Genomic DNA, 115,343 nt, shown 5'->3' on the forward strand with positions numbered 1-115,343 from the left:
ATGACCTTTCCATCTTTTTGCGATTTCCAAAACAATTTCAGGATTATCTTTCACAATATCATTTAGATTGTTAGCCACACTTCGACGAACATATTCTGATGGATCATTTTTTAGATTTTCTAAAATCGGAAGAATAGAAGTCGGATCTTTTTTTAAGAAAGGAATCGCCATTGCCCATGGTAATCTCGGTCTTGAACCTTCGCTTGCTAAACGGCGTACGTGATGATTTTCGTGCAAAGACCATTTTATCATTTCCTCGATCATTTTTTCTTTATACTTTAAAATGAAAGGACGAACCGCAAATTCACAGCTTATAAATTGTGTTATAGAAACAAAGGCTTTCGCTGAAGTTTCAAAATCTTCTAAGCCATAAATTTCGATATAATCGGCAAAGAAAATGAAAGCCAGATTGCTATCTGCAAAATTGTTTTTTCTAAGATTTTCAATGATTTTATCGATTAAAGCTGTGGCCTCAGAAAAGTTTTGTGGCATAAACTGATGAAAAACAACCGTCGTGTGTTTCATACGTTCTTTCCATTCTTTTTGAGCAAAATCACCTTCGTAAATCGTTTCGATGAATTTTTGTTTGTTGAATGAAGGATGCACTTCGGCGACAGCCTGACCAAATTTTTCGTAAAAAGAAACCGAGTAAATATCTTTAATTAATCCCATAAATTTTGCTTGATTGAACTTCAAAGATATCTAATGTTTTAATTTTTTTAACCATTAAGGGATTAAGTTTATTAAGATTTTTAAATGTAAGTTGTTTACTTAATTAGGGAATTAAGAGATAAGTTTTACTAAGAATAAAAAGCTTAATTTTCTTAACTTCTTAATGGTTAAAAAAGAAAAGTTTAATGTTTTAAATAACTTTTCGCAGAAAGGAAACTTTTAAATCGATAAAATATGTCCTAATTTAGCATATTATTAAAAACAGAAAAATGATAAGCGAAGCCCAATTTCAAGCAGAATTACAACTTTTAATAAGCAATGCCATTAGAGAAGATGTTGGCCCTGGCGATTACAGTTCGCTTGCCTGCATTCCTGATACGGCACACGGTCAGGCAAAATTATTGGTGAAAGACCAAGGAATAATTGCCGGCGTTGAGCTTGCTAAAATGATATTTGAACATGTAGATCCAAAACTAAAAGTGAAAACTTTTATCGAAGATGGAACGCACGTAGAATATGGTGAAATTGTTTTTGAAGTTTCGGGAAGTTCGCAATCTATTTTGAAAGCTGAAAGAGTGGTTTTGAATACCATGCAGAGAATGTCTGCTATTGCTACAAAAACAAGCCATTTGATGCAACTTTTAGAAGGTACAAATGCTAAAATTTTAGATACACGTAAAACTACTCCAAATTTCAGAGTGGCAGAAAAATGGGCTGTAAAAATTGGAGGAGGAGAAAATCATCGTTATGCTTTGTACGACATGATTATGTTGAAAGACAATCATATTGATTTTGCTGGAGGTATTACGCGTGCGATTTCTAAAACTAAGGAATATTTAAAAGAAAATAATCTTGATCTTAAAATTATCGTTGAAGCCCGCAGTTTGGACGAAATCAGAGAGATTTTACAAAGCGATGGCGTTCATAGGATTTTAATTGATAATTTTAATTACGAAGACACCAAAACAGCTGTTGCGTTAATTGGTACAAAATGTCAAACCGAATCATCTGGAAATATCAACGAAAAAACAATCCGAGAATATGCTTTGTGTGGCGTAAACTATATTTCGTCTGGCGCTCTGACTCATTCTGTTTATAATATGGATTTGAGTTTGAAAGCTTTTTAATGAGGTATGAATTTTGAATTATAAGTTATGAATTAAATTGAACTTAAGTATGGTTTAATCTAAAAGCATAACTCTAAAATCTAAAATCAAAAAATATGTCGAAAGAGATAGAAGCTCGGATTGAAAAATTGCCCGTTGTGCGCTCTTTAGCCCGACTTTTAAAGAAAGTAAAACTTCCTTGGTTGGAAGGTTTTTCGCTGTATGATTTACTTGAAATGTATACTTTAGGAATTCTTGAAGGTGCTTTTTCGTATCATGCGAGTGCAGTTTCTTTTAGTTTTTTTATGGCATTGTTTCCTTTTGCTCTTTTTATCTTAAACTTAATTCCGTTTATTCCGATAGACAATTTTCAAGACGATTTTTTACTATTTGTACAGCAAAGCGTTCCGCCAAATACGTATGATGCCATTAGTAAAATTATCAGCGATATTTTAAATAATAGTCACTCGGGTTTATTATCTTCTGGATTTTTGCTTTCTATTTTTTTAATGGCAAATGGAATTAACGGAATCTTGAGTGGTTTCGAATCCTCTAAACACGTATTTGATAAACGCGGATTTTTCAGCCAATATCTTGTTGCGCTTGCTATTTCTCTAGTAATGACTGTTATTTTGTTTGTTACGGTGGCGACAATTGTAGTTTTTGAGGTTTTTATTCAAAAAACAATTATTCAGGATGTGCTGAGTGATCGAATTCCGCTGATCATTTTGGGTCGATATTTGTTTGTTATTTTAATGATTTTGATAACATCTTCAATATTATTGCGTTATGGTACAAAACAGTATAATAAAGTGCCTTTTATAAGCATTGGTTCTGTTTTTACAACGATCTTAATTGTTATATCTTCGTTCTTTTTTGGGATTTGGGTTATAAAATTTTCAAAATATAACGAACTTTATGGTTCGATTGGGACATTATTAATTCTAATGTTTTATATTTGGATAAACTGTATGATTCTGCTTTTAGGGTTCGAATTGAACGCTTCTATCAGAAAATTAAAACAAAAAAAAGAAAAATAATATGAAAAATTTGATGCTAACTATCGGAGTGTTCTTCTTTGCCTTAACCATGCAAAGCCAAAGTGTAATTGGAAAATGGAAAACAATTGACGATGCAACAGGTGAAGCAAAATCAATCGTTGAGATCTACGAGAAATCAGGAAAAGTTTACGGCAAGGTGGTGGATATTCTTCGTGACAGTCATAAAAAAGACGTTTGTGCAAAATGTGACGGAGCTGAAAAAAACAAACCAATTTTAGGAATGGTTATTATAAATGGACTTAAAAAAGACGGTTCTGAATATAATGGAGGAACAATTTTAGATCCTACAAGCGGTAAAAAATACAAATGTTACATCACTTTAGAGTCTGCTGATAAATTAAAACTTCGCGGTTATGTTGGAGTTTCCATAATGGGAAGAACACAATATTGGACGAGAGTAAAAAACTAATTAAAACCTAATGCGAAAATTAGCTTCGATAATTTTATTCTTAGTTATAGTTTCAAACAGCTTTGGACAATCTAAGAATTCGCCATTACAAATAAGTCATCTTACGGGTGACTTTTATGTTTATAAGACTTTTAATGATTACAAGGGTGTAAAGATTTCTGCCAATGCCATGTATGTAGTTACAGATAAAGGTGCCGTACTGTTTGATGCTCCGTGGGATAAAACGCAGTTTCAACCTTTATTGGATAGCATTAAGAAAAAGCACAATAAAAATGTTGTAATGGTTTTTGCAACGCATTCGCACGATGATCGCGCTGGCGGATTGGATTTTTATAGAAAAAAAGGAATTAAAACTTATTCGGGTAAATTAACAGACGAAATTCTTAAAAATAAGAAAGAGCCAAGAGCTGAGTTTGTAATTCCTAATGATACAGTTTTTACGGTTGGACAATATAAATTTGAGATGTATTATCCTGGTAAAGGCCATGCGCCAGATAATATTGTGGCTTGGTTCGGAAAAGAGAAAATTCTTTATGGCGGATGTTTTATAAAAAGTGCAGAAGCTAAAGATTTGGGTTATTTAGGTGACGCTGATGTTAAAGAATGGGGAAAATCTATTGAAAAAATCCAGTCGAAATTTAAAAATCCGAAATATGTAATTCCGGGACATGATGGCGGAACTACCAACAAGTCGATAAGCCAAACATTGAGGCTGGTTCAGGATTATCTCAGTAAAATACAAAAAGAAAAATAGCTTATTTTTGCGTATATTTGGAACAATATAAAGAGAGATAAAATGACTGTAACGGATAAACATATACTTGAATCGTATTCAAATTTGTTTGAAGGGCTTAGTTTTTCGAATAAAATTGAACTTATAGAACGACTTACAAAATCAATAAAAAGTAATAAAGGCAAAGAGAACAATTTTTATAAATCTTTTGGTGCATTTGCTTCAGAAAAAAATGCTGAAGATATTGTGTCTGAAATTAAAGCGAACAGAAGTTTTAAAGATAAGGAGATTGATTTTTAATGGCATATTTATTAGATACTAGTACGTGTGTTTTCTTTCTTAGAGGAAAACTTAATCTTGATAAAAAAATTCAAGAAGTTGGATTAGAGAATTGCTATATTTCTGAAATTACCGTTGCTGAACTTCGTTTTGGTGCTGAAAATAGTGCAGATCCAATAAAGTCTAATAAAGCTGTTGATGCTTTTTTGAAAGGATTAGCAGTAATTCCAATTTTTGGATCTATAAAAAGGTACGCGATAGAGAAGGTTAGGCTTAGAAAAATTGGTAAGCCAATGAATGATGAATTTGATCTTTTGATTGGTGTAACAGCGATCGAAAATCAATTGATTTTAGTTACTGATAATACTAAAGATTTTAAGCTTTTAAATGGAATTCAAATGGAGAATTGGTTTGAAAGAAATTAAAAACTAAAGAAAAACGCTGTTCACATTTATCCTTCACCTCTCTTATAATTTCCTCCATGCATTTCATCGAAGTCATTTTACCGCTTTCTCTAGCGAAGACATTTACATACCGAGTTTCTGAGGCTGAATTTCATTTCATTAAAAAAGGGATGCGCGTTGCTGTGCCCTTTGGTAAAAGTAAAATTTATACAGGCCTTGTTTTGGATGTTCATGAAAATGCTCCAACTTTATATGAAGCCAAAGAAATTCATCAGATTTTAGATGAACAGCCAATTGCGACCGAAATCCAGATTCAACACTGGCTTTGGATAGCCAGTTATTATATGTGCGGTATTGGAGATGTTTATCGAGGCGCATTTCCAAGTGGATTGTTGTTGGAAAGCGAAACCATTATTTCGCATAAACCTGATGTTGTCGTAAATGACAGCGAACTTTCTGATGATGAATTTCTAATTTTTGAAGCCTTGCATCATCAGAGTTCTTTAAAGGTTCAGGAAATTGCTTCCATTTTAAATAGAAAAAATATACTTCCGATTCTGCAAAAGCTGATTGCGAAGGACATCATTTTTTTGGATGAAGAAATAAAGGAAACGTACAAGCCAAAACTGGTTCGATATGTAAAATTGCATTCCAAATACGAATCGGATAGTGGTTTGGAAGAATTACTGACGGTATTGAAAAATGCTACTAAACAAAAAGAAATTGTTTTGTCTTATTTTCAAATCAGTGCCACAGAAAAAAAGCCAATTACGGTAAAGAAACTTATAGAAGTTTCCAATGCAGGATCGGCAGCGGTAAAATCTTTAATAGAAAAAGAAATATTTGAGGAGTATTATCTGCAGCACGATCGTGTTACTTTTAATGGCGAAAAATCAGAAAAAGAACTTCAGTTAAGTGAAGCGCAACACAATGCTTTTTCTGCAATTAAAAATAGCTTTTTAGAAAAAGAAGTCTGTCTTCTTCACGGTGTAACTTCGAGTGGAAAAACAGAAATCTATATTAAACTGATTGAGGAATATCTAGAGACTGGAAAACAGGTTTTATATTTGCTTCCCGAGATTGCACTTACCACCCAATTGGTTTCGAGACTGCGTCTTCATTTTGGCGATAAAGTCGCTGTTTTTCATTCCAAATATAGCAATAACGAAAGAGTTGAGGTTTGGAGGCAAACTCTCGAAAATTCGCCAAAAGCGCAAATTGTAATAGGAGCGAGATCGGCTTTGTTCTTGCCTTTTAATGATCTCGGATTATTGATTGTTGACGAAGAACACGAACAGACTTTTAAACAGGCTGATCCAGCACCTAGATACCATGCAAGAGACGCGGCAATTGTTTTGGCTAATTTTCATAAAGCTAAAGTGTTGTTGGGTTCGGCAACTCCAAGTATTGAAACTTATTTTAATACCCAAAATGATAAATACGGACTGGTCACGCTTACAGAACGCTATAAAAATGTCCGTTTGCCTGAAGTGATTTTGGTTGATATAAAAGACAAGCATTTCAGAAAAAGAATGACAGGACATTTTAGCGATCTTTTAATTGAAGAAATTGCAGAATCGCTGTTGTTGGGTGAGCAGGTTATTTTGTTTCAAAACAGAAGAGGATATTCGCCTGTAATTGAATGTATGACTTGTGGGCATGTTCCGCATTGTCAGCAGTGCGATGTGAGTTTAACTTATCACAAACATAAAAATCAGCTTAGATGCCATTATTGCGGGTATTCGATTGCGAAACCTACCAATTGCCATAACTGTTCTAGTATTGATTTAACGACCAAAGGATTTGGAACCGAGCAGATAGAGCAGGAGTTGTCAATACTTTTTCCGAAAGCAAAAACGGCTAGAATGGATCAGGATACTACCCGCGGAAAATTTGGTTTTGAAAAGATAATTGATACGTTTAAGAATCGTGAAATAGATATTCTGGTTGGTACACAAATGCTGGCCAAAGGGCTTGATTTTGACAATGTTGGTCTAGTCGGAATTATGAATGCTGATAATATGCTTCATCATCCAGATTTTAGAGCCTTTGAACGCAGTTTTCAAATGATGACGCAAGTTGCGGGAAGGGCTGGAAGATCAGAAAAACAGGGGAAAGTGGTTATTCAGACTTATAATCCAAATCATAATACTATTCAGCAGGTTACAGACCATAATTATATAGGTATGTATAAAGAACAGTTGTATGACAGGCAGATTTATAGATATCCGCCTTATTTCAGGATTATAAAACTTACGCTAAAGCACAAAGATTTTGATAAATTGAAAGAAGGAGCTATGTGGCTGTATCAGGTTTTGAGCCAAAATTTAGGAATGCCAGTTTTGGGTCCTGAAGAGCCCGCTATAAGCAGAATACGAAATGAATACATCAGAACGATTTTGATTAAGATTCCGCACAATCTTCATTTGGGCAATACAAAAAAAACTATTCAGAAAATGCTGAATAGTTTTGAAGCTGTGGCTCAATACAGAGCTATAAAAGTTGTAATTAATGTAGATTTTTATTAAAAACAGCAAATTAAGAAGAAGTAGAAAGTGCTTTTACAAGATCTTCTTTTTTGTTGCGGCTTAAAGGTATTTTGGTGATCCCGATTTCAGCAAATTTGCTGTTAAAGCGCTCAACCTTATCTATATTAATAATGTATGATTTATGAACGCGGATAAATTTGTCTTTCGATAAATCATTTTCAAAAGATTTCATTGTAGAAAGAACCAGATTGCTGTCGTCTTCTGTAACTACTCTAACGTAATCTCCAAAAGCTTCAATCCATTTTATTTTTGAAGTGAAGATTTTAAGTTTTTTTAGATTACTTTTGATGAATATATGTTCGCCTTCTTCTTCTTTGATATCTTTTTTTAGCAAATGCATGTCGATTGCCCTTTTTACAGAAGCATTAAAACGGTCAACTGCAATTGGTTTTTGAAGATAGTCGGTAGCGTCGTAGTCGAAAGCTTTTAAAGCATATTCGGCTTTAGAGGTGATAAATATAATTTGTGGTTTTGATTTTAATCCGTCCAGAAAATCAAAGCCATTAATAACAGGCATTTCTATATCAAGAAATATTAAGTCAATATTATTTAATGAGATACAACTTTTTGCTTCAATAGCATTAGAAAAATCCCCTATTAAATGCAAGCCTGGGTGATTATTTACCAATTTGGCAATAATTGTCCTTTGTATAGAACTATCATCTACAACAACACAGTTTAGTTTCATAACATTTAAATTTAGAATAAATTCAGGATAGCAGTAGTAAATGTATTATTTTTTTGCAAAAAAAACTAAGGTTGGGGTATATTTTTTTGTATTATGACGAATAAAAGGAAAAAAATGTTGTGGATGTAAATTAAATGCTTACTTTTGCACCCAATTTTAACAAATAAAATTTATTATTTATGAATCATTATGAAACTGTTTTCATTTTAAATCCCGTTTTATCTGAGGTTCAGGTGAAGGAAACAGTAACGAAATTTGAAGAATTTCTTACTAGTAGAGGAGCTGAAATGGTATCGAAAGAGGATTGGGGTCTTAAAAAAATGGCTTACGAAATCCAAAACAAAAAAAGTGGTTTTTACCATTTATTCGAATTCAAAGTAGCTGGAGAAGTTCTTGTAGCTTTTGAAACTGAATTCAGACGTGACGAAAGAGTTATGCGTTTCTTAACTGTAAGTTTAGACAAACATGCTATTTCATGGGCGGAAAGAAGAAGAGCTAAATTAAAATCTACTAAAGCGTAATTATTATGTCTACAATCGAGCAATCTGCAAAAGGAAAAAAAGACGGAGATATCAGATATTTAACGCCTTTAAACATTGAAACTAACAAAACTAAAAAGTATTGCCGTTTCAAAAAATCAGGAATCAAATACATCGATTATAAAGATGCTGATTTCTTATTGAAATTCGTTAACGAGCAAGGAAAAATTCTTCCTCGTCGTTTAACTGGAACTTCATTAAAATACCAAAGAAAAGTTTCTGTAGCTGTAAAAAGAGCTCGTCACTTAGCTTTAATGCCATACGTGGCCGATTTATTAAAATAGTATATTAAAAAAATAGTTGTTGGTTTCCGGTTAAATGGAACCTAACTTCTGAAATATAAAGGACAACAACATGGAAATTATTTTAAAACAAGACGTACAGAACTTAGGATTTAAAGATGATGTAGTATCTGTAAAACCTGGTTACGGTCGTAACTTTTTAATTCCTCAAGGTTTTGCTACTTTAGCAACTCCTTCTGCTAAAAAAGTTTTAGCTGAAAACCTAAAACAAAGAGCACACAAAGAAGCTAAAGTTGTTGCTGATGCTAAAGCATTAGCTGAAACTTTAAAAGCTCTTGAAATTAAACTTACTGCAAAAGCTGGTGGAGAGAAACTTTTTGGTTCTATCACTAACATCGATATCGCTGAAGCTTTAGAGAAATCTGGTAATGCTATCGATAGAAAATTCATCACTAGCGGTGTTGTAAAACGTACTGGTAAATACAATGCTACAATTCGTTTACACAGAGATGTAATCGTTGACTTGCCATACGAAATTGTTGCTGAAAAGTAATAGTTTTAAAAACGATATAAAAATCCCGATGCAAATCGGGATTTTTTTTTATAATGAAAATAATTAGTCTTTGGGTTAAAGCGTATGGCTTATAACTTAAAGCGTAAAGCATAAAAAAGATGAAATACGCAAGATTAACAAAAGAACAGTTTGACGAATTACATGCAGAATTTGCAAGTTTTTTGGCTACACAAGCAATAGATAGAAAAGAGTGGGAAGAACTAAAGGTTAATAAACCGGAAGTTGCAGAACAGGAATTGGATGTTTTTTCAGATTTAATTTGGGAAGGCGTATTAACTAGAGCAGAGTATCTGGAGCATTTTTCTAAAAATCATATATTTTTATTTCATTGTTTTGATACTTACATTCAGTCGATTGTTTTAAAATCGTTTTCTCCAGAAGTTGATTTTTTGACCAAAGATGGACTTCAGTGGCTTAGTGATAATATGTTCACAGAAAATATTGAAATGAAAGTAGGGAAGAAAGTATTTACTGATGAGCGAAATTCTTCAATTTTTGAATTGATTAAACAGGGCGCTTTTTTAAGTGATGGACAATTATTTAGTCAAATTAATCAAATTTTAGAATCTTAGAATAAAATTATAATGTTTTAATGAAAGCGGGCAATTAGTTAAATAATTGCCCGCTTTTTTTGTTTTTAACTTTTGTTTAATCTTTATTGAAATTTTGACCACGTATTTCTACTTGTTTTTTAAAAATTCGCCAAACTTTTAAGATTTTAAATTTTATAGGAGAAAAATAAGTGCTTTTGGTCTATATTACGGATAATTTTGCAGACTATTTTATTTTAAATGTAAGATTATACTTTATTTCAATCGATTTAACATATTTTGTTTAATATTTTGTTTAATTTAAAATTAGCAAGATAATTATGTTAAAAGTACCGTTTTTTCTGATGTTTTAGTGTACTGTTAATTTGCTAAATGAAGTTTTAAGAATAAATTATAAGAATTTTAGGCTTGTTTTATGTTTTTGTATTTCTTAATTTTAGATAACAAAAGTTAAACAAAGTTTTTCTTTTGGTTTTCAAAAACATATTGGTTAAGAAATATTCGCCATGTTGTTAAGATTGAAAATTGAAAAATTATACAATAACTTAATAAGTCTGCGTATGGAATTGACAATTACTTTCTTTATCAAAATTACTTTAATTGTACATTTTATTTTAGCTCTATTTTTTAACCTATTAGACTTCTTTTATCTGAACGATAATTTTAATCGTTTTAAGATATCTAATTTTATTTCAAAAGGTCCGCATTTTAGTTTGCTGTCTTATAGTTACCCCATTTGGCGAGTCGATTATAAGGAGCAATAATTTTATGAATATAAATAGATTCAGAATCAGCCTTATCAGCATGATTATTTTAGGAAGACTAATCAACTTTCTTTAAAAAATGAATCAACCTATATAAAAAGAATCCCCAGTTCTACTTTCAACTAAAAATTTTCATTTATGAAAATTAGACCTGCAGCAAATCACTCCTCTAGGAAAACTGATCACAATCGTTTTTCCTCAAAAAAAGCGGAACTCATTTTATCTCTAGGAGATAAGATTTGTTCTCCGGTATGTTTCGGTATACCGAATTCAACATAATTTTTTTAAGAAAACAGAGTTTGCCAGCTTATTTATAAGTTGCTAGCTTATGTTTTAACTGTTTGATTTTTAATTGATTGTTTAATTGCGTAGGTGCTTGCACTTACTGCGAGAGGTGTTTTATTGTCCATTTTCTAATCTTCCAAATTATGAAAAAAAAATTTACTTTTTGTAATCTCAACCCTCAATTGAGATTATTAGGACTTTTAACTTTATTCCTGATATGCACTAATGCATTCTCTCAAACTATTTGTAGACCTGTGTCTCAGACAAATAGTACGGGAGGAGGGCTTGTGTGTTTAGGAGTAGGTGTTACTAGTCCTGCCAATGCTTACGATAGTGCTGGCTTATCCACTTATGCAACCTTGACAAATGGTATTGCAATTGCTGGATGTTTTGCAGAAGAAACAATGACTTTAAATCAAACGGCTCGAGCCGGTGACCAAGTTGCAATATACTTTGGTACGGGCAACGGTTTACTTGATTTAACGTTATTGTCAAATGCTACGGTTCAAGCTAAAAATTCTGGGGTCAATGTAGGTTCCAGCGTGGCTTTAAACAATCCGCTTTTGAATTTAAATTTGTTAAGCGGTAATACTGTAGCTGTTGCAAAATTTCCTATTACGGGTGATACCAACCAAATTCAAATTCAGGTTGGTGGTGGTCTGCTAAGTCTTTTGGCGACAGTTAGAATTTATGACATTAGGCTTGAGTTTGCTCAACCAACGGTATCTGGCGGTTTATCTCAAACAGTTTGTGCTGGAGTTCCAACAACTCTTACAGCAACACCAGCTGCAGGGACTTCGCTTGCGTGGTATAGTTCTGAATTTTCTACCACAGCTTTGGCGACAGGAAATACGTATACAACTCCTGCCTTAACAGCAAATACAACCTATTATATAGGAATAACTAGAGCAGCAGGGTGCGAAGGAAATGTTCGTGTGCCTGTTGTTTTAAATGTTTCAAACCCTGTTGCACCTGCTTATAGTAATGTAGGGACTGTAGTTTGTTCTACTGGGCCAACGCAACAGACTACATTATCTTTAGTAAATCCTGTTCCTGGGACAACATATACTTGGTATAATGGCGCTAATACTGCGGTAGCAACAGGAACTTCCTACTCTCCGACAGTAGCTTTAGGAACAACTCCTTTTTCTGTAGAGGCTTCTATCGGAAGCTGTATTAGTCCTACTAGAGCTCAAATTAATGTTGTTTCTACAGCAGTTCCTGCTAATCCGACAGTTCTTACTCAAAGTGTAACAATTCAATCGGGTCAGAATGCAACTTTAAATGCGACTTCTGAAGCTGGCACACAATTAAACTGGTTCGAAGTTGCGACTGGCGGAACGGCCGTTGCAACAAATACGCCAACTTTTACTACACCAATATTAACAGCTACGAAAACCTATTACGTTGAAGCACAAAGTGCAAACGGAAATTGTGTTAGTGCAGCAAGAGTGCCTGTTACGGTAACGGTTCAGCCAGCAGCTTTAGGCGGTTGTCTGGAAGCTAGCAGTCAGGTGACTACTCAAGTTGGTATTTGTTTGCTGTGTAGTGTTACAAATCCAAACAATTCTGTAGATGGTAATCCTGCTACAGCAGCAAGACTTACTACTCCTGTTAATGTATTAGGTTCGGTACAACAAACTTTGCAATTTACTAATCCAGGAAAAGCTGGAGATATTGTTGAGGTTGATTTAGAATTGCCAGGAGGTTTGGCAGATGTACAATTATTAAGCGTAGTTAGTTTAGCTACCTATAATGGTACAACTTATAATAATGATAGAGTTGCGATTAATAATCCTCTTATAACTTTACAGTTATTAAGCGGAACTAGATATAGAGCAACTGTTACAGCTGTAGCGAATTTTGACCGTGTTGAAGTTCGTTTAGGCGGTGTGGCAGGTCTTTTAACTAATTTAGATATTTATCAGGCAACTTATAGATATAAAATTCCAGATATTTCAGGGAATACAACTATTTGCAGCGGGGCAACAACAACATTAACTGCTGCTCTTGCTGTGGGTGAAACAATTAATTGGTATAGTGCTGCTACAGGCGGTTCACCTTTAGCATCTACAGCTGCATTTACAACACCAGCTTTAACTGCACCAACTACTTATTATATAGAGGTGACGAGAAATGGATGTGTAAACAGTGTGCGATATCCGGTTGATATTTTAATTGATAACCCTGTTTTACCAACTATTACAGCAGTTCCTACCAATATTTGTAGCGGACAGTCAACAACCTTAACAGTTGACGCTCCAGTTGCTGGTACTGATTATAATTGGTATGATGCGGCTACAGGAGGAAATTTAGTATTTACAGGTAATTCTTTCACAACTCCTACATTAACTGTTAATACAAGTTATTTTGTAGAATCAGCTATAGGAAGCTGTGTAACGCCGACACGTCAAGCAGTAAATCTGATTGTAAATCCGATACCAGCTACTCCGACATTTACATCCTCTAATGTAATTATTCAGTCTGGTCAAAATGCTACTTTAACGGTTGCAAATCCAGTTGCTGGTGTACGATACAATTGGTATAGTGCTGCCACAGCAGGTACGCTTTTAGCAACGAATGTTACCTCATACACAACTCCAATATTATCAAGCAATCAAACTTATTATGTAGAAGCTTCTAATATAGGTACTGATTGCGCTAATACCACAAGAGGAGCGGTTTCGGTTACTGTAATAGCTAGTGCAAGTACATGTTTACAGGCTAATTCTCAGATACCATCGAATGATGGTGTGTTATGTATTTTATGTGCACCTATAAATCCAAATGGCGCTGTTGATGGAGATATTACTACTTTCTCTCAACTTAGTGTACCAGTTGGTGTGGGAGCTTATCTACAGCAACAACTGGTTTTTGCAAATCCAGGTTTGGCAGGAGATATCATCGATGTTGATTTAGAAGTTCCAGGAGGGCTTTTAGATCTAGGCGCATTATCTAATGTTACTCTTGCAACTTATAATGGAGCGACTTATAATAATGACAGAACAGCAATAAATGGTGGTTTGTTGAATATTCAGTTATTATCTGGAAATAAATTTAAAGCTAGTTTTACTGCGACAGCAGCGTTTGATCGTATAGAAGTACGATTAGGAGGCGTTGCTACTTTATTGAGCAATTTATATATTTATCAGGCAGCTTATAGATATCCAAATGCTACAATTACTGGAGCTGCAGCACCAATCTGTGCAGGGCAAACAGCAACTTTGTCAGCTTCTTCAACTGGAGGAGAAACTTTTGCATGGTACGATTCTCCAACTGGGGGAGCCATTGCTAGTGTAGCTCCTACAGCTGCTTTAACAGCTACTACTACGTATTATTTAGAAGCAACTCGTGCAGGCTGTATAAACAGTTTACGTCAGGCAGTGACAGTAAATGTTTTACCAATTCCAACTGCTGGAGACATTGCAATTACAAGCCCAGTAGAAGCTACTTGTGCGGGAACCGCTGTTTTAACTCCATCTTCTGCTATAGCGGGTATAACATTTAAATATTATGAAAATCCAAATAGAACAGGAGAAATTGTCGATGGAAGTGTAATTGGTGGCGTAACATTTGCAAAAGATGCTAATGGCGTACTTACTATTTCAGGCTTAACTACTGGAACTTATAATTATTATATATCTGCTTTGAATGGAGGTACTTGTGAAAATGTAGCCGGAGATTTAAAACAAGTAACGGTTAATTTTCCTTCAGTTACACCTTTAACAGTTATCACAACTCCATTACAAGCATGTGGAAGCGCTAATTTAATTAATGCAATCACTAATTTTGATTCATCAGGAGATACTACTTACACTTTTTATAATCCGTCAAATGCTGTAATTACAGCAGATGAGGCGGCTAATATTACGGTTAGTGGCGTTTATTCTATAGAAGCACAAAGTACAACAAGTACATGTCCTTCTGCAAGGGAGTCTGTAACGGTATCGATTAATGCATTGCCAACTTTAGATGTTATTAATCCACAGGAATCTGTAAATGTTGGAAGTAATGTTGTATTAGATGCTACTTCTACAGGAACTGTGACATGGTTTAATTCTCAAGGTGTTGCAATTGCAGGACCTCCATTTACGACTGGTCCCTTGAATATTCCAGGAGTTTATACTTATACAGCAGTTGCAACTATTGGAACTTGTACTACTACAGCAACTAAGATCATCAACGTGATAGATCTTACAAGCTGTCAAAATTTAACAGAAAGAGTTTATGCAACAGCTCAAACGGAAGGTTCTATAATTACTGGAGGTGTTTCAGACGACGCAAATGCAGTTGATGGAAATCCTCAGACATTCTCAACAATTAACACAGGTATCGGACTTTTAGGTGTTGGTACAACATGGCAGAATTTAACTTGGCCTACTGTTATCGCTAAAGGTACTCCAGTAACCGTTAAATTAGGTTCTGAGTATAGTTTATTGGCTGTTGGTCAGAATTTATCAGTAATTGGAACAAGAAATGGGGCTCTTATTGGATCACCACAGCCTGTGTCTGGTTCATTATTGAACTTAATTTCAGGTGATAACTCTTATGAGTTTACTTTTGTTCCTTCAGATGCTTCTGGACCACAAGATTATGATGGTATTCGCGTTGTATCTTCTTCATTGGCAAGTGTAGGACAAAATGTAAAAGTATTTGATGCTCATTATAATCAAGCAGTTACAACAGTAACTTGTACGCCAGGAGATATTCAGGATATTTTTTATGGTGCAACAGATTTAGGCTTGCCAATTGGTGCAGTAACTGCAGCTGTAGGGGTAAGTGATGCTTGGAATGTTGCTGATAATGATGTGACTACTTTTGCAACGATGTATAGCGGAGTAAGTGCTTTAGCATCTGCAGATTTAACAGTGCAATTTAAAACACCTTCTGTTCTTAGTGATACATTAAGAATCGTAGTTTCTAAACCAGCGACTCTTTTAACAGTTAATCTACTTACAGGATTTTCAGTTCAGCGTTATTTAGGAAATGTGGCAGTTGGTGCTCCTATTGAAAATACAAGCCAATTGTTAAGTATAAAATTATTGCCAGGAAATTCTTTGGCAATGGTATTGGTATCTTCTCCAACAGAAATTTACGATAGAGTTAGAATTCGTTTAGGAGGTGTTGTTGGAGTATTAGATTTCTTAAGAGTTCATACGGTAGAAAGAACGGCTAATACAACAGTAATTGGAGCTGATCCTCAGAACAAAATTACGGTCTGTCCGGGTACCGATATTACACTCCAAATTCCTGAGATCGCTTGTTCAACTTATATTTGGTACGATGCGGAAACAGGAGGAAATGCAGTTGCAACTGGACCTACTTTTACCGTGCCAGACAACTTAGCAGCAGGTATTTACAAATATTATGTACAGCCAGTACGTTATGGCTGCCAAAATTATGCAAGAGGAGAAGTTACTGTCGAAGTACGAGCTTCTGCTCCAGTAAATGCTTTAGCAGATATTACTTTAAACGGAGGAACTGCAACTTCAGTTTGTTCAGCTTCTGGATCTGTAACTTTAGCAACAGGTTTAACTGGAACACCAGTTTTAACAAATCCTGTTTATCATTGGTATAGTTTTGATGGAACAACAGCTCAGTTAATTCCAAGCGAAACAACAAGTCAATTAATAGTAAACGGATTAGCTCCGGGAACTTATACATATTTTGTTGGAGTGAGTTCAGATGAGCTTTGTGAAACTGCAGCAGCAGACAGAAAGCAAATCACATTCACGATTTTACCTCCTTCAGCAGTAAACGATATTTTAGTAGATGATGTTACGGTTTGCGATGGTGTACCAGCATCATTAACTCCAACTGCGCCAACATTAACAACTCCAGTATTTACTTGGTATTTAGATGCTAATAAAACACAGCCAATTACAAACGGAGCTGTAATAGCAGGAGTTACTTATGCAATTGATGCAACTGGTATTTTAACCGCTACAGGTTTAACAAAAGCCGTAAGTCCGATAACGTATTATGTTGCTGTTTCAAGCACTAATACTTGCGAAAATTTAGCAGGAACATTACAAGATGCAGTAATTATTGTTAGCGATCCAAATACGCCAACTACCACAGATACGACTCAAGATTTCTGTTTATCTGCTGCACCAACAGTTGCTAACATTCAAGTAAACGAAAGCAATGTAGTTTGGTATGATGCTCCTACAGGAGGAAATATAATTGCTTCAACGACGCCATTGGCTAACGGAATTTACTATGGATCTGCAACCGATGAAGTTACTAGCTGCGGAAGCTCAATAAGATTGGCGGTTACAGTAACAGTAAACGATCCAGGAACTCCAACATTAGTAACAGCAGGAACACAAAACTTCTGTTTGGAAGATGCTCCTACATTAGCTAGCATTCAGACTACTCCAGCAGCTAATATTGTTTGGTATACGGCTTCAACAGGCGGAACATTGATTCCATCAACAACAGCATTATCAACTGGACAATACTTTGCAGCGATTTCAGATCCGACTACAGGCTGCGAAAGCGCAACAAGACTGCCAGTAGATGTAATTGTAAATGATCCAATTACACCAACTACTACAGATACGACTCAGGATTTCTGTTTATCTGTTGCGCCTACAGTTGCTAATATTCAAGTAAATGAAAGCAATGTCGTTTGGTACGATGCGGCAACAGGAGGAAATGCATTTGCTTCAACTGAACCATTAGTAAGCAGAATTTACTATGGAGCAGCCACAGATGCCGTTAATGGTTGTGAAAGTTCGGTAAGATTGGAAGTTACAGTAAATGTAAACGATCCAGGAACACCAACTTTAATAACAGCAGGCACACAGAATTTCTGTCAAGATGATCTTCCTACATTCGCTAGCATTCAGACTACTCCAGCAGTTAATATTGTATGGTATACGGCTGCAACAGGAGGAACAGTGATTCCATCAACAACAGCTTTAACATCAGGCCAATATTTTGCAGCGATCTCAGATCCGGTAACAGGCTGTGAAAGTGCTACAAGACTGCCAGTTGATGTAATTGTAAGTGATCCGGGAACTCCAACTTTAGTTACAGCAGGAACACAAAACTTCTGTACCGTTAATGCACCAACATTTGCAAGCATTCAGACAAATGAAGCAAACATTGTATGGTATACAGCTTTAACAGGAGGAACAGCAATTCCATCTGCTACAGCACTTACAACAGGACAATATTTTGCAGCAATTTCAGATCCGACGACAGGATGTGAAAGCAATACAAGATTAACAGTTGATGTTATTGTAAGTGATCCAGGAACTCCAACATTAGTGACGGCAGGAACGCAAAACTTCTGTTTGGAAGATGCGCCAACATTTGCAAGCATTCAAACAAATGAAGCAAACATTGTTTGGTATACAGCTTTAACAGGCGGAACAGCAATTCCATCTACTACAGCACTTACTACAGGCCAATATTTTGCGGCAATTTCAGATACAGCTACTGGATGTGAAAGCGCTACAAGATTAACAGTTGATGTAATTGTAAATGATCCGGGAACACCAACTTTAGTAACAGCAGGAACACAAAACTTCTGTACGGTTAATGCTCCGACATTTGCAAGCATTCAGACAAATGAACCAAATATTATCTGGTATACAGCTTTAACTGGCGGAACAGTGATTCCATCAACAACAGCTTTAACATCAGGCCAATATTTTGCAGCGATCTCAGATCCGGTAACAGGCTGTGAAAGTGCTACAAGACTGCCAGTCGATGTGATTGTAAATGATCCAGGAACACCAACTTTAGTAACAGCGGGGACACAAAACTTCTGTACAGTTAATGCGCCTACATTTGCAAGTGTTCAGTTTAATGAAACTAATATTGTTTGGTACACAGCTTTAACAGGCGGAACTGCAATTCCATCTACTACAGCTTTAACTAGCGGTACATATTATGCAGCTATCAGTGATCCAGCAACTGGATGTGAAAGCGCAAATAGAGCAGAGGTAGTAATAAGCGTAACAGATCCTGCGACGCCAACAACAACTGCTGCAACACAGACTTTCTGTTCAGGAACAAATCCAACAGTTGCTAATATTCAAGTGAATGAAAGTAACGTGGTTTGGTACACAACTCAAACAGCAGGAACCGTGTTAGCTTCGACAGCTGCTTTAACAACGACAACTTATTATGGAGCGATCAAAGATCCAGCAACGGGTTGTGAAAGCAGTGTAAGATTACAAGTTGCGGTTACAGTAGGAAATACAATTAACCCAACTACTAATAATGCAACTCAAAGTTTCTGCTCTGCAAACGCACCAACATTTGCTAACATTCAAGTAAATGAAGGAAACGTAACCTGGTATACTGGTGCTACAGGCGGTACAGCAATTGCATCAACAACAGCATTAACTTCTGGAGTATATTTCGGAAATATAATTGATGCTGCAACAGGCTGTGAAAGTTCAACTCGTTTGCAAGTAACAGTTACAGTAGTAGACCCAGCTGCGACACCAACTACAAATAATGCAACTCAGAATTTCTGTACCTTAAATTCACCAACAGTTGCTAATATTCAAGTAAACGAAGCAAATGTGGTTTGGTACACTACAGCTACAGGAGGAACAGCTCTAGCTTCAACAACAGCTCTTACAACAGGCACTTATTATGGTGCAGTTTCTAGTGCAGTTGGATGTGAGAATCCAGTGAGATTGGCTGTAGTTGTAAATGTAAATTCGCCAAGTGTTATTACAACGACAAGAACTAACCAGACATTCTGTTTATCAGCTTTGCCAACATTGGCCAGCATTTTGGTAAACGAAGCAAATGTAGTTTGGTATGCGTCTGCAACTGGCGGAACACCATTGGCAAATAATACTCCGCTTACTGCAACTACTTATTATGCTGCTGCTTTAGCAAATACTACAAATGGATGTGATAACGGACCGAGATTAGGAATTACAATTTCATTCGAAAATGATGCTGCAGTTCAATTAGCAACTACAGATGATACTCCTTGTGTATTCAAGGGTGTAACCTATTCAATTGCAAATGGTAAATCTAATTATGTTTGGACAATCAGCGGAGGAACAATTGTTTCTGGTGGAGGAACAAGCGACGGTTCTGTAACCGTTTCTTGGTCAGACATTGGTCCAGGAACAGTAACTGTAGCTTATGTTAATAATTGTGACGAAAGAACAATTAAAACTCTAAATGTTACAGTAGCAAGCTGTTCAGATTTAACGATCACTCATGACGTTGATAATCCAACTCCGAATTTTGGAGATCAGGTAACATTTACCATTACAGTAAACAATGTTGGTGAAGGAGATTTCATAAACACTATTGTCAGCGAATTGCTTCCTAGCGGTTTACAGTACGTAAGTTCTTCTGCAAATTCAGGAACATACGATCCAGCAACACAGCTTTGGACAATACCATCACTTCCTGCAGGTCAGAGTGTAGTATTAACAATTGTTGCAGAGGTGTTATCGGGTGGTACTTATACAAGCGTCGCAACTGTTGAAACTTCAACTCCTTTAGATGTTGATGCATCAAACAATTCAGCTTCAGTAACATTAGAACCAATTTGTCTAACAGTTTACAATGAGTTTACTCCAAACAATGACGGTAAAAATGATTTGTTTAGAATTGACTGTATTGAGTCTTATCCAAACAATGAACTGAAAGTGTTTAACAGATATGGAGCATTAGTATATAGTAAAGCAAACTATGAAAATGATTGGAACGGTACTGCAAATGTATCCGGAGTTGTTAATAGAGGAGATATGCTGCCAACAGGTACTTATTTTTATGTGATAACCATTGGAGATGGAACGGTTAAAAAAGGCTGGTTGTCTATTATGAGATAATCCACTTCTATTAATCTAATTAATTAAACTAAATAAGTATCGTTATGAAACTATATATAAAATCATTAGAAACGTATTTCATTCTAATATGTTCTTTTATTACGGTTTGTGCTTCGGCACAACAAGATCCGGGATATACGCAGTATATGTATAACACTATGGCGGTAAATCCAGCGTATGCTGGATCTACCGGAACCATAGAGGCAGCACTTTTATATCGTTCTCAATGGGTAGGAATGCCTGGCGCACCAGAAACACAATCTTTCTCTGTTCATTCTCCTCTTCGAAATGAGACATTAGGAATAGGGTTAAGTGTTGTAAACGATAAAATTGGACCTTCCAACGAACTGTATCTTGATGGAAACTTCTCTTATTCAGTGCCTCTTGGCTATGAAAAAAGACTGGCATTTGGTATAAAAGCCGGTACGAGAATGTTAAACATCGATTGGTCTAAAGGAAGATATTATGATGATGACGATGTTTTGTTAAACCAAAACATTAATAATCAGATGAAACTAGCAGTAGGAGCAGGAATTTACTACTATACAGAAAAATGGTATGTAGGGCTTTCAGTTCCGAGTTTTATTCAGAATGATTACTATGATGACGTTCAAGAATCTATTGATTATGATCGTATGCATTACTACTTAATGGGAGGTTATGTTTTTGATTTGAATCCAAATTTGAAATTTAAACCAGCATTTTTAGTAAAAGCAGTAAGCGGAGCACCAATTACGGCAGACATATCGGCAAATTTCATGATTCAGGAAAAGTTTGTTATAGGGGGAGCCTACCGAACAGATGATTCGGTAAGTATATTGGCAGGTTTTCAAATATCGCCAAGTTTCTATCTTGGATACGCTTTTGATTACACTGTAAGCCAATTGAACAAATACAACGATGGTACTCACGAATTCATCTTGCGTTATCAATTTGTGAAAAACCAAAGTAAAATTAAGTCTCCTCGATTCTTCTAAAAATAAAACTTATGAGAAAACTATATATCCTATGTTTAATTTTGAGCGTTACGTTTAGTTTCGCTCAAAAAACAAATTTAAAGAAAGCCGATGCTTTGTTTCGAAACTTTTCTTATTTGGATGCTTCCAAAGCTTACGAAGAAATTTTGCAAAACATAAAAGATCCATCGGCACAGACTTTGAAGAACGCGGCAGATTCCTACTATTTCATTTCCGATTCGCGAAATGCACTTAAGTGGTACAGAAAACTGTATGAAGTACAAGGAAACAATCTGACTGATATTTACTATTTGCGTTACATCCAATCTATGAAAGCAGTTATGGATTATGATGAAGCAGATAAAATCACAAAAGAATATCTAGATAAAAAAGGAGATAAAGCAGAGATTAACCGATACGTTGCCCAGAAAAAATATATGGATAGCGTTGCCAAGGCAAAACCGCTTTACACCATTAAAAATCTTGATATTAACACTAGTAAATCAGATTTTGGGGCTACATTTTTTAAAGACAATGTAGTATTTACTTCAGCTCGTGACACCACAAAGTTCAGCGAAAAACTGTATACTTGGAACAATCAGCCTTTTCTTAATCTGTATATTGCAGAAAGAAATCCGGCAGACGGCAGTTTGTTTAACGAAACTGTTTTCCTTCCAAATGTAATGACGAAGTATCATGAAGCAACAGCAAGTTTTGACAATCAGGGAAAAACAATTTATTATTCAACCAATATTGTCAAGAAAAATAAATTGGTTATTGATGAAGAAAGAGTCAATAACTTTCAGATTGTCAAAGGATCTATCGTCAACAATAAATTAGAAAATCCGCAGAAAGTATTTTTTGACAGCGACGATTACTCTGTTGGACATCCATCATTAAGTGAAGACGGACAACTGCTTTTCTTTGCGTCAGATATGCCGGGAGGTTATGGAGAAACAGATTTATACATGGTAAAAATTGCTGCAGATGGCACTATGAGTTCGCCTCAAAATTTAGGCCCAAACATTAATACTATTGGTAATGAAGTATTTCCATTTTTCCAAAACGGAGTTTTATACTTCTCTTCTGATGGACATTACGGCTGGGGAGATTTAGACGTGTACGAAAGTAAGTTTTTGGCAAATGGAAGCTTTTCAACGCCAAAAAATCTTGGAGCACCAGTCAACAGCAACAAAGACGATTTTTCTTTTATAATTGACAGAACAGATGCATACGGTTATTTTTCTTCGAATAGAGCAGGAGGAAAAGGAGACGATGATATTTATTCTTTTGTAAAAGGAAAACCAGTGTGTAACCAAAGTATTTCGGGAATGGCTTTTGATCGAAAAACAAAAAAGCCACTGACAGATGTTACCATAATGGCGTATAACTCTTTTAGTGAAGTTCTGGGCGAAACCAAAACCAACTATGAAGGAAAATATGCTATTGAAGTTCCTTGTAACAAAGTGGTTAAAATGATTGCCGCAAAACCAAATTACAGCAGTGATGATAAAACAGTTGAAACAACTGGCCAAAACGGTGGCGAAATTACAGATGTAAACTTTGAATTGAGCAATTACGATGACTTGGTAGTTAAAAAACAAGGAGTAGAAAAAGTCGATGTAAACCCGATTTATTTCGACTATGATAAATATGATATTACGCCAAAAGCAATTGAAGAGTTGTCTAAAGTGGTTTTCATTATGCAGAAATTTCCAAACATCAGAATCAAAATTGAATCTCACACCGATTCTCGCGGAAAAGATGCTTACAACCTAAAACTTTCAGATAATAGAGCAAAATCTACACGAGATTATATCCTTTCGCAAGGCATAGATGCTTCTAGAATTGAAAGCGCTATTGGTTACGGAGAAAGCCGACTAATTAACAAATGTAAAAATGGCGTAAAATGTTCTGAAGAAGAGCATTTGCTAAATAGACGTTCTGACTTCATCATTATTCAAAAATAGTTTTATATTTGCATTGTAATTAGTTGATTATCAGTGTAAAATATAAAACGTCAAAACCATTTGGAAGTTGGTTTTTTTTAATTCTTTTTTAAGAATAATGGACAAGGAGAAAATCAGACTGCATGAATTTGCAGTCTGATTTTTGATTTTCTAAAACTTTTATTTTTTCTCCATTTGAACAAAAATAAATTCTAATTTTGATATTCAGTTTTTCATTATTATAATCTGCAATATTTTACTATTTATGAGCATTCAAGAGACCATTCAAGCATTACGAAATGAACTTAATCAGCACAACTATAATTATTATGTGTTAGACAATGCCACAATTTCAGATTATGATTTTGATATTAAGCTCAAAGAACTTCAGGATTTAGAAAATAAGCATCCCGAATTTTTTGATGAGAACTCGCCAACTCAACGAGTAGGAGGGGCTGTTACTAAAAATTTCAAAACAATTGCACACCAGTACAGAATGTATTCTTTGGATAATTCTTATTCGAAAGAAGACCTTTTAGATTGGGAAAACCGTATTCAGCGAGTTTTAGGAAACGTTGACTTGCAATATACTTGCGAATTAAAATATGACGGAGCTTCAATAAGCATTACTTACGAAAACGGAAAAATAGCTCAAGCCTTAACACGTGGAGATGGTTTTCAAGGAGATGAGGTAACAAACAACATTAAAACCATAAAGTCAGTTCCGCTGCATTTAAAAGGAAATTACCCTGATAAATTTGATATTCGTGGAGAAATTATTCTTCCGTATGCCGGTTTTGAAAAAATGAATCAAGAATTGATCGAAATTGGAGAAACTCCCTATTCAAATCCAAGAAATACAGCATCGGGAAGTTTAAAATTGCAAGACAGTGCTGAGGTTGCCAAACGTCCGCTAGAGTGTCTGCTTTATTTTGTTACAGGAAATAATCTGCCTTTCAAAACCCAATTTGAAGGTTTAGAAATGGCTAGAAGCTGGGGATTTAAAGTGCCTAAAGAAGCAAAATTGGCCAATAGCATGCAAGAAGTTTTTGACTTTATTGATTATTGGGATGTGCACCGTCATAATTTGCCTTACGAAACCGATGGTGTTGTAGTCAAAGTAAACAGCATTCAGCATCAAGAAGAATTGGGGTATACAGCAAAATCGCCTCGTTGGGCAATGGCGTACAAATTTAAAGCCGAACAAGTCTCAACCAAATTAAAATCAATTTCATATCAAGTAGGCAGAACCGGAGCGATAACTCCAGTTGCTAATCTTGAACCTGTTCAGCTTGCAGGAACTATTGTAAAAAGAGCTTCGCTTCATAACGCCGACCAGATTGAAAAATTAGATATTAGAATAAATGACACTGTTTTTGTAGAAAAAGGAGGAGAAATTATCCCGAAAATCATTGCGGTAGATTTAGAAAAACGCCCAGAAAATTCAGAAAAAACACATTATATTGCGTATTGCCCAGAATGCCACACCGAATTGGTGCGAAATGTGGGAGAAGCCAATCATTACTGTCCTAATTTTTACGGATGCCCTCCGCAGATTATTGGAAGAGTGCAGCATTTTATTTCAAGAAAAGCAATGGACATTGAAGGACTTGGCGGAGAAACGGTTGCTTTATTGTTCAAAAATGATTTGGTCCATAATTACGCCGATTTGTACGAACTGAAGGTAGAAGATATTCTGCATTTAGAAAGAATGGCACAAAAATCGGCTGAAAATCTGGTGAATGGAGTACAGAAATCAAAAGAAATTCCGTTCGAAAGTGTATTATTTGCGCTTGGAATTCGATTTGTAGGAGAAACAGTGGCTAAAAAACTAGCCAAACATTATAAAAATATCGATGCTTTAAGCCAAGCTTCATTAATGGATTTGGTTCTGGTTGATGAAATTGGAGAAAGAATCGCCAAAAGTGTTATCGAATTCTTCGAAAATGAAGAAAATAGAAAAATTATTGAACGTTTAAAAAGTTATGGAATTCAATTTGAAATTGAAGAAAAAATAAACCCAAATGCTACTGATAAATTTGCTGGAAAAACTTTTGTGGTTTCTGGCGTTTTTAGTCAATTTTCTAGAGACGAACTAAAGAAAGCCATTGAAGATAACGGAGGAAAAGTAGGAAGCTCAATTTCTGCAAAAACAGATTTTGTAGTAGCGGGAGATAATATGGGACCGGCCAAACTGGAAAAAGCAACAAAGCTGAATATTACCATATTATCGGAAGATGATTTTATAAACAAATTGAATGAAGCCTAATAAACCATCATTAATTTTGTTTTTTCTAGCCTTGCTCTGTACAATCATTTTTGATTGGACAGAACAAGAGTTTTTTGCGACGTATGCAAAAGCCATTGTTCTTCCTGCGATTTTTATTTATTATTTAATCAGCAGTGAGTTAAAAATTGGAAAAACAGAAGGTTTTATTTTCTTTTTCTGTTTTGTTGGACAAGTTTATGATCTGATGGATGTGGAAAGTTCCGAAATAGGAGGAGTATTTAGTTTTTTGATCGTATATACTCTTATCGTTACCATATTTATTCGGGAACACGAAAGGATAAAACTAACCAGACGCGACATTCTGCCTATTTCTATTGTAGTGGTATTTATAGTCTATTTGTTGATCTCTGTTTTGAGTCTTCAGCTAGACAGCATGAGGAAGTTTATTCTCGTTTACACCGTGTACGGAATCGTGCTGAGCTTATTGAGTTATTTCTGTTTTGTAAGCTACATTACAAAAGGTACACACATAGCGTTGCTGATGTCGCTTATGGCAATAAGCTACATCTTCTCTGATATCTTTTATATTTTTAATGAATATTTCTCGTATTCTGTTGTTTTAGTTTTAATACGAGATACAACTCAAATTCTAGCTTATTTCTTTATGGTAGAATACTTTTTAGAAAAAGCTAGAATTCAAAAAAAGGCTATACAACAATAGTTGCACTTTGGTTAGTATAAGCTTTGTCTTTATCAAAATAAAAATCGATACGGCCTAAATTAATTCCGTAACAACCCACTTGATTTACCAAAACTTCTTTACCAGCTTTATTTTTTACAATTGTTGGTTTGTCTAAGAAAGTATGCGTATGTCCTCCGATAATTAAATCGATATCTTGAGTTTGTTCAGCAAATTTCAAATCGCTTATTTTAGTCGGATCATCTTTATATTTATAACCTAAATGCGAAAGGCAAATAACCAAATCACATTTTTGTTCTTTTTTCAAAAGCTGTGCCATGTCTTGAGCAACTTCAACCGGATTGTTGTAAACCGTTTCCAAGTACAATTTTTTATCTACTAAACCTTGCAATTCAATTCCAACACCAAAAACACCAACTTTAATTCCGTTTTTATTAAAGATTTTGTACGGCTTAACATGTCCGTCCATAACCGTATTTTTAAAATCATAGTTTGAGTTGATAAAATCAAAACTAGCATGCGGAAGCTGAGCGTATAATCCGTCAAGACCATTATCAAAATCATGATTTCCAATTGTAGAAGCATCATATTTCATCATGCTCATCAATTTAAACTCTAATTCTCCTCCGTAATAATTAAAATACGGTGTTCCTTGAAAAATATCTCCAGCATCCAACAAAAGGACATTCGGATTTTCTTTACGGATAGTTTCAATTAAAGTGGCACGTCGAGAAACGCCTCCTTTATTAGGATTACGCGGATCATCAGCAGGAAAAGGATCAATGTGGCTGTGCACATCGTTAGTATGTAGAATCGTTAAATGCTTATTATCGTTACTTTCAAAACTGCTCAAAGACAATCCTAAACTTAATAGGGCAGTACTTGCTGCTGTTTTTTCGATAAACTCTCTTCTTTTCATTTTTTATATTTTTTGCAGGAATGCTATACTTGTTTTTTATTCTTCTGTGATTCTGATATTTTTTGGAGCAACAACCGTGTCTACTTCTTTAAAATAGTCAATCAATACATCTCTAAGTTTATAATTTAAGTCAAACTTTTGAGTATTTTTTGCAAAGAAAGTCATGCTGTCGCCTCCATTTGCTAGATAATCATTTGTGGCAACATAATACGTCTTGTTTAAATCAAGCGGTTTGCCTTGCACCATAATGTTTTTTGCTTTTTCGTCTTTTGTAATCGTAAACGTCATTCCAGACAATGGCTGAGGTTTTTTCTCCTTAATAATATAAGAAGCAATTTCTGAGATCTGCTCGCCTTTTAAAGCCAAAACAACTAAGCTGTTTTCAAAAGGCATAATTTCAAAAGCTGTCCTTGTTGTTACATTTCCTTTTGGAAGAATAGCACGAATACCGCCATGATTCAAAAGGCAGACATCAATATCTTTATTTTCACGTTTGTTAAAAACAAGATTACCTCTTTGTACGCACACATCTGCCATTAAGCTTCCAATTCCAGTTTGCCATTTTCCAGTGCTTTTGTCAAGAGTTTCAGGACAATAAGCTAATATATTGTCCAAATCCTTATTAATGTGATCGCGATAAGGCTTAATAAAGTTTTCAATTTCAGGAGTTTCGCCAGTCTTTTCAGTAACAGGAAGTTGCTTTCCTTCAATTTTAGTTAAGTTGTAGTTTTTTGGGCTACAAGAAGAGATTAAAAAAAGTGTTAAGAATATAACAAAAAGTTTTAAAAATCCGTTATACTTTTTTAGTTTTACCATTTTAAATGCAATTGAAATAATTAATTTTGTAATCGAGTAAAAGTAGTATGTTTTTGAATTATATAAAGGAATTTTTTGTAAAAAAATCATTAAAATTTCATTTAAATAATGAAAAACGCGAAGTATTTACCAAAAACGTTCAAACAATTGGTTTATTGATAGATGAGAGCAATTTTGATCATTCAGAAGCACTAATAAAGGAGTTAACCCTCCAAGGAATCGCTTTCGAAAACATAAAAGTTGTTGCATACAGAGAAAAATTCAAGGAAAAAGAGACCTATTCGCGTGCAACTTTTGGTAAAAAACATATCAGTTGGAGAGGCGAAACAACAGAGGTTTTTTTGAATGAATTTATAAATTCAGAATTCGATCTTTTGTTGAGTTATTACAATGTTGAAGATGTCTTTATAATGTTAGTGACAAGCAAGTCGAAAGCTAAATTTAAAGTCGGATTCTCTAATGTAAACCAAGATCTGAACCGTTGGATGATTAGTACAGAATTAGGAAACTATAAACTCTTCGTTTCAGAATTGTTTAGGTATTTAAAAAATATAAAATAAAACTATAATTAATAATATGCAATCATTGATAGGAACTGGTGTTGCGCTTGTAACGCCATTTAAAAAAGATTTTTCAGTTGACATTGAAGCTTTACAACGTATTGTAAACTTTTCTATAGATGGCGGAGTGGAGTATCTTGTTGTGATGGGAACAACTGCAGAAAATGCAACCCTTACAGCAGAAGAGAAAGAATTGGTTATAAAGACTGTAATCGATGTGAATAAAGGAAGACTGCCTCTAGTTTTAGGAGTTGGAGGTAATAATACTATGCAGATTGTTGAGGAATTAAAGACAAGAGATTTTTCTGCTTTTGAAGCAATTTTGTCTGTTTCTCCATATTATAATAAACCTACACAAGAAGGAATTTATCAGCACTTTAAAGCAATTGCAGAGGCATCTCCAATTCCCGTAATCTTGTATAACGTTCCAGGAAGAACTTCAAGTAATATGCTTCCGTCAACTGTAGTGCGTTTGGCTAACGATTTTAAGAATGTTGTAGCTATTAAAGAAGCGGCTGGAGATATGGCTCAAGCTATGCAGATTATTAAAAATGCTCCAAAAGATTTCTTAGTGATTTCTGGAGATGATATGCTGGCATTGCCAATCGTTTTGGCGGGTGGAGCAGGAGTAATTTCTGTAATCGGGCAAGGTTTTCCTAAAGAATTTTCAGAAATGATTCGTTTAGGATTAAATAAAAAAGCTGCCGATGCGTTTAAAACACATTATTTTTTGTCAGACAGTATCGATATGATTTTCGAGCAGGGAAATCCAGCGGGAATCAAACAAATCTTCCAAGCCCTTGGAATTGCTGAAAATACAGTTCGTCTTCCGCTAGTTTCTGTAGATGATTCGCTAGCAACGAGACTAAATGAGTTTGTAAAAAACAGCATTAAATAATTGTTAAAGTGTTAGTATTTTAAGATACTAAAAAATTATTTTGCAGTAGCTAAATTAATAACTAAATTTGCCACCGAAACTTCGGTGCGATTTCACTTTGGCATAATTGTCTGAGAGATTCTAATAACAGTAAGAAAATGAAAAAAATACTATCGCTATTAATTGTTGTAACTCTTTTTTATTCTTGTGGAGAATATCAAAAAGCGTTGAAAAATGAAGACGTTGCAGCAAAATTTGAGATGGCGACAAAAATGTATGATGCTGGTAAATACACAAAAGCGATTCGTCTTTTTGAGCAATTAGCAACTTCTTACAGAGGAAAACCTCAGGCAGAAAAACTGTTTTATATGTTTTCTCAGTCTTATTATAAAACAAAACAGTATTATTTAGCTGGTTATCAATTCGAAGCTTTTGTTTCGGGATACCCAAGAAGTGAGAAAGTGCAGGAAGCTGCTTTTTTAGGTGCTTACAGCTACTCTAAATTGTCGCCAGCTTATAGCTTAGATCAGGCAGATACGGTTAAAGCATTAGAAAAATTACAGGCTTTTATTGATAATTATCCAAACTCAGAATACATTCCTCAGGCAAATGAGGCTGTACAGAAGCTAAATGGTAAATTAGAGAAAAAAGCATACGAAAATGCTAAAGGATATAATACGATTTCAGATTACAAATCAGCTTTAATTGCGTTTGATAATTTTATTGCCGATTTTCCTGGAACGCCTTTTAAAGAAGATGCATTGTTTTATAAATACGATTCAGCATATCAATTGGCAATTAATAGTGTTCCTTCAAAAATGGAAGAGCGTTTAAAGGTTGCACAGACAGCTTATGCTAATTTGATCAAGTTTAAAAGCGATACAAAATATAAAGAAAAGGCAGAAGAAATGAATGCCAGAGTTGAAACAGATTTACAAAAATTTACTAAATAAATAAAGTGATGGATTTAAAAAAGACGAATGCTCCTGTAAACACAATAACTTACAATAAAACAGTTATTGAAGAGCCAACAGGAAATGTGTATGAGGCAATTACCATTATGGCTAAAAGAGCAAATCAAATTAATTCAGAGATTAAAAAAGAATTGACTGAAAAATTAGAAGAGTTTGCTACTTATAATGATAGTCTAGAGGAAGTTTTTGAAAATAAAGAACAAATTGAAGTTTCTAAATTTTACGAAAAATTACCAAAACCACACGCTTTAGCTGTTCAAGAATGGTTAGACGGTAAAACTTACCACAGAAGTTCAAACAAATAATAGTACAATGTCAGTTTTAAACGGGAAAAAGATTTTGCTGGGTGTTTCTGGCGGAATTGCAGCGTATAAAACAGCCACTTTAGTACGACTTTTTATAAAAGCAGGTGCACATGTCCAAGTGATCATGACACCTGCTTCTAAGGATTTTGTAACCCCACTTACATTATCTACTTTATCAAAAAATCCAGTACATTCCCATTTCTTTAATCAGGATGATGAAGACGAAGTTTGGAACAATCATGTAGAATTAGCTCTTTGGGCAGATTTTATGCTGGTTGCGCCTGCGACTGCCAATACGTTATCTAAAATGGCAACAGGAAACTGCGATAATCTGCTAATTGCGACTTATTTATCGGCAAAATGTCCAGTTTATTTTGCTCCTGCAATGGACTTGGATATGTACAAACATCCTTCAACTTTATCGAGCTTTGCTGCATTAAAACAGTATGGAAATATAATGATTCCTGCTGAAAGTGGAGAATTGGCAAGTGGTTTATCTGGCGAAGGCCGAATGGCTGAACCTGAGAATATTGTCGCTTTCCTAGAAGCTGATTTAGAGAGTAAATTGCCTTTAAAAGGAAAAAAAATACTAGTTACAGCAGGCCCGACATACGAAGCGATAGACCCAGTACGTTTTATTGGAAATCATTCTTCTGGTAAAATGGGTTTTGATATTGCTAATGAAGCGGCAAGTTTAGGAGCTGAAGTTTTTTTAATTGCGGGACCAACTCATTTTAAAGCAAAAAATAGTCTGATAAAAGTGGTAGATGTTGTATCTGCACAAGAAATGTATGAGGCTTGTCATTTGTATTTTAACGAAGTTGATGCGGCAATCGCTGCTGCAGCAGTTGCCGATTATAGACCTAAATTTGTTGCAGATCAGAAGATTAAAAAGAATACAGAAGAATTTTCGATAGAACTGGAGAAAACAAAAGATATCTTGTCTTCTTTGGGAGCTATCAAAAAAAATCAGTTTTTAATTGGTTTTGCATTAGAAACAGAAAATGAAATTGAAAATGCTAAGTTGAAAATTCAGAAAAAAAACTTAGATTTGATTGTTTTAAATTCCTTACAAGATAAAGGGGCAGGTTTTAAAAAAGATACTAATAAAGTGACGTTTATTACTAAAGATTTTGAAATCAAACCAATGGAATTAAAATCGAAAGAATCTGTTGCGGCTGATATTTTGAATAAAGTTATTCTGCATTTTTCAAAATCATAAATTTAAAATATACGCCGAAAGCATAATTTGGAAGCAATTTATGTTTGTAAAATTTAATATTAGACGATTATGAATAAGATAGTTATACTATTTATGTTTTTAAGCTTTGGTTTTGTGCAAGGGCAACAGCTAAACTGTACCGTAACTATTAATACAGAACGTCTAACAAACCCCAATAATCAGGTTTTTAAAACGCTTCAGACTTCTTTGGCTGAGTTTGTCAATAAAACAGATTGGACGGGATCGGTTTTAAAACAAAACGAAAGAATAAACTGTTCAATGTACATTACTTTGTCATCAAACAGCTCAGATCAATTTACAGGAACAATTCAGGTTCAGTCTTCACGATTGATTTTTAATTCTACCTATTCTTCGCCTGTTTTAAATTACAACGATAAAGATTTTAACTTCAGATATACAGAATACGAACCATTGTTATTCAATCCAAATACTTATGACTCTAATTTGGTATCTGTTATATCTTTTTATGCTTATGTGATATTGGGCATGGATGCCGATACCTTTCAAATGGGCGCTGGGAATCCGTACCTTCAAACCGCACAGAATATTGCCAATGTGGCGCAGCAAGGTGGTTTTAAAGGTTGGAACCAATCTGACGGACTTCAAAATCGCTACTATTTGATTAACGATATGATTGCGCCAACATATAGCGATTTGCGCCAAACTACTTATGCTTATCATACTGGTTTAGACGGAATGACTTTGGATATAAAAGCTTCAAAAGAAAAAATAAAAAATGCGTTAATGCTTATTGGCAAATTAAATTCAGTTAAGCCAAATGCTTTTATAACCCGAGTTTTCTTTGATGCAAAATCAGATGAAATTGTTTCTATTTTTTCTGGAGGACCAAGTATTAACATTACCGATTTAACCGATGTTTTAAATAAAGTTTCGCCGTTAAACTCTACAAAATGGTCTCAGATTAAATATTAATCTCCGTTTTATTTTTATAATCTTCGTTAACTTACATTTTTACAAAACTGCCCTATGATTACATCATTGTCTATTAAAAATTATGCTCTTATCGAAAAACTGGCCATAGATTTTTCTAAAGGTTTTTCTATAATTACAGGTGAGACAGGTGCAGGAAAATCGATTATTTTAGGAGCTATTGGTCTTGTTTTAGGTAAACGAGCAGATCTTACTTCGTTAAAAAATAAAGAAGAAAAATGTGTAATCGAAGCGCAATTTGAGATTGGAAAATATAATTTAAAAGATTTTTTTGAAGCGAATGATTTGGATTATGAAGATGAAACCATCATTAGAAGAGAAATTTTGCCTTCTGGTAAATCGCGCGCTTTTATAAATGACAGTCCAGTAAACCTTCAGGAACTGCAAGATTTGAGTTTGTTTTTGATCGATATTCATTCGCAACAGCAAACACAGGAATTATCAGATGAAAATGTACAGTTTAAAATTATTGATGCTATTGCAAACAATACAGATGTAATTGCTGAATATCAAAAACTGCTAAAATCGTATAAATCAGATAAATCTAAATTAAATGCATTGCTTAAAAAACAAAGCGATGCAGGAAAAGAACAAGAATACCATACTTTCTTGTTGAATGAATTGGTTGCGGCTCAATTAAAATCTGGTGAGCAAGAAGAATTAGAAGCAGATTATGAAAAGCTAAATAATGTCGAGATTATTAAAGAATCTTTAGATAAATCTCTTGCAATTGCAAATGAAGAACAATTTGGTGTTTTCCATAATTTGAATGAGATTAAAAATGCATTGCAAAAAGTAGCTCCTTTTGCTGCTGAATATCAAAATTTGTTTGAAAGAATTACTAGTTTAACTATAGAATTTGATGATGTTTCGAAAGAATTAGAAAGTGCTTCAGAGAAATTATTGAATGATCCTACGCAGTTGGAACTAATCAATCAGAAACTGCAGTCAATTTATAATTTACAGAAAAAGCATCAGGTAAGTTCTGTAGATGAACTGCTTCAGATTCAGGCAGATTTAGGAAATTCTTTATTGGAATTGGATAATATGGACGAAGAAATTGCTTCTTTGACTAAAATTATTGAAGAGAAAGCAGTTGAATTAGATAATTATGCATCTAAAATTCATCAGAATAGAGTAAATGCAATTCCTAAGTTGTCAGAACAGCTAGTCGCAATTTTAGAGACTTTAGGAATGCCAAATGCTCGTTTTAATATGGAATTATTGCCTTCGGAAACGTATTTCCAAAACGGAAAAGATGAATTGCAATTTTTGTTTTCTGCAAATAAAGGAACTGATTTTGGCTTATTGAAAAAAGTGGCATCAGGCGGAGAAATGTCTCGTATTATGCTGGCTGTAAAAGCCATTTTAGCTAAATATTCAAAACTGCCAACATTAATTTTTGACGAAATTGATACTGGGGTTTCTGGAGAAATCGCCATTAGAATGGGAGAGATTATGAAGGAAATGAGTACAACAATGCAGATATTTGCGATTACACATTTACCGCAGATTGCCGCAAAAGGAGATTCACACTTCAAAGTTTCAAAAGCTACAGTTGGAAATGATACGCTTTCTGAGCTGAAACTTTTATCTCAAGAAGACCGAATTATAGAAATTGCCCAGATGTTGTCTGGAGCAAATATTTCTGACTCAGCTTTAAATCACGCAAAAGAATTATTGAATTAAAATATAGAAATGGAGAGTTTGAGTTTTTACGAAAATCAGTTTATAAAAGCAGATTCATTAATTTCTGAAGGAAATTCAGCAGATGCAAAAGAACTGCTGGAAGAAATCTTGTCGCAGTATCCAGATTTTGGAAAAGCGCACAATCATTTGGGATGGATTTATTACAACAAACTGAATGATTATGATAAAGGAGTTTATCACTATAAATTGGCCATGAAATTTGATCCAAAATATTCTGCGCCGTATTTAAATTATACCTATTTATTGATAGATATTGGAAGATATGCGGAAGCAAAACAGCATATTGCTTTTACATTAGCCAATTTGGAAAATGCAGATAACTCTACTTATAACAGTGAATTAGGAAGAATGGCTGAGTATGAGAGTGAATATACGATTGCTTATAACTATTATAAAGAGGCTACGAAAAACGCATTGAACCCAAATTTTATTGACAATATGAAGGCTAATATGAAAAGGGTTAAAGATAAAATGTCTATTTTTGAAAAATTAAAACTGAAATTGAAATAATACAAAAAAAATAAATTGCAAAGATGATTATAGAACCTAGAATGAGAGGATTTATTTGCTTGACTGCCCACCCAACGGGAGCTGAGCAAAATGTAAAAAATCAAATCGAATACGTAAAATCTAAAGGAGAAATCGCTGGAGCTAAAAAAGTTTTAGTTATTGGTGCTTCTACAGGTTTCGGGTTAGCTTCAAGAATTACTAGTGCTTTTGGTTCTGGTGCATCAACAATTGGAGTGTTTTTTGAAAAACCTCCAGTTGAAGGAAAAACAGCTTCTCCAGGATGGTATAATTCTGCAGCATTCGAAAAAGAAGCTCATAAAGCAGGTTTGTATGCAAAAAGTATTAATGGCGATGCATTCTTAAATGAAATTAAAAGAGAAACTTTAGATTTGATTAAAGCAGATTTAGGACAAGTAGATCTTATTATTTATAGTTTAGCATCTCCAGTACGTACAAATCCAAATACAGGTGTTACACATCGTTCAGTTTTAAAACCAATTGGGCAAACTTTTACAAATAAAACAGTTGATTTCCACACAGGAAAAGTTTCAGATGTTTCTATCGCTCCTGCAAATGAGGAAGATATTGAAAACACTGTAGCGGTTATGGGTGGTGAAGACTGGGCAATGTGGATCGAAGCTTTAAAAAATGAAAATTTATTAGCTGAAGGTGCTACAACAGTTGCATATTCTTATATCGGGCCAGCTTTAACTGAAGCAGTTTACCGTAAAGGAACTATCGGACGTGCAAAAGATCATTTAGAGGCTACAGCATTTACAATTTCAGATAGTCTAGAATCTTTAGGCGGAAAAGCGTATGTTTCTGTAAACAAAGCTTTGGTAACTCAGGCAAGTTCTGCAATTCCTGTAATTCCATTATATATTTCTCTTCTTTATAAAATCATGAAAGAAGAAGGGATTCACGAAGGATGTATTGAGCAGATTCAGCGTTTATTCCAAGACAGATTATACAATGGTTCTGAAGTTCCTGTTGATGAAAAAGGAAGAATCAGAATTGATGACTGGGAAATGCGTGAAGATGTTCAGGCTAAAGTAGCTAAACTTTGGGAAGAAGCTACAACTGAATCATTGCCAGAAATTGGTGATTTAGCAGGTTATAGAAGCGATTTCTTAAATTTATTCGGATTTGAAGTTCCTGGTGTTGATTACAACGCAGATACTAACGAAGTTGTTAATATAGAAAGCATCAAATAATACTATTTTTACTAAGTAAAACGAAAAACCATCAGCCAAAAGTTGATGGTTTTTTTGTTAATAAACCATATCTTTGTTAAAATTTTGACACAATAAAAATATACCCTTTAATAACGCATATTCTGCTATGATTTTTTCTTTAATTATACCCGTGTATAATCGTCCAGATGAAGTTGATGAGCTTTTAGAAAGTCTCTCAAAATCTGATTATAATGAAGCTTTTGAAATTGTTCTTGTCGAAGATGGATCTTCTATTCCATGTCGAGATGTGGTGATGAATTATCAAGGAAAATTAAATATATCATATTATTTTAAAGAAAATTCAGGGCCTGGAGATTCTAGAAATTACGGAATGCAGCGCGCTAGGGGCGATTATTTCATCATTTTTGACTCAGATTGTATTATTCCGTCGCAATATTTAACTGAAGTTCGTAAAGAGCTAGATGCTAATTATGTAGATTGTTTTGGAGGGCCAGACAAAGCTTTAGACAGCTTTTCTGATATTCAGAAAGCCATCAATTTTGCTATGACGTCTTTCTTGACTACAGGCGGAATTAGAGGCGGTTCTGAGAAGATAAATAAGTTTCAGCCTCGTAGTTTTAATATGGGGATTTCTAGAAAAGCTTTTGAAGCTTCAAAAGGTTTTGGAAATATTCACCCAGGAGAAGACCCAGATTTATCCATCCGTTTATGGAATTTAGGTTTCGAAACAAGACTGTTTAAAGAGGCTTATGTGTACCATAAAAGAAGAATTGATTGGGAAAAATTCTCTATTCAGGTTAACAAATTTGGTATTGCCCGTCCTATTTTAAATAGCTGGTATCCAGAACACAATAAGCTGACTTTTTTCTTCCCGACTCTCTTTATATTGGGATTATTATTAGCTTTTTTATTGTTAATTTTCAATATCGATATTTTATTACAATTATATTTCGTATATTTCGTTATAATTTTTCTTACAGCCAGTATTCAAAACAAAAGTATTAAGATTGGATACCTATCTGTAATAGCGGTGTGGAAACAGTTTTATGGTTATGGAACAGGATTTTTAAAGTCATATTTTAAAGTGATTTTATTAAAGAAAAAACCACAGGAAGCTTTTCCGCGTATGTTTTTTAAATTATAAGAATGACAAAAGTTATTGGTCTTACAGGTGGAATTGGCAGCGGTAAAACAACTGTCGCGAACTATTTTGAAGAAATGGGCGTTCCTGTTTACATAGCTGATGACGGCGCAAAAAGAGTGATGCAGTCAAAAAATATTCTCGAAGAAGTAAAATCTGCTTTTGGTGGCAATGTTTTTGATGATGAAGTTTTAAATCGTGCCAAGTTAGCGCAGGTTGTTTTTAATGATAAAGAACAGTTGGCAAAATTAAATGGAATTGTGCATCCAGCTGTAAAATTAGATTTTGAAAAGTGGGTAAAAAAGCATGAAAATTACGATTATGTAATTTATGAAGCTGCGATTTTATTTGAAAGCGGTAGATATAAAGATTGTGATGTTATAATAACTGTTACAGCTCCAGAAGAAGTGAGAATTGAAAGGGTTATAAAAAGAGATAATACCACCCGCGAACAGGTTTTAAGCAGAATGAAAATGCAATGGAATGACGAAAAACGAATTTCTAAGAGCAATTTCGTGATTAATAACAATAATCTTAAAAAAGCCAAAGAAGAAGTTGTCGAAATTCTTAAAATTTTAAAGATAAAACAAAAACAGTCTTAAATGTTAATATTTGGTTAATGTATTATTTAGTATATTGTTAAAATATTAATTTTGTTTCGATGAATAAATTATTTTTTAGAATACTTGTTTTACTGATGAGTCTGTCCTTAATAGGGATAATTCTGGTTCAAGTATTTTGGTTCAATTCTTCGTTCAAAAATAATGAAGAGCAGTTTAAATACCACGTTACTCAAGTAATTGGAAATGTTGCAGATAAACTGGAACAGCAAGAAGAGTACAGTTTCTACGACAAATACAACCGTATTAAAGACAGCACGGGGAAAATTCCAAAAAAAGAAGATTTACTAGAAGTACTTTACGTACAGCGCAATACTAAAACGAATAAAACTATTGTTTATTCCAATACCCTGACATCGGAAGATTATGATATCAACGGTACTGTTTTTAACAAAAAATTCAGCAGTGAGCGTTTCAAAAATTTTAGTTCAAAAAGAGTAACAGAAGTTTACAATAACAACGGAGGAATTGATAATAATGGTTTAGGGCAAAGTATAATCCCTGATCTTAAAATTGAGAAATCTGGAAGTTTAGATATTTTAAATAAAGTTCAGCAGCAGATTCAATATAAAGACATTGCCTCTTTGACTCCAATTGAAGGGAGAATTACAAAAGACAAACTTTATAAATTATTAAAGAAAGAGCTGGAAGAATACGGTGTTAAGACCAAATTTGAATTCGGAATATACAGTAGCGGCGTTCCAACAAAAATAAAATCAGACGGATTTCATTTTGATAAAGAAGCTACTTATAACATTCCAATTTACACAGATAATGAAGGGAATAGTAAATACGAATTGTCGGTAACGTTCCCACATAAAAAGAAATTCTTATTATCTGAATTATTAAGTATAACTATTTTGTCAATAGTTTTTACATTAATTATAATAGTTGCATACACGAGTGCGTTAAATCAATTATTGCGTCAGAAGCATATTTCTGAAATCAAAACCGATTTTATTAATAATATGACGCATGAGTTTAAAACTCCAATTGCAACCATAAATTTAGCACTTGATGCTATAAGGAGTCCTAAAGTTATTGAAGATAAAGAAAAGGTTTACCGTTATCTTCAGATGATTAGGGACGAAAATAAAAGAATGCACGCTCAGGTTGAAAACGTATTACGTATTTCAAAATTAGAAAAACGAGAGCTTGATATTACGAAAGAGCCAACTGTAGTTACAGATATAATTGACGATGCTATTGAGCATGTGAATCTTATTTTAGAAGACAGAAAAGGTACTGTAGTAAGACATTACAATGCAGCAAGAACAACCTGTTTGATTAATGAAGTTCACTTTACGAACGTGCTGGTTAATATTTTGGAAAATGCCATTAAATATTCTCCAGATGCGCCAGAGATCGAAATCTTTACTGAAAACATTAAAGATATGATTTTGATTAAAGTAAGAGACCATGGTTTGGGAATGAGTAAGATAGCTCAAAAACGAGTATTTGAGAAATTTTACCGAGAGCACACAGGTGATCTTCATAATGTAAAAGGACATGGTTTAGGGCTTGCATACGTAAAAAGAATAGTAGAGGATCACAATGGTCAAGTATATGTAGAAAGCGAAAAAGGGAAGGGTAGCACCTTTATAATAAAAATACCATTAATAAATTAAAATATGGAAAATAATAACAAAAGAATACTTTTAGTAGAAGATGACCTAAATTTTGGGGCAGTTCTTAAAGATTATCTAATGTTAAATGACTTTGAAGTTACTTTAGCTAAAAACGGTATGGAAGGTTTCGAAAAATTCAAGAAAGATGTATATGATTTATGTATTCTTGATGTCATGATGCCTTATAAAGATGGTTACACTTTAGCCAAAGAAATTAGAGAGAAGAACAGTGAAGTGCCAATTATCTTTTTAACAGCAAAATCTATGAAAGAAGATGTGTTAAAAGGTTATAAAGCTGGTGCAGATGACTATTTAAATAAACCTTTTGATTCTGAAGTTCTTTTAATGAAAATTAAAGCAATCATTCAAAGAAAATCAGCTGATACAAAAGCAGAGCAAGTTCAGTTTGAGTTTAACATTGGTAAATTCCATTTAAATTCAAAACTAAGATTCTTGACTTTCCAAGATGAAGAGCCAATTAAATTGTCTCCAAAAGAAAATGAATTGCTTAAAATGCTTATTCTTCATGAAAATGATTTAATGCCAAGAGAATTAGCATTAACTAAAATCTGGAGAGACGACAACTACTTTACATCAAGAAGTATGGACGTTTATATCGCTAAATTGAGAAAATATCTAAAAGCAGACGAGGATGTTGAAATCTTAAATATCCACGGAGAAGGTTTCAGATTAGTGATTAAAAGCAAAGTTTCTGAATAATAATTCACCAAAAAACATATAAGCTCTGAGAAATCAGGGCTTTTTTTATTTTAGGGACAAAGATACAAAGGGACAAAGTGGCACAGAGGTTAAACTTTGTGCCTTTGTCCCTTTGCAACTTATAACCTTTTGTAATTGTTATGTTGTTGATTTTTAGATATATGTGTTTTTTATAATGATTTTTCTTAAAATAAATTTGGAAAATCAAAAAAGTATTATGAATATTTGCAGACGAAAAAATTAATAACCCTTTAAAACGAAGAAATAGTGTTTGTACTTACATCGACATCTCAGAGCTTTACATCAAACAAATTTGGTGAAGCAATTCTTCGTGGCTTATTTCAATCTTAGAAATATACTTTTTAGATATATAAAAAAGCCCGAAGACAATAAGTTTCGGGCTTTTTTTTATTCTAGACTCTTCAAAATTTTCCCGAAAATCGATTTTTAGAATTTATCCGCGAGGATAAAAGGTTAAGCCTTTTTGGCTGTTAATTTAATGCACGATAATTTTTTTATGGAAAATTATACGGTAGATGAGTATGCTTTGTGTACTCGTCTTAAAAGTAAGAGAAGAAAACAGAGATTAGTAAAAGAAGATTTTGAAAAACAATTAATTCAGTTAAGAAAGCTTGAAGTTGAACTTTGGAAAAAACGTAGAGATTTACCATTGGTTCCTTTAGAAATTCCTTATCAAAAAGGCTGGCAGCGTAATTTTAAATTAAGAGACGATGTTGCGAGATCAAGTGAAGCCTCGTTTTACAGCGAATTATTGGAAAAAATAAATACATGGCAGTTCTCTCCAGAAAAATCTTTTAAAAGAAAAAAGAAAAGAAAGAGTAGACACGTGTATGTTGAAAAAATCCAAACTGTAAAAGAGTTTTCAGAGTGGGAATGGAGAAGTTCAAAACTTGAATTGACCGAAAAAGAAAAAGCGCATTTTTATAAAAGAGAACGCTGGTGCAGCAATTTTAAACGCTATAAAGTTCATTATGTGTTTAACGAACCGTGGCGTTATGTGCTCCGTGTGAGTCCTTACATGATCACACATACAAAAATGGTCGATTCAGTTTTAGAAAGTCAGATTCAGCTACTTGATAATTATGTTGTTAATCATAATCTGAGAGATAAAATCAACAGATTAATACACGGCAGTTCTCATAAATGGAGTTACTATGAAAAGGAAAATCCAAAAGAGACAAGTCCAATTAAAAATAAAAGTCTGCAGGAATTGTATCAGCAATATGCAGGCGAAATGATAGAAATCATGGGAAATAAATTATCTGGAAAAGACCTGATTAAGTTGGGCTTTCCAAAAAACAATTCAATAAACATAGCCTTAGGACAAATAAATAGATATAGAAAAAGAGAGAAAAAAGAATCTATTCTAACAGAAGCAAAAGACGTTCTGCTAAATCCTGAAAAATATGAAGGAAACGGAACTTGGGGCAAAGTAGCTGAAGGTTTAATCAACCCAGTTCAGGTAAGAATGCATCAATTAAATAATACAAGAGCACCTTTTACGATTTTTGGTGAAAATGAAATTGACCAGCAGGCAAAATTTCAATTGTACGATTCTTTGAAACTGCCAATTTCAGTTGCAGGAGCTTTAATGCCAGATGCGCATTCGGGTTACGGACTGCCAATTGGCGGTGTGTTAGCGACGGACAATGCAGTAATTCCGTACGGAGTTGGAGTAGATATTGGATGCCGAATGAGTCTTTCGATTTTTGATTTGCCAGCTTCTCATTTTAAAGGTAGAGAACATCAATTGGAAGCAATTTTGAAAGATAATACCAAATTTGGAATGTATGAAACTCACGCATCAAGAGTAGATCATGAGGTTTTTTATAAAAGTGAATTTCAAGATATTCCGCTGTTAAAGAATCTTTTGCCAAAAGCATATAAGCAGTTGGGAAGTTCTGGCGGAGGAAATCATTTTGTAGAATTTGGGATTGCAAGAATTGATAATCCGGAGAATGAGTGGAAGCTGGAAAAAGGCGAATATTTTGCTGTTTTGTCCCACAGCGGTTCACGCGGATTGGGTGCCAACATTGCGAAGCACTACACATATTTGGCAACAAAACAATGTCCGTTACCAAAAAATGTACAGCATTTAGCTTGGTTAGATTTGAATACGCATGACGGTCAGGAATATTGGCTGGCTATGAATTTAGCAGGTGAATATGCAAAAGCGTGTCACGACGATATTCACAGACGAATTGCCAAAGCGATTGGAAAAAGAGTGGTAGTAACAATTGAAAACCATCATAATTTTGCTTGGAAGGAAATGGTTAACGGACAAGAATGTATTGTGCATAGAAAAGGAGCAACACCAGCCAGCAAAGGGCAGTTGGGGATTATTCCGGGTTCGATGACTGCGCCAGGCTTTATTGTAAAAGGAAAAGGAAATGCGGAGAGTTTGAACTCAGCTTCGCACGGTGCAGGACGTTTGTTTTCGAGAGCAAAATGTAAAAGTACTTTCACGCAGAGTTTGATTAATAAAGAACTGAAGAAACACGACGTGACTTTAATTGGCGGAAATATTGATGAAGCGCCAATGGCTTATAAAGACATTACAAAAGTGATGGAAAATCAGACGGAACTGGTTGAAGTGCTTGGAACTTTTAATCCTAAAATTGTTAGAATGGATCGTTAAAACTAAAAAGATTATGGAAAGATTTCAAGATGAAAATAAATTCTTAGGCAATTTTTACAGTGAGATTTTAGTAAAATGTCCAAAATGCGAATCAAAAGCAACTGTAAAAAAAGAATTAAAAGAAAATTGTGAATGCGGGAAATGCCATAATATGGTTTTTGAATGCAAAAATTGCTTTCATAAATTAAAAGAACCCGTGTATCTATACATTGCTTATGGCAAAGAATACTGTAATAATTGCTTTGAAAAGTTTGAATATCAGTCTCAGCCGCTAAAAGAAAAGCCTTTAATGTATAAAACAAAATGTCCTCATTGTGATTTTCAGGAGGAATGGAAAACTAAATCGTATAGGATTAAAGAAGAATCGAAACTAGATACCGGTTTAGTAAAAGATGTGTGGTACAATTTGTCGCTTTGGTTTCAGAAAGAATTTGACGGCTCTATTTTCTGGGCTTATAATCTGGATCATATTGATTATTTGGAAAGATATATTGGTGCCGATTTGAGAGAACGAAATTCAAAAGCAAATTACACATCAAGTTTAGTGGCTCGTTTGCCACAATTTGTAAAAGCAGCAAAAAATAGAGAAAAGCTGCTTAAAATTTTAAAGAAATGGAAAGAATAATTCAGATAACAGCGGGTCGAGGACCTGCAGAATGCACTTGGGTAGTCGCCCAAGTGCTTAAAAAAGTTTTGGAAGAAGCTCGCGAACAGGGACTTGATACAGTTTTACTGCAGAGAGAAGCTGGCGAAGAAAACGGAACGATTGAAACGGCTACGGTCGCTGTAAAAGGAAAAGGTGCAGATCAGTTTGTGAATTCCTGGATTGGAACCATTCAGTGGATTGGTCAGAGCCAATTTCGGAAAATGCATAAGCGCAAGAACTGGTTTATCGGGATTTTTGAAATTGAACAGCAGAAAAATGCTTCATTTTCAGAAAATGACATTCAATATCAGGCGATGAGAAGTTCTGGAGCGGGCGGACAGCACGTAAACAAAGTGAGTTCGGCAATCCGGGCAACTCATATTCCGACTGGAATTGCGGTTGTTTCTATGGATAGTAGGTCGCAACATCAGAACAAAAAACTGGCAATAGAAAGATTAATTAAAAAACTGGAAGACGAGAAACTTATTCAGCTTAAAAATCATGTGGGCAAGCAATGGGAAAACCAATTGAATGTACAACGCGGAAATCCAGTGAGGGTTTTTACGGGAACTGATTTTAAAAAGAATAAAGTAGACAAGAGTTATAAAGGAACTCGTCAGAAATTAAAAAACGATTTACGAAATGAAAACAATTGATAAATACCTTTTTCAAGCTTTGGATAACTATCCATATTGGTTGGAAGGAACAATCGAATCTTTGGATTATGCTTTTTCTTATGATTCAAAAAACACGATGATTTTATGTTTGTACGGACGCATTCAGGCCGAACAGTTAATGAATTACGATGAAGCAAAATCTTATTTTCAGGAAGCTTTATCGATTAATATCCATGCGCTTGAAGTGTATCCGTATTATTTGCAGACGCTGATTTTGAATGAAGATTATGAAGATGCTGAGAAACTGATTGACTTTGCTTTGACTGTTAAAGGAATAAATAAAGCCGAAATTTTTATTAAGAAAGCAATGCTACTTGAAGTACAGCAAAAATTCAAAGAAGCTTTGAAAGAAATTAAACAGGCAAAATTATTCTCTATGCAGCACGATTACGATTCTGGAATAAGCGAAGTTGAAAAACGAATTAAAAGTAAAATAGATTTATTGGAAAACAAGAAATCTAAAAAAGATAAGAAAGGTTCTAAAAAGAAATCGAAATGATTCTAATGAAACAAAAAACGATGCAAAAATTGCATCGTTTTTTGTTTTTACACAAAGTTTGTCATTTCGACGAAGGAGAAATCTTCGCAAGTAGCTCTTCTCCAATAGGCAAATCTTTGTGGAGTTTCTCGCGAAGATTTCTCCTTCGTCGAAATGACAATATTGTGGATAGACAAAATGTTAAAGATGTTTTTTACTTTTTTATTTCCAATGTAATTCTAAAGCAAAACAAGTCTTTTCGCCTTTTGTAATAGTGAAAGTAGTTTCGGTTTGCTCTTCATTATCACTTTCGTGAATAATAACTTTATCGTTTAAAGAAAGTTCTTTTATGAAATTCATTTCAAAACTTTTCACTTCTTGGTTTAAGATTCTTTTTGGGTCCACATGATCGAGGCACCATTCCAAATACTTTACATTATTGGCATGATTTACAATGTCTAAATCTGATAAATAAACAGTTTTTTCAAAAACGGATTCTTTCTCAGAATTGATATTTATTTTAGAAAAGCCTTCAATTGTTGCTCTATTGTCAGGATACAATTCGAAATGTTCAAAAGGTAATGCCAGTGCTTCTGGACGGCGTGCTTTTGTGTTGAAAACGGCCCAAAATGTTTCGCTTCCTACTATTTTTTCTCCGTTTACATACATTTCCAGTGCACGGACTGAACGTGAATTTTCTAAACTATTAATCCATGTTTTTACGGTGACCACATCTTGCCATTTTGGCAAAGCAGTTATTTCTACACGCATACGGCTTAAAACCCAAGCTTGATCAAATTCCTGCATATCACTGAAACTGATGCCTCCAACTTCTGAATGTGCTGCAGCGGTAAGCTGTAAAAGGTTGCACAAATCGGTGTATTTTAAGTAACCAGTTGGCGTGCATTGTGTGAAATTGATTTCCCAGTCTTTGGTCAAAACTGATGTGAAATTGGGAGATATTGGCATTTTTTAATTTTAGATTGTTGATTTTAGATTTCTTCTTGAAAATAGAGAAAAGAATATAGAACAAAGATTTTACTCTAGGAGATTTTCTATATAGCCTATAATGTTTTTTCTATCTGTTGAGTAATCAAACCATTTGGTGTTTTCGTTTCTTTTGAACCACGTTAATTGCCTTTTTGAAAACCTTCTTGTATTTTTTTTGATTTCCTCAATTGCAAATGGCAAAGTGAATTCTCCGTCAAAATAACTAAATAATTCTCTATAACCGACCGTTTGTAAAGCATTTAACTCTTTGTTAGGATAAAGTGCTTTTGCTTCTTCCAGCAATCCCATGTTCATCATGATGTCGACGCGCTGGTTGATTCTGCTGTAAATTATTTCACGATCTGCGTCTAAACCAATTAAAATTGGGGTGAAGTTTCTGTTGTTTTTCTTTAGATTTAAAAAGGAAGAATACGGTTTTTGTGATCCGATGCAAACTTCTACAAAACGCATCATACGCTGTGGGTTTTGTAAGGTCTGCGGGTTTTCGATTGTTATTTTTTGGTAATAATCGGGATCTAGATTTTTTAATTGTTCCTGAAGATATTCGATTCCGAATTTCTCATAGTTGGAATTGACTTCCTGACGAACTTCTGGAGCGATTTCTGGAAATTCGTCGAAACCTTTTAAGATAGCGTCAACATATAATCCTGATCCGCCAATTAGAATGGCAAAATCGTTATTTTGATATAATTCTTCTAGTTTTAAAAGTGCTTCTTTTTCGTAATCGCCTACGGTATAATTTTCAAAAATGGATTTGTTTTGAATGAAATGATGTTTAGCTGCATTTAATTCTTCTTCGCTTGGAACGGCTGTTCCGATGGTCATTTCTTTAAAAAACTGACGGCTGTCACAAGAAACAATTTCGCAGTTAAAGTGTTGTGCCAAAGCAATGCTCAAGGCTGTTTTGCCTATTGCTGTTGGTCCGACGATTGTTATTAGGTATTTCATATTTTTTAGCCCAGATGGAAATGGAAACCCCGGACTTATATTTGTGTGTTTTTTTTTGAATAAAAAAGCGACCGGAGGAAGCTCTTTTTATGACTTAAAAAAACAGCAAAGATAAGGAGGAGTTGCAATGTACAGCTGGATTAGCTTCTTAAATTAATTATTTGGCAATTCTGTTCCGCATTCATAACAATATTTTGCGTTGTCAAAATGAACTTGAGACTGGCATTTTGTGCATGTTTTTTTACTGTTTACCGTATTGTTTTTTAAGCTCTTTTTGGCAAATTCAGCGGTTACAATTCCTGTGGGAACGGCGATTATTCCGTAACCTAAAATCATAACAAAGGCTGCAATAAATTGTCCTAAAGGAGTTTGTGGAGAAATGTCTCCATAACCAACAGTTGTCAAGGTAACAATTGTCCAATATATTCCCATTGGGATGCTTGTAAAACCTGATTCTTTTCCTTCGACCAAATACATTATGGAGCCAATAATGATGGTGCTGATTAAGACGAAATAAATGAAAACAAGAATTTTTTCTTTACTCGCATCAATGGCTTCTTTTAGCTGTAAAGATTGATGGTTGATTTGCGGAATGTGCAAAATTTTGAACAATCGAAGAAAACGTAGCGCTCTCACGATGGACAAAATACTTGCGCCAGGAAAAAAGATGGACAAGTACATTGGCAAAACGGCGAGCAAATCGATGATTCCGTAAAAGCTAAAAATGTATTTTATTGGTTTTTGAATGGAAATAACTCTCAGAATATATTCGATGGTGAAGAATATTGTAATGACCCATTCGCAAATAATTAATTGCTCGTGATATTTAGAACTGATTCCTTCAACGGTATCGAGCATGATTAAAAGAACGCTCAGTAAGATTAAACCTAAAAGAACCAAATCGAACATTCTACCTGCTAAAGTGTTGGTTCCGTAGAGAATGATTTTTATTCTTTCTCTAAAAAGTTCGTATTTAGATTTGTGTTTTACCATACTATGAAGATACAAAAAGTTTATTGCACTAAAAATGAAGAACTTTTAACGATTTACTTTTGCGGATATAGTTCTGAATAATATTTTTTACATCTCGATTGTGCTGCATTGGAATCAGAATATTTTTAAGAATATCAATATTGGTAATTTGATAATTTAGATCGTAATAAGCATAACCTTGATACGTGCCGTTTTCGATTAAAATCGCACTTCTTTCGTTTATATTTCGGCCTCTGTCAATTAAAATCATGCTTTTGTTTTCGAAGCTGTTTTCTGAAATGAATTGCTGTACTCTTAAATTGTAAACTTCGGGAGTAACTTCGCCAATGCAAGCGCCGTCGCATTCTTTGATTTTATATTGAAAACATTCATTTTTGGTTTGGTATAAACCTGTCAGTTTCTGGCACAAATGGTATTTTGCAGTAAATCTAAACAGCGCATTTTTACCGTCTTGTAAAGAAGCAAAAGACGTGATTTCTTTTTTTCTTCCGTCTGCTTTTTCAAGTTTTAGATTCATATAACCGTTTGCGTCTTTTTCGGCATATAATGCGAAAGGAAAAACAGTTTTCTTTTGTGAACGATTGTATCTCGGACGATTGGTTTTTACTTCTTGGCTTTCTTTTAAAAGCGCTACTAATTCGCTTCCAGTTTCTTCGTAAGTGATAGTAAAAACTTCTGCTTGAATCCTTTTGCTTTTAGTAGTCACTCCAGTAAAATGCTGATTGACTCTTTTTTTTATGTTTTGGCTTTTACCGATATAAATTAGCGTACCACCTTCATTATAAATATAATAAACGCCAGTTTTGGTTGGCATTTGATTTAAAATATCTAAAAATTTTGGAGAAATTCCTTTTTCGACTTCGAGTTTTATAAAATCTTTTACGATTGTCTTCTCGGTGTCTTTTTCCAAAAGCATTTTAAACAGCTTTGTGGTCGCCATAGCGTCTCCGCTGGCGCGATGTCTGTCTGCCATCGGAATTCCGAGTGCGCGAACTAGTTTTCCTAAACTATAAGAAGGCTGTTCTGGGATTAATTTTTTTGCTAATTCAACCGTACAAAGTGTTTTGGCTTCAAAATCGTAGCCTAAACGTCTAAATTCGGTTCTTAGAATTCTATAGTCAAAAGAAGCGTTGTGCGCTACAATTACGCAGTCTGAAGTAATTTCGATAATGCGTTTGGCAATTTCGTAAAATTTTGGAGCAGAACGCAACATAGCGTTATTAATTCCTGTCAGTTTTACAACAAAAGGCTGAATCGGAATTTCAGGATTGACAAGGCTTATGAATTGATCAACTACTTCATGCCCATCAAATTTGTAGATAGCGATTTCGGTAATTCCCTCTTCATTAAATTGTCCCCCAGTGGTTTCTATGTCAAGTATTGCGTACATTTCAATGTCAATATCAAAAAATCAATTACAATTACAATATCAAAAATCAATATCAATTTTTGAAAATTGTTATTGTGATTGCCATTGTCATTGATATTGAAAAATTATTTTTTATTAATTATCATTTTTGATGAGATTGCAATAAGCTGTTCAACTTCAATTAAAAGTTTATTTCTTTGATCGTTATCTCCTTCTTTAATATAATTTAAAATTTTTAGAGAGTTTCTTGACTCTTTTAATTCTTTTACAACGAGCGAAACTTTAAAAACAAAATCCTTATCTGTTATTGTTCCTTGTGCTTCTCCAAAATTTAAAGATGCACTTCCTGATGATCTTATTAATTGATTTTTGTAATATTCGTTTTCAAATATTCTTTCTAATTTTCTGGTAAAGAAAATACATTCTCCTGCGAAACGAACTAGTCGATCTTCAAAATTGAATATTTTTTCCATTTAAAATTATTGATTTTTGATATTGTAATTGATTTTTGCAATCATCTTCCTCCAAAAATGCTGCTTCCAATTCTAACCATTGTGCTTCCGCATTCAATAGCCAATTGATAATCTCCAGACATTCCCATTGAAATTGTTTTTAAATCAACAATCTGCAGTTTTTGGATGGAATCAAAAATCGATTTTAAATGTGTGAATTCTTTTTTTATCTGGTTTTGGTTTTCGGTGAAAGTGGCCATTCCCATTAAACCTAAGATACGAATATTTTTCAACTCTTTGAACTCAGAAGATGTTAAAAGTTGGTTTAATTCGCTTTCGTCCAAACCAAATTTAGATTCTTCTTCGGCAATATAAATTTGAAGAAGACAATCTATAATTCTGTTATTTTTTAAAGCTTGCTTGTTGATTTCCTGTAATAATTTCAAACTGTCAACACCGTGAATCAGAGTCACATACGGCGCCATAAATTTGACTTTATTCGACTGAACATGACCAATCATATGCCATTGGATATCTTTTGGCATTTGTTCCCATTTTTCAGTCATTTCCTGAATTTTGTTTTCTCCAAAAATACGTTGACCTGCTTCATAAGCCTGCATCAAATCGGATACAGGTTTAGTTTTTGAAACAGCAACTAGAGTTACATGTTCAGGTAAGGTTGATTTAATTGTATTTAAATTCGATTGAATCGACATGATATTTTTTTTTATAAAAACTGTTTAGAGATTTTCTCCGCTTTTTTACTTTCACTATAATCGTAAAAACCTTCACCAGATTTTACTCCCAGTTTTCCAGCTCTAACCATATTTACAAGAAGTGGGCAAGGAGCATATTTCGGGTTTTTGAATCCGTCGTACATTACATTAAGAATGGCAAGACAAACATCAAGTCCAATAAAATCAGCCAATTGAAGAGGTCCCATTGGGTGTCCCATTCCTAATTTCATTACCGTGTCAATTTCGTAAACACCAGCAACACCATTGTATAACGTTTCGATTGCTTCGTTTAACATTGGCATTAAAATTCGGTTCGCTACAAAACCAGGATAATCGTTTACTTCAACTGGTACTTTACCTAATTTTTCAGATAAAGACATGATAATTTTAGTGACTTCATCGCTTGTATTGTACCCACGGATGATTTCGACCAATTTCATAATCGGCACCGGATTCATAAAGTGCATTCCGATAACGCGCTCAGGATGTGCCACAACAGCTCCGATTTGTGTAATTGAAATTGAGGAAGTATTGGTTGCTAAAATGGTATTGTGAGAACAATATTCGTTTAATTGTTTGAAGATGTTTAGTTTTAATTCCACATTTTCAGTTGCAGCTTCTACGACTAAATCAACGCCTACGACACCGTCTTTTAAATCGGTATAAGTGATAATATTAGTGATTGTTTTGGCAACATCTTCCTGCGTAATGGTTCCTTTAGACAGCATACGGTCTAAGTTAGCCGCAATAGTTGCCATTCCTTTATCTAATGATTTTTCAGAAACGTCAATTAGTTTTACAGTAAATCCGCTTTGCGCAAAAGTATGTGCAATTCCGTTCCCCATTGTTCCTGCTCCAATTACAGCTATTGTTTTCATAGTATATCGTGAAATTATATTTTATGATTTAGCCACGAATTCAGCAAATAATTCGTGAATTCGTGGCTAACTTATTTTTTTAAATTTATTATTTATTGAAACAATCAATAATTTGATACGCCACTCTTAAAGCATCTGTAGCTTGTTCAAGTGTTACTACAGGCGTTGTATCGGTATTAATTGCATTGGCAAAAGATTCTAATTCGTCCAAAATCGCATTATTTGCTTCAACATCTGGATTGGTGAAATAGATTTGTTTTTTTACACCTTCAGCATTTTGAAGAATCATATCGAAATCTCCAGGAACTTCTGGTGCGTCTTTCATTCGAACTACTTCGCATTTCTTTTCTAAAAAGTCAACAGAAATGTAGGCGTCTTTTTGAAAGAAGCGTGATTTGCGCATATTTTTTAATGAAATTCTGCTAGCAGTTAAGTTCGCAACGCATCCATTTTCAAATTCGATTCTAGCATTCGCAATATCTGGTGTATCACTAATTACAGATACTCCACTCGCGTGAATATCTTTTACTTTCGATTTAACAACACTTAAAATAGCATCGATATCATGAATCATTAAATCTAAAACCACAGGAACGTCTGTACCGCGCGGATTAAATTCGGCCAAACGATGCGTTTCTATAAACATCGGATTTTCGATCATGTTTTTTGTAGCAATAAAAGCAGGATTAAAACGCTCTACGTGACCAACCTGTCCTTTTACATTGTATTCTTTAGCAAGAGCGATAATCTCTTCTGCTTCTTCTACAGTATTGGCAATTGGTTTTTCGATAAAGATGTGTTTTCCTGATTTGATGGCAACTTTAGCACATTTGTAGTGCGAAAGTGTTGGAGTAACAATATCAATCACGTCGACAGCGTGAATGAGTTTTGCAATTGTGCTGAAGTTTTTATAGCCAAACTCTTTTGATATTCTTTCGGCATTTTCTTGATTTTCGTCGTAAAATCCAACTAATTCGTATTTGTCAGATTGTTGTAATAAGCGTAAATGTATTTTACCAAGATGACCAGCACCTAAAACTCCTACTTTTAACATGAGAATGTATTTTAAACAAAAATATAATTTATTTGTTTAACGTGAAAGTGAATTTAAAGTAATTGTGAGTCGATAGTTAATTAGTCCTTAGTTTATAGTCCTTAGTTGTGAGTTGCGTTTTCTGGCTTGTCACCCTAAAGCGTAGTCAAAGGACGTACGGTTAACGGACAAAGGGATTCGACTACGCTCAGCCTGACAAATGGAGACATTAAAATTCAAGTTTCAGCTTTATAAATTTATTATTTAAAAATCAATATTTGAAATCCTGTTTTGTTTCTTATTTTTGCGAAAATAAAACCTACCCATTTTGAAAGATACTGCCAAACATCAAGGACTTCGTAATCAATTAGTAAGCACTTTAGAGCAAAAAGGAATTACTGATAGAGCTGTTCTAGAAGCGATAAAAAAAATCCCAAGACACCTATTTTTAAATTCAAGTTTTGAAGATTTCGCTTATCAGGACAAAGCTTTCCCAATTGGGGCAGGGCAGACTATTTCACAGCCTTATACAGTGGCTTTTCAGTCGCAACTGCTTGAAGTTAAGAAAGATCATAAGATTTTAGAAATAGGAACAGGCTCTGGTTACCAGACAGCTGTTTTATTTATGCTTGGAGCAAAAGTGTATACGATTGAAAGACAAAATGAATTGTTTAAAACGACTTCTAATCTTTTTCCGAAATTAAATATCCGTCCAAAGCATGTTACTTTTGGAGACGGTTATAAAGGGTTGCCAAATTTTGCACCTTTTGACAGCATTATAGTTACAGCAGGTGCACCGTTTATTCCGCAGCCTTTAATGGCACAGCTGAAAATAGGAGGAAGACTTGTTATTCCGTTGGGAGAGGATGTTCAGATTATGACTCTATTAATTAGAAAGAATGAAACTCAATTTGAAAAACATGAGTTTGGAGAATTTAGATTTGTTCCTTTATTAGAAGATAAAAATTAAAAGAAAAGCCCGTTTATACGGGCTTTTTTATTGAGTGAGAATTGAAATGTATCTTTCCAAACTTTCTTTTTCTCTTTGAGCTATAAAAAGAAAAAAATCTTCTTTGTCTTTTTTGGTTTGCGCTATTTCTAAAGATTGATAATATTGCATTCGATTTTCATAATCTCCTTTAATATTAGCAATTGGATATCCTTTTTGCATCAAAATTAAATTCATAATCAATCTTGAAGTTCTGCCGTTTCCATCAATAAAAGGATGAATAGCAACTAATCGTTCATGCATTTCAGCTGCTAAAATAACAGGATGCAATTTGTTTTTATTGATTTCATACCAAATAAAATATTCTTCCATTTCTTGCGGAACCATTAAAGGCTGTGGAGGCATGTGTGTGCTGCCTTGTATCATGACTTGAACTTTTCTATAGCGACCTGCATCTTCAGGAATAATTCCTCTTAAAATTAAATTATGGATAGATAAAAGATCGCGTTCGTTTAGCGAATTGCTTTTATTCATTAAATCTTTTATAAAACCAATGGCTTCCTGATGGTTTATCGCTTCGAGATGTTCCCGCATACTTTTTCCTGAAATAGTCAAACCCTCATTAATGACCATATCTGTTTCGCGAAGAGTCATTTTATTTCCTTCAATTCTATTACTTTCAAAAGTATATTCTAATTCAAGAGCCTGTTTAATCTTAAAACTATCATACTGACGGTGAGAATCTAGTTTTTCTTTTAAAGCATCAATTTCTTTTAAAATTTTTTCTAATGAAGTAGATAATTTAAGATTGGAAACTGTTTTATTGTATTTGATTTCATCTTCGGCAATTTTCAAAGCCTTCAAAGCAAACTCTTCATCGCCAATTTCGTAAAGAATTTTTTCTTTAAGCCAGGCAATCATTAAAGTTTCATAATCAATTTCTAAAAGCTGAGACAATTTTACAATTTGATCTTTTGTTGGTTTTCTAGTTCCCGATTCAAATTTGCTAATTAAAGCCTGATCGATATTGGCAAGCTGTGCCAGTTCACGGGTTTTAAAACCTTTTTGCTCTCGAGCATTTTTTAAAAGAGATTTCATTTGATGAAAAATTAAGTCTTGACAAAAATAGTCAATTTTTTATATAAAAGAAAAGCAGTATTTTAAGTACTGCTTTCTAAATTTTATTTTGGAGGAAGAGAACCGTCTTTTTTCATTTCTTTTACAACAGATTGCATTATGGCATCTACAGTTTGTCCTAAGTCGGTAACATATTGTGATTCTGTTGTTCCGGTCCAGATTAGCTTATTTTGTTTTAGCGAAAATACATTGGTTTCTACCATATAAGATGTAGTTTCTTGATAATATCCAGGGTCATAGAAGTTTGGAGAATACATTCCGTACCAATTTCCAAAACCGTAACCATACATTCCGGTATATAATCCGTCAAAGCCTCCATAATACATTCCAGTGTAAGTTCCGGGAACGTAGCTAGTTTCTTTTTCTTTACTGACTAAACGCATGCTGACAACTCCGTCAAAATTTTCATCTTGTAAAACCTTTAGTTTTTCTTCTTTCGATAATTGTGAGGTTGCGTTTAAGTATTGATACGAAGTTTTGAATACAGGATTACTCGCAGCAATTCTGTTTTCTATAATTCGTCTCGAAGCTTCGTCTTTGACCAAAGCTACAACCAAAACTTTTTTAAAATGTTCCTGAGTAATCGTCACATCGGGATCTCTCCAGCTGTTTACAATAGAAGTATTACTGCCGCAACTTGAAAACGCTGCAATAGCGAAAAACAAAACTAAGTACTTTTTCATATTTTACAGTTAAATTGGTTATAAGTAAAAATAACTATAAAATATTAATAAATAGAGGTTTATGTAAAATTAAAAAAGCTTTTAGTTAAAAGCTTTTTTAATACGGTCCAAATCACGTTTGGTATCTTGTTCTTTTAGAGATTCACGTTTGTCATAGTTCTTTTTCCCTTTGCACAACCCGATTTGCAGTTTGGCTAAACCTTTTTCGTTTGTAAATAATTTTAAAGGAATGATTGTTAAACCTTTTGCCTGAACACTTTTATGAAGTGTTTTTAATTCTTTTTTATTTAAAAGTAGTTTTCTCTCGCTTCTTGATTTATGATTGAACTGATTTCCAAAAGAATATTCTTCAATATAAGTATTAATAGCAAAAAGTTCCATGCCGCTAAACTCGCAGAAGCTTTCGGTAATATTTGCTTTCCCTAAACGGATAGATTTAATTTCTGTTCCCGCCAAAACAATTCCAGCAGTATAAGTGTCGATTATTTCATAATCGAATCTGGCTCTTTTGTTAAGTATGTTGACTGATTTTATCATGATTGCAAATGTAAGACAAAATTGAAAAAAAATGTAACAGATAAAGATAATTCAAGATTTTTTTTCAATCTATGATTTTAATCATTTTTAAGGAAAAAGCTTACTCATAAGTTTGTCCTGTAATTTTAAAAAACAAAATAAAATGAAAAAGATTGTAACATTAGTGAGTGTGGTGTTAATTGGTTTTGCTGCTAAAGCTCAAGATTCATCTCAAGGATTAAAAGGCGCTTGGTTTGCTACTTCTCAGTTTGGTTACCAGCAGACAAAAACTGGTGATGTAAAAGCAACGAATATTTCTGTATTGCCAATTGTTGGAACATTTGTAACTCCTTCTGTAGCTGTTGGAGCAGCAGTAGGATATATTAATATTAAAGCAGATTCAGATGCTGGAACAGCTGCAAAAACAGATTTAATTGTTATTCAGCCTTTGGTTAGAAAATATTGGAATGTAGCAGGTTCATTATATTTCTTTGGACAGGCAGCAATACCAGTTATCACCGGAAAAGAAAAAGAAAGCGATTTAAAAGTGAATCAAGTTGGTTTGTCTGTGTCTGGAGGGTTTGACTATTTTGTAACTAAAAACTTCTCTGTTGAGTTTTCTTATGATTTAGCAAACTTTACTTCTACAACATTGGATCCTAAAGTAGGAGAAAAAACTACAGTTACTAATTTTGGTTTAGCTCATGTAGCAAATGTTGAGCCATTGTACAATGGGGCTTTAGGCGGAAGTAATCCAACTTTAACTTCTCCAATTTCTGTAGGATTTAAATTCATATTCTAATTTTATTCTTTATTTGATTAACGTAAAATTCTATTTTAGTAATTTTACAAAAAAAAGACCGTGCTTTAAAGTACGGTCTTTTGATATTATTTAAAAAGTTTAAAATGCGAAATCAGTCTAAAGATCCTTTACACGGAATTACACTTCAAAAAATTGTCGAAACGCTAGTTGATTATTATGGTTTTGATACTTTAGGAGAATTAATTCCTGTCAAATGCTTTACTTCAAATCCGAGTGTAAAATCAAGTCTTACTTTCTTAAGAAAAACAGATTGGGCTCGTAAGAAAGTAGAAGAGCTTTATATTAAAACGCTTCCTAAGTTAAGTTGATCTTATAATTTATAAGAAATCATAACTCCTCCACGATACGGAAGCCATTCGCCACTTTTATTCCAGTGAACTGCTTTTTCATATCTTCCAGGAGTGCCGTCATTATAGTATCCGTGATAAAATCCTTGGTGCCATCCGCCACCAACAAAAAAGTCAAGCAAAAATTTGTCGTTTAATTTCAGATTGTAACCAACTGTAGCTCCAAGTCTGTATCCAAACCCATCTTCATAATGATTACTGTTCCAGTAATTCCATTTTTGCAATTCATATTTATCGGCTCCGATATGAGCTCCTGCATAAAAACCGTTATATTTTTCTTTAAAATGATAACGAACTTCAGGAGTAAAAGTGACAAGTTTCATAGGAGAATGTCCATTAAACGATTCCCAGAAAGAAGCCATAACATCTGCACTAAATGTAGTTTTTTCTCCAATACTGGTCTCTATTCCAATATTTGGAACTAATAATAGAGCAGTTGCTCCGTTAAATTTTACAAATGTCTGACTATGTAATTGAATACAAAATAAAAGAACAAGGAGGGCGGGTATTTTTTTCATAAATTTTGGAATTCAAAAACAGCTGTTTTTTGCTGATTTCGAGCGCAAATATAACTTATAACAAGAAACAATAATTCTTTATAAGATTATTTTAACAAGAATAAAAAGTTACTTTTCTAGTAATGAATAGATTACCTTGTCAAGAAATTTTCCTTCCCAAAACTCTGATTCTTTGAGATGTGCTTCTTTAATAAATCCGCATTTTTGTAATACTTTTTCAGAGGCATAATTTTTTGGATCAATTACCGCTTCAATAGAGTGTAATTTTAATTCTTTGAAGCCATAGTTTGTCAATGCATTTACTGCTTCTGGAACGATACCTTTGCCATGAGAATCAGAATTTAGAATATAGCCAATTTCTGATCGGTAATTTTCAAATTGTGTTCTGTAGAATCCAATTATTCCTAATAGTTTTGGATCTCCTTTAAGTCTAATCGCCCAATTTATGCCAATGTTCTTGTCGATATTTTCGTTAATGGTATTGATGTGAACCAATGCATCTTCATGATTTTTAGCCAAAGGACGGGGAATATATTTCATAATCTCTGGATTAGAACGTATTTCGAAAACTTCTTTTACATCAGTTTCATTAAGTCTGTCCAAGATCAAACGCTCTGTTTCTATTACTGGAAATGGATTAAAATTAAATTCTAACATTTTGTATATTATAATATAGTAATACTAAATTTCGCACTGAAATCTTTATTTTCATCCAATGTCAAAATCCCTTCTTTTTGATATAAATCGCCTGTATTTTCATCAGTGTCCGAATAACCAAGCCAAGGCTCGATACAAATAAAAGGCGCATTTTCTTTAGTCCAGATTCCTAAACTGGGAAAATCATGATACTCAACTTTTACATAAGGTTTTGAATCATTAAGAATAGTCAATGATTTTGATTCTAATGTTTTAAAAATTAAAGCATCATTTTTAAACAGCTCATAATTTAAAGGAACAATGCCATTCTTTGTTTCTAAAATTTTAGTTTGAGATGAAATCAAATCATTTTCAAGAAGATAATATTTTAAATTTTCTTCTTTTTCGAATCTAAAAGCATAATTTTCAAAATTGTCTGGAAGTGCAATTGCAGGATGTGCACCAATTGAAAAAGGCATTTTTTCTTTTCCGTTGTTGATTACTTTGTATTCAAGCTCCAAAGAGCTTTCATTAAGCGTATAAATAAGTTGCAATTCAAATTCAAAAGGATATTTTTCTAATGTTTCACTAGAAGATTTAAGAGAAAAAACGGCCTTGCTTTCGGTTTTTTCAATCAAATCAAATTCCATATCACGAGCAAAACCGTGACGTGGCAAATGATATTCTTTTTCACCGATTTTGTAAGTGTTATTTTTTAAAGTCCCTACAATAGGAAAAAGAACAGGCGAATGTTTGCCCCAAAAATCGGGATTGCCTTCCCAGATATATTCGTTGCTTTGATTGTCTTTTATCGAAAATAATTCGGCTCCTGCATGTTTGATTGAAGCCGTTAATATTGAATTTGAAATAGTTGTAGTCACGATGCTAGAATGTATAATGAATGTTTTTTATAGAGATGTAAATATATTTTATAAAATTTAGTTTTTTAAGAAAAAGACTAAATTATTTTATTAATAAAATTTTGCTAAAATTAAATTTATGTTTTGAAATTTCTCCGCAAATAGCTTTTTTTTTCATTAATTTGCTACATAAACAGCTAAAAATATGAAAAAGCAATCTGCGAAAGCCATTTTAACCGCGGCTTTATTTTTTGGGATTTCTTCAGTATGGGCGCAGGAAACTCCGTCAGCAACAAATCCAGTAAACAATTATAATTATCATGATGCCTTTGGACCTCATTTTTACACCAAAAATGCTACAAGTACTCGTACTGCAAGCGGAGAACCAGGAGTAGAGTACTGGCAAAATAGAGCCGATTATCAGATTACGGCAAAATTAAATGGAAATACCAACGAAATTGTAGGGACAGATGAAATTACCTATACGAATAATAGTCCTCAAAAATTATCATTTCTTTGGCTGAATTTAGACCAAAACTTATTTAAAGAAGATTCTAGAGGAAATGCGCTTGTCCCTTTAACGGGAAGCCGTAACGGAGCTCAAGGACAAGTCTTTGACGGTGGAAATAAAATTAAATCGGTAAAAGTAATTTCTGGCGGAAAAACTAAGACTGAAACAGTTGCGAAGTATATAGTTACAGATACGAGAATGCAGATTTTCCTTCCTCAGGAATTGGCTGCAAAAGGAGGTTCTGTAAAGATTAAAATTGAATTCTCTTTCATTGCGCCTTTTGAAGGATCGGATAGAATGGGAGTTTTAGAAACTAAAAACGGAAAAATCTTCACTATTGCACAATGGTATCCGCGTATGTGTGTATACGATGATGTGAGAGGCTGGAATACAGCTCCATATTTAGGTGCTTCAGAGTTTTATTTAGAATATGGAGATTTTGATGTAAAACTTACAGTTCCTGGAAATCATTATGTTGTGGCTTCTGGAGAACTGTTAAACGGGCAGGAAGTGTTTTCTGCTGAGCAATTAAAAAGATACAAAGACGCTTCTAACAGCGACAAAACAGTTATGATTCGTACTGCAGATGAAGTAAATTCTACTGCAAACGCAAATGCTGGAACTGAAAAAACTTGGCATTATAAAATCAAAAATGCTCGTGATTTCTCTTGGGCATCATCTCCAGCTTTCATTTTAGATGGAGCAAAAATTAATCTTCCGAGCGGTAAAAAATCTTTAGCATTATCTGCTTATCCTGTTGAAAGTGATGGACGAGATGGTTACGGACGTTCTACAGAATATGTAAAAGCATCTATCGAACATTATTCTAAACAATGGTTTGAATATCCTTATCCAGCAGCGACAAACGTTGCAGGAAACGAAGGGGGAATGGAATATCCTGGAATTGTTTTCTGCGGATGGAAATCTAAAGGAGCTGATTTATGGGGAGTTACAGATCACGAATTTGGACATATCTGGTTCCCAATGATTGTAGGTTCAAACGAAAGATTATTTGCATGGATGGATGAAGGATTTAATACTTTTATTAATTCATTAAGTACTGCAGCTTTTAATAATGGCGAATACAAAGAACAACCAACAGATTTGCACGAAATGGCAGAACCATTTACAAGACCTGATCTAGAAACGATTATGAGTTCTCCTGATAATATGAAGGAAGCTAATATTGGCATGTTGTGCTACTTTAAGCCAAGTGCAGGTTTGGTAATTTTAAGAGAACAAATTTTAGGAAAAGAGCGTTTTGATACTGCTTTTAGAACTTATATCCAGCGTTGGGCTTACAAACATCCGCAACCAGATGATTTCTTTAGAAGTATGGAAAATGTAGCTGGAGAAGATCTAAGCTGGTTCTGGAGAAGCTGGTATGTAAACAATTGGCGTTTTGACCAAGGTGTTAACTCGGTTAAATATGTAAAAAATGATCCGGCAAAAGGGGCCGTAATTACAGTTGAAAATTTTGATAAAATGCCAATGCCGATTGTTTTGGATGTAAAATCAAAAAGCGGAAAAGTATCTAGAGTTAATATCCCTGTAGAAATCTGGCAAAGAAACAATTCTTGGTCTTTCAAACACAATTCTACAGAAGAAATTGAAAGCATCACGTTAGATCCAGACCATGCTTTTCCAGATAACAATACGTCTAATAATGTTTGGAAAGCGGGAAGCGGAAAAATTGAAAAAGACATTATTCTAGACGGATACTTAGGTAATTATGTTACTACTAAGTCTCCTTTGACAATTGAATTGACAGAGAAAAACAGTGTTTTAAATGCAGAACTTCCAAACTATCCTAAATTTGCGTTAACTCCTGTTGCAAATGAAAAAGATACATTTGAATCCAAAAGAGCAGGATTGAAATTTAAATTTAACGAAGCTAAAACAGGTTTCGATATGACGCTTATAGATAATGGACAAGTAATTCCATTTACGAAAAAGTAAAATTTTAAAAATATAAAATATTCAGAACCCGATAATTAGAAATAATTATCGGGTTTTGTTTTATGAGTATATTCACAAAACGTCAAAAAAATGTTAGAATTTAATTTTTTTGTTTTGTAAATAAAAAAATAATGTACTTTTGCACCGATGAATAAAATAAGTTTACATATAACTTCTTTGTCACGGACAAACTCACCGATTACTTCTCCCGAAGTACGGACACTATCTCTATAGTATCCACTGAGTTTTATAGCCGTATATTTATTCATATCCTTTTTTCATTTTGAAATCACATAATTTGTCCATTGGACAAACATATCCTAAAACTATATATAATTTTGTAAATTTTCTTGATCAAGTTTTTGATTTTGAGAGTGTTACTTCTTTTTTGTCTATTTTTATCGGATTCAATTCTGGATTTCAATCTAAACAATACATTTTAATTTTTAACGCTAAACTTCAATTATTGAAATGAAGATCTCTATTGTTGTTACCCAGGAAGAACACTTCAAATTCGCACAAGAAATCTGCGATACGATAGAATCATCTGCTTTGTTAAGAGGCACGGGGATTGCTAAAAGAACTCCTGAGTATATTCAGAAAAAAATGGTAAACGGTGATGCGATGATTGCACTGGCTGATGGAAAGTTTGCAGGTTTTTGCTACATAGAAAGCTGGCAGCACGGAAAATTTGTGGCGCATTCGGGATTAATCGTTCATCCAGATTACAGAAGCCATGGATTGGCTAAAAAGATAAAATCTAAAGTATTTGATTACTCTTTAAAAAGATTTCCAGATGCTAAAATATTCGGAATTACAACTGGTTTGGCGGTTATGAAAATTAACTCAGAATTAGGTTATAAACCAGTCCCTTTCTCAGAATTAACAACCGATCCGAGTTTTTGGGCTGGCTGTAAAACCTGTACCAATTTCCCAATTTTACAAAGCAAAGAAAACAAAATGTGTCTTTGTACAGGGATGTTATACGACCCGAAAGAAAAACAAAAAACACCTCCAAGACATCCTTTTAATGAGGCTGTTTTGAGCAGACTTAAAAAAATTAAACAAGCTTTATTTTTAAATAAAATAATTGCATTTTTTGTTTAACCAATTAATTAGAAAAAATCTCAAACTGCTACATACGAAAGTATTAGCCTAAATTATAAAAAATGAAAAAAGTAGTATTAGCTTATAGCGGAGGATTAGATACCTCGTATTGTTTGAAATATTTAAAAAATGAAAAAGGATACGAAGTTCACACTGTTCTTGTAGATACAGGAGGATTTTCTGCTGAAGAATTAACAGCTATTGAATCAAGAGCTTACGAGTTAGGTAGTGCGCAACATGCTAACTTAACTATCGTTGACAAATATTATGATAAAGCAATAAAATATTTGATTTTCGGAAATGTATTAAAAAACAATACGTATCCGTTATCAGTAAGTGCAGAGCGTGTTTTTCAAGCAATTGAGGCTATAAAATATGCTAAAAAAGTTGGTGCAAGTGCAATCGCTCACGGAAGTACAGGTGCAGGAAATGACCAAATTCGTTTCGATTTGATTTTTCAAACCATCGCTCCAGAAATCGAAATTATTACGCCGATTAGAGATTTAAAACTTTCTAGACAAGAAGAAGTTGATTATTTGGCTCAAAACGGAGTTCACTATTCTTGGGAAAAAGCGCAATATTCTATCAATAAAGGACTTTGGGGAACAAGTGTTGGAGGTAAAGAAACTTTAACTTCTGGACAGCCATTACCAAGCGAAGCGTATCCTTCACAATTACAAAAAGAAGGTGAAGAGAAAGTAACGCTTCATTTTGAACAAGGAGAATTAGTTGGACTTAACGGAAAAACAGATAAGCCTTCAAATAATATTGTTGAGCTTGAAAAATTAGCAAACGCTTACGCAATTGGTAGAGATATTCACGTTGGAGATACGATTATCGGAATTAAAGGAAGAGTTGGTTTTGAAGCTGCTGCTCCGTTAATTATCATCAAAGCGCACCATTTATTAGAGAAACATACTTTAGGAAAATGGCAGCAATACTGGAAAGAACAGTTAGGAAACTGGTACGGAATGTTATTTCACGAAGGTCAATTCCTTGATCCAGTGATGAGAAACATCGAAACTTTCCTTCAAGACACACAAAAAACAGTAAACGGAACTGTTACGGTTTCATTAAAACCATACCATTTCTCACTTGACGGAATCGAATCTGAAAATGATTTAATGAATACAGGTTTCGGTCAATACGGCGAAATGAATAATGCTTGGACATCCGAAGATGCGAAAGGATTTATTAAGATTTTAGGAAATGCTCAAAATATTTTCTCATCTGTAAACAAATTAGATCATGATTAATATCGGAATTATTGGTGGTTCGGGCTACACAGCTGGAGAACTCATCAGAATTTTAATGTATCATCCCAAAGTAAACATCGATTTTGTTTACAGTACAACAAACGCTGGAAAACCGCTTTCTGTGGCGCACCACGATTTAATGGGAGATATCGAAATGAACTTTACTGATGAAATCAATCCAAATGTGAATGTGGTATTCTTGTGTTTAGGACACGGAAAATCGATTTCATTTTTGAAAGAAAATCAGTTTGCTGGCCATACTAAAATCATTGATTTAGGAAATGATTTCAGATTGAACAAAGATGCTCATTTTGAAGGAAAAGATTTTGTTTACGGTCTTCCGGAAATCAATAAAGCCGAAATCAAAAAAGCAGATTATATCGCCAATCCAGGTTGTTTTGCAACTGCTATTCAGTTGGCATTATTACCTTTAGCTAAAGACGGATTGCTGAATAATGATGTTCATATTAATGCAACAACGGGTTCGACAGGAGCGGGAGTTGGTCTTGCTGAAACTTCTCATTTTAGCTGGAGAAATAACAATTTTTCTCATTACAAAGCTTTTGAGCATCAACATTTAGGTGAAATCACTGAAAGTCTGGTGCAATTGCAGGATGATTTTGACAGTGAATTGCTTTTTATTCCGAACCGAGGAGATTTTCCAAGAGGAATTTTTGCAACGCTTTACACGAAATCAGACGATAGTTTAGAAACTTTAGTAGCAAAATATCAGGAGTTCTATAAAAATGAGCCTTTTGTAACGGTTACAACGACTAACATCAATATGAAACAAGTTGTACAAACCAACAAATGCATTATTAGTTTGTTGAAAAAAGGAAACCGAGTTCTCATAACATCAATTATCGATAACTTAACCAAAGGAGCTTCAGGACAAGCGATTCAAAACATGAATTTAATGTTCGGATTAGAAGAAACCACAGGTTTGCATTTGAAACCAATCGGATTTTAATTTTTAAGTTTCAAGTTTAAAGTTTCAGGTTCCACGTTCTGTACGTGACTTGAAATGAATAAAAAGAAACATAACTAGTTTTTAGTTTTAAAGTTTCAGTTTTCACATTCAGTGAGCAACTTGAAACATGAAACCTGAAACAAAATAAACAAAACACAAATGAACTTATTCAACGTTTACCCATTATACGACATTACTCCAGTAAAAGCAGTTGACTGCACCATTATTGACGACAAAGGAGTAGAATATTTAGATTTATACAGCGGACATGGAGTAATTTCCATCGGACATACACAGCCAGATTATGTGGCTAAATTGAAAAATCAAATCGATAATTTAGGATTTTATTCGAATGCGATTCAGAATCCTTTACAGGTAGAATTGGCTCAAAAACTTGGAAAGCTTTCAGGTTTAGAAGATTATGAATTATTTTTATGCAGTTCTGGAGCTGAAGCAAACGAAAATGCTTTAAAATTAGCTTCTTTTCATAACGGAAAATCAAGAGTTGTGGCTTTTCATAATTCTTTCCACGGAAGAACTTCTGCAGCCGTTGCCGTTACCGATAATACAAAGATTGTAGCGCCAATTAATGCCCAGCAAGAAGTTACTTTTTTACCTTTAAATCAAATCAAATTAGTTGAAGCTGAATTAGCAAAAGGCGATGTTACGGCAGTAATTATCGAAGGAATTCAAGGAGTTGGAGGTTTAGACCAAGGAACAACGGAATTTTTTCAGGCTTTAGAAAAAGCATGTAAAAAACACGATGTAGTTTTAATTTTAGACGAAGTACAATCAGGATACGGAAGAAGCGGGAAATTCTTCGCTTTCCAGCACCACGGAATCAATGCTGATATTATTTCAGTTGCAAAAGGAATGGGGAACGGATTTCCGGTTGGAGCGATTTTAATTTCTCCAAAATTCGAAGCAAGTTTCGGTTTATTAGGAACGACTTTTGGCGGAAGCCATTTGTCTTGTGCAGCAGGAATCGCCGTTTTAGATGTAATTGAAAAATTGGATTTGCAGAAAAATGTAAATGAGGTTTACGAGTATTTCTTAGAAAAAATCAAAGAAGTTGAAGGCATCAAACAAGTAAAAGGAAAAGGATTAATGCTTGGAGTAGAGTTTGATTTTGACGTAGCCACTTTAAGAAAGAAATTAATTATTGAAAAACATATTTTTACAGGAAGTGCCAACAACAAAAATCTATTGAGAATTTTGCCGCCGTTAACGGTGAAAAAAGCGGATATTGATACGTTTGTAAAAGCGTTGAAAGAAAGTTTAGAAGAATTAAAAAATTAATTCGCATTAAACCTGACGGGTTTTTAAAACCCGTCAGGTTTAGAAACGCAAAGTATAGTTTTCTAATAGGTTTTCAAACCTTTTAGAATACAATAGTTTCGAAAGAAACAACCAAAAAACAACCAACCCACTTGAAAAAATGAAACCATTATCAATTGAAACGCGCAATGCGGTTTTGCGGACCATGGCAAAACTGGTCGAACAGGAGCGGAATCAGATTATTTTGACCAATCAAGAAGATTTAGCTGACTACGACGGTTCTGATCTTGCGATGGAAGAGCGCCTGAAAGTAGATGATAAAAAAGTAGATGAAATGATTCTGTCATTAAATCAGTTGGCATCTCAGGAAGATCCCGTTGGAGTAGAGCGCTTTCATTTTACACACGATAATGGAATCAAAGTCATCAATAAAACTGCCGCTTTTGGAAGGATTCTGATTATTTACGAATCTCGTCCCGATGTAACCATTGAAGCCGGCGGAATCGCTTTTAAATCCGGAAATAAGATTTTATTAAAAGGAGGAAAAGAGTCCTTAAAATCCAATTTAAAAATCGTAAGTCTTTGGCACAAAGCCTTAGAAGAAAATAAAGTTTCGAAAGACTGGGTTGAATATCTGAATTATAACAGACAAGAAACTCAGGCATTTTTAGAAAAACCAACACAGAAAGTAGATTTAATTGTTCCGAGAGGAGGAGAAAAATTAATCGAATTTGTAAAAGCTCACGCTACTTGCCCGGTAATCGTAAGCGGACGCGGGAATAATTTTGTTTACGTTCATAAAGATGCTGATACCGATTTGGCTTTAAAAGTAATTTTGAATGCTAAAACGGCTAAAATTTCAGCTTGCAACGCAGTTGATAAAGTTTTAATTGATCCAAAACTTCCGAATTTTGAAGGTTTTACATCGATGCTAATCGAAACATTAAAAGAAAAAAATGTTGAAATTATCGTTGATAAATCACTTGAAAATTTTGAAGATACCGAAACACTTCAAAACGAAGATATTTGGTACGAAGAGTTTTTAGATTATAAAATCGTAATTGGGACTATTGGTTCTGATGAAGATGCAATCGACATGATTAATAAATACTGCGGAGGACATTCGGCAGCAATTATTACAAGAGATAATGATGTGGCCAAACAGTTTATGGAATCTATAGATGCCGCTGCTGTTTACCAAAATGCTTCAACCCGATTTACAGACGGCGGACAATTTGGACTTGGTGGAGAATTAGCAATCAGTACCGATAAATTGCATCAACGAGGTCCGATTGGTTTACAGCATTTGGTAACCAATAAATGGTATGTTTACGGAGAAGGACAGATACGCTAATTGAGATAATTAGAAAATTGAGGCAATTAGATAATTAGGAAATTTTAGATTGCAGATTTTAGACTTTAGATTGTGAATTATTAATTCTTAGATTTTTAAATTTATTATTGAGGTTCAATTGGAATTTGGAATTTAAAATATTGGAATTTAATTATAAAAACTTAGTGCCTTAGCGCCTTCGTGGCAAAAAGAAAAGACATGGCAAAAAAACGGATTTTATTAAAAATAGGAAGTAACACCTTAACAAAGGAAACTAATCATATTTCGCGGGGAAAGATAGAAGACCTTGGAGTGCAGATTGCTGCTTTAAACGACGAATATGAATTTATCATCGTAAGTTCGGGAGCCATTGCGGCGGCAAAGCAATTTGTAAAGCTGGATAATCAGGATAAAGATGTCTTTGTCAAACAGGCTTTAGCTTCTATCGGACAGCCTCATTTAATGCGGATTTACAATGAGAATTTTAAGGATTTAGGATTAAATACTTCACAGTGTTTACTTTCTTATTCTGATTTTGAAAAAGAACAGACCAAAAAGAACATTGTAAACACCATTAATGTATTAGTCAAAAACAATTACATTCCGATTATCAATGAAAATGATACGGTGGCGACAGATGAGATTCGGTTTGGAGATAATGACAAATTAGCTGCTTTAACAGCGGTTCTTTTAAATGTTGATATTCTGATAATTGCGACTAACACGAACGGGATTTACACCAAAGAATCGATTCATAATGAAAATCCGGAAACCATAAAATTAGTTGAAGATTTAAAATCTCTGGAAAAAGAAATCGGAGATTCAAAATCCTCACACGGAACAGGAGGAATGCAGTCGAAAATCGAAGCCGCAGGTATCGCAAAAGCAGCCAATATAGAAACCTGGATCGTCAACGGATTAAATGATAATTTTATTTTAAACGCATTAGAAGATAAAATTCCATTTACAAAAATAATTTAATGAGTCAATTAGATAATTAGAAAATGTCACAATTATCTAATTACCTAATTATCAAATTTTCTAATTAAAAAAACATGAACTACATCTCAATAAAAGAAATCAACTCATTATCAAAATGGGTAAAACAAGCGATCAAAATCAAAAAGAATCCGCTTAAAAATCAAAGTTTAGGAAAGAATAAAACATTAGGAATGTTATTCTTCAATCCAAGTTTAAGAACGCGTTTGAGTACTCAAAAAGCGGCTATGAACTTAGGAATGAACGTTATGGTAATGAACTTTACCAATGAAGGCTGGACGTTAGAATTTGAAGACGGAGCAGTTATGAATTCTGGTGCTTCAGAACATATTAAAGAAGCTGCTGAAGTAGTTTCTCAATATTGTGATATCATCGCAATTCGTGCTTTTGCAGGTTTAGTTGATAAAGAAAAAGATTATGCTGAAACTGTAATTTCAGGATTCTTAAAATACGCTACAGTGCCAATCGTAAATATGGAAAGTGCAATACGTCACCCTCTTCAGTCTTTAGCAGATGCGATTACGATGGAAGAATTCAAACCTAGACATAAAAACAAACAAAAAGTAGTTTTGTCTTGGGCACCGCATCCAAAAGCGTTACCACAGGCAGTAGCAAATTCATTCGTAGAAATGATGCAAATGCAGAAAGATATGGATTTTGTAATCACACACCCAGAAGGTTACGAACTAAGCCCTGAAATTACAAAAGACTGCCAAATCGAATACGATCAAGACAAAGCTTTTGAAAACGCTGATTTCGTTTACGTAAAAAACTGGAGTAACTTCAACGATTACGGAAAAGTAACGAATTCAGATCCAAACTGGACGGTTACAGCAGAGAAAATGGCTTTAACCAATAACGGAAAATTCATGCACTGCCTTCCAGTTCGTCGTAATGTAATTGTAAGTGACGAAGTTTTAGATGGCGAAAACTCAATTGTAATTGAGCAGGCAAATAACAGAACGTATTCGGCACAATTAGTTTTACAGAAAATCCTTAAAAAGCTATAGCTTTTTAAAGCTTCTAAGGTTCTAAGCTACTAAGCTGCTAAGAGCCTTTGTCAAGAAAAAAGCTTAGAATCTTAGAACCTTAGCATCTTAGCACCTTATGAAGGTATCAGTAATAAAAATTGGTGGAAACATCATCGACAATCCCGTAGAATTAGAGCAGTTTTTAACTGATTTTTCTAAAATTGAAGGGCATAAAGTATTAGTTCACGGCGGTGGAAAATCGGCTACAAAAATGGCGCAGAGTATTGGTTTAGTACCGCAAATGATTGATGGACGCCGAATTACCGATGCTCCGATGTTGGATATTGTTGTAATGATTTACGCAGGGCAAATCAACAAACATATTGTGGCGCAATTGCAAGCAAAAGACAATAATGCAATCGGATTTTCTGGAGCTGACGGGAATTTAATTCAGTCAACAAAAAGAAATCATCCAACAATTGATTACGGATTTGTGGGCGATGTAAAACAGGTTAATACAAAACTATTAGCGACATTGCTTGAAACTGGAATTGTTCCTGTTTTCTGTGCAATTACACACGACAAAAACGGACAATTATTAAACACAAATGCTGATACAATTGCAAGTGAATTATCAATTGCATTATCTGAAGTTTTTGAAGTAACACTTACTTACTGTTTTGAAAAACAAGGTGTTTTGCAGGATTCAGAAGACGATTCATCTGTAATTACGGAAATCAACGAAAAATTATACAATAAACTAAAAGAAGAAAAAGTAATTCATTCGGGAATGATTCCGAAACTAGATAACTGCTTCAATAGTTTATCAAGAGGCGTGCAGAAAATCAAAATTGGGCATCACAGAATGCTTCAAAATGCAGATGTTCCGCATACCACAATTACGTTATAAAAAAGTTGCCACAAATTGACGTTAATTCTCTCTGTTGAAAGAGAAAATAATTTTAGGTTTACATTAAAAAAATCATTTTGATTTTAAATCTGTAACAAAAAAACAATTTGCGAAAAGTCGTGTAATTAGTGGCAAAAAAATAGAGCGCACAAGGTATTTTAAATAAATTTGCGCAAGTAAAAATGGTCATAGGAAAGCTTAAAAACTTTGTTCCTTTGAACCTTTGAATCTTATTAAAATGAAAAATATAGATACGCTTACCAAAGAAGCCATTCAATTATTAAGAAATCTGATTGAAACGCCTTCATTCTCAAGTGAAGAAGACCAAACAGCTCTTTTGATAGAGAATTGGTTTAATCAGAATGAAATTCCGTTCAAGAGAGAAAATAACAATGTGTGGGCTTTCAATAAATATTTTGACGAAAATAAACCAACACTTTTATTAAACTCACATCACGATACTGTACGACCGAATCAGGCTTACACTAACGATCCCTTTAAAGCAATCGAAAAAGACGGTAAATTATTTGGTTTAGGAAGTAATGATGCAGGAGGATGTTTAGTTTCGCTTTTAGCTACATTTGTTCATTTTTACGAAAACCAAAACTTATCACATAATATTGTTATTGTAGCTTCCGCTGAGGAAGAAAGCAGTGGTAAAAACGGTTTAAACAGTGTTTTAAAACATTTACCAGAATTGGATTGTGCAATTGTGGGCGAACCAACTTTAATGCAATTGGCTGTGGCCGAAAAAGGACTTTTAGTTTTAGATGTAAAAGTAAAAGGAACTGCAAGCCATGCTGCGCATCAAAACGATGATAACGCTTTATACAAATCAATTCCGGTAATGGAATGGTTTAAAAATTATAAATTTGACAAAATCTCAGACGTTTTAGGTCCCGTAAAAATGACCGTAACACAGATCAATGCTGGAAAACAACACAATGTTGTTCCGTCAGAATGTGATTTAGTTGTTGACATTCGCGTAACAGATCGCTATACCAATGCGGAAATTCTGGAGGTTGTAAAAGCCAACGTAAATGCCGAAGTAACACCAAGATCAATGCATTTAAATGCTTCGTCAATTCCAATTGCACACGGTTTGGTTCAAGCTGGAATTGCATTAGGAAGAACAACTTATGGCTCACCAACACTTTCAGATCAATCCGTTTTAAGCTGTCAGTCTTTAAAATTAGGGCCTGGAGAAACATTACGTTCGCATTCAGCAGACGAATTTATTTTTGTAAACGAAATAGAAGAAGGAGTTGATTTGTATATTAAGATACTAACAGGTTTCTTCAAATTATAAGAAAAGAAAACTGCCACGAATTCACGAATTGTTTTTTTACTATCTAGTATTAATTCGAATTAATTCGAAAAAAATAATCACAAAGATTTGAAAAAATAATTAGTGAATTCGTGGCGAAAAAAATAAAGCCTATGAAACTTTGGGAAAAAGGAATACCAACAGATAAACAAATCGAGCAATTTACCGTTGGAAACGACCGTGAACTTGATTTGGTTTTAGCAAAATACGATGCTTTAGGTTCAATTGCCCATGCAAAAATGCTTGGACAAATCGGATTATTAACCGAAGAAGAAACAACTTCTCTAGTTGATGCTTTAAACGAAATTATTGCCGATATCGTAGTTGGAAATTTCGAAATCGAAGACAGTTTTGAAGACGTTCATTCTAAAATCGAATATCTGTTAACAGAAAAACTAGGCGATGCTGGAAAGAAAATCCACACTGCGCGTTCTCGTAATGATCAGGTTTTAGTTGACGTTCATTTATATCTAAAAGACGAATTAAAAGCCATTAAAGAGCAAGTGAAAACGCTTTTTGATCTGTTAATGGAATCGGCTGAAAAATATAAAGATGTTTTATTGCCAGGTTATACGCATTTGCAAATTGCAATGCCGTCATCTTTCGGAATGTGGTTTTCTGCTTACGCTGAAAGTTTGATTGATGATATCACAATGCTGAATGCAGCTTCTAAAATTGTAGATCAGAATCCGTTAGGATCTGCAGCAGGTTACGGAAGTTCATTCCCAATCGATAGAACATTTACAACAAAAGAACTAGGTTTCGAAACTTTAAAATACAATGCCGTTGCTGCGCAAATGAGTCGTGGAAAAGCAGAAAAAACAGTTGCTTTTGCGATGACAAGCGTTGCAGGAACATTGTCAAAATTTGCTATGGACGTTTGTCTGTATATGAGCCAGAATTTTGATTTTATCGGACTTCCAGCGCATCTTACAACAGGATCGAGCATTATGCCTCACAAGAAAAATCCAGATGTTTTCGAATTGATCAGAGGAAAATGTAACAAGATTCAGGCGCTTCCTTACGAGATTACTTTAATTACAAATAATCTCCCAAGTGGTTATCACAGAGATTTACAGCTTTTGAAAGAAGGTTTGTTTCCTGCGATTCAAACATTGAAAGCTTGTTTGGATATCGCCATTTTTTCTATCAAAGATATTACGGTAAAAGAAGGTATTTTAGAAGATAAAAAATACGATTATTTATTTACAGTTGATACTTTAAACGAAATGGTAGTAGACGGAATGCCGTTTAGAGATGCTTACAAAGCCGTAGCAGAACAATTGGAAGAAGGAACTTATAAATCTCCTAAAGCAACCAAACACACGCATGAGGGAAGTATCAATAATTTATGCCTTAGCGATATAAAGGATAAAATGGATAACAGCTTTTTAATGTAAATAAAAGCAATATAAAAAAAACAAAAGGTCATTGATTTTTCAATGACCTTTTGTTTTATAGTAAGTTTAGTTTTTTACCAGTTTAAAAGTTTTGCTTCTGTTTTCGATCTGAACTTTACAAATGTATATGCCTTTAGAAAGATTTCCAACATTCAACTCTAATTTTTCATCAGGAGACACATTTTTTTGGTGCGAATATACTTTTGATCCATTTGAAGAAAACAAATCTACTTCGGCAAAACCATTGTCAGCACTAGAAAAATCAATATTCAAAAGTTTATTAATAACAGAAGGATAATATTTCAGATCTAAGTTATTGATATTGTCGTTTAAGCCTAAATTATTGCAACTTGTAGATAATACACCTTGAGCTGTAACTTGAAGTGTTGCTCCAGAGCCGCAAGAAGGGTTTGAAATATATCCAGCAACATTGGTAATAGGTAAAACAGAATAATTGTAAGCAGGTTTTGTTACTGTTGTTCCCGAATTTGCTGGCGCATTTAAGCAATCTGCAAAAGCAATTCCGATTGTACCGCCATCTGTGCTAACATAATTTTTAAATGCAGTTCCTATTTTAGCAAAATCGGTTCCTTCAACATAACAGGTCGTATTGTTGTTTCCTCCGCCTAAACCAATTGCCAGTGAACCTGAAACCGACGTATTGTAGTAGCAGTTTAAAATATGAAGTTCGGCATTTCTCGCTCTTGGCATTCGTTCTTTACAGCCTTCAGCCCAATAGCAATTTTTAAATGTAATACTATAATGACCATCTGCTGGAGCATCAGTTTTAGACGAACCAATTAAATCAGAAAAACGGTGATCATCAGCTCCTCCTGGACCACCAGCTTTTGGAGCTTTCAGGTAAATAAATTTGCACCAAGAAACCGTAACATTATCAGCAGCGCCTTTATTGTCAAAATTGCCATCTGTTCCGTCTTGAAATTCACAATGATCAACCCATAGATTTGTAGCTTCAGAAGTTAGATTATCGCGTCCATCTGTATCATAGGCGCCAGGCCCTTCAAAAATTAAATTTCTAATGATTACATTGTTAGATCCAGCTTTTAAATTTAAAATTCCAGAACCAGAAGCCGTTTGATCAAGGTTGATTAAACGCGCTCCGGGAAGTCCAATGATAGTTTTGTCATTTACTTGTACGCTCGTATATGTACAGTTTATTGTTCCCGAAACTAGAATAACTTGCGGAGTGGTTAATTTTAATTTAGCAGTTAAATCAGTTAATGTAGTAACCGTTATGGGAGTTGCGCTTCCGCCTCCAGTAGCTGCTGCTCCAAATCCTTCTGGGGTACTCATATAATAATTCTGAGCAAACAAAAAGGAGCAAGGCAAAAGCAAGGCTAATAAAATAAGTTTTGTTTTCATTTAAGTGTGGTTTTTTGTGGTTTCAATAAGCAAATGTAATCGATTGCACAAATGTAAAAGAATAAAAATAATTTCAAATTAATTTGAGCAATATTTTATGTTTTAGTAGTTGAAAACAAGAGAGTTGTAAGTGTTGTTTTTACACTAATATATGCTCTTTCATTTAAAACTTTTACAGCAAGAATTGTACAAAATTTACAAAATTTAAAAAACAAGTATTTTCATCCTAAAATACTTATATTTGAAAACCACAACCTAATTAACCAATGAAAAAATTTGACAGCCAGCTGACTCAAAATCTTTTTGATAAAGGCTTGATTACCGAAAATCAGTTTGATGAAGTTAAAACATATCGAAGTCTGAATATCTTTTCGCTTAATGCAGAATTAAAACTTTTTTTATACCTGTCTGTATTGTTATTTACTTCAGGAATTGGAATTTTAATATATGAGAATATTGATTCAATAGGGCATATTGCTATTCTATCGTTGCTTTTGATTGTTATAGCAGTTTGCTTTTTTTATTGTGTTAAATATTCAAAAGGCTTTCAGAAAGAGGAAACCACTTTTGAACATCCTGTTCTAGAATATTTGGTTCTGGCGGGCAATATTCTGACTTGTATTTTTATCGGATATCTTCAATTTCAGTACAAACCTTTCGGAGAACATTACGGATTAGCAACGTTGGTTCCCACAATAGTGAGTTTCTTTTGTGCTTATTATTTTGACAATAGAAGTGTTTTAACGATCGCGATTACTGGTTTAGCGGCTTATGTTGGACTTTCGGTAACGCCTCAAACTTTGTTAGATAACAATGATTTTTACGCCAGCCAGAGTTTAAGTTATTCTGCTGTAATGCTTGGCGTATTATTGATTTTATGGACGATTTACAGTCAGCGAATTTCACTCAAAACACATTTCGGTTTAATTTTTCTCACTTTTGCGCTTCATATTATAAGCATTGCTTCAATTAGTAATTTAACCAATTATGATATTCTTACCTGGATGGTTTTTGGAGTTATTTTAGCAGGTTCTACTTATTATTTTTATAAAGCTAGTTACGATCAGAAAGCAATGTCTCTTTATGTATTTATGATTTTATACGCTTATATAGGCGGAAATATTTTTGTGTTTAGAATATTTGAAAATGTTGATTTCTCAGACTTTTGGGAAATATTTATTTTACTATTGCCAGCTTATTTCGTCGCTTCAATTGTAATTTTTATAAAACTAATTAAAAACTTTCATAAAGAAATTTCAGAATGATAGCATACGATAAAAAAGTATTAGATAATGAAGCTTTAATTGATGAAGCTGCTTCTTTGTATAATGGAGGTTTTATTAGTAAAGACCAAAAGAAATTTATAGAAAAAGAATTGGAAACTCTTAAAGACCAGAAAAATATTCTGGTTAGAATTGGTTTCTTTTTGCTAGGAGCATTATTGTTCGGATCGATTTGTGGTGCGATTACTATATTCGGGGTGAGTTCCGAGCGCATATTTTTTCAAATCTGCTGTTATATTTTTGCGATAGTTGGATTTGCAGGAGCTGAATTGCTTGCTTCAAAAAATTTTCATAATCACGGTTTAGATGATGCTTTTATTCTAGGGGCGCTTTTAAATGTCGGATTTGCAATAGGAATTACAACAGAAGGCTACGAAATAATCATAGCGATTTTTGTTACTATTGCAGCATTGCTTATGTTTTTAAGGTATTTGCATGTATTGTCAATGCTAGTTTTTTGTATTGCTATAACTGCTTTTTTGTTTTTTGGAATGTTTGAATTCGGAGAAATAGGAAAAGCTATTTTACCATTTACAGCGGCGATTTTTGCTGGAGGTTTTTATTTTTTTACAAAAAAAATAATCGACCGTTTGACTCAAAATTATTACTATAACGGACTTTTATTAGCAAATAGTTTTTGTCTCGTTTTATTTTATCTTTCTTGTAATTATTTGATTGTAAGAGAACTTTCTGTAGAGCTTTTAGGGACAGATGTAAAACCGGGAACCGATATTCCGTTTGCATTTTTCTTTTATGCCTTTACTTTTATAGTTCCAATAATTTATTTGGTTCAAGCTTTGAGAACAAAAGACCGATTAATGCTTTGGATTAGCTTTTTGGCTATTGCATTTTCAATTTATACGATTAGATTTTATTATTCGGTTTTACCGATAGAAGTGGCGCTAACAATTGGAGGCGCGGTTTTATTTGCAATCGCTTATTTTTCAATTAAAAAATTAAAAGAAAAAGAAAGCGGATTAACTTTTAAACCCGATAGAATCAATCATACAGATTCGTTGCTAAATGCCGAAGCTTTAGTTGTAGCTTCAACTTTCGGAATGAAACCAGAAGTAAAACCGCAAGCTTCTCCAATGGAATTTGGAGGTGGAGGTTTTAGCGGAGGCGGTTCAGATGGAAGCTATTAGAATTATGAATTATGAATTTATTTTTAAAGAGCATTTAATTCATAACTCATAATTCATAACTATTTTAAACCTTACTTTTCAATGCCTCAGCATCAATATCGCTGTGTGAAACATCGTAAACTGCTTTTCCGTTTTTGATTAAAATCAATTGAGGCGATTCGTGATAAACGCCAAATCGGCTTGCAATTTCGTTTGATATATCTCTATGTGCAATTAAGTCTAAAAAATACGCATCAACAACACCTTCTAGATCGTATTCTCTTTCAAATTGTTTTAAAGCCATACGGCTGATGCTGCATCGTGTACTATGCTTAAAAATCACAACTGGTTTTTCGTTTGAAATGGCTTCGATCTCCATTAATTGACGAATATCTGTTAATTCTGTCCAGTTGACTTTGCTTTTTGCTGCTTCTGAGTTCTCTGAACTTCCGAAGATTGAATTAAAAAAACTCATATTTGGCTTAATTTATGACTTTTTGACGTGCTTAAATCGCGAAAAACTGATTTTAACCGTCATTTTGTCTGTTTTTTTACTATGGAATATAATTTGTCTATTTCAATGCAAAGTTAAATTATTTGAGCTAAAGATTTACCTCAATAAATCGTAACTTTAATCTTATAAAATTGAAACAAATAAAAATCAATCAAATCGTAAAAATATGAATATTAACAAGTTTACTATTAAATCGCAAGAAGCCATTCAGTTGTCGCAACAATTAGCACAGCGAAATGGCCAGCAGCAAATTGAAAATGAACACATTTTCAAAGCAATTTTTGAAGTTGATGAAAACGTGGCGCCATTTATATTGAAAAAATTAAATGTAAATGTTCCATTGTTTCTACAGCTTTTAGATGCTACAATTCAAAACTTTCCAAAAGTTTCTGGAGGCGAAATTATGCTTTCTAGAGATGCGAATAAATCTTTGAATGAAGCTGAAATAATCGCACAAAAAATGAACGACGAATACGTTTCGATCGAACATTTAATTTTAGCCATTTTTGACTCTAAAAGTAAAGTTTCTCAGATTTTAAAAGATCAGGGAGTTACTGGTAAAGGTTTGAAAGCGGCTATCGAAGAATTGAGAAAAGGAGAAAGAGTAACTTCGGCTTCAGCTGAAGAAACGTACAATTCCTTGAATAAATATGCTAAAAACTTAAACGAATTAGCCCGAACAGGAAAACTGGATCCAGTTATTGGCCGTGATGAGGAAATTCGTCGTGTGCTGCAAATTTTAACTCGTAGAACCAAAAACAACCCAATGCTTATTGGTGAGCCTGGAGTTGGTAAAACAGCAATTGCAGAAGGTTTAGCGCATAGAATTGTAGATGGTGACGTTCCAGAAAACTTAAAAGAAAAAATCGTTTTCTCATTGGATATGGGAGCTTTGATTGCTGGGGCGAAATACAAAGGAGAATTTGAAGAACGTTTAAAATCGGTTGTAAAAGAGGTTACAGCTGCAGAAGGAGATATTGTTCTTTTTATTGATGAGATTCATACGCTTGTAGGAGCGGGTGGAGGTGAAGGCGCAATGGATGCTGCCAATATCTTGAAACCAGCTTTAGCGCGTGGAGAATTGAGAGCAATTGGTGCCACGACTTTAGATGAATATCAAAAATATTTTGAAAAAGACAAAGCGCTTGAAAGACGTTTCCAAAAAGTTCTAATCGATGAGCCAGATACAGAAAGTGCGGTTTCGATTCTTCGTGGAATTAAAGAAAAGTACGAAACGCACCATAAAGTTCAGATTAAAGACGAGGCAATTATTGCTGCGGTTGAACTTTCGCAAAGATATATTACGAACCGTTTCTTGCCAGATAAAGCGATTGACTTAATGGACGAAGCAGCTTCTAAACTGCGTATGGAAATCAATTCAAAACCAGAAGAACTGGATGTTTTGGATCGTAAAATCATGCAGCTTGAAATTGAGATTGAAGCCATTAAACGTGAGAAAGAAGAAAGTAAGCTTAAAATTTTAGGTTTGGAATTGGCCAACTTGAAAGAAGAGCGAAACGAAATCTTTGCAAAATGGAAATCTGAAAAAGATATTGTTGACGGAATTCAAGCTGTAAAACACGAAATAGAAGATTTTAAGTATGAAGCGGAACGTGCAGAACGTGACGGTGATTACGGAAAAGTAGCTGAAATTCGTTACGGAAAAATAAAAGAAGCGCAAGAACGTCAGGAAACGTTGCAGAAACAATTGCAGGAGTTTCAATCTGGAACTTCTTTAATAAAAGAAGAAGTTACCAGAGAAGACATTGCAGAAGTGGTAGCAAAATGGACTGGAATTCCGGTAACTAAAATGCTTCAGACAGAAAGAGAAAAACTTTTGCATCTGGAAGATGAATTGCACAGACGTGTAGTAGGTCAGGAAGAAGCGATAGAAGCGGTGAGTGACGCTGTGAGAAGAAGTCGCGCTGGTTTACAGGATATGAAAAAACCTGTTGGAACATTCCTTTTCTTAGGGACAACGGGAGTTGGTAAAACCGAATTAGCAAAAGCTTTGGCTGAATATCTTTTTGATGATGAAAATGCTATGACCCGTATCGATATGAGTGAGTATCAAGAACGTCACAGTGTGAGCCGTTTGGTTGGTGCACCTCCGGGATATGTAGGTTATGATGAAGGTGGACAATTAACAGAGGCTGTTCGAAGAAAACCGTATTCTGTAATTTTGTTAGATGAGATCGAAAAAGCGCATCCAGATACTTTCAATATCTTATTGCAGGTTTTAGATGAAGGCCGTTTGACAGACAACAAAGGTCGTCTAGCGGATTTCAAAAATACGATTATCATCATGACTTCTAATATGGGAAGCCAGATTATTCAGGAGAAATTCGAAAATCTAAAAGGTGGAGTGGAAGCAGCGACAGAAGCAGCTAAAAATGAAGTTTTAGGATTGTTGAAACAAACTGTTCGTCCAGAATTTATAAACCGTATCGATGAGATCGTAATGTTTACGCCGCTTACAGTAGATAATATTTCGAGAATTGTAGGCTTACAGCTGAAAGGAGTTACTAAAATGCTGGCACAGCAAGGCATTACAATGGATGCGACTCCAGAAGCTATTGCTTACTTGTCAGACAAAGGATATGATCCTCAGTTTGGAGCAAGACCCGTAAAACGTGTCGTACAAAGAGAAGTTTTAAATCAATTGTCAAAAGAAATTTTGGCAGCAAACATAACAACAGATAGCATCATTTTATTAGATGCTTTTGATGGCAAGTTGGTATTTAGAAACCAGACCGCTAATTAATTATTTTTTTTACATGTTAATCTTGAAAAGCATCAGTCTTGTACTGATGCTTTTTTTTTTGTTAATAATTTCTGTCAATAACATTTTTAATACATATGTTAAAGTTGTAAGAAAGAGGGTATATTTGATTTAAACTATAAATCATTTATATGAAAAGAAACCAAACAACATTTTTGATTTTATTTGTCATGAGCGTTTTCTTAGGAACCAAAACTTATTCGCAAGAAAGTATTGTCGTTGCAGGCGGAAAAGGCGCTGGAGCTGGAGGAACTGCAAGCTACTCAGTAGGGCAGGTTTCCGACTTAAGCCTGAAAGGAAGCGGCGGATTTGCCCATGAAGGAGTTCAGCAGGCCTATGAAATAGCTACGTTAGGGGCGGATGAGTTTAAGGAAATTAATCTTGTGATTACTGCTTATCCTAATCCTACGATTGATGTTTTAAATCTAATTGTGTCTGATAATCAATACAATGATTTATCATTTACTCTTTTTGATATCAACGGAAAAATTGTTGCAAATACTTCAAAGGTAACTTCCTCAGAAACAAAAGTTTCTATGCAAGGATTAGCGAAGGGAGTTTATTTTCTTGCAGTAAACAGAAGCTCTAAAGCAATTAAAACTTTTAAAATTATTAAAAAATAGAAATTTAAACCGTAGAAAAATATATGAAAAAAATTACTTTGGCATTACTATTACTAAGTTCTTTTACTATTTTATTTGCTCAAGCACCACAAAAAATGAATTATCAGTCTGTTATTCGTAAGGCAGATGGGACTTTGTTAGCAAATACTCTAGTTGGCATCAAAACTAGTATCTTATTAGGTTCCGTAACTGGAACAGCTTCTTATGTAGAAACACAAACTACCACAACAAACGCTAACGGATTAGCCACAATTGAGATAGGAGGAGGAACACCTGTAACAGGAACTTTTGCGTCTGTAGATTGGGGTGCAGGATCTCATTTTATTAAAACAGAAATAGATCCAGATGGAGGAGCTAATTATACCATTAGCGGGACAAGTCAGCTTTTAAGCGTTCCTTATGCATTATATGCAGGAAGCAGTAAAACGAACGGAAAAACGAGTATTATAATTACGGGAGATATTACAGATGCACAGGCGGCGGCGCAAATAGCGGCAGAGTTGGGGCCTTATACAGAAAACATATATATTATGAATACTGTAAATTTAACAACAGTAGACTTAAGTGAAGTAAAAAAAGTAGTAAACCTGAATGTAAGTGATAATTTAAAATTAACGACATTAAATCTTAGTAATTTAAGTGAAATTTTTGATGATTTAAATATATCAGATAATGCGAAATTAAGTTCGGTGTCACTTCCTGTTTTAAAAATAATACATGGATATGATACAAATATCTCAAAAAACTCTTCTTTAACATCTATTTCTTTACCTGTATTAACTAAAACTATTGAACTTCGTTTTACTTATAATCCCGTATTGACTTCTATTGATGTTCCCTTATTAACTTCGGTTAATAATAATCAAGGGATTGGTTTTTGGTATAATGCTCTTCCTAGTTCTCAAATTAATTTAATTTTAAGCAGATTAAAAAATTTAACCTCCAAAGGAAATTATATTCAATTAGAGAATCAAAACCCGGCAGCTCCTCCAACAGGTCAAGGAATTATAGATAAAGCATTTTTGGTTGACAGAGGAGATATTGTAACTACTGATTAATTATAATATACATTAAATTATATTAAAACACCGGTACTGCTGGTGCTTTTTTTATCTCTAAATTTTGAAACTTTTTATCCAATTCATATAACAAGATATCATCAAAAAAGAACCAATTTTAAATTCATAAAAATCAGCAAATTATTAATTAAAAATTAAAAATCATGAACAATATATTTAGAGGATTACTGGCAGGATATGGAGCTAAAAAGTTAGGCGGAGGCTGTTTTGGAACAATTATAGTTTTCATTATTTTATGGGTTCTTTTAGGGCAATGCAGTTAAGAAACCATTACAGAAAATTAGGAATAAAAATCATAAATTTTTGATGTGATATTTTTGGGAAGATTCAAACAAAATGTATAGATTCGCGTCACTAAAAAAATAACAAATTAAAAGATGGCTTCAGGTTTTTTCGTTCTATTAGATGATATCGCAGCAATTATGGATGATGTTGCAGTAATGAGTAAAATTGCAGCAAAAAAAACAGCTGGAATCCTAGGCGATGATTTAGCTGTAAATGCTGAAAAAGCTTCAGGATTCGCATCATCAAGAGAACTTCCTGTTCTTTGGGCAATTAGTAAAGGCTCTTTGCTAAATAAAATTATTATACTTCCAATTGCATTTTTATTGAGTGCCTTTTTGCCAGTAGCAATCATTGTTATTTTGGTTCTTGGTGGATTGTTTTTAGCATATGAAGGAGCAGAAAAAGTGTATGAGTTTATTGTTCCTCACAAACATGAAGAATCGGAAGGAATTACAGAAGAAACTCTAACTGAAGAACAAATTTTAGCAGTTGAAAAAACAAAGATAAAATCTGCTATCATAACCGATTTTATTCTTTCTGTCGAAATTGTAATTATCGCTTTAGGAACCGTTATAGAAGAACCTCTAACACAGCAAATCATTGTAACATCTATTATTGCTTTAATAGCTACAATTGGTGTTTACGGTATTGTTGCTCTTATTGTTAGAATGGATGAAGCAGGTTACAAGCTTATTAAATTCAGCAAAAATGAAAAAAGCTTTTCTGCTATGATAGGTAATGTTTTAGTAAAGGCACTTCCTTTGGTAATTAAAGGTTTGACTGTAATTGGGACAATTGCTTTACTTTTGGTTGCAGGAGGGATTTTTGTACATTACATACCTTATTTCCATCATTTGTCAGAAGAAATTAAAATGCCTGCGATTATTAAAGAATTTGTAGTAGGGTTGGTTTTAGGATTTGCAGTTCTTTTGGTTGTTAACTTAGTAAAAAAGATTTTCAAAAAGAAAACGGTTTAATCTAATCTACATATAATATACAAGAACATCAGTCGAAAGGTTGGTGTTTTTTTTTGGGAGCAAAAATAACATTTTCAGTTCAAGTGCAGTCCCGCTATCCGCTATATCTTTTTTGATTCCGATGGTTATCGGAACCAAAAAAGGATGCCGCTTCTATCGGGGCTAGAATAGAAATTTTTATTTTCAAAAGAAATATTGGTAAGAATGTATATTTTTTTAATCAATAAAAACTTGATTTTTAGTTATTTAATTCCTTGCTGAAATTTTTAACATTTTGTTTTAAGCAACCATTGCAACTAATAGACATCTTCATAGTAATTAACAATTAATTATTATTTTATATGAAAAGTTTTAGCTTAAAATCAAGTTTAGTAGTATTATTTTTATCAATTACATTTGCATCATGCAGTAACGACGATGAAGTTCAAGCACCAGCTCCAACTTCTAAAGCTGCTTTAGTAACCGAAATTAAAGGACCAGCAACAGGAAAAGTAAATGAAGAATTAAGCTACGATGTAACGTATGTGGTAGATAACGCTTGTGCAGAATTTGATAAAATCGCAGAAGTTACAATTGGAGACGTAAAAGGATTAGAAGTACTTGCAAAATACCCATCTGAAGTTTGCACACAACAAGTGCCAGAACCACAAAAAACAGTTTACAAATTTAAATCTGCAACAAAAGGAACTTTTGAAATCAAATTCAAAAAATCAGAAAAAGAATTCCTTACTCAAAAAGTAGTGATTGAATAATAAAAAATTTGGTTGAGTTTATTTAGGTTAAAAGCCATTTTGCTGAGACTTACTATTTAAGTTGATGTGAAATGGTTTTTTTTCTAACTAAAAAATCTGAACGAAAATTTCTATCTTTGAAAGATTAAATACATTAAGATTATGGGAGCTTTAGAGTTGAGAGAAAGTGTTTTAGAATATATTAATACCGCCGATGAGCGACTTTTAAAAGTAGTAAAAGCAGTTATTGAAAGTTATCAAGAAGAAGAAATAGTAGCATTTTCTGTAGAAGGAGAGCCAATTACGAGGAATGAGTATAAAGCTCAATTGGCTAATGTTAAATTAGAAATTGAAAGAGGCGAATATACTTCGCAAGAAGATTTAGAAAAAGAATCTGATAATTGGTAATAAACAAACCTATGAAGGTAGTTTGGACTAACACAGCCAAAAATCAGTTAAGAACAATTTTTAATTTTTATAAAGAGAAATCTGTTCAAGGTGCTAATACTATTAAAAATGAAATTCTAAATACAACTAAGAAAATACATTTTGCAGATCAATATCAAAAAGATGAAATTGAACCTGAATATAGAAGAATTATAGTTAGAGATTATAAAATATTATATTTAGCAATAGATGAAGTAATTTACATTGCTAAAATATTTTCGACAAAGCGAAATTCTGTACGACAATTATAAAGAGCTTTTAGGCTCTTTTTTTATATCATAAAGTTAAATAAACTCACTTTGTCATTCCTCTAAAAAGTGTTATTTTTGCACTCTAAATTTTATGTCATGGCGAAAAGAAAGTATAAAGTATCGGTTATTCAGTTAAATCTGAATGATGTTGCCGAAAATAATCTTAAAAAATGTATCAGCTGGGTAAGAGACGCTGCAAGCCAAGGTGCTGAAGTTATCTTATTGCCTGAATTATATAGCAGTCATTATTTCTGCCAAAGCGAAGATGTAGACAATTTTGCATTAGCAGAACCATTATACAGTACTTCATTTATTGCATTCAGCGAATTGGCAAAAGAATTAGGAGTAGTAATTATTGTTCCTTTCTTCGAGAAAAGAATGGCTGGAATCTACCATAACAGTGCTTATATTATTGACACTGATGGAACAGAGGCTGGTTTATACCGTAAAATGCATATTCCAGACGATCCGCATTTCTATGAGAAATTCTATTTTACTCCAGGTGATTTAGGTTTCCAAGCAATCGAAACTAAAAAAGGAACAGTTGGAACTTTAATCTGCTGGGATCAATGGTATCCAGAAGCAGCTCGTATTACGGCGCTTAAAGGTGCAGAGGTTTTATTCTACCCAACAGCAATTGGATGGCATCCTAAAGAAAAAGAACAATACGGAGAAAACCAATACGGTGCTTGGATGAACGTTATGAAAGGCCATGCCGTAGCAAATGGAGTTTTCGTAGCAGCAGCAAACAGAATCGGTCTTGAAAAATATATCGATGGAACAGAAGGTATTCAATTCTGGGGTGCTTCTTTCATCGCTGGGCCACAAGGAGAAATCTTAGCGCAGGCATCTCACGATAAAGAAGAAATCTTAATTGCTGAGGTTGACTTGGATTTACAAGAAAATGTTCGCCAAAACTGGCCGTTCTTCAGAGACAGAAGAATTGATGCTTTTGGAGATATTACAAAAAGAGCAATCGATAAATAATTAGATTTATTTGAAATATAAAAAAAGGATAAAATGTAAATTTTGTCCTTTTTAATTTTGTGCATCTTTTGTAAGCTTCGGAGAAACGAAATATTTATAGCAAATAATAAAAGTTTACATTTAAAGCTCCAGCGGGGCGACATGTCTTTTTACAATCTAATACATGTCGCTCCGCTGGAGTTTTTTCTGTTTTTTTGTTGAAATTCTATAAATATTTTGCTCCTCTGGAGCTTTTGTATATTTTTTATAACAAAAAAGAGCTGTCTCAAATGAAACAGCTCCTTTTCTTGTTTTTAGCTTTATATATTCATTACTTCACTTGGAAAGTAACTCTTCTCACGATCTGACGTGCCTCTTTAGAATTTTTGTTAACAGAAGTATCTTCTCCGTTAGCAATTACATTCAATCTTGATGCATCAATTCCAGCGTTTACGGCTACTTTTTTCACAGCCTCAGCTCTTTTTCTAGATAACTCAGTGTTGTAATTTGTGTTTCCAATTTCGTCAGCATAACCAATAATGTCAGCAGATTTTCCTGGATTGTTTTTCAAGTATTTCACTAAGAAATCTACGCCTGATAAAGATGCGTTTGTAGGTTTAGACGAATTGAAGTCGAAATACACATTTACATAACCTCCGTTGATTAATTCCTCAACAGTATTGTTTGTAGCTGTTCCAGCACCTTTCTTTTCGTAAGTTTTGTCTAAGTAGCTTTCTAACTCATCTGGCACACCATTTTGATTCGTGTCAATTGATTGTCCTTTTGTGTTAACCGCAACACCTGCAATAGAATTTGGTTCTAAATCGTACAAGTCAGCAACTCCATCTTTGTCTGTATCCAAAAGACCAGTTTCGATTAAGTCCACTCTTTGTTCCAATTCGCTAATTCTATCTTCTTCGCCAACCCAGTCAGCATGTTTTTCATTTTTACCTAAGTAGAAAGTTAAACCAACAGAAGCATTTAAAAGAACACCGTCAAAAGCACCTGTACTAGTGTTACCCATTCCGTCAAAGTTCCAGTTTTGTCTTCCGTTAACAATTCCGGTAAGATCTCCTGTTAAAGCAACTCTATTGCTTAATCTGATTTGTCCAGTTAAACCAGCGATTCCGTGTGCCATGTAATCCTGTCCTCCAAATCCTGTTTCAGTACTAATTTGCGAAACTCCAAAACCTCCATGTGCCAAAAGACCAATTGTGTTTGTCCAAGTTTCAAAATTTAAAGCACGTCCAACGTTGATAACCCCTTGTAAACTTGCTCTCACATAACGGCTTTCAAAATCTGGAGTGTCTTTTTTCTCTTTAAATTGGTCGTAACCAACATCTAATTTCACACCAAACTTTGGACTAAACATATATCTTACACCTAAATCTCCGTGGAAAAAGTTTAATGATTCTGTAGTATAACCTGGAGTCATTGTTCTGGTTGGTTTGTTAACACCACCATTAAGTTCGATCGACCATTTGTTGAATTCTTGATCTACACTTGGTTTGGTAGAAGTGGTAGCCATATTTTGAGCGCCTGCCGCAAATGATAGTAATAATAAGGATACTGATACTAATTTCTTTTTCATGATATCAAAAATTAAATTGTTTTTATTTTAAACTCTGAAACAAAATTAGCCGTCGAATTTTAGAAAGTGTTGTATATACTCTTACATAATTTCCATCTTTTGGCTTTTAATTATGTAAATCCGTTAAAATAAGTCTAATAGAAAGCATAAAAAAAGGACAAAATTCACATTTTGTCCTTTTTGCTATCCTAAAAAAAATATATTATCTCAAATCTGGCTGATAAATTTTAACAGATCCGTCTCCTTCGCTGCTTACTACAAGCAAGCTTCTTTTTGTTGGACTTTTTGAAGCTGGGATAAAAAGAATCCCTTCTGGAGCATCTCCTGTTTTTACAGTTTGTAAATATTGTGGTGAAGTTGGGTTTGTAGCATCGTATACCATAAAAGCATCAGATCTTTCTAAACCAACAAACAAAATGTTTTGATTCCCCATTTTAGCTGCAACTACAGCTTCTGGCTCAGAACCTTTATCGTCACTTCTTTTATCATCGTAAGTTCCTAATTCATTAGTTTTCTTATCAACATCATTTTTACTGTCGTAAACAATTTTTCCTGTATTTCCATTCCAGATTGAGAAAGAACGAGCTCCGAAACTTACCATTTCGTCTAAATCTCCATCTCCGTCAATATCTCCCATGTCAGCAACAAGATTCAATCTTCCTAAGTTTGCATCTAATTTTAAAGTAGCCGCATCAGGGAAAACTGTAGCATCAAGTTTTAAGCTTTTCATACGCTTAATATCAGTATTAGCAGTATACTCTCTAGCATCGCCTTCATTAGCAGTTACAAAATATGGAGTATTATTTACTGTAAAATGGCTAATTGCATCTGGCATATAAAGACCTTTTACTTTCCATGGATTAAAAGCAACTTTATCATCGCTATCGCTTACGTCAATTGCATTTTCTGCTGTGTTGTAATCTTTTAAACCTAAAGGATAAATTGCAGTAATCGTTTTAGAAGTTAAATCAACTTTTGCAACACCATTATTTTCTTGTAAAGTTACCCAAGCAGTTTTAGAATCGTCAGAAATAGTAATGTATTCTGGTTCAATATCCTGAGCAAAGCTTTTAGCAACTTTAGAAACTCTGAATCCGTCTTTTATTAATGCTGCAGCTTGTCCGCTGAAAGAAGCGAAGTCTAAAGTAGTTACAGTATAAGAACCAGTTTCTATAATAGATACAGTTCCGTTTGGATCTTGAGAGTAATCCGTGTTTGGTTCGCCTTCATTAGCAGTCATGATAAATTTTCCGTCTGGAGAATAAGTAATCATATCAGGAAGCGCACCAACTGTAACTTGTTTGATTAAGCTATAATCTGAAGTGTTGAAAACAACAACTTTACCGTTTGCTTGTTTGTTTGTAGTCGATTCTAAAGCAACAGCCAGTTTTCCGTCAAAAACTGAAACACTGTTTGCAGCTCCTTCGTATGTAGCTAAATTGATTTGTCCTATTTTAAGAGGTTTTGTCGGATCAGCAATATCAATAACGTCGATTTGATTTACACCGCTGTTGTTAACTGTAAACAGTCTTTTTGTTTTTTCGCAGTAAGCAGAAATTTCAGCCGCAGCTTCTCCGCCAATTGTAATAGAACCAATTTCTTTAAAAGTTCCAGGATTTTCGTTTACAAGAACTTCAGGTTCGTTTTTAGAATTTTCATCATTGTTACAGCTTGCTAATATAGAAAGAGCAGCTAATAATGAGATCGATAATTTTTTCATGTGTTAGTTTTTAGTTTTGGCAAAAGTAATTCTGAGCTTTCTGTTAAATATTAAGGATGTATTATTTAATCTTTAACTTAATTTTTGCAGGATATTTTTTGTGAAATTATTATCGAATTTGATATAAATGTTTTAAAATCCTAACGAATGCTTATCTTTGCACTTTCTAAATTAGAACCTATTTATGTCAACAAATAATAGAAGATTTCCAGCAGAATGGGAAAAACAGCAAGGAATTGTATTGTGTTTTCCGCATAATGGCAACGATTGGCCAGGAAAATACGAAGCTGTTCAATGGGCTTTTGTAGAATTTATAAAAAAAGTAGCCACTTTTGAAACTGTTTTTTTGGTCGTTGCCGATGAAAAGCTAAAAGAAAAAGTAGCCGATATGCTTGAAAGAGCTAGAGTAAACATTAAAAACGTTTCTTACATTATACATAAAACCAATAGAAGCTGGATGCGTGACTCTGGACCAATTATTGTAAAAAATGGTTCTAAAAGAGAAGCTTTAAATTTCAATTTCAACGGATGGGCAAAATATAAAAACTATCAGTTGGATAAATTCGTTCCGGGTAAAGTAGCGGATTTTATTGATGTGCCATTAACTCAGGTTATGTACAAAGGAAAACCGGTAATTGTAGAAGGTGGAGCAATTGATGTAAACGGAAAAGGAACTTTGCTTACTTCTGAAGAATGTTTGATGCATCCGACCATTCAGGTTCGTAATGCTGGTTTTACGAAAGAAGATTACGAAGCTGTTTTTAAAGAATATCTTGGAGTAACCAATGTAATTTGGTTGGGAGACGGAATTGAAGGTGATGATACACACGGACATATCGACGATTTATGCCGATTTGTAAATGAAGATACGATTGTAACGATTGTAGAGACAGATAAAAACGATTCAAACTACAAGCCTTTACAAGATAACTTGAAACGTCTGCAAAATGCAAAATTAGAAAACGGTAAATCTCCTGTAATTGTAGCGTTGCCAATGCCAAAACGTGTTGATTTTGAAGATTTACGTTTGCCGGCGAGTTATGCTAATTTCTTGATTTTAAATAATTGCGTTTTAGTACCTACATTCAATGATAGTAATGACCGAGTAGCTTTAAATATCTTAGCAGAATGTTTTCCAGACCGCGAAGTAATCGGTATTAGCTGTATCGATTTCATCTGGGGCTTTGGAACTTTACATTGTTTAAGTCAGCAGATTCCTGCTTAGTTTTTTTGCTGCAAAGACACAAAGGCACAAAGTTGCAAAGTTTTGGTAGGTTTGTCAGGCTGAGCGGAGTCGAAGCCTATGCGGTAGTTTTTTCTGCCACGAATTACACGAATTTCACAAATTTTTCTTGGTTTTTTTTACCACAAATTACACAAATTAGCGCAATTTTATTGGATAGTTTTTTTGCGTCTGTAAGGCTGAGCGAAGTCGGAGCCCGCAAAGTGTAGTCTAGCAAATTTAAATTTTAAATATATATAGCAATTAAACCCGACAAGTTTTTAAAAGCCTGTCGGGTTTCGTGTGATATTAAAGTATGGCAGCTTTTTTTTGTTGTATATTTAACAGTGGGATTTGTCGTGTTTCTCTACAACCTCCTTATATTCGTATGTTCAATAATGCAGAAATGCAGATTTAAATTTTATATGAAGAAAATATTTTTTATCCTTTCCGTGCTTTCTTCCGGAGCCCTTCTTTCACAGTCTGATTCGCAAGAAAAAAATGAACTTACATTTGCGACCTACAATGTAAGTATGGAATCTGATAATTATTCTCCTAAAGGCGCAATGGGAAAATCGGAGCTGATATTGATTGATCAGCTTAAATCAGGGCATAATGCTCAAATCAGAAATATCGCCCAAATTATTCAGACCGTTAGGCCAGATGTTATTCTGCTAAACGAATTTGATTACATAAAAGATCCTGAACTTGGTGTAAAAGCGTTTATTAAAAATTATTTGAATGTTAGCCAAGGCGGAGCAGAAGCCATCGATTATCCTTATTACTATTATTCAGCAGTAAATACTGGCCAGCCGAGTCCTTATGATTTGAACAATGATGGAAAAGTAACTAATTTTGGAAATGATGCATGGGGATTTGGTATGTATCCTGGACAATATGGAATGATGCTTTTATCTAAATATCCGATTGATGTTAACGCGGTTCGTACTTTTCAGCATTTCAAATGGAAAGATATGCCAGGCGCATTGCTTACCAAAAAAGCAGATGGATCAGATTGGTATAGCAAGAAAGCCTGGAAAGAATTCCCATTATCTTCAAAATCTCATTGGGATGTTCCTGTACAGATTGGCAATAAAACTGTTCATGTTTTAGCCAGTCATCCAACTCCTCCTACTTTTGATGGTGCTGAAGATCGCCACGGAAAAAGAAATCATGATGAAATCAGATTCTGGAAAGATTATATTTCAGATAATTCGGCTTCATATATTTATGATGATAAAGGCTCAAAAGGAGGTTTGTCTCCGAATTCTCAATTTGTTATTTTGGGAGATCAAAACGCATCACCAGTTGAAGGAGATGCTATTAGAGAAGGAATAAAGTCTTTAATAGAAAGTCCGAAGATTAATAACGACTTTACGCCTGCTAGTAAAGGCGGTGCCGAATTTAGTCCCGAAAATCCTTTTGGAATTAATCACACGGCTTTTTGGAGAATGCGAGCTGATTATGTGCTGCCATCCAAACTTGGTTTTAAATTTGTCAACAGTGGTGTGTTTTGGCCTGCAAAAGGAGAGCCAATGTCGCAATTAGTCGAAAAGCGTGAATCAAGTTCAGATCATCGTTTAGTTTGGGTAAAGGTAGTTTTGGAATAAATAACTTTTCCTTTAAATTTTGATAGATTTAAAAATATAGCATAAAAAAACCTTGGTGATCGCCAAGGTTTTATTTTTTTATATTTCTTCAAATTTATTATCTGCTCTTCATTGTCTGGTAAAAGGAGGTAAAAGTTGGCTGGCAACTTCGCCAAAACCAATTCTAACTTCTGCATTTTCACAGAAACCGCGAATAATAACCGTATCATTATCTTCAATAAATTTACGCTCTTCTCCGCTATTTAACTTTAATGGGTTTTTTCCGCCCCAAGTTAATTCTAGCATAGAACCAAAACTATCAGGAGTTGGACCAGAAATAGTTCCAGAACCCATCATATCACCAGAATTTACACGACATCCATTAGAAGTGTGGTGTGCCAATTGCTGACTCATTGACCAGTATAAATATTTGAAATTTGATCTTGAAATAACTGTTTCTTCTTGATCTTCAGGTTTAAGAGAAACTTCTAAATGAATATCAAAAGCTTTTTTCCCTTTTGTCTGTAAGTAAGGAAGTGGAGTCGGATCTTGTTTAGGGCCTTTTGTTCTAAAAGGCTCCAAAGCATCCATCGTAACAATCCACGGTGAAATTGAAGTGGCAAAGTTTTTAGCTAAGAATGGTCCAAGTGGCACATATTCCCATTTCTGAATATCACGCGCGCTCCAGTCATTTAGCAAAACCATTCCGAAAATATAATCTTCAGCTTCGTAAGTTGAAATATTTTCGCCCATTACATTTACATCCGTAGTAATAAAAGCAGTTTCCAACTCGAAATCTACTAATCGAGAAGCTCCAAAAACAGGTGTGTCATGTCCAGCAGGCAAAGTTTGTCCCATTGGTCTGTGTACTGGAATTCCAGAAGGTACAATCGTTGAGCTTCTTCCGTGGTATCCAACCGGAATGTGTAACCAGTTTGGTAATAAGGCATTATCTGGATCGCGGAACATTTTACCTACGTTTGTAGCATGCTCTCGGCTCGAATAAAAGTCGGTATAATCACCAATTAAAACAGGAAGTTGCATCTCTACATCTTCAATTTTAAATATAACAATATCTCGGTGTTTTGTTGAATCTCTTAACTGCGGGTTAGTCTCGTCGAAAATCTCAGCGATACGATTTCGAACCAAACGCCATGTTTTTTTTCCGTCAGAAATAAAATCATTTAGCGTATCCTGCATAAACATATCATCGGTTAATTCTATTCCTTCAAAATAGTTTAATTGCTGTAAAGCCCCTAAATCTATGGCATAATCGCCAATTCTCGTTCCTACGGTAACGACATTTTCTTTGGTAAGAAACACGCCGAAAGGAATATTCTGAATAGGGAAGTCGCTATTTTCTGGCACTTCTAACCATGATTTTCTACTGGTATCGTTGGCGGTTATTGGCATGTTTAATGTTAATTATTTGTTGAAAAATTACATGTCAAATATATCATAATCTAGCAGTTTGACAAACGTTTTTTTGTATTTTTGCGTGAAATTAACGAAAAACAAAAAAATGCAACGCGACGAACAAATTTTTGATCTTATCCAAGAGGAGAAAGAAAGACAAATTCACGGACTAGAGCTTATCGCTTCAGAGAATTTTGTAAGTGATGAAGTAATGGCAGCAGCAGGGTCTGTTTTAACGAATAAATATGCTGAGGGTTATCCAGGCAAAAGATATTACGGAGGCTGCGAGGTAGTTGACGTTATTGAGCAGATTGCTATTGACAGAGCTAAAGAATTGTTTGGCGCTGAATATGCAAACGTACAGCCTCACTCAGGTTCTCAAGCAAACACTTCTGTGTACCACGCTTGTTTGAACCCTGGTGACACGATTTTAGGTTTCGATTTATCTCACGGTGGTCACTTGACTCACGGTTCTCCAGTAAACTTCTCAGGCCGTTTATACCGTCCTGTTTTTTACGGTGTAGATGCAGAAACTGGTCGTTTAGATTATGATAAAATTCAAGAAATTGCAACAAAAGAACAGCCAAAATTAATCATCGCTGGAGCTTCGGCTTATTCTCGTGATATGGATTTTGCTCGTTTCAGACAAATTGCAGATAGTGTAGGAGCAATCTTATTTGCAGATATTTCTCATCCAGCTGGTCTTATCGCAAAAGGATTAATGAATGACCCAATTCCACATTGTCATATCGTTTCTACAACAACTCATAAAACATTAAGAGGACCACGTGGAGGTTTGATCTTAATGGGGAAAGATTTCCCAAATCCACAAGGATTAACAACTCCAAAAGGAGAAATCAGAATGATGTCTTCATTATTGGATTTAGCTGTTTTCCCAGGAAATCAAGGTGGACCTTTAATGCACATTATTGCTGCTAAAGCGGTTGCTTTTGGTGAAGCATTGAAAGACGAATTCTTTACATACGCTATGCAATTGCAGAAAAATGCAAACGCAATGGCAGATGCTTTTGTAAAAAGAGGATACAAAATTATCTCTGGCGGAACTGATAACCACATGATGCTTATTGACTTAAGAAATAAAAATATTTCTGGTAAAGAAGCAGAAAATGCATTAGTAAAAGCAGAAATCACAGTAAATAAAAACATGGTTCCTTTTGATGATAAATCACCATTTATCACGTCTGGAATTCGTGTAGGAACAGCTGCAATCACAACTCGTGGTTTAGTTGAAGCAGATATGGAAACTATCGTAGCTTTAATTGATAAAGTTCTTTCTGATCACACAAACGAAGATCTTATCGAAGAAGTTGCTGCTGAAGTAAACGAAATGATGAGCGAAAGACCGATTTTCAAATACTAAAAAATAAGTCTTAAAGTTTTTAAAGTCGAAAGTCAAAAGTCTTATTTTGGCTTTCGACTTTTGCTTTTAAGGCTTTCAAACTTATAATTTTTAATTCATAACTCATAATTTTTAGAAATGGGCGTATTAAGATTACAATTGCCAACCGACCCAAGATGGGTAAATATTGTGGAGAAAAACATCGAAGAAATCCTGACAGATCACGCTTGGTGCGAGCAAAAAGCAGCAACAAATGCGATTACAATTATCACAAACAACTCTGAACATCAGGATTTGGTGAAAGATTTATTGGCTTTAGCCAAAGAAGAAATCGATCATTTTGAGCAGGTTCATAATATCATTATCAAAAGAGGATTAAAATTAGGACGTGAGCGTAAAGACGATTACGTAAACGAACTGTATCAATACATGAAAAAAAGCGGAGACGGAAGCCGTGTTTCTGGTCTTGTAGAAAGACTTTTATTTTCTGCGATGATCGAAGCAAGAAGCTGCGAACGTTTTAAAGTACTTTCGGAAAACATAAAAGATGAAGAATTAGCTCTTTTCTACAGAGAATTAATGGAAAGCGAAGCAGGACATTATACCACTTTCATCACTTACGCAAGAAAATACGGAGTTGGAATCGATGTAGAAAAACGCTGGAGAGAATGGTTAGCATTTGAAGAATCTATCATTACGAATTACGGAAAAGGAGAGACGATTCACGGATAAGTGTTCAGTGTTCAGATTTTTTAGTGTTCAGTCGCTTAGTTAGTATGTCAGTTTTCACGCTTTTCAGGCTGAGCGGAGTCGAAGCCAAGTTCCAATAATTAAACAATTTTGTGAGTGTCTGAGAAATCTTCGCGTATCTCTGTGAAATAAATTAGATGCATTGTTCAAAAGTTCAGCTTTTTGTTAATCTAATATCTGAAATCTAAAATCATAAATTCCTAAATTTGAGAGTAACCAAAATCTCGAATTATGAGAATAGAAATGGATTTAAAATTAGGGTTTAAAGATGTCATGTTTAGACCTAAAAGATCGACGCTTAAAAGCAGATCGGAAGTTTCATTAGAACAGAATTTCAAATTTTTGCACAGCACTTCAAATTGGACAGGAATTCCGATCATGGCTGCCAATATGGATACTGTTGGAACTTTTGAAATAGCGAAGGTTTTGGCGAAAGAAAAGCTTTTTACAGCCATTCATAAACATTACACTTTAGAAGAATGGAATCATTTTCTAAAAAATACAACTTCAGATATTTACGATTATATTGCAGTAAGTACAGGAACCGGAAAAGAAGATTTTGAAAAGATAGCAACAATAATTACTGCAAATCCGTTACTGAAATTCATCTGTATAGATGTGGCAAATGGCTACTCCGAACATTTTGTTCAATTTTTAAAGAAAACTCGTAAACAATATCCAGACAAAATTATTATTGCCGGAAATGTCGTTACTGGCGAAATGACCGAAGAACTTTTGTTGGCTGGCGCAGATATTGTAAAAGTCGGAATTGGTCCAGGTTCTGTTTGTACAACTCGCGTTAAAACAGGCGTTGGTTATCCTCAATTATCGGCTATAATTGAATGTGCTGATGCTGCTCACGGTTTAGGCGGTCACATCATAAGCGACGGCGGCTGCACCACTCCAGGCGATGTTGCGAAAGCTTTTGGAGCCGGAGCCGATTTTGTAATGTTGGGCGGAATGCTTGCTGGACATTCAGAAAGTGGCGGAGAATTAATAGAGGTTAAAGGCGAAAAATTCAAACAGTTTTACGGCATGAGTTCGAAAACCGCTATGGATAAACATGCAGGCGGTGTTGCAGAATATAGAGCGAGTGAAGGCAAAACTGTTCAGGTTCCGTTTAAAGGAGATGTCATTCACACTGTTTTAGACATTTTAGGCGGAATAAGAAGTACTTGTACTTATGTTGGAGCTTCAAGATTAAAAGAACTCACTAAACGTACGACTTTCATCCGCGTAAGCGAACAAGAAAATCAAGTTTTTACAAAATAAATATGATTCAAATTACCGAAGCATCGATTGAAGATATTGCTAAAATTCAAGAGATTGCACATATAACATGGCCAATTACATATGGCGAAATTTTAACTGCAGAACAATTAGAGTATATGTTAGATCTAATTTATTCTGATGAAGCTTTATCAAAACAAATACAAAATAAAGAGCAGTTGTTTTATTTAATTTTAGATTCGGATTCGGTAATTGGTTTTATCGGAATCGAGCATAATTATAAAAAGGAAGCGATAACCAAAATCCATAAAATCTATCTTTTGCCAGAAACACAAGGAAAAGGTTTTGGCAAAATAGTTTTTGAAGAAATCGGAAAAATGGCTTTAGAAAATAATTCTTCAGAACTTTTGTTAAATGTAAACCGTTTTAATACCGCTTTGAATTTCTATAAAAAACTAGGTTTCGAAATTAAAGAAACTGTTGATATAGAAATTGGAAATGGGTATTTGATGGAGGATTATGTGATGGGGAAAAATATTTAAAATAAGTTTTTTCTTATAAAAAAAATAATTATAAATTTGCTTTTTAATTTATTGATTAAATATAGATATGAGATACATAATATTGTTTGTTTTAATTATTTCATTAAGTAGTTGCGAATTATTTAGTCAAGATATAAACATTCCTGATAAAATTGAAATTAATAATATTTCGAATAAAGTAGATTTGAAAGGGACGAAAGTTTTAATTGATAAATCTGTCAATTATCAGTATTATCCTGAACTAAAAAGATTTCAAAAAGATTCTAAAAATTATTTTCAAATTATTGAAATTGCAAATCAAAATTACTACAACTCAGTTCCAAATGTAATAAATAAAATAAATGAATTAGAGAAACAAGGTGGAAAGGTAAGAGTGAAAAAAGAATTGAAATTGGGTATTTATGATGCCTATTTTGGTCTTGCGCCACAAGGTCAAGAATCTGAGCAAATAGTTCTTGCATTTGGAGACACCAGCTTTGTCGTTTTAGTTGTGGGAGTTTTTGAAAATAATGATAAAGAAAGAAAGGAAATTACAGATTTAGTTTTGAGTATATATTATGATAAAAGTATAAAAGCAGATCTTAATGATAATTTATTTTATAATGTTGATTTACAAAAGTCAGAATTTAAATTATCAAATGTTATGAGTAATTATGGAATTTATACTTTAGGGAAAGAACAACTAACAGATAAAACATTATATCTTAACAATTTTTTCATTGGAACTTTGCCAAATAAACTACAGAATTTTGATATAAAAGTTTATAGCGATAATTTAATATCCAAATACCAAAATAATATTTTTAAAGAAAAAAACATTAAAATAAAAATTATTTCTGAACAACAATATAAAGAGGATGGTAATGAAATTATAAAGGTCGAAATGATCGGTATATACCAAGGAAAGGAGTTAAAGATGTACCAATATATTAAAGAATCTTCAAAAGGTGTAATTCAATTTATTGGAACAGATATATCAAAAAATTATATGCATATAAGCGAATATAAATTAATTGCGGAAAGTATAAAATTCAAATAGCCAATCAAAAAAGAATTAAACCATTTTGTAGTTTTTTATCTAGCTAATTGATAACAATCACATCATGCGTAAACAACAACCCTTTTACTTCCTTCAAAGAAAAAATAGCCTTCTTCAGTTTCGTTTTTGATGGATCTATTGTGTAATTGTAACTTGTTCTAAAATTGGCTTTATTGGCAATAGCTTTAGAAAATTCTGCACGATACAAATCGCAATTATCAAAAAGGACATTCGTTAAATCTACCGCCATAAAATCTACTGCAACGAGACTGCAGCTGTTGAAAGTAGTTCCTTTTAGTTTTAAAGTATAAAACTTAGAAAAGTCTAAAATGCAATCATAAAAATGAACTTCGAAAATCAATTTGTCGCACATGGCAAAATTGACTTCTTTGATTTCGCAGTTATAAAAAGTGACACTTCTAAAAGCAACATAATTAATTTTGGCTTCACTGAAAATACAATCATTAAAAGTGCAGTCGATAAAAGTAACAGCGAGAAAAGTGCATGCAGAAAAATTACAATTATTAAAAACGCAGCATTCGAAGTCCTTAAAATTAAGATCATCTTTGCCGTAAATAATCGTATTGTATTCTTTATCAAGAAAATATTCGCTTTCTTTTTTCAACTCTTTTTGATAATTATTTGAGGCTGAAAAGGTACTAATTTGCTGTAAAATTTTCATTGAAAATCCAAAATCATTTTAAAAATAGTAGTGACTTTAGCATAAATTTAATGTAGCTTTACGCTTATTTTTTAAGCTAAAATTTATCAATTTCACGATATGGAATCAACAAGAAAAGAACATGATTTTCTGGGAGAATTAGACATTCCGAATCATTTATATTACGGAATCCAGACTTTTAGAGCCGTTGAAAACTTTAATATTACAGGAATCCCGATTTCAAAAGAACCTTTGTTTATCAAAGCTTTAGGTTATGTAAAAAAAGCAGCGGCTTTGGCAAATAAAGATTGCAGCGCGATTGATGCTAAAATTGCAGAAGCAATCTGTTACGGAAGCGATCAGGTTATTGCAGGGAAATTTGATAAAGAATTTGTGAGCGATTTAATTCAGGGCGGTGCAGGAACTTCTGTAAACATGAATGCCAATGAAGTAATTGCCAATATCGGATTGGAATATTTAGGCCACAAAAAAGGAGAATATCAGTTTCTTCATCCGAATAATCACGTAAACTGTTCGCAGTCTACAAACGATGCTTATCCGTCAGCTTTTAGAATTGCTTTGTATTTAAAAATGGAAAGCTTTATTAAAACTTTAGCAGGGCTTGAAGTTGCATTTGCTAAAAAAGGAGAAGAGTTTAAAGATGTCTTAAAAATGGGAAGAACGCAATTGCAAGATGCGGTTCCTATGACTTTAGGACAGGAATTTAAAGCTTATGCGACCACAATTGGCGAGGATATTCAGCGTTTGAAAAATGCTCAGGAATTATTGCTAGAAATCAATATGGGAGCAACAGCGATTGGAACCAAAGTTAATGCTCCAGAAGGTTATCCAGAAATCTGCGTAAAATACTTGGCAGATGAGGTTGGAATTCCGTTAACGCTTTCTCCAGATTTAATTGAAGCAACGGTCGATACAGGAGCTTACGTTCAAATTATGGGAACTTTGAAACGTTCTGCAGTTAAGATTTCTAAAATCTGCAACGATTTAAGATTGCTAAGTTCTGGACCAAGAACTGGCTTAAACGAAATTAATCTTCCTCCACGCCAGCCTGGATCTTCTATTATGCCAGGAAAAGTAAATCCAGTAATTCCAGAAGTCGTAAATCAGACTTGTTTTTATGTAATTGGTCAGGATTTAACGGTTACAATGGCGGCAGAAGCGGGACAATTGCAATTAAATGTAATGGAACCAGTTATTGCTTTTGCGATGTTTACTTCGTTAGATTATCTTTCAAATGCGATTCAGACTTTAATAGACAAGTGTATTGTTGGTATCACAGCAAACGTGGATCATTGTTATAATATGGTCATGAATAGTATCGGAATTGTAACGCAGCTGAATCCGATTATTGGTTACGAAGAAAGTGCGAGTATTGCGGGTGAAGCTTTAAAAACAAACAAAAGCGTACATCAGATTGCAGTTTTAGAAAGAAAACTTATCACACAGGAAAAATGGGATGAAATTTATTCTTTAGAAAATCTAATCCATCCAAAATTTATCACCAAATAATAAAACGCATTTTAAGCTAAAGCCGTCAAATAATTTTTGACGGCTTTTTTTGTTAAAATATTTTCAAATTATTTAGATTGGCTACTTAAGATGTTGAAAATTAGAAGTATATTTACAATGAGATTGAATTTTATTTCTAAAACAAAACTTTGCAAATGGTGCTTTTTTTTGAAAATAATGCCGTTCCGTACAAGTATAAAATCTTAGGATTATTATTTCTTATTTCCTTTAATTTATTTTCGCAAGAGGAAATTAAAAACTCAGAAATTGAAACTCCGCAAATTTGTCCTCCCAAAACAGTATTTGATCTTTTTAAAAAAGAAGACGACGCGCTAGTTGTAAAACCTACAAAAAACAATTTCTTTTTATTAATTCCTGCAATTGGTTCTCAGCCTGCGACAGGCTTCTTTTTTGGAGCGGTGGCGCAGTATACTTTTAAAGGAAAAGAAGAAAAAGACAAATATTCAATAGCCAACATAGGGATTACTTACACCGTAAAAAATCAATGGCTGGTAAATGTCAAAAACAATATTCTGCTTAACAATAATAAAATCTTTTTGAGTGGCGATTATCGTTTGTATTTGTTCTCACAGCCTAATTATGGACTCGGAACTGATATAATTCCGCCAAGACGCGATCGTCCGCCTAGTTTTAGCATAGATTCGCTTGCTCAGGATATGGATTATAATTATTTCAAATTTCATCAGACGGTTTCTTTTGAAGTTAAGGAGAATTATTATGTTGGCGGAGGTGTAAATATTGACTGGTATTCGAGTATAAAGGACAAAGAATTGGATGTCGCAAACGGAAATTACACGTATCATTACAATTACAGCCAAAAATATGGATTTGATAATCTAGAATATTATTTGACAGGAGTGAGTTTGAATCTGGTTCATGATTCTAGAGACAATCAAGTTAATGCTTCTAAGGGCTGGTATGCCAATATAAATTATAGATTTAATCCTGTTTTGTTTAAAAATCAGAATTATAGCAATGTGCTGTTTGCAGAATACCGCAACTTTATTCCTGTTTCTCCAAAAAATCCCCGTTACATTTTGGCCATTTGGACTTACGGACAATTTGTAACTAGGGGAAAAGTTCCGTATCTGAATTTGCCTGCAATTGGCTGGGATCAGCGCAGTAGGAGCGGAGAAGGATATACGCAAGGATTGTTTAGAGGAAATGGTTTAATTTATTTGTCTACAGAATTTCGTTTCCCAATTACCTGCAATCAATTGCTGAGCGGCACTGTTTTTACCAATTTTGTAACCGCCAGTAATTCTGATGCTGATTTAAAACTTTTCAAATCCATACAGCCAGCCGCTGGAATTGGTTTAAGGCTTTTGATTGATAAAGCTTCCAAAACCAATCTGATTTTCGATTATGCGTGGGGAAATAACTCCAAAGGATTCTATCTGAATGCCGGCGAGACTTTCTAATTTTTCACTTTCTGTTTTTCTTTTTAAAATTAGAAGATTCTAAATTGAAGAATCTAAAATTTTAACCCTAAAAAAATAGCAAAAAGCACGCGCAAGGAGTCGTTTTTTCTTATTTGGTTCAATTTGCGGATAATTTTTTAAGTTGTGCTTATTATGTGAATTTCAATTCCTATTTTTGTTGTATATACAAACTTCTTAAGATGAAATTACTGATAGTTGAAGACGAACCAAATCTGTTGTCGATATTGCGTAAAGGATTTGCAGAAAATAATAATGAAGTAAGCGTAGCAATGGACGGTAAAACGGCCATGGAGATGATTCATAATTATACTTTCGATGTCGTAATTTTAGATGTAATGCTTCCTGATGTTAACGGAATTGAAATCTGCAGAAGACTTCGCGCAGCCAAAAACTTTGTGCCTATTTTGCTTTTAACGGCTTTAGGAACCTCAGAAAATATTGTTACAGGACTTAATGCCGGCGCCGATGATTATTTGGTTAAGCCTTTTAAATTTGGCGAATTAGATGCGAGAGTTAATGCGCTGTACAGAAGATCGCAGCAGGAAACAGAAAAAATCGATACGATTACAATTGGTGATTTAGAAATAAACGGACGCGCCAAAACCGTTAAGAGAAACGGTGAAAACATTATACTAACAGCTAAAGAATTTAAACTTTTATACTATTTGGCTAAAAATACGGGCCGCATCGTTTCTCGCGATCAGATTTTGGATAATGTTTGGGATATTAATTTTGATATGAATACCAATGTTGTTGATGTATATATTACCTACTTAAGAAGAAAAATAGATAAGCCTTATTCGACCAAACTTATTCATACAATGAAGGGGTTGGGGTATGTTATAAAACCATAGTATGGATATTAGAAAAAAGATTACTTTTAATTACGTTGCCCTTTCTACCTTTAGTACATCGCTATTGTGCATCATTGTTTTCTTCTTGTTTAGAGAAAACAATCGATATCACTTTTTAAAGCGTCTAGATGATAGGGCAAAAATTGTGTCTTCTATTCATTTTCAAAAAGATCCAGAAAAGATTAAATATTACAAAAACCTTAAAAAGAACGGTCTTGAAGAATTGATCGAAGAGGAAGAGTATGTGCTAAAAATCAATAGTCATAATAGTTTTGATTATAACACAAACCTCAATCTTCCGAATACGTTTTATACCAATATTTTAAAAACAGGAAAAGACTCTTTCGAAAGAGATAATAAGTATTATTTAGGACAGATTTTCCAAGAAAATAATCAGAAATATATTGTCATTGTTGGCGCGAGAGACCGTAAAGGAAAAGATACAACGGTTTATATTGTCAAAATTATGCTTTTTGGCGGAATCGGTTTTGTGATTCTCGCTTTCCTTTTAGGACGATTTTTAGCCAAACGTGTCATAAATCCTGTAGCTAGAATTACAAAAGAAGTAAAAAGAATCAGCGCTTCTAATCTTCATAATCGATTGCCCGAAGTTAAAAATTCAGATGAAATATCCGATTTGACGAATACTTTCAACAATATGTTAGATCGTTTGGAAACTTCTTTCGAAATACAAGCAAACTTTATTAATAATGCTTCTCACGAATTAAAAACGCCAATAACCACCATTATTGCCGAAGCAGAAATTATGCTGCTTAAAGAAAGAGAAAAAGAAGAATATGTAGAATCTTTGCAAAATATATACAGTCAGGCGTCAAAATTAGGAAATCTAACAGAAAGCCTTCTGAAACTAACGCAAACGGGTTATGACGGACAAAAACAAGTGTCTGATGTTGCCCGAATGGACGAATTATTATTAGATGTAAAATCAGATTTGGATAAGATTTATCCGGATAACCGAGTAAGCATTCGACTTAATTTTGCTCCAGAAGATTCTAATTTACTGTTGCTTCCTTGCAATAAACCGCTTTTAGAATTGGCGATCAATAATATTATTACCAATGGCGTAAAATATTCAGATAACAATGAGGTTTTTGTAAGTCTTTCTGCTAATAAAGAAATGATTAAAATCACGATTAACGATATCGGAATCGGAATTCCGCCAGAAGATATTCCGCATTTATACGAACCTTTCTTTAGGGGTAAAATCGCGGCTAAATATATTGGATATGGTTTAGGGCTTCCTCTGGCTTCAAAAATCATTAGAATGCATGACGGTGAACTTCAAGTGCAGTCGGAACAAAACAAAGGAACAATCGTTACGATCACCTTTCAAAAATCCAACATTAAAAAATCTAATGTTTAATTTTAGAAAATTCTAATTTTAGATTAATAAAGGTCTAATTTGCGGATAGTTGTTTTGTAAGTATAAACTAAAAGAGTATACTTATGAAAAATTTTCTTATACCTACAACTTTAAAAGATGATACAATCTCGGCTGTTAAATCTGCGGTAAATCAGTCTAAAAACACGGAATCAGAAATTATTTTAGTATTAGTTTCAGAAGCTCCCGATACTTTTTCTTCTTCAGGATTTTTAAGAGAAATGAAATCTGGGCTTACCAAAAGTCAGGAAGAAGTTCTAGAAACCTGTCGATATATTGTTGACCACACTTCAAATATTAAATTAAAAGTTCACACCCAATACGGACTTTCAGCGCCAATTTTTAAAAGATTGATAGAGGTTTTTGCTGTAAAATTGGTCATTCTTACGCATTCTTATAAACAAGAAACCAAGAGAATTCATCAATATCTGGTGCAATTGGCAGGAAATCAGAAATGTCCGATTCTGCATTTAAGTACAGAAATCAATAAAGAGGTTTTCCATAAAGCGCTTTATGTAGAAAATTCGAGTATGAACATTCATGTAAAAGACGTACAAGAATTTTTAAGCGCCAATTTCTCTTTCGAAATTGTAAGCCAGACAGCCAGTTTTGAAGATAACTACGAAAATGTCGCTCCATTATTATCAGAAGCCATTTCTAAACATAACATCGATATGTTGGTTGAAACCAGAAAAGGCGAAAAAATCAAATTCAAAAAGTCGAAAAAAGAAAACGTCAATGAAAAATTAGGACTTCCGGTTCTTTCATTGTACGAAGAGATGGTTTGAGTCTAAGCTTCTGAGCTTCTGAGGTTCTGAGGCTCTAAGCTTTAATTTTAGCCTTAGAAGCTTAGAAGCTCAGTCCCTTAGCCCCTTTAAAAAAAAATTAATTTAAATCCGAAAATATGTTATTAAAGAAAAGAATACCAATGAAGTACGTTCTCGGGAAAATTAAAGTAGAAATTGCTCTGGTACTGGCTTATACCATACTGTTTGAAATATTTCATCATTATTTTGTTACACTTCCCGTAGATATTCCGATAGCGATTCCGACCATGATCGGAACTATTATTTCCCTGCTATTAGCTTTTAAATCCAATCAGGCCTACGACAGATGGTGGGAAGCCCGAATTGTTTGGGGAGCAGTTGTAAACGATTCGAGAACTTTGATCCGTCAGGTTTTAACGTTTTATGAAGATCCAGATTATTCTATTGAAGCGAGTGAGTTTAAAGAAAAATTTGCAAAAAGACAGATTGCATGGTGTTATAGTTTAGGAGAATCCCTTCGAAAAAGAGATGCCATAAAACCACTCGAAGGTTTGATGAGTGAAGAGGAAATTAATTATATAAAAAACCATCAAAACGTTCCTAATGCCATTCTAATGTTGCATGCGAGAGATTTGAAAAATGCAAAAAATGATAAACGATTCAACATGTATCAGCAAGTTGAAATTGACAATACTTTATCAAGACTTTGTGACGAAATGGGAAAGTGTGAACGAATTAAAAACACCATTTTTCCAACCACTTACAGCATGTACACTAGGTTAACGCTTTGTTTGTTCATTCTGTTATTGCCGTTTGGTTTAACAAGTGTATTAAGTTGGTTTGCCATTCCGTTGATTACGGCAATTGGAGGAGCTTTCTTTTTGATCGAGAGAATGGCGATTCATTTGCAGGATCCGTTCGAGAACAGGCCAAGCGATACGCCAGTTACGGCAATTGCAAACACGATTGAGAAAAATATCAAACAAATGCTGAATGAATATCAGAGCGAATTTGATATTCTAAATGAATTTCACTTAAACGACGAACCTAAGAAAGTCGAAAAAGACGCTTATTTTGTCTTGTAAGGAATTAATTTTGGTCTTCTTTTAATTGTTGGCTGGACAGTGAGTAGTTGCACTGTCCAGTTTTTTTATGTCATTGCGAGGAACGAAGCAATCACGCTAACAATAATACGCAAAGTTTGATTTAGCAAATGAGATTGTTTCGTTCCTCGCAATGACAAATCACGATAACTGCTTCTTAGCAAGCATTCCCAAAGTCTGAATCGCAGTTCTCAATTCATTAGACCACGGCAAACCAAAACTTAATCGCATACAGTTTGAAAACTGATTTTGAAAAGAAAAAATCCTTCCCGGAGCAATACTGATGTTATGTTGTAAAGCCAAATGATAGAAAGCCGCCGTATCAATTTTTTTATCCAATTCTACCCAAAGAAAAAAACCGCCTTGTGGCTGACTCACTTTGGTTCCTGCAGGAAAAGATTCTAAAACGGTATTGATGTAATTGGTACAGTTTCGATTCAGGATCTGGCGAATTTTTCTCAAATGATTTTCATAACGGCCATTTTTCAAGAAATCCCCAACTACTTCGTGTGTAATTGTGGTTGATGAAATGGTATGATACAATTTGGTTCTTAAAATTTCTTTTTTGAATTTTCCTGGCGAAACCCAGCCTACACGATAACCAGGGGCCAAAGTTTTGGAAACCGAACTGCAGCACAAAACAATACCGCTTTCGTCGTAGGTTTTACAATTTGTTGGTCGGCTAGTGCCAAAGTATAAATCGCCATGAATGTCATCTTCAATTAGCGGAACATTATAAAAATCCATTAAACGGACGATCTCTTTTTTGTGCTCATTAGGCAGCATACTTCCCGACGGATTACTGAAATTAGACATCAAAACACAAGCTTTTACTTTATTAGACGAAAGTGTTTTTTTAACCGCGTCGAGTTCAATTCCAGTTGTCATATTGGTTGGAAGTTCCATTACATACAAGCCTAAAGATCTTGCCAGTTGCAGGATTCCAAAATATACCGGACTTTCTGTAATAATAGTATCTCCTGGTTTTGTAAGCGTTAGCAAACAGTCAGAAATAGCCGAAATACAGCCTGGAGTCGTAATAATGTCCTCTTCAGTCAAAGAGCCGCCCCATGTAAACGACCAGCGCGCAATTTCTTTTCGCAAATTGCTGTTTCCTTCAATTTCTTCGTAGCTAGTACCGCTGTTCGGTAATTGGCGCATGGCCTGAACCATTCCTTTATTCAGTTTCGCAATCGGAAGCAATTCGTTAGACGGAAAACCAAGCGAAAGCATAGTAACGTCTTTCGTTCGCATATCGCCGTAAACCAAATCGATTAAATCTTCTCGTTCAATATTTTCAAGGCTTAAGCGAGGTTTACTTGCAGAAGGTTCGGCAATTATCCTAGCCGAAATATTACTCACATAATAGCCCGATTGCGGACGAGATTCTATAAGCGAACGGCTTTCAACTTCGTAATACGCTTTGCTAACCGTACTCATGCTGTAACCCGTTTCTGCGCACACTTCGCGTATAGACGGTAGTTTGTCGCCTACATTTAGAACGCCCGATTTAATTTGCTTTTCGATTCGATCGGCAAATTGAAGATATAAATAGCTCGAATTTTTCATTAGAAAATAAAACTGTTATGCTGCAATTTACAAAAACTGTATCTGTATTGCTGTTTTATTTTTAAGAAATTTGCTTTTTTAAATACAAAACACTTCAAGGACAATTTTGTGAAAACAACAAAATATTACATAGCAGCCATCTCAGCCTTTATTACGTGGGGACTTTTCAGTTTGGTTTTAAAGCCAATACATGAATATCCATCATTAGATATTTTGTTTTTCCGTGTTTTTAGCTGTGCTGTTTTAATGCTTTTAATTGCTTTTCTATTCAAAAGAAAACAGATAAAAGAAACCATTGAGATTTTCAAAGCTTTGCCAAAAGCAGAAAAGAGAAAATCGATTCTGCTTAATATTGGCGGAAGCGCGTTTTTGATGGCAAACTGGTTCACTTTCATTTATGTTGTCAATCACGTTAGCGTAAAAGCGGCTTCATTGGCGTATCTTGTTTGTCCAATCTTGACAACATTGTTGGCTTATTTTATATTACACGAAAAATTGCTCAAAACACAATGGCTTTCTGTTGGATTAAGCATTTCGGGCTGTTTGCTACTTTCTTATAGTGACATAATGGATATGTTTTTCAGTATCATAATTGGTCTAACTTATGCTGCTTATTTAGTAAGCCAGCGCGCCAATAAAGGGTTTGATAAGTTTATAGTTCTTACTTTCCATATCACATTAGCAGCGCTAGTTTTATTGCCTTTTTATCCAGCTTATTCAGGACCGGTTCCAACAGAATTCAAATTTTATTTCTGTATCGAAACGATTGCAATCGTATTTACAATAGTGCCGCTTTTCTTAAACCTGTACGCGCTTTCAGGAATTAATTCGTCAACGGTGGGGATGTTGCTGAATATAAATCCGATGATCGCTTTTGGATTGGCGGCCTTTGTTTTCAAAGAAAATATTACCCCTCTACAAATCACAGCATACGGTATCATTTTTACCGCAGTGTTAGTTTTTAATTCGCATCATATTTTTGCGATAAAGCAAAAAATGACCTCAATATCCAAGGGTTCTTAATTCTTAGTTTTCATATTTTTTATTGGTTTAAAATCGAAAATTATCAGAATCTTAACAGGATGTTTAAACAGGAATGAGTATTTTTCATTCCTGTTTTTTTATGCAAAAAAGCGTAAAAAGAATAGCCACGAATTCACGAATTATTTTAGAAAAAGTAAATAAATAAAAATTAGTGAATTCGTGGCGGAAAAAAAAACTAAAACCGAACCCCTATTGATATGAAAAATACCAAACTTCAAGCCTTTACTCCGTTATTTTATTTAGTGTGGTCAGACGATTTGCTGACGCAGAAAGAATTTTCGACTTTAAAAGATTTTATTCATTCGCTAAGCGTTTTATCAGAAGAAGACAAAGAATATTTGCTTTCTAAAGTCGATATTTCGAATCCGCCTTCGCGAAATGAACTCACACAATGGAAATCAGATATTGAAAAAAGTATTCAGGATACATCAACTATAAAATCGATTTTTGATATTGCAAAAGCACTTTCAGCAGGAGAATTAGATTTAACTCCGATAGAAAAAGATTTTATAAAACTCGAAAATGATTTAGGGATTTTGGGCGAAGAAGCACTTCAAAACTTCAAAACCAAAGCAGGTTCTTTTACAGCCAATTCGCAAACCAATGCCAGTTTTGACATTCAGAAAATCACACAGATTCTAGACGGAAAAGAAGCGACAATTATCGAAAGAGTAAAATCAGTTATTTCGAGACCCGAATTTGCTTATGAAACTTCTACGGATATCAATGTTTTCAGAGAAACCGTTTACAAATGGTGTAAAATCTTAGCCGATGAAAATTTGGGAAGCATGGCTTATCCGAAAGAATATGGCGGTGGAGGAAATATAGAAGATTATTTTGCCATTATGGAAACGTTGAGTTATCACGATTTAAGTTTGGTGATTAAATTTGGCGTTCAGTTTGGACTTTGGGGAATGAGCGTTCAATCTTTAGGAACTGAAAAACATTATGCCAAATATTTAAAAGATATTGGTTCGCTGAAACTTCCAGGCTGTTTTGCCATGACCGAAACCCACCACGGATCAAACGTAAAAGGTTTGGAAACTACAGCAACTTACAATCACGCAAATCAGACTTTTACGATTCATACGCCAAATAAAAATGCACAGAAAGAATATATTGGGAACGCAGCAGTTCACGGACAGGCAGCAACTGTTTTTGCTAAACTAATTATAGACGATCACGATTATGGCGTAAATGCATTTGTGGTTCCGTTGCGAGATCCAAACGGAAATGTTTTACAAGGCATTACAATTGGCGATTGCGGGCATAAAATGGGATTAAATGGAGTAGACAACGGAACAATCAGTTTTGATAATGTCGTGATTCCGAAAGAAAATATGCTAGATCGTTTTGCTTCTGTGAATGAAAAAGGCGAATTTGAAAGTCCGATTCCGAGTGATAATAGACGATTTTTTACGATGTTAGGAACTTTGGTGGGAGGTAGAATCGGAATTCCGCGTTCGGCTTTAGCAGCAGCGAAATCAGGATTAACGATTGCCATTCGCTACAGCGATCAAAGAAGACAATTTGGCCCAGAAGGCGGTTCTGAAGTTCCAATTTTAAATTACAGAATGCATCAGCGCAGATTATTGCCACATTTGGCTAAAACCTATGCCGTTCATTTTGCTTTACAATATTTAACAAATAGATTTTTGAATAGAACCGAAGCCGAAATGCAAGAAATTGAAGCTTTGGCGGCCGGAATGAAATCGTATTCTACTTGGAGTACGAGAGATATTTTGCAGGAATGCAGAGAAGCGTGTGGCGGAAAAGGCTATTTGTCTGAAAACCGAATCGATGCGCTTAAAAACGATACAGAAATCTACACGACTTTTGAAGGCGATAATACGGTTTTGATGCAATTGGTGGCTAAAAATCGTCTGGCAGAATTCAGAAAATCATTTGGAGAAATGGGGTCATTGGGCATTATCAATTATGTTTATGAAAATGCCAAAACAGCGATTGCAGAGAAAAACCCAATTGCAACTCGAAAAACAGACGACGAACATCTTTTAGATGGAGAATTTCATCTTCAAGCATTTGTTCACAGAGAAAAAACAATTTTGGCTTCAGCGGCGAGACGTATCAAAAAATTGATCGATGGCGGATTAGAACCTTATGATGCCTTTAATGTCGTACAGCATCAGATGATAGATGTGGCTCAGGCTTATTTGGAGCGAATTGTTTTAGAGCAATTCCAGATCGGGATTAAAGCGGTTGAAGATGAATCATCAAAAGCGATTTTGACCAAATTGAGTCAATTGTATGCGCTTTCTCAGATTGAAAAAAATAAGGCTTGGTACTTGGAAGACGGTTATATGGAAGCAGTAAAAACTAAAGCAGTCCGCAAAATGGTCAATCAGCTTTGTTGGGACATTCGTCCAGATGCTGTAGCGCTCGTAAATGCGTTTAATATTCCAGAAAGCTGTTTGTCTGCGCCTATTGCCGCGCATTTATAGTTGAAAAAAGAGACTTTTAAGAAATGATTTCGGTTTGGATTTATTTTATTCCGAAATCATTTTATTTATAGCAGATCCAGTTTTGTGATTTGATAATTTATAAATGATATTTAAATCACACCCATTTTTAGTACATTTTAACCGCTATTAAATAATTCATATTTTATATTTTCGCTTTGCTATATTTGTAAATCTTTTATCTAAAATCGCTTTGAAAAAATATTATTTATTTCTGTTTCTTATTATAAACTTTTCGCTTTCTGCAACGGAGGGGACAGATGTTATTTTAAAAGAATTAAATGAGGCGATCAAAAATAAACAGCATTACGTAAAGATTAAAGAAGAACGAATTCTGAATTTCAAGAAAATCAAATCAGATAATCTTACGAAAGAGCAGGAGTACAATTACAACAAAACGTTATATTTTGAATATCAGAAATTAAACTCAGATTCGGCTATTCAATATGTAAAAAAGAATCTCAAGATTGCTGAAGAACTTCAGAATGCAGCACTTTTCAATTTAGCGCAATTACAACTCGTAACGCTTTATTCTTCTTCAGGAAAATACCGTGAGTCTGAAGCCATTTTAAAAAGCATCAACAAGAAAAACTTAGAGCCGTCTTTACTTCCAAATTACTATGTTTCTTATCGCGAGTTTTTTGAGCATTACGCCGCAAACAGTTACAGTGTAGAATATAGAAATCAGATTGGCAAGTATCGAGATTCGTTATTGGGTGTTTTAAATCCGAGTACTTTAGAGTATCAGATTAACAGAATCCAGCAGGATATTTTCAATAGAAAATTTGATAAGCCTAAAAAGCAATTATTGGCTTTATTAGAAAAAACAAAAGAAGAAAGTCCGCAATATGCGATGATTACCTATTTATTAGGAAAAATTGCTGAGGCTACACATGAGATAGAATTACGAAAAAAATACTACGCGCTTTCGGCTACATCAGATATTAAAAATGCCAATAAAGACAATGCTTCGCTTCAAGAATTAGCTTTGGTTTTTTATGAAATTGGCGATGTCGATATGGCGTACAAACTCACGCAATCTGCTATTGAAGACGCTCTTTATTGCAATGTTCAGTTTAGAACTTTGCTCATGTCAGAAGTATATTCGATTATTAATACCGTTTATTTAGAGCGCGAAGCACAAAGAAAAAGCGAATTAAAGGTTTATCTGCTTTGTATTAGTCTGCTTTCGCTGTTTTTGCTTGTTGCGATTATTTACGTGTACAAACAGATGAAAAAGGTTTCGAGAATTAGAACCGAACTTTATGAAACGAGTCAGAAACTGGCAGAATTAAACAAAGATATTACAGAAACCAACAGCCAGCTTCAGGAAAGTAACCTGCAATTGTCTGAATCTAATTTGGTTAAAGAAGAATATATTGCGCATTTCTTCAATCTTTGTTCGACTTACATCAATAAGCTAGAAAATTATCGCATTATCTTAAACAAAAAAGCTACAGCTAAACAATTTGACGAAATTTATAAAATTTTAAAGTCAACTACTTTGGTTGACAATGAGTTAGAAGAATTGTACAAGAACTTCGATATTATCTTTTTAAACTTATATCCCACATTTGTCAAAGACTTCAACGCCTTATTAATTCCAGAAGAACAAATTGTCCTCAAACAAAATGAATTGCTGAATACAGAGCTTAGAATTTTTGCCTTAATCAGACTCGGAATTACAGACAGTGTTAAAATAGCAGCATTTTTACGTTATTCTTTAAGTACAATTTACAACTACCGCACAAGAGCTCGAAATAAGGCTGCAGTTTCGCGAAATGATTTCGAAGAAATGGTCATGAAAATTGGTTCAATGGCTTTGAAAGCATAAATATTTATTTTAAATCTACTACTTTTTTTGGTACTTTAAATTTGTTAAATAATTTAAAATCAATATTTTAGTTTTTTAATTCACTACTTTTTTATATCTAAAAATGTAACGTGAACGATAACGTTTTAGTTTTACAATATGATAAAAAAAGATTTTCGTTAAGAAGATTTCCCTATTATAACTAATGCTTTAATAATTACTGTTATGTTAAAAAACGTTAAAACAATTGTTGTTTTACTTTTACTAAGTTCTTTGGGAGCCAATGCCCAGAACAAAGTTCCTGTTTATCTAGATGATAAAAAACCGATTGAAGAGCGTGTAGAAGATGCGCTTAAGCGAATGACTACCGAAGAGAAAATTGCCATGATTCATGCGCAGTCTAAATTTAGTTCTCCAGGTGTAAAGCGTCTTGGAATTCCAGAAAACTGGATGACCGACGGACCGCACGGAATTCGTACAGAGGTAAAATGGGACGAATGGGATCAAGCCGGATGGACAAACGATTCTTGTATTGCTTTTCCTGCACTTACAGCACTTTCATCAACTTGGAACAAAGAATTAGCTTCTTTATATGGTAAATCTATTGGAGAAGAAGCACGTTTTCGTAACAAAAACGTATTATTAGGGCCTGGTGTAAACATTTACAGAAGCCCATTAAATGGCCGTAACTTTGAGTATATGGGAGAAGATCCGTTTTTGGCTTCAAAAATGGTAGTTCCTTATATCAAAGGAGTTCAAGCAAATGGAGTTGCTGCCTGCGTAAAACACTTCGCATTAAACAATCAAGAAACAAATCGTAACTCGGTTAACGTAATTGTTGACGATCGTGCGTTATACGAAATTTATCTTCCTGCTTTTAAAGCTGCAGTTCAAGAAGGTGATGTTTGGTCTATTATGGGGTCTTACAACAAGTATAAAGGACAGCAATGCTGCCACAACGAATATTTGCTAAACGATATTCTTCGCGGAGAATGGGGTTTCAAAGGAGTTGTAGTTTCAGACTGGGGTGGAGTTAATGATACGAAACAAGCTATTCACAATGGTTTGGATATGGAATTCGGTTCTTGGACAAACGGTCTTTCTTGGGGAACAAGCAATGCTTATGACAACTATTACTTAGCAAAACCATATTCTGAAATGATCAGAAAAGGTGAGGTTGGAACAAAAGAATTAGATCAAAAAGTGCGTCGTATTCTACGTTTATCTTTCTTGACTACAATGGACAGAAATCGTCCTTTTGGATCTTTTGGAACAGAAGAACACGCTTTAGCTGGCCGTAAAATCGCTGAAGAAGGAATCGTTTTATTACAAAACAACAATAATATTTTGCCAATCAATCTTTCTAAAACAAAAAAGATTGCTGTAATTGGAGAAAACGCGATCAAAATGATGACAGTAGGTGGAGGAAGTTCTTCGCTTAAAGCAAGATACGAAATCACACCGCTTGAAGGTTTAAAGAAAAGAATCGGTAACCAAGCTGAAATCGTTTATGCAAGAGGTTATGTTGGAGATCCAACAAGTAACTATAATGGCGTTGTAGCTAAAGTTAGTTTAGAAGAAAAACGTTCTCCTGCAGAATTAACTGCAGAGGCTTTAAAAGTAGCTAAGGATGCAGATATCGTTCTTTTTATTGGAGGTTTGAACAAAAGCCCTAATCAAGATGACGAAGGACACGATCGTAAAGAATTGAACTTGTCTTATGGTCAAGATAAATTAATCAGCGAATTGGCGAAAGTAAATAAAAACATTGTTTTCGTTAATATTTCTGGAAATGCTGTGGCAATGCCGTGGGTTAAAGAAGTTCCAGGAATTGTACAAGGATGGTTTTTAGGAACTGAGGCAGGAAATGCTTTAGCAAATGTTTTGGTTGGAGATGTAAATCCTTCTGGAAAATTATCTTTCACTTTCCCAGTAAAATTAGCTGATAATGGAGCTCACGCTTTAGGAGAGTTTCCGGGTGGAGATGACGTAAAATATAATGAAGGAATTTTTGTGGGTTACCGTTGGGCAGACAAAAACAAAATCAAACCGTTATTCTCTTTTGGTCACGGTTTAAGCTACACGACTTTTGCTTACGGAAAAGTAACAGCAGATAAAAAACAGATTAATGCTGGAGATAAAATTACATTCTCTGTTAATGTGAAAAATACAGGAAGCAGAGAAGGATCTGAAGTAGTGCAATTGTACATTACAGATGTAAAATCTTCATTGCCTCGTCCGATAAAAGAATTAAAAGGTTTTGAGAAAGTAGCTCTTAAAGCTGGAGAAGAAAAAACGGTAACGTTTACAGTGGATAAAACGGCTTTAAGTTTCTTCGACGATAAAAAGCATGACTGGGTTGCAGAACCTGGTGATTTTGAAGCGATTATTGGCGCTTCATCAACAGATATAAAATCTAAAGTGAATTTCTCACTTAAATAGTTTTTATTTCTAAACTTTGGTTGGTTTGTAGAGCTGCAAGTGTAAAAATTTGCAGCTTTATTTTTAATTTAGTTTTTACCATTAAGGAATTAAGAAAATTAAGGTTTGTGTGTAAAAAGATTTTTGGGTATTTAAGTTTCGAGCTTAATGAAACTTAACAAGCTAAAAAGATTTATTTAGTTCCAACTTAATTTTCTTAATCGCTTAATGGTTCAAAAATTATTGTAAAATTTAAATTATATGAAAAAAATTGTA

The 115,343-nt window shown here is 34.1% G+C and carries 101 protein-coding genes (2 of these 101 running past the window's edge); 75 read left to right on the forward strand and 26 right to left on the reverse strand.

All coding sequences use genetic code 11. The annotated features are described in order from the left end of the window. On the reverse strand, nt 1–672 hold the 5' portion of the coding sequence (locus Q9Q97_RS12955) for a DNA alkylation repair protein (RefSeq protein ID WP_306157644.1). The gene continues 429 nt to the left of window position 1, outside the view; 672 of the gene's 1,101 nt are visible here — the first part of the coding sequence; the start codon lies at nt 670–672; the stop codon falls past the left edge of the window. 269 nt (nt 673–941) lie between these two features. Between Q9Q97_RS12955 and nadC the strand changes: the two genes are divergently transcribed. From nadC to priA, 7 genes are all read left to right on the forward strand, one after another. Next, complete coding sequence (nadC, locus tag Q9Q97_RS12960) at nt 942–1,799, forward strand: carboxylating nicotinate-nucleotide diphosphorylase (RefSeq protein ID WP_306157646.1); 858 nt, start codon at nt 942–944, stop codon at nt 1,797–1,799. Between the two features lie 95 nt (nt 1,800–1,894). After that, nucleotides 1,895–2,818, forward strand: a complete 924-nt coding sequence (locus Q9Q97_RS12965; protein ID WP_306157648.1) for a YihY/virulence factor BrkB family protein — start codon at nt 1,895–1,897, stop codon at nt 2,816–2,818. Between the two features lies 1 nt (nt 2,819). Continuing rightward, a complete protein-coding gene (locus Q9Q97_RS12970; protein ID WP_306157650.1) occupies nt 2,820–3,248 on the forward strand; it encodes a DUF2147 domain-containing protein in 429 nt (142 codons plus the stop codon). A gap of 10 nt (nt 3,249–3,258) precedes the next feature. Next, nucleotides 3,259–4,002, forward strand: coding sequence for a subclass B1 metallo-beta-lactamase (gene bla-B1-FLAV / locus Q9Q97_RS12975; RefSeq protein WP_306157652.1), 744 nt, complete (start codon nt 3,259–3,261; stop codon nt 4,000–4,002). A 42-nt stretch (nt 4,003–4,044) separates the two neighbouring features. Beyond that, nucleotides 4,045–4,281, forward strand: a complete 237-nt coding sequence (locus Q9Q97_RS12980) for a hypothetical protein (RefSeq protein WP_306157654.1) — start codon at nt 4,045–4,047, stop codon at nt 4,279–4,281. Beyond that, nucleotides 4,281–4,685, forward strand: coding sequence for a PIN domain-containing protein (locus Q9Q97_RS12985; RefSeq protein WP_306157656.1), 405 nt, complete (start codon nt 4,281–4,283; stop codon nt 4,683–4,685). The genes Q9Q97_RS12980 and Q9Q97_RS12985 overlap by 1 nt, the downstream gene beginning before the upstream one ends. Nucleotides 4,686–4,741: 56 nt before the next feature. Further along, a complete protein-coding gene (gene priA / locus Q9Q97_RS12990) occupies nt 4,742–7,192 on the forward strand; it encodes a primosomal protein N' (protein ID WP_306157658.1) in 2,451 nt (816 codons plus the stop codon). A 10-nt stretch (nt 7,193–7,202) separates the two neighbouring features. Here priA and Q9Q97_RS12995 read toward each other — a convergent pair whose 3' ends face one another. Beyond that, on the reverse strand, nt 7,203–7,901 hold the full coding sequence (locus tag Q9Q97_RS12995; RefSeq protein ID WP_008463025.1) for a LytTR family DNA-binding domain-containing protein: 699 nt from the start codon (nt 7,899–7,901) through the stop codon (nt 7,203–7,205). A 179-nt stretch (nt 7,902–8,080) separates the two neighbouring features. On the opposite strand from Q9Q97_RS12995, the gene rpsF reads away from it, so the two are divergent. From rpsF to Q9Q97_RS13040, 9 genes are all read left to right on the forward strand, one after another. Further along, nucleotides 8,081–8,422: a 30S ribosomal protein S6 gene (gene rpsF / locus Q9Q97_RS13000; RefSeq protein WP_026729424.1), complete on the forward strand. Its 342-nt coding sequence runs from the start codon at nt 8,081–8,083 to the stop codon at nt 8,420–8,422. A 5-nt stretch (nt 8,423–8,427) separates the two neighbouring features. Then, nucleotides 8,428–8,724 (forward strand): 30S ribosomal protein S18, encoded by a 297-nt coding sequence (gene rpsR / locus Q9Q97_RS13005; RefSeq protein ID WP_002987043.1) that lies wholly within the window; start codon nt 8,428–8,430, stop codon nt 8,722–8,724. Between the two features lie 70 nt (nt 8,725–8,794). After that, complete coding sequence (gene rplI / locus Q9Q97_RS13010; protein WP_306157689.1) at nt 8,795–9,235, forward strand: 50S ribosomal protein L9; 441 nt, start codon at nt 8,795–8,797, stop codon at nt 9,233–9,235. Nucleotides 9,236–9,354: 119 nt separating this feature from the next. Continuing rightward, nucleotides 9,355–9,828, forward strand: a complete 474-nt coding sequence (locus tag Q9Q97_RS13015) for a DUF6495 family protein (protein ID WP_306157691.1) — start codon at nt 9,355–9,357, stop codon at nt 9,826–9,828. A gap of 1,171 nt (nt 9,829–10,999) precedes the next feature. Beyond that, nucleotides 11,000–20,680, forward strand: coding sequence for a gliding motility-associated C-terminal domain-containing protein (locus Q9Q97_RS13020; protein WP_306157693.1), 9,681 nt, complete (start codon nt 11,000–11,002; stop codon nt 20,678–20,680). Between the two features lie 44 nt (nt 20,681–20,724). Beyond that, nucleotides 20,725–21,657 carry a type IX secretion system membrane protein PorP/SprF gene (locus tag Q9Q97_RS13025; protein ID WP_306157695.1) on the forward strand — a complete coding sequence of 311 codons (933 nt, stop codon included), beginning with the start codon at nt 20,725–20,727 and terminating at the stop codon, nt 21,655–21,657. An 11-nt stretch (nt 21,658–21,668) separates the two neighbouring features. After that, on the forward strand, nt 21,669–23,606 hold the full coding sequence (locus tag Q9Q97_RS13030; protein WP_306157697.1) for an OmpA family protein: 1,938 nt from the start codon (nt 21,669–21,671) through the stop codon (nt 23,604–23,606). Nucleotides 23,607–23,850: 244 nt separating this feature from the next. Beyond that, nucleotides 23,851–25,854 carry an NAD-dependent DNA ligase LigA gene (gene ligA, locus Q9Q97_RS13035; RefSeq protein WP_306157699.1) on the forward strand — a complete coding sequence of 668 codons (2,004 nt, stop codon included), beginning with the start codon at nt 23,851–23,853 and terminating at the stop codon, nt 25,852–25,854. Next, on the forward strand, nt 25,844–26,536 hold the full coding sequence (locus Q9Q97_RS13040; RefSeq protein ID WP_306157701.1) for a hypothetical protein: 693 nt from the start codon (nt 25,844–25,846) through the stop codon (nt 26,534–26,536). The genes ligA and Q9Q97_RS13040 overlap by 11 nt, the downstream gene beginning before the upstream one ends. On the opposite strand, the gene Q9Q97_RS13045 is transcribed toward Q9Q97_RS13040, so the two are convergent. Next, the gene (locus tag Q9Q97_RS13045; RefSeq protein WP_306157703.1) at nt 26,523–27,434 is read right to left on the reverse strand and encodes a bifunctional UDP-sugar hydrolase/5'-nucleotidase; all 912 of its coding nucleotides are present in this window, start codon (nt 27,432–27,434) and stop codon (nt 26,523–26,525) included. The genes Q9Q97_RS13040 and Q9Q97_RS13045 overlap by 14 nt on opposite strands. 36 nt (nt 27,435–27,470) lie before the next feature. Then, nucleotides 27,471–28,250 carry a 5'-nucleotidase C-terminal domain-containing protein gene (locus Q9Q97_RS13050; protein ID WP_306157705.1) on the reverse strand — a complete coding sequence of 260 codons (780 nt, stop codon included), beginning with the start codon at nt 28,248–28,250 and terminating at the stop codon, nt 27,471–27,473. Nucleotides 28,251–28,297: 47 nt separating this feature from the next. Between Q9Q97_RS13050 and Q9Q97_RS13055 the strand changes: the two genes are divergently transcribed. The 17 genes from Q9Q97_RS13055 to Q9Q97_RS13135 all read left to right on the forward strand — a co-directional run bounded on the left by Q9Q97_RS13055 (nt 28,298) and on the right by Q9Q97_RS13135 (nt 45,166). Then, the gene (locus Q9Q97_RS13055) at nt 28,298–28,810 is read left to right on the forward strand and encodes a hypothetical protein (RefSeq protein WP_306157707.1); all 513 of its coding nucleotides are present in this window, start codon (nt 28,298–28,300) and stop codon (nt 28,808–28,810) included. A 16-nt stretch (nt 28,811–28,826) separates the two neighbouring features. Continuing rightward, nucleotides 28,827–29,708, forward strand: a complete 882-nt coding sequence (gene dapA / locus Q9Q97_RS13060; protein WP_306157709.1) for a 4-hydroxy-tetrahydrodipicolinate synthase — start codon at nt 28,827–28,829, stop codon at nt 29,706–29,708. Nucleotides 29,709–29,845: 137 nt separating this feature from the next. Beyond that, nucleotides 29,846–30,640 carry an outer membrane protein assembly factor BamD gene (locus tag Q9Q97_RS13065; RefSeq protein ID WP_306157711.1) on the forward strand — a complete coding sequence of 265 codons (795 nt, stop codon included), beginning with the start codon at nt 29,846–29,848 and terminating at the stop codon, nt 30,638–30,640. Nucleotides 30,641–30,648: 8 nt separating this feature from the next. Then, the gene (locus tag Q9Q97_RS13070) at nt 30,649–30,966 is read left to right on the forward strand and encodes a DNA-directed RNA polymerase subunit omega (protein ID WP_008463064.1); all 318 of its coding nucleotides are present in this window, start codon (nt 30,649–30,651) and stop codon (nt 30,964–30,966) included. Nucleotides 30,967–30,973: 7 nt separating this feature from the next. Then, the gene (gene coaBC, locus Q9Q97_RS13075; protein WP_306157719.1) at nt 30,974–32,188 is read left to right on the forward strand and encodes a bifunctional phosphopantothenoylcysteine decarboxylase/phosphopantothenate--cysteine ligase CoaBC; all 1,215 of its coding nucleotides are present in this window, start codon (nt 30,974–30,976) and stop codon (nt 32,186–32,188) included. Between the two features lie 69 nt (nt 32,189–32,257). Beyond that, nucleotides 32,258–33,142, forward strand: a complete 885-nt coding sequence (locus Q9Q97_RS13080; RefSeq protein ID WP_306157721.1) for a DUF4835 family protein — start codon at nt 32,258–32,260, stop codon at nt 33,140–33,142. Nucleotides 33,143–33,196: 54 nt separating this feature from the next. Next, on the forward strand, nt 33,197–34,849 hold the full coding sequence (recN, locus tag Q9Q97_RS13085) for a DNA repair protein RecN (RefSeq protein ID WP_306157722.1): 1,653 nt from the start codon (nt 33,197–33,199) through the stop codon (nt 34,847–34,849). Nucleotides 34,850–34,858: 9 nt separating this feature from the next. Further along, nucleotides 34,859–35,380 (forward strand): tetratricopeptide repeat protein, encoded by a 522-nt coding sequence (locus Q9Q97_RS13090; protein WP_306157724.1) that lies wholly within the window; start codon nt 34,859–34,861, stop codon nt 35,378–35,380. A gap of 23 nt (nt 35,381–35,403) precedes the next feature. Beyond that, on the forward strand, nt 35,404–36,594 hold the full coding sequence (fabV, locus tag Q9Q97_RS13095; RefSeq protein WP_306157726.1) for an enoyl-ACP reductase FabV: 1,191 nt from the start codon (nt 35,404–35,406) through the stop codon (nt 36,592–36,594). Nucleotides 36,595–36,721: 127 nt separating this feature from the next. Continuing rightward, nucleotides 36,722–37,720, forward strand: a complete 999-nt coding sequence (locus tag Q9Q97_RS13100) for a glycosyltransferase family 2 protein (protein WP_306157728.1) — start codon at nt 36,722–36,724, stop codon at nt 37,718–37,720. 2 nt (nt 37,721–37,722) lie between these two features. Next, complete coding sequence (gene coaE, locus Q9Q97_RS13105) at nt 37,723–38,319, forward strand: dephospho-CoA kinase (protein ID WP_306157730.1); 597 nt, start codon at nt 37,723–37,725, stop codon at nt 38,317–38,319. A gap of 59 nt (nt 38,320–38,378) precedes the next feature. Further along, on the forward strand, nt 38,379–39,965 hold the full coding sequence (locus tag Q9Q97_RS13110; protein ID WP_306157732.1) for a sensor histidine kinase KdpD: 1,587 nt from the start codon (nt 38,379–38,381) through the stop codon (nt 39,963–39,965). A 3-nt stretch (nt 39,966–39,968) separates the two neighbouring features. Further along, nucleotides 39,969–40,685 (forward strand): response regulator transcription factor, encoded by a 717-nt coding sequence (locus Q9Q97_RS13115; protein WP_125722891.1) that lies wholly within the window; start codon nt 39,969–39,971, stop codon nt 40,683–40,685. A 1,267-nt stretch (nt 40,686–41,952) separates the two neighbouring features. Continuing rightward, nucleotides 41,953–43,344 carry an RtcB family protein gene (locus Q9Q97_RS13120; RefSeq protein WP_306157931.1) on the forward strand — a complete coding sequence of 464 codons (1,392 nt, stop codon included), beginning with the start codon at nt 41,953–41,955 and terminating at the stop codon, nt 43,342–43,344. A gap of 13 nt (nt 43,345–43,357) precedes the next feature. Further along, nucleotides 43,358–43,969 (forward strand): hypothetical protein, encoded by a 612-nt coding sequence (locus Q9Q97_RS13125; RefSeq protein ID WP_306157735.1) that lies wholly within the window; start codon nt 43,358–43,360, stop codon nt 43,967–43,969. After that, on the forward strand, nt 43,957–44,646 hold the full coding sequence (gene prfH, locus Q9Q97_RS13130; RefSeq protein WP_306157738.1) for a peptide chain release factor H: 690 nt from the start codon (nt 43,957–43,959) through the stop codon (nt 44,644–44,646). The genes Q9Q97_RS13125 and prfH overlap by 13 nt, the downstream gene beginning before the upstream one ends. Further along, nucleotides 44,633–45,166, forward strand: coding sequence for a hypothetical protein (locus Q9Q97_RS13135; protein ID WP_306157740.1), 534 nt, complete (start codon nt 44,633–44,635; stop codon nt 45,164–45,166). Before prfH ends, Q9Q97_RS13135 begins: the two co-directional genes overlap by 14 nt. Before the next feature lie 201 nt (nt 45,167–45,367). Here Q9Q97_RS13135 and Q9Q97_RS13140 read toward each other — a convergent pair whose 3' ends face one another. The 8 genes from Q9Q97_RS13140 to Q9Q97_RS13175 all read right to left on the reverse strand — a co-directional run bounded on the left by Q9Q97_RS13140 (nt 45,368) and on the right by Q9Q97_RS13175 (nt 52,587). Beyond that, nucleotides 45,368–46,114, reverse strand: a complete 747-nt coding sequence (locus Q9Q97_RS13140) for an acyl-[acyl-carrier-protein] thioesterase (protein ID WP_306157742.1) — start codon at nt 46,112–46,114, stop codon at nt 45,368–45,370. Between the two features lie 69 nt (nt 46,115–46,183). Continuing rightward, nucleotides 46,184–47,104: a tRNA (adenosine(37)-N6)-dimethylallyltransferase MiaA gene (gene miaA / locus Q9Q97_RS13145; RefSeq protein WP_306157744.1), complete on the reverse strand. Its 921-nt coding sequence runs from the start codon at nt 47,102–47,104 to the stop codon at nt 46,184–46,186. 153 nt (nt 47,105–47,257) lie between these two features. Further along, entirely contained in the window at nt 47,258–48,097 is an 840-nt protein-coding gene (locus Q9Q97_RS13150; RefSeq protein ID WP_306157746.1) for an ion transporter, read from the reverse strand. 28 nt (nt 48,098–48,125) lie between these two features. Then, the gene (locus Q9Q97_RS13155; protein WP_306157748.1) at nt 48,126–49,487 is read right to left on the reverse strand and encodes an exonuclease domain-containing protein; all 1,362 of its coding nucleotides are present in this window, start codon (nt 49,485–49,487) and stop codon (nt 48,126–48,128) included. Nucleotides 49,488–49,591: 104 nt separating this feature from the next. Continuing rightward, nucleotides 49,592–49,939, reverse strand: a complete 348-nt coding sequence (locus Q9Q97_RS13160) for a four helix bundle protein (protein WP_306157750.1) — start codon at nt 49,937–49,939, stop codon at nt 49,592–49,594. Between the two features lie 41 nt (nt 49,940–49,980). After that, nucleotides 49,981–50,634 (reverse strand): YggS family pyridoxal phosphate-dependent enzyme, encoded by a 654-nt coding sequence (locus Q9Q97_RS13165; RefSeq protein WP_306157752.1) that lies wholly within the window; start codon nt 50,632–50,634, stop codon nt 49,981–49,983. A gap of 11 nt (nt 50,635–50,645) precedes the next feature. Continuing rightward, nucleotides 50,646–51,533, reverse strand: coding sequence for a 3-hydroxyacyl-CoA dehydrogenase family protein (locus Q9Q97_RS13170; protein WP_125722901.1), 888 nt, complete (start codon nt 51,531–51,533; stop codon nt 50,646–50,648). 88 nt (nt 51,534–51,621) lie between these two features. Next, entirely contained in the window at nt 51,622–52,587 is a 966-nt protein-coding gene (locus tag Q9Q97_RS13175) for a Gfo/Idh/MocA family protein (protein WP_306157754.1), read from the reverse strand. Between the two features lie 307 nt (nt 52,588–52,894). Between Q9Q97_RS13175 and Q9Q97_RS13180 the strand changes: the two genes are divergently transcribed. Further along, entirely contained in the window at nt 52,895–53,536 is a 642-nt protein-coding gene (locus tag Q9Q97_RS13180; protein WP_306157756.1) for a protein-L-isoaspartate(D-aspartate) O-methyltransferase, read from the forward strand. A gap of 27 nt (nt 53,537–53,563) precedes the next feature. Here the strand turns inward: Q9Q97_RS13180 and Q9Q97_RS13185 are convergent, their stop codons facing one another. The 3 genes from Q9Q97_RS13185 to smpB all read right to left on the reverse strand — a co-directional run bounded on the left by Q9Q97_RS13185 (nt 53,564) and on the right by smpB (nt 55,872). After that, nucleotides 53,564–54,613 carry a Fic family protein gene (locus Q9Q97_RS13185; protein ID WP_306157758.1) on the reverse strand — a complete coding sequence of 350 codons (1,050 nt, stop codon included), beginning with the start codon at nt 54,611–54,613 and terminating at the stop codon, nt 53,564–53,566. A gap of 83 nt (nt 54,614–54,696) precedes the next feature. Then, nucleotides 54,697–55,335, reverse strand: coding sequence for a hypothetical protein (locus Q9Q97_RS13190; RefSeq protein WP_306157760.1), 639 nt, complete (start codon nt 55,333–55,335; stop codon nt 54,697–54,699). A gap of 81 nt (nt 55,336–55,416) precedes the next feature. Further along, nucleotides 55,417–55,872 (reverse strand): SsrA-binding protein SmpB, encoded by a 456-nt coding sequence (gene smpB / locus Q9Q97_RS13195; protein ID WP_111290250.1) that lies wholly within the window; start codon nt 55,870–55,872, stop codon nt 55,417–55,419. A gap of 142 nt (nt 55,873–56,014) precedes the next feature. On the opposite strand from smpB, the gene Q9Q97_RS13200 reads away from it, so the two are divergent. Both Q9Q97_RS13200 and Q9Q97_RS13205 read left to right on the forward strand, forming a co-directional pair. Further along, nucleotides 56,015–56,653: a hypothetical protein gene (locus Q9Q97_RS13200; protein ID WP_306157763.1), complete on the forward strand. Its 639-nt coding sequence runs from the start codon at nt 56,015–56,017 to the stop codon at nt 56,651–56,653. A 104-nt stretch (nt 56,654–56,757) separates the two neighbouring features. Next, nucleotides 56,758–56,982, forward strand: a complete 225-nt coding sequence (locus tag Q9Q97_RS13205; protein ID WP_306157765.1) for a VF530 family protein — start codon at nt 56,758–56,760, stop codon at nt 56,980–56,982. A 2-nt stretch (nt 56,983–56,984) separates the two neighbouring features. Here Q9Q97_RS13205 and Q9Q97_RS13210 read toward each other — a convergent pair whose 3' ends face one another. From Q9Q97_RS13210 to Q9Q97_RS13220, 3 genes are all read right to left on the reverse strand, one after another. Continuing rightward, nucleotides 56,985–57,539 (reverse strand): DUF3575 domain-containing protein, encoded by a 555-nt coding sequence (locus Q9Q97_RS13210; protein ID WP_306157767.1) that lies wholly within the window; start codon nt 57,537–57,539, stop codon nt 56,985–56,987. A gap of 108 nt (nt 57,540–57,647) precedes the next feature. Further along, nucleotides 57,648–58,196 carry a GNAT family N-acetyltransferase gene (locus tag Q9Q97_RS13215; RefSeq protein ID WP_306157770.1) on the reverse strand — a complete coding sequence of 183 codons (549 nt, stop codon included), beginning with the start codon at nt 58,194–58,196 and terminating at the stop codon, nt 57,648–57,650. Between the two features lie 8 nt (nt 58,197–58,204). After that, nucleotides 58,205–59,056: an aldose 1-epimerase family protein gene (locus Q9Q97_RS13220; protein WP_306157772.1), complete on the reverse strand. Its 852-nt coding sequence runs from the start codon at nt 59,054–59,056 to the stop codon at nt 58,205–58,207. A gap of 184 nt (nt 59,057–59,240) precedes the next feature. Here Q9Q97_RS13220 and Q9Q97_RS13225 point away from each other — a divergent pair, with 184 nt between their 5' ends. Then, nucleotides 59,241–61,505, forward strand: coding sequence for a M1 family metallopeptidase (locus Q9Q97_RS13225; RefSeq protein ID WP_306157774.1), 2,265 nt, complete (start codon nt 59,241–59,243; stop codon nt 61,503–61,505). Between the two features lie 35 nt (nt 61,506–61,540). On the opposite strand, the gene Q9Q97_RS13230 is transcribed toward Q9Q97_RS13225, so the two are convergent. Further along, a complete protein-coding gene (locus Q9Q97_RS13230) occupies nt 61,541–61,774 on the reverse strand; it encodes a hypothetical protein (protein ID WP_306157777.1) in 234 nt (77 codons plus the stop codon). Between the two features lie 202 nt (nt 61,775–61,976). Between Q9Q97_RS13230 and Q9Q97_RS13235 the strand changes: the two genes are divergently transcribed. The 10 genes from Q9Q97_RS13235 to argH all read left to right on the forward strand — a co-directional run bounded on the left by Q9Q97_RS13235 (nt 61,977) and on the right by argH (nt 73,056). After that, nucleotides 61,977–62,612 carry a GNAT family N-acetyltransferase gene (locus tag Q9Q97_RS13235; RefSeq protein WP_306157778.1) on the forward strand — a complete coding sequence of 212 codons (636 nt, stop codon included), beginning with the start codon at nt 61,977–61,979 and terminating at the stop codon, nt 62,610–62,612. A 62-nt stretch (nt 62,613–62,674) separates the two neighbouring features. Next, entirely contained in the window at nt 62,675–63,868 is a 1,194-nt protein-coding gene (locus Q9Q97_RS13240; protein WP_306157780.1) for an argininosuccinate synthase, read from the forward strand. Beyond that, nucleotides 63,861–64,838, forward strand: a complete 978-nt coding sequence (argC, locus tag Q9Q97_RS13245; RefSeq protein WP_306157782.1) for an N-acetyl-gamma-glutamyl-phosphate reductase — start codon at nt 63,861–63,863, stop codon at nt 64,836–64,838. Before Q9Q97_RS13240 ends, argC begins: the two co-directional genes overlap by 8 nt. Before the next feature lie 159 nt (nt 64,839–64,997). Beyond that, nucleotides 64,998–66,137 (forward strand): aspartate aminotransferase family protein, encoded by a 1,140-nt coding sequence (locus tag Q9Q97_RS13250; protein ID WP_306157783.1) that lies wholly within the window; start codon nt 64,998–65,000, stop codon nt 66,135–66,137. A 139-nt stretch (nt 66,138–66,276) separates the two neighbouring features. Further along, entirely contained in the window at nt 66,277–67,470 is a 1,194-nt protein-coding gene (locus Q9Q97_RS13255; RefSeq protein WP_371878216.1) for a glutamate-5-semialdehyde dehydrogenase, read from the forward strand. A 198-nt stretch (nt 67,471–67,668) separates the two neighbouring features. Continuing rightward, on the forward strand, nt 67,669–68,430 hold the full coding sequence (gene proB / locus Q9Q97_RS13260) for a glutamate 5-kinase (RefSeq protein WP_306157785.1): 762 nt from the start codon (nt 67,669–67,671) through the stop codon (nt 68,428–68,430). A 74-nt stretch (nt 68,431–68,504) separates the two neighbouring features. Continuing rightward, complete coding sequence (locus Q9Q97_RS13265) at nt 68,505–69,458, forward strand: N-acetylornithine carbamoyltransferase (protein WP_306157787.1); 954 nt, start codon at nt 68,505–68,507, stop codon at nt 69,456–69,458. Between the two features lie 97 nt (nt 69,459–69,555). After that, nucleotides 69,556–70,329 carry an acetylglutamate kinase gene (gene argB, locus Q9Q97_RS13270; protein ID WP_306157789.1) on the forward strand — a complete coding sequence of 258 codons (774 nt, stop codon included), beginning with the start codon at nt 69,556–69,558 and terminating at the stop codon, nt 70,327–70,329. A 238-nt stretch (nt 70,330–70,567) separates the two neighbouring features. Next, entirely contained in the window at nt 70,568–71,638 is a 1,071-nt protein-coding gene (locus tag Q9Q97_RS13275; RefSeq protein ID WP_125722920.1) for a M20 family metallo-hydrolase, read from the forward strand. Between the two features lie 131 nt (nt 71,639–71,769). Beyond that, entirely contained in the window at nt 71,770–73,056 is a 1,287-nt protein-coding gene (gene argH / locus Q9Q97_RS13280; RefSeq protein ID WP_306157791.1) for an argininosuccinate lyase, read from the forward strand. A 66-nt stretch (nt 73,057–73,122) separates the two neighbouring features. Here argH and Q9Q97_RS13285 read toward each other — a convergent pair whose 3' ends face one another. Further along, nucleotides 73,123–74,439, reverse strand: a complete 1,317-nt coding sequence (locus Q9Q97_RS13285) for a T9SS type A sorting domain-containing protein (RefSeq protein WP_306157793.1) — start codon at nt 74,437–74,439, stop codon at nt 73,123–73,125. Nucleotides 74,440–74,705: 266 nt separating this feature from the next. Between Q9Q97_RS13285 and Q9Q97_RS13290 the strand changes: the two genes are divergently transcribed. Next, the gene (locus Q9Q97_RS13290) at nt 74,706–75,704 is read left to right on the forward strand and encodes a DUF2157 domain-containing protein (RefSeq protein ID WP_306157795.1); all 999 of its coding nucleotides are present in this window, start codon (nt 74,706–74,708) and stop codon (nt 75,702–75,704) included. Further along, on the forward strand, nt 75,701–76,867 hold the full coding sequence (locus Q9Q97_RS13295) for a hypothetical protein (protein ID WP_306157797.1): 1,167 nt from the start codon (nt 75,701–75,703) through the stop codon (nt 76,865–76,867). Before Q9Q97_RS13290 ends, Q9Q97_RS13295 begins: the two co-directional genes overlap by 4 nt. Before the next feature lie 64 nt (nt 76,868–76,931). On the opposite strand, the gene ytxJ is transcribed toward Q9Q97_RS13295, so the two are convergent. Next, nucleotides 76,932–77,321, reverse strand: coding sequence for a bacillithiol system redox-active protein YtxJ (gene ytxJ, locus Q9Q97_RS13300; protein ID WP_306157799.1), 390 nt, complete (start codon nt 77,319–77,321; stop codon nt 76,932–76,934). A gap of 205 nt (nt 77,322–77,526) precedes the next feature. On the opposite strand from ytxJ, the gene clpB reads away from it, so the two are divergent. The 8 genes from clpB to Q9Q97_RS13340 all read left to right on the forward strand — a co-directional run bounded on the left by clpB (nt 77,527) and on the right by Q9Q97_RS13340 (nt 85,522). Beyond that, nucleotides 77,527–80,124: an ATP-dependent chaperone ClpB gene (clpB, locus tag Q9Q97_RS13305; protein WP_306157801.1), complete on the forward strand. Its 2,598-nt coding sequence runs from the start codon at nt 77,527–77,529 to the stop codon at nt 80,122–80,124. 149 nt (nt 80,125–80,273) lie between these two features. After that, the gene (locus tag Q9Q97_RS13310) at nt 80,274–80,765 is read left to right on the forward strand and encodes a T9SS type A sorting domain-containing protein (protein WP_306157803.1); all 492 of its coding nucleotides are present in this window, start codon (nt 80,274–80,276) and stop codon (nt 80,763–80,765) included. Between the two features lie 23 nt (nt 80,766–80,788). Beyond that, complete coding sequence (locus tag Q9Q97_RS13315) at nt 80,789–81,823, forward strand: hypothetical protein (RefSeq protein WP_306157805.1); 1,035 nt, start codon at nt 80,789–80,791, stop codon at nt 81,821–81,823. 398 nt (nt 81,824–82,221) lie between these two features. Further along, entirely contained in the window at nt 82,222–83,106 is an 885-nt protein-coding gene (locus Q9Q97_RS13320; protein ID WP_306157807.1) for a DUF808 domain-containing protein, read from the forward strand. A 341-nt stretch (nt 83,107–83,447) separates the two neighbouring features. After that, nucleotides 83,448–83,858: a hypothetical protein gene (locus Q9Q97_RS13325; RefSeq protein WP_306157809.1), complete on the forward strand. Its 411-nt coding sequence runs from the start codon at nt 83,448–83,450 to the stop codon at nt 83,856–83,858. A 141-nt stretch (nt 83,859–83,999) separates the two neighbouring features. Next, nucleotides 84,000–84,245 (forward strand): hypothetical protein, encoded by a 246-nt coding sequence (locus tag Q9Q97_RS13330; RefSeq protein ID WP_306157811.1) that lies wholly within the window; start codon nt 84,000–84,002, stop codon nt 84,243–84,245. Nucleotides 84,246–84,256: 11 nt separating this feature from the next. Beyond that, on the forward strand, nt 84,257–84,535 hold the full coding sequence (locus tag Q9Q97_RS13335) for a type II toxin-antitoxin system RelE/ParE family toxin (protein WP_306157813.1): 279 nt from the start codon (nt 84,257–84,259) through the stop codon (nt 84,533–84,535). Between the two features lie 96 nt (nt 84,536–84,631). After that, nucleotides 84,632–85,522, forward strand: coding sequence for a carbon-nitrogen hydrolase (locus Q9Q97_RS13340; RefSeq protein WP_306157815.1), 891 nt, complete (start codon nt 84,632–84,634; stop codon nt 85,520–85,522). A gap of 310 nt (nt 85,523–85,832) precedes the next feature. Here the strand turns inward: Q9Q97_RS13340 and Q9Q97_RS13345 are convergent, their stop codons facing one another. Both Q9Q97_RS13345 and Q9Q97_RS13350 read right to left on the reverse strand, forming a co-directional pair. After that, entirely contained in the window at nt 85,833–87,092 is a 1,260-nt protein-coding gene (locus tag Q9Q97_RS13345; RefSeq protein WP_306157817.1) for an OmpA family protein, read from the reverse strand. Nucleotides 87,093–87,294: 202 nt separating this feature from the next. Continuing rightward, nucleotides 87,295–88,812: a choice-of-anchor I family protein gene (locus Q9Q97_RS13350; RefSeq protein WP_306157819.1), complete on the reverse strand. Its 1,518-nt coding sequence runs from the start codon at nt 88,810–88,812 to the stop codon at nt 87,295–87,297. A 184-nt stretch (nt 88,813–88,996) separates the two neighbouring features. Between Q9Q97_RS13350 and Q9Q97_RS13355 the strand changes: the two genes are divergently transcribed. Together Q9Q97_RS13355 and Q9Q97_RS13360 are read left to right on the forward strand one after the other, a co-directional pair. Continuing rightward, complete coding sequence (locus tag Q9Q97_RS13355; protein WP_306157821.1) at nt 88,997–90,037, forward strand: agmatine/peptidylarginine deiminase; 1,041 nt, start codon at nt 88,997–88,999, stop codon at nt 90,035–90,037. Between the two features lie 422 nt (nt 90,038–90,459). Continuing rightward, entirely contained in the window at nt 90,460–91,644 is a 1,185-nt protein-coding gene (locus tag Q9Q97_RS13360) for an endonuclease/exonuclease/phosphatase family protein (protein ID WP_306157823.1), read from the forward strand. 108 nt (nt 91,645–91,752) lie between these two features. Here the strand turns inward: Q9Q97_RS13360 and fahA are convergent, their stop codons facing one another. Further along, nucleotides 91,753–93,036, reverse strand: coding sequence for a fumarylacetoacetase (gene fahA / locus Q9Q97_RS13365; protein ID WP_306157825.1), 1,284 nt, complete (start codon nt 93,034–93,036; stop codon nt 91,753–91,755). A gap of 109 nt (nt 93,037–93,145) precedes the next feature. On the opposite strand from fahA, the gene glyA reads away from it, so the two are divergent. From glyA to Q9Q97_RS13390, 5 genes are all read left to right on the forward strand, one after another. Further along, nucleotides 93,146–94,420, forward strand: a complete 1,275-nt coding sequence (gene glyA, locus Q9Q97_RS13370; RefSeq protein WP_306157827.1) for a serine hydroxymethyltransferase — start codon at nt 93,146–93,148, stop codon at nt 94,418–94,420. 117 nt (nt 94,421–94,537) lie between these two features. Further along, a complete protein-coding gene (locus tag Q9Q97_RS13375; RefSeq protein ID WP_306157829.1) occupies nt 94,538–95,131 on the forward strand; it encodes a tRNA-(ms[2]io[6]A)-hydroxylase in 594 nt (197 codons plus the stop codon). Between the two features lie 249 nt (nt 95,132–95,380). Next, complete coding sequence (locus tag Q9Q97_RS13380; RefSeq protein WP_306157832.1) at nt 95,381–96,421, forward strand: GMP reductase; 1,041 nt, start codon at nt 95,381–95,383, stop codon at nt 96,419–96,421. Between the two features lie 2 nt (nt 96,422–96,423). Continuing rightward, nucleotides 96,424–96,921 (forward strand): GNAT family N-acetyltransferase, encoded by a 498-nt coding sequence (locus tag Q9Q97_RS13385; protein WP_306157834.1) that lies wholly within the window; start codon nt 96,424–96,426, stop codon nt 96,919–96,921. 67 nt (nt 96,922–96,988) lie between these two features. Beyond that, nucleotides 96,989–97,960 (forward strand): hypothetical protein, encoded by a 972-nt coding sequence (locus Q9Q97_RS13390; protein ID WP_306157836.1) that lies wholly within the window; start codon nt 96,989–96,991, stop codon nt 97,958–97,960. A 43-nt stretch (nt 97,961–98,003) separates the two neighbouring features. Here the strand turns inward: Q9Q97_RS13390 and Q9Q97_RS13395 are convergent, their stop codons facing one another. Then, complete coding sequence (locus Q9Q97_RS13395; RefSeq protein WP_306157838.1) at nt 98,004–98,585, reverse strand: pentapeptide repeat-containing protein; 582 nt, start codon at nt 98,583–98,585, stop codon at nt 98,004–98,006. 156 nt (nt 98,586–98,741) lie between these two features. On the opposite strand from Q9Q97_RS13395, the gene aspA reads away from it, so the two are divergent. The 6 genes from aspA (at nt 98,742) to Q9Q97_RS13425 (ending at nt 105,722) form a co-directional block, all read left to right on the forward strand. Next, nucleotides 98,742–100,151 carry an aspartate ammonia-lyase gene (gene aspA / locus Q9Q97_RS13400; RefSeq protein WP_306157840.1) on the forward strand — a complete coding sequence of 470 codons (1,410 nt, stop codon included), beginning with the start codon at nt 98,742–98,744 and terminating at the stop codon, nt 100,149–100,151. Between the two features lie 155 nt (nt 100,152–100,306). Next, nucleotides 100,307–101,593, forward strand: coding sequence for a BamA/TamA family outer membrane protein (locus tag Q9Q97_RS13405; RefSeq protein ID WP_306157842.1), 1,287 nt, complete (start codon nt 100,307–100,309; stop codon nt 101,591–101,593). A gap of 200 nt (nt 101,594–101,793) precedes the next feature. Continuing rightward, nucleotides 101,794–102,468: a response regulator transcription factor gene (locus Q9Q97_RS13410; protein ID WP_306157844.1), complete on the forward strand. Its 675-nt coding sequence runs from the start codon at nt 101,794–101,796 to the stop codon at nt 102,466–102,468. A gap of 1 nt (nt 102,469) precedes the next feature. Further along, entirely contained in the window at nt 102,470–103,852 is a 1,383-nt protein-coding gene (locus Q9Q97_RS13415) for a HAMP domain-containing sensor histidine kinase (RefSeq protein ID WP_306157847.1), read from the forward strand. A gap of 83 nt (nt 103,853–103,935) precedes the next feature. Continuing rightward, nucleotides 103,936–104,658: a hypothetical protein gene (locus tag Q9Q97_RS13420; RefSeq protein WP_306157849.1), complete on the forward strand. Its 723-nt coding sequence runs from the start codon at nt 103,936–103,938 to the stop codon at nt 104,656–104,658. A 116-nt stretch (nt 104,659–104,774) separates the two neighbouring features. Continuing rightward, nucleotides 104,775–105,722 carry a bestrophin family protein gene (locus Q9Q97_RS13425; RefSeq protein ID WP_371878217.1) on the forward strand — a complete coding sequence of 316 codons (948 nt, stop codon included), beginning with the start codon at nt 104,775–104,777 and terminating at the stop codon, nt 105,720–105,722. Nucleotides 105,723–105,881: 159 nt separating this feature from the next. On the opposite strand, the gene Q9Q97_RS13430 is transcribed toward Q9Q97_RS13425, so the two are convergent. Beyond that, the gene (locus Q9Q97_RS13430; RefSeq protein ID WP_306157852.1) at nt 105,882–107,309 is read right to left on the reverse strand and encodes a PLP-dependent aminotransferase family protein; all 1,428 of its coding nucleotides are present in this window, start codon (nt 107,307–107,309) and stop codon (nt 105,882–105,884) included. A gap of 108 nt (nt 107,310–107,417) precedes the next feature. On the opposite strand from Q9Q97_RS13430, the gene Q9Q97_RS13435 reads away from it, so the two are divergent. The 5 genes from Q9Q97_RS13435 to Q9Q97_RS13455 form a co-directional block, all read left to right on the forward strand. Next, nucleotides 107,418–108,332, forward strand: coding sequence for an EamA family transporter (locus Q9Q97_RS13435; RefSeq protein WP_306157854.1), 915 nt, complete (start codon nt 107,418–107,420; stop codon nt 108,330–108,332). A 218-nt stretch (nt 108,333–108,550) separates the two neighbouring features. Next, a complete protein-coding gene (locus Q9Q97_RS13440) occupies nt 108,551–110,815 on the forward strand; it encodes an acyl-CoA dehydrogenase (protein ID WP_306157856.1) in 2,265 nt (754 codons plus the stop codon). 211 nt (nt 110,816–111,026) lie between these two features. Beyond that, the gene (locus Q9Q97_RS13445; RefSeq protein ID WP_306157858.1) at nt 111,027–112,667 is read left to right on the forward strand and encodes a DUF6377 domain-containing protein; all 1,641 of its coding nucleotides are present in this window, start codon (nt 111,027–111,029) and stop codon (nt 112,665–112,667) included. A 204-nt stretch (nt 112,668–112,871) separates the two neighbouring features. Continuing rightward, nucleotides 112,872–115,088: a glycoside hydrolase family 3 C-terminal domain-containing protein gene (locus Q9Q97_RS13450; protein ID WP_306157860.1), complete on the forward strand. Its 2,217-nt coding sequence runs from the start codon at nt 112,872–112,874 to the stop codon at nt 115,086–115,088. A 240-nt stretch (nt 115,089–115,328) separates the two neighbouring features. Then, nucleotides 115,329–115,343: the start of a DUF1349 domain-containing protein gene (locus Q9Q97_RS13455; RefSeq protein ID WP_306157862.1), read on the forward strand. Its footprint extends 633 nt past the window's final position; only the first 15 of its 648 coding nucleotides appear in the window; it begins with the start codon at nt 115,329–115,331; its stop codon lies off the right edge, out of view.

The sequence above is a fragment of the Flavobacterium sp. DG2-3 genome (genome assembly GCF_030730925.1).
GTDB lineage: Bacteria > Bacteroidota > Bacteroidia > Flavobacteriales > Flavobacteriaceae > Flavobacterium.

Bases quoted from the DNA above. Each gene is read 5' to 3' on its own strand.
- Q9Q97_RS13175 (WP_306157754.1), bottom strand. From the start codon at position 52,587: ATGTTAAAAGTAGGAGTTTTAGGTGCTGGTCATCTTGGTAAAATACAT.
- Q9Q97_RS13050 (WP_306157705.1), bottom strand. From the start codon at position 28,250: ATGGTAAAACTAAAAAAGTATAACGGATTTTTAAAACTTTTTGTTATA.
- rpsR (WP_002987043.1), top strand. From the start codon at position 8,428: ATGTCTACAATCGAGCAATCTGCAAAAGGAAAAAAAGACGGAGATATC.
- aspA (WP_306157840.1), top strand. From the start codon at position 98,742: ATGGAATCAACAAGAAAAGAACATGATTTTCTGGGAGAATTAGACATT.
- prfH (WP_306157738.1), top strand. From the start codon at position 43,957: ATGGAAAGAATAATTCAGATAACAGCGGGTCGAGGACCTGCAGAATGC.
- Q9Q97_RS13430 (WP_306157852.1), bottom strand. From the start codon at position 107,309: ATGAAAAATTCGAGCTATTTATATCTTCAATTTGCCGATCGAATCGAA.
- Q9Q97_RS13135 (WP_306157740.1), top strand. From the start codon at position 44,633: ATGAAAACAATTGATAAATACCTTTTTCAAGCTTTGGATAACTATCCA.
- Q9Q97_RS13450 (WP_306157860.1), top strand. From the start codon at position 112,872: ATGTTAAAAAACGTTAAAACAATTGTTGTTTTACTTTTACTAAGTTCT.
- Q9Q97_RS13235 (WP_306157778.1), top strand. From the start codon at position 61,977: ATGAAGATCTCTATTGTTGTTACCCAGGAAGAACACTTCAAATTCGCA.
- Q9Q97_RS12970 (WP_306157650.1), top strand. From the start codon at position 2,820: ATGAAAAATTTGATGCTAACTATCGGAGTGTTCTTCTTTGCCTTAACC.
- Q9Q97_RS13160 (WP_306157750.1), bottom strand. From the start codon at position 49,939: ATGGAAAAAATATTCAATTTTGAAGATCGACTAGTTCGTTTCGCAGGA.
- Q9Q97_RS13320 (WP_306157807.1), top strand. From the start codon at position 82,222: ATGGCTTCAGGTTTTTTCGTTCTATTAGATGATATCGCAGCAATTATG.
- argB (WP_306157789.1), top strand. From the start codon at position 69,556: ATGAAGGTATCAGTAATAAAAATTGGTGGAAACATCATCGACAATCCC.
- Q9Q97_RS13375 (WP_306157829.1), top strand. From the start codon at position 94,538: ATGGGCGTATTAAGATTACAATTGCCAACCGACCCAAGATGGGTAAAT.
- argC (WP_306157782.1), top strand. From the start codon at position 63,861: ATGATTAATATCGGAATTATTGGTGGTTCGGGCTACACAGCTGGAGAA.
- Q9Q97_RS13310 (WP_306157803.1), top strand. From the start codon at position 80,274: ATGAAAAGAAACCAAACAACATTTTTGATTTTATTTGTCATGAGCGTT.
- rplI (WP_306157689.1), top strand. From the start codon at position 8,795: ATGGAAATTATTTTAAAACAAGACGTACAGAACTTAGGATTTAAAGAT.
- Q9Q97_RS13155 (WP_306157748.1), bottom strand. From the start codon at position 49,487: ATGTACGCAATACTTGACATAGAAACCACTGGGGGACAATTTAATGAA.
- Q9Q97_RS13090 (WP_306157724.1), top strand. From the start codon at position 34,859: ATGGAGAGTTTGAGTTTTTACGAAAATCAGTTTATAAAAGCAGATTCA.
- Q9Q97_RS13120 (WP_306157931.1), top strand. From the start codon at position 41,953: ATGGGAAATAAATTATCTGGAAAAGACCTGATTAAGTTGGGCTTTCCA.
- ligA (WP_306157699.1), top strand. From the start codon at position 23,851: ATGAGCATTCAAGAGACCATTCAAGCATTACGAAATGAACTTAATCAG.
- Q9Q97_RS13205 (WP_306157765.1), top strand. From the start codon at position 56,758: ATGCGAAATCAGTCTAAAGATCCTTTACACGGAATTACACTTCAAAAA.
- Q9Q97_RS13425 (WP_371878217.1), top strand. From the start codon at position 104,775: ATGTTATTAAAGAAAAGAATACCAATGAAGTACGTTCTCGGGAAAATT.
- argH (WP_306157791.1), top strand. From the start codon at position 71,770: ATGAAACTTTGGGAAAAAGGAATACCAACAGATAAACAAATCGAGCAA.
- Q9Q97_RS12980 (WP_306157654.1), top strand. From the start codon at position 4,045: ATGACTGTAACGGATAAACATATACTTGAATCGTATTCAAATTTGTTT.
- smpB (WP_111290250.1), bottom strand. From the start codon at position 55,872: ATGATAAAATCAGTCAACATACTTAACAAAAGAGCCAGATTCGATTAT.
- Q9Q97_RS13030 (WP_306157697.1), top strand. From the start codon at position 21,669: ATGAGAAAACTATATATCCTATGTTTAATTTTGAGCGTTACGTTTAGT.
- Q9Q97_RS13350 (WP_306157819.1), bottom strand. From the start codon at position 88,812: ATGAAAAAATTATCGATCTCATTATTAGCTGCTCTTTCTATATTAGCA.
- Q9Q97_RS13185 (WP_306157758.1), bottom strand. From the start codon at position 54,613: ATGAAATCTCTTTTAAAAAATGCTCGAGAGCAAAAAGGTTTTAAAACC.
- rpsF (WP_026729424.1), top strand. From the start codon at position 8,081: ATGAATCATTATGAAACTGTTTTCATTTTAAATCCCGTTTTATCTGAG.
- Q9Q97_RS13230 (WP_306157777.1), bottom strand. From the start codon at position 61,774: ATGAATAAATATACGGCTATAAAACTCAGTGGATACTATAGAGATAGT.
- Q9Q97_RS13255 (WP_371878216.1), top strand. From the start codon at position 66,277: ATGAAACCATTATCAATTGAAACGCGCAATGCGGTTTTGCGGACCATG.
- Q9Q97_RS13250 (WP_306157783.1), top strand. From the start codon at position 64,998: ATGAACTTATTCAACGTTTACCCATTATACGACATTACTCCAGTAAAA.
- Q9Q97_RS13165 (WP_306157752.1), bottom strand. From the start codon at position 50,634: ATGTCGATTCAATCGAATTTAAATACAATTAAATCAACCTTACCTGAA.
- Q9Q97_RS13140 (WP_306157742.1), bottom strand. From the start codon at position 46,114: ATGCCAATATCTCCCAATTTCACATCAGTTTTGACCAAAGACTGGGAA.
- Q9Q97_RS13335 (WP_306157813.1), top strand. From the start codon at position 84,257: ATGAAGGTAGTTTGGACTAACACAGCCAAAAATCAGTTAAGAACAATT.
- Q9Q97_RS13315 (WP_306157805.1), top strand. From the start codon at position 80,789: ATGAAAAAAATTACTTTGGCATTACTATTACTAAGTTCTTTTACTATT.
- Q9Q97_RS13170 (WP_125722901.1), bottom strand. From the start codon at position 51,533: ATGAAAACAATAGCTGTAATTGGAGCAGGAACAATGGGGAACGGAATT.
- nadC (WP_306157646.1), top strand. From the start codon at position 942: ATGATAAGCGAAGCCCAATTTCAAGCAGAATTACAACTTTTAATAAGC.
- Q9Q97_RS13200 (WP_306157763.1), top strand. From the start codon at position 56,015: ATGAAAAAGATTGTAACATTAGTGAGTGTGGTGTTAATTGGTTTTGCT.
- Q9Q97_RS13380 (WP_306157832.1), top strand. From the start codon at position 95,381: ATGAGAATAGAAATGGATTTAAAATTAGGGTTTAAAGATGTCATGTTT.
- proB (WP_306157785.1), top strand. From the start codon at position 67,669: ATGGCAAAAAAACGGATTTTATTAAAAATAGGAAGTAACACCTTAACA.
- fahA (WP_306157825.1), bottom strand. From the start codon at position 93,036: ATGCCAATAACCGCCAACGATACCAGTAGAAAATCATGGTTAGAAGTG.
- Q9Q97_RS13415 (WP_306157847.1), top strand. From the start codon at position 102,470: ATGGATATTAGAAAAAAGATTACTTTTAATTACGTTGCCCTTTCTACC.
- Q9Q97_RS13345 (WP_306157817.1), bottom strand. From the start codon at position 87,092: ATGAAAAAGAAATTAGTATCAGTATCCTTATTATTACTATCATTTGCG.
- Q9Q97_RS13410 (WP_306157844.1), top strand. From the start codon at position 101,794: ATGAAATTACTGATAGTTGAAGACGAACCAAATCTGTTGTCGATATTG.
- Q9Q97_RS13100 (WP_306157728.1), top strand. From the start codon at position 36,722: ATGATTTTTTCTTTAATTATACCCGTGTATAATCGTCCAGATGAAGTT.
- fabV (WP_306157726.1), top strand. From the start codon at position 35,404: ATGATTATAGAACCTAGAATGAGAGGATTTATTTGCTTGACTGCCCAC.
- Q9Q97_RS13055 (WP_306157707.1), top strand. From the start codon at position 28,298: ATGTTTTTGAATTATATAAAGGAATTTTTTGTAAAAAAATCATTAAAA.
- Q9Q97_RS12985 (WP_306157656.1), top strand. From the start codon at position 4,281: ATGGCATATTTATTAGATACTAGTACGTGTGTTTTCTTTCTTAGAGGA.
- Q9Q97_RS12995 (WP_008463025.1), bottom strand. From the start codon at position 7,901: ATGAAACTAAACTGTGTTGTTGTAGATGATAGTTCTATACAAAGGACA.
- Q9Q97_RS13265 (WP_306157787.1), top strand. From the start codon at position 68,505: ATGAACTACATCTCAATAAAAGAAATCAACTCATTATCAAAATGGGTA.
- Q9Q97_RS13040 (WP_306157701.1), top strand. From the start codon at position 25,844: ATGAAGCCTAATAAACCATCATTAATTTTGTTTTTTCTAGCCTTGCTC.
- Q9Q97_RS13240 (WP_306157780.1), top strand. From the start codon at position 62,675: ATGAAAAAAGTAGTATTAGCTTATAGCGGAGGATTAGATACCTCGTAT.
- glyA (WP_306157827.1), top strand. From the start codon at position 93,146: ATGCAACGCGACGAACAAATTTTTGATCTTATCCAAGAGGAGAAAGAA.
- Q9Q97_RS13025 (WP_306157695.1), top strand. From the start codon at position 20,725: ATGAAACTATATATAAAATCATTAGAAACGTATTTCATTCTAATATGT.
- priA (WP_306157658.1), top strand. From the start codon at position 4,742: ATGCATTTCATCGAAGTCATTTTACCGCTTTCTCTAGCGAAGACATTT.
- Q9Q97_RS13225 (WP_306157774.1), top strand. From the start codon at position 59,241: ATGAAAAAGCAATCTGCGAAAGCCATTTTAACCGCGGCTTTATTTTTT.
- Q9Q97_RS13290 (WP_306157795.1), top strand. From the start codon at position 74,706: ATGAAAAAATTTGACAGCCAGCTGACTCAAAATCTTTTTGATAAAGGC.
- bla-B1-FLAV (WP_306157652.1), top strand. From the start codon at position 3,259: ATGCGAAAATTAGCTTCGATAATTTTATTCTTAGTTATAGTTTCAAAC.
- Q9Q97_RS13340 (WP_306157815.1), top strand. From the start codon at position 84,632: ATGGCGAAAAGAAAGTATAAAGTATCGGTTATTCAGTTAAATCTGAAT.
- Q9Q97_RS13360 (WP_306157823.1), top strand. From the start codon at position 90,460: ATGAAGAAAATATTTTTTATCCTTTCCGTGCTTTCTTCCGGAGCCCTT.
- dapA (WP_306157709.1), top strand. From the start codon at position 28,827: ATGCAATCATTGATAGGAACTGGTGTTGCGCTTGTAACGCCATTTAAA.
- Q9Q97_RS13110 (WP_306157732.1), top strand. From the start codon at position 38,379: ATGAATAAATTATTTTTTAGAATACTTGTTTTACTGATGAGTCTGTCC.
- Q9Q97_RS13330 (WP_306157811.1), top strand. From the start codon at position 84,000: ATGGGAGCTTTAGAGTTGAGAGAAAGTGTTTTAGAATATATTAATACC.
- Q9Q97_RS13045 (WP_306157703.1), bottom strand. From the start codon at position 27,434: ATGAAAAGAAGAGAGTTTATCGAAAAAACAGCAGCAAGTACTGCCCTA.
- Q9Q97_RS13210 (WP_306157767.1), bottom strand. From the start codon at position 57,539: ATGAAAAAAATACCCGCCCTCCTTGTTCTTTTATTTTGTATTCAATTA.
- Q9Q97_RS13440 (WP_306157856.1), top strand. From the start codon at position 108,551: ATGAAAAATACCAAACTTCAAGCCTTTACTCCGTTATTTTATTTAGTG.
- Q9Q97_RS12965 (WP_306157648.1), top strand. From the start codon at position 1,895: ATGTCGAAAGAGATAGAAGCTCGGATTGAAAAATTGCCCGTTGTGCGC.
- Q9Q97_RS13295 (WP_306157797.1), top strand. From the start codon at position 75,701: ATGATAGCATACGATAAAAAAGTATTAGATAATGAAGCTTTAATTGAT.
- Q9Q97_RS13190 (WP_306157760.1), bottom strand. From the start codon at position 55,335: ATGAAAAAGTACTTAGTTTTGTTTTTCGCTATTGCAGCGTTTTCAAGT.
- Q9Q97_RS13115 (WP_125722891.1), top strand. From the start codon at position 39,969: ATGGAAAATAATAACAAAAGAATACTTTTAGTAGAAGATGACCTAAAT.
- coaE (WP_306157730.1), top strand. From the start codon at position 37,723: ATGACAAAAGTTATTGGTCTTACAGGTGGAATTGGCAGCGGTAAAACA.
- Q9Q97_RS13390 (WP_306157836.1), top strand. From the start codon at position 96,989: ATGAGATACATAATATTGTTTGTTTTAATTATTTCATTAAGTAGTTGC.
- Q9Q97_RS13355 (WP_306157821.1), top strand. From the start codon at position 88,997: ATGTCAACAAATAATAGAAGATTTCCAGCAGAATGGGAAAAACAGCAA.
- Q9Q97_RS13080 (WP_306157721.1), top strand. From the start codon at position 32,258: ATGAATAAGATAGTTATACTATTTATGTTTTTAAGCTTTGGTTTTGTG.
- Q9Q97_RS13285 (WP_306157793.1), bottom strand. From the start codon at position 74,439: ATGAAAACAAAACTTATTTTATTAGCCTTGCTTTTGCCTTGCTCCTTT.
- Q9Q97_RS13215 (WP_306157770.1), bottom strand. From the start codon at position 58,196: ATGTTAGAATTTAATTTTAATCCATTTCCAGTAATAGAAACAGAGCGT.
- Q9Q97_RS13065 (WP_306157711.1), top strand. From the start codon at position 29,846: ATGAAAAAAATACTATCGCTATTAATTGTTGTAACTCTTTTTTATTCT.
- Q9Q97_RS13420 (WP_306157849.1), top strand. From the start codon at position 103,936: ATGAAAAATTTTCTTATACCTACAACTTTAAAAGATGATACAATCTCG.
- Q9Q97_RS13070 (WP_008463064.1), top strand. From the start codon at position 30,649: ATGGATTTAAAAAAGACGAATGCTCCTGTAAACACAATAACTTACAAT.
- Q9Q97_RS13015 (WP_306157691.1), top strand. From the start codon at position 9,355: ATGAAATACGCAAGATTAACAAAAGAACAGTTTGACGAATTACATGCA.
- ytxJ (WP_306157799.1), bottom strand. From the start codon at position 77,321: ATGAGTTTTTTTAATTCAATCTTCGGAAGTTCAGAGAACTCAGAAGCA.
- Q9Q97_RS13325 (WP_306157809.1), top strand. From the start codon at position 83,448: ATGAAAAGTTTTAGCTTAAAATCAAGTTTAGTAGTATTATTTTTATCA.
- clpB (WP_306157801.1), top strand. From the start codon at position 77,527: ATGAATATTAACAAGTTTACTATTAAATCGCAAGAAGCCATTCAGTTG.
- miaA (WP_306157744.1), bottom strand. From the start codon at position 47,104: ATGAAATACCTAATAACAATCGTCGGACCAACAGCAATAGGCAAAACA.
- Q9Q97_RS13385 (WP_306157834.1), top strand. From the start codon at position 96,424: ATGATTCAAATTACCGAAGCATCGATTGAAGATATTGCTAAAATTCAA.
- Q9Q97_RS13150 (WP_306157746.1), bottom strand. From the start codon at position 48,097: ATGGTAAAACACAAATCTAAATACGAACTTTTTAGAGAAAGAATAAAA.
- recN (WP_306157722.1), top strand. From the start codon at position 33,197: ATGATTACATCATTGTCTATTAAAAATTATGCTCTTATCGAAAAACTG.
- Q9Q97_RS13275 (WP_125722920.1), top strand. From the start codon at position 70,568: ATGAAAAATATAGATACGCTTACCAAAGAAGCCATTCAATTATTAAGA.
- Q9Q97_RS13405 (WP_306157842.1), top strand. From the start codon at position 100,307: ATGGTGCTTTTTTTTGAAAATAATGCCGTTCCGTACAAGTATAAAATC.
- Q9Q97_RS13020 (WP_306157693.1), top strand. From the start codon at position 11,000: ATGAAAAAAAAATTTACTTTTTGTAATCTCAACCCTCAATTGAGATTA.
- Q9Q97_RS13125 (WP_306157735.1), top strand. From the start codon at position 43,358: ATGGAAAGATTTCAAGATGAAAATAAATTCTTAGGCAATTTTTACAGT.
- coaBC (WP_306157719.1), top strand. From the start codon at position 30,974: ATGTCAGTTTTAAACGGGAAAAAGATTTTGCTGGGTGTTTCTGGCGGA.